Below are 110,167 nucleotides of genomic sequence, written 5' to 3' on the forward strand. Positions count from 1 at the left end.
TGCGGCTGCTGGCCGGAACGTCCAGCGCACTCGGCAGGGTCACGCAGGACAAGCAGGTCCGGCTGGTCCGTGGCGACCGTGAGGTCTTCGGGCTGCACGGCCGTTCGGCCGAGCAGCGCATCGCGCTGGACCTGCTGATGGACCCCGATGTCGGCATCGTGTCGCTGGGCGGCCGGGCCGGAACGGGCAAGTCCGCGCTGGCGCTGTGCGCCGGCCTCGAGTCGGTGATGGAACGCGGCCTGCACCGCAAGGTGGTCGTGTTCCGGCCGGTCTACGCGGTCGGCGGGCAGGAACTGGGCTACCTGCCCGGTTCCGAGAGCGAGAAGATGCAGCCGTGGGCACAGGCCGTCTTCGACACACTCGGCGCGCTGGTCAGCCAGCCGGTGATCGAAGAGGTGCTGGACCGCGGCATGCTCGAGGTCCTGCCGTTGACCCACATCCGTGGCCGTTCGCTGCACGACGCGTTCGTCATCGTCGACGAGGCGCAGTCGCTGGAGCGCAACGTGCTGCTGACCGTGCTGTCGCGGTTGGGCACCGGCTCACGTGTGGTGCTCACGCATGACGTCGCCCAGCGCGACAACTTGCGGGTCGGCAGGCACGACGGCGTGGCGGCAGTGATCGAGAAGCTCAAGGGCCACCCGCTGTTCGCGCACGTCACGCTGACGCGCTCGGAACGGTCCCCGATCGCGGCCCTGGTCACCGAGATGCTGGAGGACTACCCCGGCTAGTCGCTCACCTTTATCCGCCGAGCGGGCGCTCAGTCGAGCGCCCGCCTCATGAACCCTTTGATGCCGATCGCGCCGAACACGATTACTGAACCCGCCATCACCACCATGTTCAGCCAGAGTGGGATGTGCGGCACCTGCGGGACGAGTTCGGCGCGCATCGCCTCGCTGACGTACGTCAACGGGTTGAGCGCGCACAGCACCTGGAACCATTCGAGGTTCTCCAGGCCACGCCACGGGAACTGGGTTGAGCCGGTGAACATCAGTGGCACCAGGATGATCGCGAACATGATGTTGATCCGGTTCGGCGGGACCAGCGTGCCCAGCACCATCCCGATGGCGGAGCCGACGAGCGAGCCGAGCACGACCACCACGACCACCAGCGGCCACGAGGACGCAGGCCACGTCACATCGTCCAGGATCAGGAACCCGACCGGCGCCATCAGCAGCGCGGACAGCACGCCGCGGATCGCGCCGAAGATCATCTTCTCGATCGCGACGAGCGGAATCGGGATCGGCGCGAGCAGCCGGTCCTCGATCTCACGGGTCCACGCGAAGTCCATCACCAGCGGCATCGTCGTGCTCTGCAACGCACCGAAGAACCCGTTCAGCGCCACGACACCGGGCAGCAGGATCGCCGCGAAGCTGCCCTGCACGTAGCCAAGGTCGGCCAGCACCTTGCCGAAGATGAACAGGGTCAGGAACGGCTGGATGACGACCTGGGCGAGGAACGGGACGATCTCCCGCCAGGTCACGAAGATGTCCCGCCACAGCACCATGAAGAACGTCCGCGTGGCGACGCTGACACCGGCGCGTGGCATGTCCACGGCGGTCATCGAAGCTCCCTGCCGGTCAGGTGGATGAATACGTCTTCAAGGCTCGGTGTGCCGATCGACAGGTCGCTCACGTCGCAGCCCAGGTCACCGAGGGAGCGAAGCACCGCGGGCAGCACGACCGCAGGTTCGACTTCGGTGTAGAGCCGGAAATGGCCTGCGGTTTCGTCGGCCTGTGGTGGCATTCCTCCTGGCGGTGCGCCTGGAGGTGGGCCGCCCATCATCATTCCGGCGGGCGGCATGGCCGGTCCGCCGGACGCGATCTTCTCGACCCGTTGCACGCCAGGGATTTCCTCGAGCGCGGTGGTGACTTTGCCGGGATCGACGGAATCCAGCGAGACCGTGACACTCACTGTCGTGCTACCAGGCAGATTCCTGGTCAGGGCGGCGGGCGAGTCGAGGGCCAGCAGTTTGCCGTGGTCGATGATGCCCACGCGGTCGCAGAGTTTGGCGGCCTCGTCCATGTCGTGCGTGGTCAGCACGACCGTCACGCCCTCATCGTGCAGTTGCTTGACCCGGTCGTGGACGAACAACCGCGCCTGGGGATCCAAACCGGTCGACGGCTCGTCGAGGAACATCACCTTCGGCCGGTGCATCAACGCCCGCGCGATCATGATGCGCTGTGACTGCCCGCCGGAGATGATGTCGACCTTGTCGTTCGCCCGGTCGGCCAGTCCCATCCGCTCCAGCAACTCGTCGGCCCTGCGGTGGCGCTCCGCGCGTCCCATGCCGTGATAGGCCGCGTGGAACAACAGGTTCTGCCTGATGTTGAGCGAGCGGTCCAAGTTGTTCCGTTGCGGCACCACAGCCAGCAGTTGCCGTGCGGTCGCCGGGTCCTTGGTGACGTCGACGCCATGCACCCTGGCGTCACCCGCGGATTTGATCACGCGAGTGGTCAGGATGCCGACCGTGGTGGTCTTGCCCGCACCGTTCGGGCCGAGCAGGCCGAACACCTCACCCTGCTCGACTTCGAAGCTCAGCCCGGCAACCGCCGGTTTGGGGTTCTTCTTGTACTTCTTGATCAGGTCGACGACCTCGACTGCCCGCACGTGCTCAAACCTATTGTCGCGGTCAAATCGAATAGATCAGCTCTTTCCGGGCAACAGGGCGCGAACCGCGTCGATGGTGTCGGCATCGGCGGGGTCTTTGTCGGGGCGGTAACGCAGCACGCGCGCGAACCGCAACGCGACGCCGCCGGGATACCGCGGGCTCACCTGCGCACCGTCCAGTTCGATCTCCACGACGAACTCGGGGCGGACGTAGACGGCGAAGTCGTCCCGGTGGGACTCGATCGTCTGCAGTTCCTTGGTCTGCCAGGCGAGCAGTTCGTCGGTCATGCCCTTGAACGTCTTGCCGACCATGATCGGCGGGCCGCCGTCCGGATCGCGGGCGCCGAGGTGCAGATTGGACAAATACCCTGTTCTGCGGCCGTGGCCCCATTCCGCGGCGAGCACGACGAGATCGAGGGTGTGTTCGGGCTTGACCTTCTGCCAGGCTTTTCCGCGCCGCCCGGCCGCGTACACCGAATCCAGCGCCTTGACCATCACGCCTTCGTGCCCGGCCGCCAGCGAATCGGCCAGGATCTGCTCGGCGTTCTCGGTCCCGCCGGGAATCACGCGCTCGCCAACGGCTTCACGCAAGGCGTTGTTGCGTTCCCGCAACGGAACGTCGAGCAGGTCGACACCGTCCAGGTGCAGACAGTCGAAGAAATACGGGTGCAGCAACAGTTCCCGCTGGTTCGTCGCGCCGAACCGGCTCATGGTCTCCTGGAAGGACCTGGGTTTCCCGTCGTCCTGCAGTGCGAGCGTCTCGCCGTCGAGCACAACCGACTGACACAGCAGGCCTTTGACGAGCTCCACCAACTCGGGCACGCTCCCGGTGATCTCGCGCAGCGTCCTGGTGAAGATGTGCACATCGTCGCCGCTCTTGTGCACCTGGATCCGCGCACCGTCCATTTTGTACTCGACGACGACGTCGCCGAGCTCTTCGAGCGCGCTCTGCAGGCTCTCGGCCGGTGAGGCGAGCATCGGCCGCACCGGACGGCCGACTTCCAGTTTGAACTCGGTCAGCGCGGCCTCGCCGCCGGTCAACGCCGCCACGGCGGTGACCGTCAACCTGCCGGAGAGCATGAACGCACGCCGCACCGCCTCACCAGGCACGTCGGCGGCCGCCGCGATCGCGTCCAGCATCACGCCCTCAAGAGCACCCTGTCTGAGCTCGCCGGTCATCAGCCGCCGGAGGAACTCCTGCTCGCTTTCGGTAGCCGCACCGAACAGCTCGGTGAGCAGGTCGGCGCGTTTCTGCGTCGAGCCCTTGCCGGAGGTGTGCGAGAGCTCTTCGAGGATCTCGTCGGTGCGCTCCACGGTCAGCCCCGGTTCGGCGGACGGCGTGGCCTTGAGGTCGTAGAGCGTGCGCCAGCCCGCGCCGGTTCTGCCCTGCCTCGGCGCACCGGCGAGGAAGGCGACCGCGGGTTCGACCGCGCCAGGGCCTGCCTTGGCCAGCAGGCCGGCCAGCGCCTTGACCTTGGCCAGCCTGGACCTGGTCGCGGCGACCTCGGCGGAGGTGGTGACGACGTCGGCGAGCAACATAAGGACATCCTGCACCCGCGGACCGACAGTTTCCGGTTGTCGCCGACCGGCGACTCAAACTTTGGTCGGACACGGTGTGTACTTCAGGTGCATGGCCGGGGTGGGTGCGCCAAGGCATAGTGGCGGAGTGAGTCACGCGATATCCCACCGCCTGCAGTTGCGGATGCGCCCGCCCGCGCACCAAGTGCATCCGAAGGCCGTGCTGTGGTGGACCTTGCAGAGTGCTTTGTTCTGGGTGATTGTGCTTGCCGGTGGCGGGATCGCGCTGTACTTCACCGATGCTCCACTATGGATGATCATTGTGGAGGTGGCGGTCGCGGTCGTCGCCGTGGCCGAAACGGCCATCACGCCGCGGCTGCAGTACCGGGCGCACCGCTGGGAGGTCACTGACCAGGCGGTTTATGTCCAGTTCGGTGTGCTGGTGCGTGAGTGGCGGATCGCTCCGCTCTCCCGGGTGCAGACCGTCGACAGTGAGCGGGGCCCGCTGCAGCAGTACCTGAAGCTGGCCACGGTCACGGTGACCACGGCGTCGGCGTCGGGGCCGTTGAAGATCCGGGGGCTCGGGCAGGACGAGGCCGCTGAGCTCGTCGACCGGTTGACGGCCATCACCGAGGCCACTCCGGGGGATGCGACATGACCGACGTGACGTGGCAGCAGCTGGACAAGAAGACCATCTTCGTCGCGCCGCTGATGCCGCTGCTGTCCGTGATCGGTGTGGTCACGTTCATCGTGCTGGTCCGCGGCTGGGAGCGGGTCAGTTTCTGGGAGCCTGCGATCACAGGGGGTATCGCAGTAGCCCTGTTCGTGGCCAACGCGTGGCATTGGAAAACCACGCGCTATCGCATCACGGACACGCACGTCGAGCTGCACAGCGGCATGCTCGTGCGCAAGCACCGGTCGTTGGCGAAGGACCGTGTGCGTGCGGTGGACATGTCGGCCGATGTGTTCCACCGGATGTTCGGGCTCAGCGTGGTCACGATCGGCACGGGACGGCAGGTTGCCGAGTCCGATGACGAGCTGAAGCTTGAAGCAGTGTCCGCGGGGGAGGCCGAGAGGCTGCGGACACTGCTTCTGCACCGCGGTGAAGCGCCGGTCCAGATCGAGCGGCAGACCGGCACGCTGGCGAAGTTCAGTCCGCAGTGGATGCGGTACGCGCCGTTGACCTGGTTCGGGTTCGTCGCCGTCGCCGTGCTCATCGGCGGGTTGTTCCAGCTGGCCAGGACCGTGGATCTGGACCTGTGGAACTCCGGCCCGATCAAGGCTTTGGTCTCGTTCTACGAGAGCACGCCGTTGCTGCTCGCCATCCTGGCGACCGGCGCGGTCGTTCTCGTGCTGACCACAGTGCTTTCGGTCCTGCTGTACGCCGTCTTCTACTGGGGCTTCGAGATCACCCGGCAGAGCGGCGCGCTCAGAGTCCAGTATGGACTCATCAACCGGCGGTCGGTGTCCATTGAGGAGAAGCGGCTGCGGGGCGTTCAGGTGGATGAGCCGCTGTTGGTCCGGCTCACCGGCGGGGCAAGGGTCAAGGCCGTGGCGACCGGCTTGACCAAGAAGAAGGACGACAACGACAAGTGGGAGCTGGACGCCGACCTCCTGCTGCCGCAGGCGCCGAAGGAAGACGCGCGCAAGGTCGCGTCGGCGGTGCTCAACGCCAGCCCGCCGACGGACACAGTCCTCATCACGCACCCGGCCGCTGCCGCCCGGAGGATGATCCTCTGGCACGCGATCGGCGCCGCGGTTCCTGCGGTGGTGCTCGGCATACTGTCCACACTTGACCTCACGCCGTGGTGGATCGCGCAGCTTCTGCTGATCTTGATCCCGGTGGGTGCGCTGATCGGCTACGGCGAGTACCGCGGTCTTGGGCACGCCGTCGATGGGGATTTCCTTGTGGTGCGCTGGGGTGTCATGCCGCGCTCGACGGCCGCGTTGCAGCGGACCGGGGTGATCGGCTGGAACATCCGGCAGTCGATCTTCCAGCGCCGCGCGGGATTGATCAGCGTCACCGCGACGATCGCCGCAGGCAGCGGGTCGTACACGATCCGGTACGCCGATCAGTCCGACGGGCTGCACGCGGCCGAGCATGCCGTGCCCGAGTTACTCACACCGTTCCTGACCAGGGACTGATCGACTTTCTGGGTGCTTCTCGCGATTGGTTTGAACCAGGTTTGTTACCTGATCGTATCCAGGGGTGAGGCGCAGGGAGGACCAGAGGAGTGGTGAATGTCCCTGTTTGGAAGCAATGGCCGGCACCGTAAGCGCGCGACCATCGGATTGGCAGCGCTATTGGGTGCCGCGGGTATCGCGGGTGCTGTGTTCGCCTTCAGCGGCGGAAGCAGCGAGGCCGCAGAGTCCTGCCAGGGACTGGACACCGCGTTGCAGAACAACTTGAACTTCATAGCCGGCCAACAGGCCAATCCGGACGCCCAGTCCGAGGCGCGGATCGCCAACCGGCAGGCGGTCGTCGACCAGATCCAGCAGCGCAGGCAAGCCGCAGGCTGCACTGGAAGCGTTGTGGCGCAACCGGTCAACACCGGTGGATCGGGTGAATCGTGTGCCGGGCTGGACAAAGCCCTGCAGAACAACCTGAACTTCATCGCAGGCCAGCAGGCCAACCCGGACGCGCAGTCAGCCGCCAGGATCGCCAACCGCCAAGCGGTCGTTGACTTGATCCAGCAGCGTCGGCAGGCCGCGGGCTGCAACGCGAACGTCGAGGCGGGCGGCGGCGCGGCCGAAGAAGAACCTGCCAACAACGGCAACGGAAACGGCAACGCGGGCAACGGCAATGGCAATGCTGGCAACGGAAACGCGGACAACGGCAACGCTGGGAACGGTAACGCCGGAAACGGCAACGCTGGAAATGGCAACGCTGGAAATGGCAACGCGGGCAACGGCAACGCCGGTAACGGCAATGGTGGCGGTGGAGCCGGTGAGGTTGTCTGCCAGGGCTCGACGGTGACGCTTTCCGGTGAGGCTGGCGCGCCTGCCGCGTCCAGCAACGAGTTCCCGATCGGCACCCAGCTCAAGGTGACCAACCTGGACAACAACAAGTCCACCACGGTCGAGGTCACCTCGGTGTCCGGCAGCTGCGCCCTGTTGAACAACGCGGCTTTCGAGGAGGTTCGTGAGCCCGGCAAGTTCCTGATCCGCCGCGCCCGCATCGAGCGCGTCGGCTGAGAAAACCCTCCACAGGGGACCCCTCATGACCCTGCATCATGAGGGGTTCTCGGGGCGATCAAGTCCCGTCGAGTGGAGCGAAGCCATCCAGTGCTGCGAACTCTTGTACCGCGGCGCGGAGGCGATCCGGGGTGAGCGTTGCATAACCGACTACCAGACCGGGGAAGATGGGTTGTGTCGAGTAGTCGGCCAAGGCGGGAGCGTTCACCCCACGGGCGGCGAGCGCCTGCGACAGCAGGCGGTCGTCGATCCCGTCCGGCACCCTGATCACGAGGTGCAGTCCTGCCGCGATCCCAATTGGACGCCAGTCAGGCAGCTTGTGCGCCAACGCATCCAGCAACGCGTCGCGCCTGCGCCGGTACAGCGTCCGAGTTCTCCGCAGGTGCCGGTCGTAACCGCCGGACCGCAACATCACGGCGAAGGCCGCTTGTGGCAACGTCGCGGATCCCATGTCACTGACCCGTTTCCGGGCGATGATGTCGGCCCTCAACCGATCCGGGATCACCGACCAGCCCAGCCGCAGCGCTGGGGCCAAAACCTTGCTGACGCTGCCTTCGTAGACCACGCGTGACGGGTCGAGTGCTTGCATGGCACCGAGAGCGGGCCGGTCGTAGCGGTGTTCCGCGTCGTAGTCGTCCTCGATGATGTACCCGTCGACGTCACGCGCCCACGCGAGCAAAGCCCTGCGACGCTCGGGATGCAGCACCATGCCGAGCGGAAACTGGTGTGCCGCGGTGACCATGACCGCACGGCAGTCCGTCTTCGCCAGCTCCGAAACACTCAGGCCGTGCTCGTCAACCCGGGTGGGGACGGCCTCAAGCCCATGTGCGGCAACAAGTTCGCGTTCACCCGGGTGACACGGGTCCTCGACCGCGATCCGCCGGTGCCCGGTCAACCGGAGCTGCTCGCAGACCAGACGCAACCCATCCGCCGAGCCGTTGGTGATCACAATTTGCTCGGGCGTAGCCGAAACTGCCCGCACCCGGCCGAGGTAGCTCGCCAACTCGGCACGCAAAGGCGCGAAGCCGGCCGGATCGGGGTAGTCCAGGCCTTCATCGGGTAGCGCGGCCAACGCGGCACGGTTCGCGGCCAGCCATTCGGCACGCGGAAACGCCGACAGCGCAGGCACTCCGGTCCGCAGGTCCAGCCGCCAGGCCGGCGTTTTCTCCAGCTGTGTGCTGGGTTCGTCATGGCTGATCGTCGCGACGACTGTGCCCGAACCGTGCTTGGCCAGCAGATATCCCTCGGCGACGAGCTGGGTGTACGCGGCTGTGATCGTTCCGCGTGCGACCCCGAGCTGCCCGGCGAGGTCACGGCTGGACGGCAGGCGGGTGCCGGGCGACAGCCTGCCGTCGCGGATCGCCTCGCGCAGGGACGACTCGATCGCCCGGCCGCGTCTCGGTCCGTCCGGCAGCAGGAGCTCCCGCAAAGTGGTCCAGTTAGCGGCCATGGAAGTGGAGCTTAAGGCTAGACCACATCTACGGCAGGCTCGGCGCGTGACCAAGGCGATGATCGCGGCAGCGACGGCATGTGTGCTGGTAGGAGCGTCCGTGCCGATCACGGGCATGCTCGACGGCTATCCGATCCTGGCAGGCCAGGCGGTTCGCTACGGAATTGGCGCGATCGTGCTGCTGCTGTGGCTCAGGGGCCGGCTCGTGATGCCGTCGTGGCGCGACGTCCCCGGCCTGATCGGCATGGTCGGCGCCGGGATGATCGGGTTCAACGCCGCGATCCTGGTCGCTCAGCGGTACGCCACGGCGGGCTTTGTCGCCGCCGTTCTCGGTGCCAGTCCGCTTGTCCTTGCCGTTCTCGTGCCCGCTTTGGCCGGGAGATTGCCGAACCTACGCGTGTTGATCGGCGCGGTACTGGTCGTGATCGGCGTTGTCGTTCTGACCGGCGGCGGCTCGTGGCACGGCCCTGGCCTGGTTCTCGCATTGCTCGTGCTCGTCGGCGATGTCGCGTTCACGCTGGCAGGAGTGGGTGTCGTACGACGAATCGGCGCCGCCTCCGCATCCACGTGGGCCTGTATCGGCGCTGCCGTCGGCACATCGGTGATAACGACTTGGCAAACCGAGTGGGCGTTGCCAACGTGGCGGCAGGCTACAGCGTTGTTAGTGCTGGGAACTTTGGTGACAGCGGTTGCCTTCGTGTTCTGGTACACGGGCGTAGCAGTGCTCGGGGCTGATCGGGCGGGGGTCCTGATCGGGCTTATGCCGCTGTCCGGTCTGGGGGTCGCGGTGATCGTCGGCGCACAGGCGCTGACGATCACCGCGCTCAGCGGAGCCGTTGTGGTCGCGGCTGGATGTGCCGCCGGGCTCAGCGGAAGCCGTGGTAGATCGCGGACATATCCGACTTCTCGTGGCCACGATCCGCTGCCTGAGTCAGCACCGAGTGGATTGCCTTCATGACCGCCGAGTCGGTCCCGGCTTCCTGCATCGCCTCAGTGATCAACGCGGCGTCCTTGACCGCACCGTCGAGGCCGAAGGCGGGCGCGAAGTCCCCCTTCAGGATGGCCTTGCCCTTGAGCTGCGCGTACGCCGAGTCGGTCGCGCCACCCGCGATGCTGTCGAAGAACAGCGCGGGGTCGATGCCAAGGCCCTCGGCGAACGCGATCGCCTGGCCGGTTCCGGCGACCACCGACAGCACCCACGAGTTGAGCACCAGTTTGAGCTTGCTGGCGTCACCGGGTTTGTCCGACACCCACACAGTCCGCTGGCCGATCGCGTCGAAGATCGGCTGGACGCTGGACTTCAGCGCCGCCGGACCGGACGCGAGGACGAGCAGCTGGCCGTTCTCCGCGGGTTGTTTGGTCCCGAGCACAGGGGCGTCAACGAATCGGTCGGTCAGTTGGGCCAACCGAGCCGTTGCGTCGACGCCGACCGTGCCGGACTGGATCCACACCGCGTCCGGGCCGAGTCGGACATCCTTCATGACCGCATCGACTGCGTTCTCGTCGAACAGCATCGTGACGACAACATCCGCGCCGTCGATGGCTTCCGCGGCGGTGTCGGCGACCGTGGCGACGTCCGACAACGGCTCGGCCTTCTCACGTGAACGGTTCCACACGCGCAACGAAAGGCCTGCTTTGGCGATGTTCCGGGCCATTCCGGCACCCATGATGCCGGTGCCCAGCAGTGCGACAGTCGTCATTTCTTGCCTCCACGAGCCATCTTCAGCACGTCCAGGGCTTCGTCGAGCTGTTCGACGGTCAGCTTGCCGGACTCGACGTGCCCGCGTTCGATGACCACCTCACGGATCGTCTTGCGCTCCTTGAGCGACTGCTTGGCGATGGAAGCCGCTTCCTCGTAACCGATGTAACGGTTCAGCGGAGTCACAATGGACGGTGACGACTCGGCGTACTCGCGGGTCCGCTCAGTGTCCACTTCGGTCCCTTCGAGGACCTTGTCGGCCAGCAGCCGGGACACCGCGGCGATCAGCCTCGCCGACTCGAGCACGTTGCGGGCGATCACCGGCAGCATCACGTTCAGCTGGAAATTGCCCTGGCTGCCCGCGAACGCCACCGCCGCGTCGTTGCCGATCACCTGGGCCACCACCATCATCGTGGCCTCGGAGATCACCGGGTTGACCTTGCCGGGCATGATCGACGACCCCGGCTGCAGGTCCGGCAGGCGCAGTTCGGCCAGGCCGGTCCGCGGCCCGGAGCCGAGCCAGCGAAGATCGTTGGCGATCTTGAACAACGACACCGCGATCGTGCGCAACTGCCCGGAGGTCTCGACCACACTGTCCTGCGTCGCCTGGGCTTCGAAGTGATCACGAGCCTCGGTCAGCGGCAGACCCGTTGCCGCGGCCAGTTCTCCGGAGACCAGCGCCCCGAAGTTGTCGGGCGCGTTCAGGCCGCTGCCCACCGCGGTTCCGCCGATCGGCAGTTCGGCCAGCCGTGGCAGGGACGCCTGCAAGCGCTCGACGCCGTACCGGACCTGTGCCGCCCACGCGCCGGCTTCTTGGCCGAGCGTGATCGGCACGGCGTCCATCAGGTGCGTACGCCCGGACTTGACGACATCCGCCCAGTCTCTCGCCCGTTTCTCCAGCGTGCCCGCGAGATGCTCGAGTGCGGGGATGACGTCGGAGATGACCGCTTCGGTCGCCGCGATGTGGATCGTGGTCGGGAAGGTGTCGTTGGACGACTGCGACGCGTTGACGTGGTCGTTCGGGTGCACGTCCGAGCCGAGCGCGCGGGTGGCCAGGGTCGCGATGACCTCGTTGGCGTTCATGTTCGACGAGGTGCCCGAGCCGGTCTGGAACACGTCGATCGGGAAGTGGTCGTCGTGCTTGCCCTCCGCGACCTCCTCGGCTGCCGCGGCGATCGCGTCGGCCTTGGCCTCGTCCAGCACGCCAAGCTGTTTGTTGACCCGCGCGGCCGCGGCTTTCAGCAGGCCGAGCGCCCTGATCTGGGCCCGTTCGAGGCCACGGCCGGAGATGGGGAAGTTCTCGACGGCACGCTGCGTCTGCGCGCGCCACAGCGCGTCCGCTGGCACCCGGACCTCGCCCATGGTGTCGTGCTCGACGCGGTACTCACGTTCTGCCATACCGATGAGTCTTCACCCTCGCCCGGTGGTTGCGCTCGTCGTAGGCTCGTGATCGTTCCCACCACCACGGGGGTGTCTGTTGACAGACGTCGACTTGTTGATCGTCGGGGCCGGACCGACCGGCCTGTTCGCCGCCTATTACGCGGGATTCCGGGACTTGTCCACCGCTATCGTGGACTCGTTGCCCGAGCCGGGCGGTCAGGTGACCGCGATGTACCCGGAGAAACAGATTTTCGATGTGGCCGGGTTCCCGGCGGTGAAGGGCCGTGACCTCGTCGCCGCCCTTGTCGAGCAGGCAGGGCAGTGGAAGCCGACATACTTGTTGGGGCGTAAGGCAAGCACCCTCACGCCCTTGGACGGCGAAGGCTTCGAAGTCGGCCTCGGCGACGGCACGTCCGTGCGGGCAGGTGCCGTGTTGATCACCGCGGGCATGGGCGAGTTCACGCCGCGCCCGCTGCCCGCGGGCGACGGCTGGCTGGGCCGCGGCATGGTGCATTTCGTACCGGAGCTCGCGGTATACCGCGACAAACACGTGGTGGTGGTCGGCGGTGGGGACTCGGCGTTCGACTGGGCGCTGGCACTGCACCCGATCGCCGCGAGCGTGAAGCTGGTTCACCGCCGGGCGAAGTTCCGCGCGCATCCGCCGACCGTCCGCCAGGTCGAGGAACTCGGCGTACCGATCATCACAGATGCCGAGGTCACCGAACTGCGCGGCGAGCCATCGGTGCAAGAGGTGCAGATCAAGGTCAAAGGCCAGGACCCGACGATTCACCAGGCTGACGTAGTGGTCGCCGCGCTCGGCTTCGTCGCCGACCTCGGACCGATCGAGTCATGGGGCCTGAAGATCCGCAAGGGCGACCGCGCCATCGAGGTCGACAGCACCGGCAAGACCGCCATCGAACGGATCTACGCAGCTGGTGACATCGCCTACTACCCGGGCAAGGTCAAACTCATCGCCACCGGTTTCGGCGAGGCCGCGACGGCCGTGAACAACATCGCGGTGGCCCTGAACCCGGAGGCACACCTGTTCCCCGGCCACTCCAGCAACGAGGGCTAGGTACGCGCCTTCAGCCCGTTGACCACCGCGTGCGTGGCTTCGCCGAGCATTTCGACCTGTTCGCGGGTGAGGTGGTCGAAGAAGTGTCTGCGCACGGATTCGACGTGCCTGGGTGCGGCGGCTTCGATGGCCTTGCGGCCTGCCTTGGTGAGCACGATGGTCGCACCGCGGGCGTCGTCGACGCAGTCCTCGCGGGTGACGAGGCCGCGCTGCTGCATCCGGGTCACGTGGTGCGACAACCGGCTCTGGGACCAGAGCATGCGTTCGGCCAGTTTCTTCAACCGGTACCGGTGGTTCTTGGCCTCCGACAGCGTCGACAGGACGTCGTAGTCCGGCTCGGACAGCCCGCACTCCTGCGCCAAGTCGCGGTTCACCTGCGCGTTGAGCAGCAGGAACATCTGCCGGTAGCCGCGCCAGGCGCGGTCTTCGGTCTCGTCCAGCCAGCGCGGTTGCGTCATGCTGGACACTGTAGCGTTTGTTGACATGTCATGTAAGTTGCGAGTATGGATGACAAGCTCAGGGATTTGCTTGCCACAAGCACAAAAGGCGTGCTCGTGACGCTCAAGCGGGACGGCCGCCCGCAACTGTCGAACGTGAGCTACAAGTTCGCCGACGGCACCATCCGGATCTCGGTCACCGACGGCCGCGCCAAGACCAAGAACCTGTTGCGCGACCCGCGCGCGAGCTTCTACGTCACCAACGCGAGCTTCGGCCGGTACGTCGTCGCCGAAGGCATTGCGACGCTCTCGGACGTGGCGACTGAGCCGGGCGATGCCGCGACCGACGAACTCGTCGAGGTGTACCGGTCGATCGCGGGGGAGCACCCGGACTGGGACGAGTACCGCGCCGCGATGGTCGCCGACAAGCGGCGCGTCGTGCGCATCCCGGTCGACCGGATCTACGGCCTGGCGATGGACTAAGCCACCACTTGGACTCCCGCTTTCACCGGCAGCGCGTCGAAGAAGATCTTGGCGACCTCCGGCGACAGGTGCACACAGCCATGCGACGGCTCGGTCAGCGGTCCTTCGTGGAACGCGATCCCGCCGGGGGCGAAGAACACCGAATGCGGCATGGGCAGGCCGTAGATGCTGGACGTGTGCACCGCGTCCTTCCACGCCACCTTGAACGTGCCGACCGGGGTCTCGTGGCCCGGCTTGCCGTGGGTGATCGGCACGGGGCCGTACTCGACGGCGCCGTCCTTCAGCAGCCACGCCAAGTTCTGCGACAAGCTCACGCATGCCCGGACCGCAGCGGTGCAGGGCGGTGCCGGGACGACCACCGGTTGTGGCTCAGGTGTGGGCGAGCTGGTGGTGGTCGTCGTCGTTGTTGACGGCGGCGGAGGCGGTGCCTGTAACGCCCGTTCCCGCGGTGCACCGGAACATGCTGCGAGCAGCACGGCCGCTGCGGAAATGACCAGGGCCAAGCGCATGAAAACCTTCCCTTTCCTCGCGTGCAGCCTTACTCACGCGGGAAGGGGAAGGTTGGTTGCAAAGACTTCCTTAGCGGACAACCTCGACGACTTCACCGACCGACAGCGAGCTGAAGTACTTCTGCGACGCCGCCGGCGACAAGTGGATGCAGCCGTGTGACTTCTCTCGCAGGCTGCCCTGGTGGAATGCGATGCCACCGTTGAAGAACACCGAGTTCGGCATCGGCGCGCCATCGAAGATGCTGCTCTTGTGGTTCTTGTTCTTGAACGTCACCCGGAACGTGCCCGGAGGGGTCAGGTAACCCTTGCGGCCGTGGGTGATCGGCACCGGCCCGTAGACCACCTTGCCGTCCTCCATCAGCCAGGACTGGTTGGTGGACAGCTTGATGCACGCCTTCGCCGCCGTGCTGCACGGCGCTTCCTTCGAGGGCTCGGGCTTGGGCTTCGGCGTGGTCGTCTTGCTCGTCGGCGGCTTCGGCGTCGTCTTGGTGGACGACGACGGGCTTGAGGTCGATGTTGACGTCGGCGCCGGGCTGCTGGTCGTCGGCGGCGTGGCCGGGCTTTCGGTCGTGGTGGTGGCGGGCACGTTCTCCTGGCCCGCGGCCAGGCCGACCGGCTGCTCACTCGGTGACGAGCAGGCGCTGAGCACGGTCGCCGCGGCGACTGCCGCCCCCAGAATCAGCTTGCGTACCCGCATTGGTTTCTCCTCTGCCCGGTGATCCCTATGCCCTAGAGACGACTGGTGATACCCGCGGGTTGCGCCGAAAAGGTCTCAACCGGATCTCAGTGCTGTCAGGGTTCTGGGCAATCACACGGTTTGCTGGCTGATCCAGTCCACAAAGGCACCGGCATTGGTGTATATGGACGGTCCGGTGCCGCAAATCGAGCCGTCGTGGCCGGAACGGCTGGTCACCCCGACCACTCGCCAGCCGTCGGGGTCTTTCACCAACTGCGGGCCGCCGGAGTCGCCGAAACACGCGCCAGCGACCCCGCCCGGGCTTTCCGTGCACAGTTCCAGCACGCCGTCGATGTCAAGGCACTTGGCCGTTTCGATGAGCTTGGTGTCCAGCTGTTGCAGCTTGGCGGCCGGGCCGCATTCGCCAAGCCGTGGACAGGTCTGGCCCCAGCCGAGCAGTCTCGTCGCCGACCCGATCGACGCGCTGCGGATCGCTATCGGCGACGCCGCCGCGGGTTTCGCCAGCTTCAGCAGCGCGATGTCGTTGCCGGGTTTCGCTCCGTCGAACTCGGGGTGCACCACGATTTTCGTGATGGCCGCTTCCTCACCGCCGCGGCTGGGCTCGCTGCTGCCGATCCGGGCCTTGATGTCGCCGGGCGGGTTGTTCTGCACGCAATGGGCGGCGGTGAGAATCCACTCGGTTTGGATCAGCGACCCGCCGCAGAAATGCTCGCCACCGGTGTCCTGAATCGAAGCCATGAAAACGTATGGCTGATCGGCGTCCTGGCCGCCGACGATCGGTGCGATCAATGCTGACATTCCGAGGAGCAGAGCACGGAGCACGCCTCGAAACTACGCTTTTGGCTCCTGGGATGCGATCCGGCCGCCGAATGATTTATTCGGCGGCCGGATCGCGGTCAGTCATCGAAATTCACTGGATCGGGTAAGTGGCTACGGCAGAGGTGGGATAGTTTCCTCGTCGTCCTCCGACTTCAGGTCGAAGTCGACGGTCGAGTACTCGCGCAGCTTGGTCAGCCGGTGGAAGCCGTCGATCATCCGGACCGTGCCGGACTTCGAGCGCATCACGATGGACTGCGTGGTGCAGCCGCCGGACCGGTAGTGCACGCCGCGCAGCAGGTCGCCGTCGGTGATCCCGGTCGCGCAGAAGAAGACGTTGTCGCCGCTGACCAGGTCGTCCGTCGACAGCACGCGGTCAAGGTCGTGGCCGGCCGCGAGTGCCTTCTCCCGCTCGGCGTCGTCCCGTGGCCACAACCGCGCCTGAATCGCGCCGCCCATGCATTTCAGCGCCGACGCGGCGATGATTCCCTCCGGCGTGCCACCGATACCAAGCAGCATGTCCACACCGGTATTCGGGCGGGCCGCGGAAATCGCGCCCGCGACGTCACCGTCGGAGATGAAGTGGATTCGCGCGCCTGCCCTGCGCACCTCGGTGACGAGTTGCTCGTGCCGCTCACGGTCCAAAATGCACACTGTGACGTCGGAAACGTCGGTGTGCTTGGCTTTCGCGACCCTGCGGACGTTCTCGGCGACCGGTGCGGTCAGGTCGATCACGTCGGCTGCCTCCGGGCCGACGGCGATCTTCTCCATGTAGAACACCGCGGACGGGTCGAACATCGCACCGCGCTCGGCGACCGCGAGCACCGCGATGGCGTTCGGCATGCCTTTGGACATCAGGGTTGTGCCGTCGATCGGGTCGACGGCGACATCGCACGCGGGTCCGCTGCCGTCACCGACTTCCTCGCCGTTGTACAGCATGGGGGCTTCGTCCTTCTCGCCCTCGCCGATCACCACGACGCCGTTCATGGACACGGTGCCGATCAGCTTGCGCATGGCGTCGACCGCGGCACCGTCACCGCCGTTCTTGTCGCCGCGGCCCACCCACCGGCCCGCCGACATGGCTGCGGCCTCAGTGACCCTGACCAGTTCGAGTGCGAGGTTGCGGTCCGGCAATTCGCGCCTGCTGGCGGCATTGGCTTCGGTCATCTGTCCTCCTCGTGGCGATGGGATCGATCCTCGCAGATCGGGCAGGGCCCGCGGTAACGGCGCGTTACGCCAACTGCGACGATGGAGGTGTGGCGGCCCCATCCCGGTTCAAGACAAGCGCCCGCGACATGGTGTTGTCGCTGGCGGTACTGACGGCCATCATCGGCGTGATCGTGTGGCTGACGCAGGGATGTGAGTTCAGTCCCAGCGGCCCGACGGTAGACCCGAGCTCAGCGCCGACGGTCGATGCGCCGAGGGAATTGAGCGGCGCCGCCCGGCGGGTGGACTTTCCCGTCCGATCACCCGTGGTGCCCGCCGATTGGCGCGCCAACTCGTCGAACACGGTGCCTGTCGGCGAAGGCGCCCAGCGCACGACCGCGGTCCGAGTGGGCTGGATCACGCCCGCCGGCAAGTACCTCCGGCTGAGCCAGTCCAAGGCGCCGGTCGCGGATCTGGTCGTGATGGAGGCGGGCGGTGACGTGTCCGCGAGCAGTACCGGTTCAGTGGACGTTTCGGGCACCCAGTGGACCAAGTACCGCGGCAAAGGCGACGAACCGTCATGGGTGCTGTCGAAGGACGGCGTCCAACTGTTGATCACCGGCAGCGGGACCGAGGGCGAGTTCCGGGTGTTGGCGACCGCCGCCCAGGCAGCGACGCCGATCGCCCGCTCCTGAACACTCCTGAGCATCAGGAAACGGCTCGGGGCCCCGAGCCGTTTCCTGTGCGTGCTCGTCAGGCGTTGGCGATCAGGCCCTTGCTCAGCACGGTGGCGGCTGCCTCGGACAGGCCTTTCTCGGTCCGCAGGTGGTCGGCGACCCGGGCGATGGCCTCATCTCGTGGCACGTTGTCGATCTTGATGCTTTCGATCAGGTCGGCGAGTCTCGGCGCCCACACGCGGATCAGCTCGGCGATCGGCTTGAAGAACAGCTCGTTGAGCGGCTCACCCCACTCCGGGAAGCGACTGAGCGCCTCGCCGATGTATTCGATGATGGCCGAGGCGACCGGACCGCCGTAGCGCAGTGCGGCGACGGCGACCGGCTGCAGGATCTTGAAAGCCAGCTTGAAGGCCTCGATCCAGTCGATGTCCCCGATGTCCTCAATAGACATTTGGGACAGCGTGGCCTTGGCGTCGTTCAGCCGGGTGACGGTCGCCGTGTCACCGGCCGCGGCGGCCTGTGCGGTGAGCGCCTCGATCTGCTCCGTGGTGACGGCTTGCCGCAGCGTCACAAGCAGGTTCTCCTGCTGTGCGGTGATCGCGGCACTCGTCTTGGTGGCCTCGGTGGCGGCAAGCGCGGTGGGCGCGAAACCGGTGAGGAGAACGGCGGACGTCACCAAAGTGGCGACGGGCTTGAGAATTGAGCGTGGCGGCATTGTTTCCTCCTTGCAGGCGGGGAAAAACGTGGCCGAACGCTAAGGGCGTGCAGACGCCGCGGTCTGCGCGATGTGGCGTAACACTCAGTGGTCGTCTGATTTCAACGAGCTACGAAAAGGCTCTGGCCAGCGAGTTTCACGGATGTCCATGTGGACGCCATCTACTCGTTGCCTACTCGGGGGTAACCCTCGCGGGGTAGGCGCTCAGGACTTGTCTTCCTTGTCCGCTGCGGCCAGAGCGGCTTCGACACGTTCGCGGGCGCCCGCGAGGTGGCGGTCGCAGATCTTCGCCAACGCCTCGCCGCGCTCCCACAGCGCCAGCGAGTCCTCCAGTGACAGGCCGCCCGCTTCGAGTTTGGCCACGACGTCCGCGAGTTCGTCGCGTGCTTGTTCGTAGCCGAGTTGTTCGTCACTCACTTGATCATGCTCCCAACGCGGATCAGTGCGGTCGCGACGGCCTCGTCGTAACCGATGAAAGCCTCGGCGAACTCGGCGCCGTCGCGGTCGACGACGGCGTCCTCGATGCGTTCGCGGGCGCGGTTGATCCGGTTGCGTAGGCGGGAACCGTCGCCGTACCACCACGCTGAGCCCGCGTAGACGGCTGTGGCGTCGGCTAGTTGGCGCAGGCGTTGGGGCAGTACTCGGCGCCCCGGTCCGTCGCAGCCGCCGAGCAGGGCCGCCCAGCACTCGGCTGCGGCCGCGTCTGCTTCTTCGGCGCTGCGCCTGACCACTTCGGCTCCGGTGGACGCCGCCGCGTTCATTGTCGACGGGAGGAAGGCCGGTCTAGTCACCGGTTTGGTCATCACCGCTGCCTCCCCTCCCCGACTCGGCTGACTCCTGCTCTTCGGACACGGTCGCGTGCACGGCGCCGTCGCCCACCCTGACCCGCAACCGGGTGCCGGGTGACGCGTCGGTCACCGACCGTAGAACCCTGAGATTTTCATCCAGAGTGACGAATTGCACAACCGCGTATCCCCGGGCCAGAGTGGCGGCTGGGCCGAGGGTCGTCAAGCGGGCTTTGGTCCCGTCGATCGCGGCCTGTTCGGCCTTGACCAGCGAGATGATCTCTCTGCGGCCGCGCTGGCGCGCCGTTTCGACCTGTTCAGCGTGCCTTTCCAGCGGCTTGAGCGGGTCGGCGAGAACTGGCCTGCTGCGCAGTTGGTCGAGCAACCGCCGTTCACGATCCACCCAGCCGTGTAGTGCCCGGCGGGCACGGTCGCGCAACGTGCGGACGCGTTGGATCTCCTCCGCGACGTCCGGGACGACCCGTTTGCCCGCATCGGTTGGCGTGGAACACCGGAGATCCGCGACGTGATCGATCAGCGGGGTGTCCGGTTCGTGCCCGATCGCGCTGACGACCGGAGTGCGGCACGCGTAGACCGCGCGGCACAGCGTTTCGTCCGAGAACGGCAGCAAGTCCTCGACGCTGCCGCCGCCCCGGGCGATCACGATCACGTCGACGCGCTCGTCACGATCCAATATGGACAGTGCGTCGAGGATCTGCGGGACTGCGAGAGCTCCTTGCACAGCAACGTTTTCCACCCGGAAGTCCACTGCGGGCCAACGCGCTCTCGCGTTGACGAGGACATCGCGTTCAGCCGCCGACGCCCGGCCGGTGATCAGTCCGATCGTGCGCGGCAGGAACGGGAGCCTGCGTTTGCGCGAGCGCTCGAACAAGCCCTCCGCGGCGAGCAGCCGGCGCAATCGCTCGATCCGGGCGAGCAATTCGCCGATACCTACCGCCCGGATCTCGTCCGCGCGCAGGCTCAGCGTGCCGCGGTTCATGAAGAACGTCGGACGACCGTGCACGATCACCCGCGCGCCTTCGGTCAGCGGCGGCTGGAACTCACGCAGCAACTGGGTCGGGCACGTCACCGTCATCGACACGTCCGCGGCGGGATCGCGCAGTGTCAGGAACGCCGTCTGCGTGCCAGGCCGCAGCGACAGCTGGGTGACCTGACCCTCCACCCAGACCGCGCCGAGCCTGCTGATCCATTCGTTGATCTTGCGAGCGACCGTGCGGACCGGCCACGGCTGTTCCGCCGTTGTCTGTTCGGTCACTGCTGATCAGGTGGGGACGCGGCCGAAACGGACGCGATACGCCGGGTCAGCATGCCGATGAACGACGGCCGCGCGGCGTTTGTCTCTTCGTAGCGCAGTAATTCCTCGAGTTCTTCCTTGGAGAAGGTGCGTAGCCGCGCCCGCAGCTGGGGCAGCGACAGGTCGTCGTAGTTCGGCACACCCGCGGGCGGTGGGGTCTGGTCGACCTCCCGCTCGACCTCCTGCTCGGCCTCCGCGATCGCCGACTCCTCCATCTCCCAGGGGTCGGTCACCACGGTGCCGTTGGTCTCCGTGGTGTTGATATTCGGCTGGCTGACGTCGTAGGCATCGATGTCCTCGTCGAAGGTCGCCCACTCGGGCGTGTCCTCGACCGGGCGCAACGATGCCAGCACCTCGTCGCCCCTGATCGCCAGCGCGGTGATCTCCTGCTGCACTCGCATGGACAGCTGCATCGCTTGACTGGCAACGGTTACCGGCAGCCCGACGAGCTTCTCCGGCAGTTCACGCGCGCGCTCGATCGCGGTCGCGGCGAGACCGGCGGCGACCCGGAGCGGCAGCGGCAAAGGCGTCATGTGCATAGCCTGCCGCAGATCACCTGTTTCACCCAACTGGGACCCGGGTCACTCTTGGTGCCGCCGTACCCTGGGTGGCATGAGCGATACGACCAAACGGGTACTGCTGGCCAAGCCGCGCGGTTACTGCGCCGGCGTGGACCGGGCGGTGGTGACCGTGGAGAAGGCGCTCGAAACGTACGGACCGCCGGTCTACGTCCGCAAGGAGATCGTGCACAACAAGCACGTCGTGGAGACCTTGCGGGAGCGTGGCGCGATCTTCGTCGACCAGACCGACGAGGTGCCCGAAGGCGCCCTCGTGGTGTTCTCCGCGCACGGCGTGTCCCCGCAGGTACACAAGGAGGCCGCCGAGCGCAATCTGCGCACGATCGACGCGACCTGCCCGCTGGTGACCAAGGTGCACAACGAGGCGAAGCGGTTCGCCAGGGACGACTACGACATCCTGCTGATCGGCCACGAGGGCCACGAGGAGGTCGAAGGCACCGCCGGTGAGGCGCCTGACCACGTGCAGCTGGTGGACACCGCTGAGGACGCGGCCAAGGTGCAGGTGCGTGACCCGTCCAAGGTGATCTGGCTGTCGCAGACCACGCTCTCGGTGGACGAGACCATGGAGCGCGTCGACCAGTTGAAGGCGCGGTTCCCGATGCTGTCCGACCCGCCCAGCGACGACATTTGCTACGCCACGTCCAACCGGCAGTACGCGGTGAAGACGATGGCGCCGCAGTGCGAGCTGGTGATCGTGGTCGGTTCGGAGAACTCGTCCAACTCGAAGCGGCTGGTCGAGGTGGCGCTGCAGGCCGGAGCCAAAGCCTCGCACCTGGTCGACTTCGCCCACCAGATCGACGAGACGTGGCTGGAGGGCGTGTCGACGGTCGGCGTGACCTCGGGTGCGTCCGTGCCGGACAACCTGGTGATGGATGTGCTGGCGTTCCTTGCCGACCGGGGCTACCTGGACGTGGAGGAGGTCACCACGGCGAACGAGAAGATCGCGTTCTCGCTGCCGCGTGAGCTGCGCAAGGACCTCAAGACCGGCTGATTCGAGGCATACGAAAGGGCCACCCCGCAATCGTCGGGGTGGCCCTTTTCGCGTCAGTAGTCCTCGCGGGGACGACGCCGTTGCTGCGGCTGTGGGCCGCGGGGACGGCCGCCGCCCTGGTCGCGTGGACGCGGTGGATTGCGGCGCGGTGGGGCCTCGCCCCGATCGCGGCGGTCCTGATCGCGGGCAGGCCGGCGGGGTGGCGGGGCTTGTTCGCGCGGGCGGTCGCCCTTGGTGGTGGGGCGGGGGCGCTCACCTCGATCGTCCCGGTCCCTGTCGCGGGCCGGACGTCGGGCAGGCCGAGGCTCGTCGTCGATATCGCGGTCCCTGTCCTTGGGACGGCGCACCGGGCGCTCGTCCTCGTCCGCATCTAAGCTCCCCGCGCGCCCGTCAGGGTTGCGCTGTACGAACAGGCGGATGACGCCGAGCGCGATCGTCGCGACCGTGGCACCGGCCATCCATGGGAACGAGCTGGCCAGCGGCAGAGCGACCTCGAAGATCAGCTTGCGGCTGCCCGACTCGGACGCTCCTGAGGCTGCGGGCTCCCGCATGAACTGCACCGGGATGAACGTCGCGGCGAAGATCAGCGGCGGCTGCACCATCGGTCCGAACAGGTTGCGCCGCCGCACGCCCAACACCGCCAGCACACACCCGGCCAGGAACAGCGCGTGGTAGATGCCGAACCCGGTCAGTCGCTGGTCGTCGACGAGCCTGCTCTTGTCGATCACCGCACCCACGGCGGAGAGCAGCAGGGCGAGCAGGACGGCGCCCCACCAAGGCAGCCCACGACGGGTACCGAAGACGGGACGTTCGTCCCACGCGGCCTCGGCCGCATCCATGTCAAGATCGCTGTCGCGATCGCGCGTGGCGGTCACGCTTCCACACGGTAGACGCTCGCTGGTGAGGGCTGTCGTACCAGCCGTCAATAGCCGTCGGGTTTACCCCGTTCGGTGTGATTCCCGCCACTCTGTTTGATTCAGTTATGCCTGTTTTGGCCGTTGATCACCTCTTTGTCTCGTTCGGCCGGACCTGTGTGTCAACGCGTTGGGGAAGCAACCTGTGGACGGCCAATGGCCGCGATGCATGCGACCGCCGCCGCCCATCGGCCGCCGAACTCAGCGCTGGCGTGATGGCCCCGGCTCTGTGTCGGCACCGGCGGTGTGTTGGGCGCCCAGACCGTGCGGCACGCAGCCGTCGTGGGCGGTTAGCCTGCTCGGCTCGCGGCCGCTGGGTTGTCGGCGTTCGGATGATTGCCGTGGATCAGGCGGGCCAAGTACTGCCTTGCTGCCTCGGCAGCGACTCGTAGCAGGCCGTGGCCTGCTTGGGTCGGTGCCCAAATCAGTGCTGCGGCCGCAGCTGGCGGACCATCCAGACCGCGTGGCGCGCAGCCACCTGCCTCGGGCCTCCCGACCGCGGACGCGGCAGCCGAGTTGTCGGCGTTGGTGCCGCTCGTGGGCCCGGCGGTCCGCGTGCTGTCGATGCCTGCGCAGGGGACTGTTCGCGTGGCAGGCTTGCCAGCCCCTGGGCTGGCCGTGGCCCGCTGGGATGGGCGTTGTCGGGTGTTAGTCGACGGCTGGTTCTTCCTCTCGATCGGAAACACCGGTTGTGATCTCGTCTGCGCGGCGGACCGGTGCGATGGGGGTCGGGCTGGCTGAGGCGTCGGTGAGCGGGCTGACGGCCGCGCGGAAGCCCTCCAGCGCGTCGAGCTCGCGGCGGCGGGCGGAGAGAAACCGCTGCAGGTGGGTACTGGACAGGTTGACGGCGTCGATGGCTGCTCCGGCCATCCGGTGGGCGTTGGCGGCCGTCGCGCGGACGGCTTCGACGTCGGCGGCGAGGGCGCGCTCGGTGGCGGCGAACAGCGCGCCTGACGCGACGACGGCGAAGCCTGTTGGGCCGCATAGGAAAACTCGTCTGTCGAGTAGCCAGCGCAACAGGTTCGGATCGGTGTCCAGTGCGGCGACGACTGCCGCGTCCGACGGGACGAACATGACCGTGCCGTAGATCGCGTCGGCCCATCGTTGGTAGCCCTTGGCGGCCAGTTCGGTGGCGCGCGAGCGGATGTTGCGGACGTGCACCCGCAACGCGTCGAGTCGTTCCTCCGGGTCGGACGTCTCGACAGCTTCCGCCCAGATCGACATGGAAGCCTTGGCGTCAATGGGAACGCGTCTGCCGTCACCGACGAGCAGCACCATGTCCGGCCGGGACGAGCCGCCGCCTGCCAGGTCGGTCTGCAAGGTGAAGTGGATGCCCTCCCGTAACCCGAGCATCCTGGCCGTCTCGACGAGCACCTGCTCGCCGAGTTCGCCACGGCCGGAGATGGACGCGAACGCCACCTCGTAGCGCCGTAGCGCCGTGTGCTGCTCGTCGTAACGCGCGCGTTCGGCTGCGATCTGCTGCATCGCTGCCTCCGTGCGTCGCATTCCGTCGGTGTAGAGCTTCCAGAGCGCCAGCACCGCACCGAGGAGCAGCAGGGACAGAACAACCACTGCCCAAGCCACTGGAGATCCTTTCCGTGTGTTGGTCGCGCCATGATGCCGCAGGGGTACGACAGTTTTCGTCTTTGTTCTGTTCTAGCTGGGAGTTTCACTCTGTCGTGGTGACACGCCGGGGGTGGTGCCGGGGAATGTCGGGCTCGCCCCCTAACTTGGTCACATGAGGTTGCTGCACACGTCCGACTGGCACGTGGGGCGGACCTTCCACGGAGCGGATCTGCTGGCCGAACAGGAGTCAGTGCTCGGCGGTCTCGCCGACATCGTCGCCGATGAGCGCATTGACGTCGTGGTGGTCGCCGGCGACATATACGACCGCGCGGTCCCATCGGCCGAAGCGGTCGGCGTGTATGAACGCGTGCTGGTGCGGATCCGTGAAGCGGGCGCTCAGTTGGTCGTCACGCCCGGCAACCACGACTCGGCCCCAAGGCTCGGCGCGATCGGGAAATTCGCCGAGGCAGGCGGTCTGCACATGCGGACCAGGATCCAGGACATCGACCGGCCGGTGCTGCTGCGCGACGGTCACGGCGAAGTCGCGCTGTACGGAATTCCTTATCTGGAGCCGGAAGTCGCGAGGCATTCGCTGGGTATCAGCGAGCGTGGGCACACCGGCGTGCTGACCGAGGCGATGAACCGGGTCCGTGCGGATCTTGCGGCCAGGCAAGCGAGATCGGTGGTACTGGCGCACGCTTTCGTGACCGGTGGCGAGGCCTGTGACTCCGAGCGGCCGATCGCGGTCGGCGGTGTGGAGCAGGTGCCTGGGACGACCTTCGACGGCGTCGACTACGTCGCACTGGGGCATTTGCATGGGGCGCAAGAACTTGCCGATCACCTGAGGTACTCGGGCAGCCCGGTGGCGTACTCGTTCTCCGAGGCGCGTCAGCGCAAATCGGTGTGGCTGGTGGACATCGACAAGGGCGGCCTGGCCGGGGTCGAACGCCGGATGCTGCCGGTGCCGAGACCGTTGGCCAAGCTCGAAGGCCTCCTGTCCGACCTGCTCACCGACCCGGCGCACGACCAGTTCCGCGAGCACTACCTGTCGATCACGGTCACCGACCAGGTCAGGCCGGTGGACGCGTTGCGGCGCCTGCAAGATCGCTTTCCGTACGCGGTGCACATGGAGTGGCGGCCCGCGGGCGGCCGGAGCGGGGAAGCGTTGCGCTACAGCGAAGCGGTACGTGGCCGTGACGACCTGGAAGTGGCGTGCTGCTTCGTCGGGCACGCGCGCGGCGGTGAACCCACGGAGCGCGAGAGCGCCTGGCTGAGGGAAGCGCTGGAGACCGTCACCGCGGCGGAGAGCGAGAAAGAGCGATGAGGCTGCACAGCCTGGAGGTGACCGCCTTCGGCCCGTATCCGGGCACCGAGGTGGTCGACTTCGACTTGCTCGGTGCGGACGGATTGTTCCTCCTGCACGGTGAGACGGGTGCGGGCAAGACGACATTGCTCGACGCGATCGCGTTCGCGTTGTTCGGCAAGGTCCCCGGCGTCCGAAACGACGCGCGTCGGCTGCGTTGCGACTACGCGGACAACGACACGCTGACCGAGGTGAAGCTGGAGCTCACCGTGCAGGGCCACCGGCTTCGGCTGGTCCGCGGCCCGGAGTACGAGCGCCCGAAAAGGCGCGGCGAGGGAACCACGAAACAGCAGGCCAGGGCGTCGCTGACCTGGGTGAGCGATCCGCCGGGCGGCTACGACCGGGATGGCTTGATCCGGATCGACGAGGTCAGCCGGACGGTCGAGCGCTTGCTCGGAATGAGCGCGGAGCAGTTCTTCCAGGTCGTTTTGCTGCCGCAAGGCGAATTCGCGCGGTTCTTGCGCGCGGACACCCAGGAACGCGAACAGCTGCTGGAGAAATTGTTCAGCACCTACCGTTTCGCGGACGTCGAGAAATGGTTCAGGGACCGCAGGACGGAACGTGGCCGTGATCTCGAAGCGCGCCGGGCCGGTGCGATGCGTTTGGTCGCGCGGGTCGCCCAAGCGGCGGGCGAGGAACCGCCCGAGGACCATTCTGCCGACGGTGAATGGCTCGACTTGATGGTTTCCCGGCTCAGCGAAGCCGAGACCGAAGCGCGCGAAAAGGCCAGGCAGGCTGGTGTCGCGGCGGCCGCGGCCGAGCAGGAGATGACCAAGGCCCGTGAGCTGGCCGACCGGGTGCGCAGGTTGCGCAACGCCAGGGCCGAGTTGGCCGAATGCGAAAGAATGGCGCCACAGCAACAGGAATGGCTCGCCGAGCGCGCCAAGGCACGCCGAGCGGTTCCGGTCGTGGTCGCCAATCGTGGCGCCGCGCAATTGCAGGTCGAACTCGACCACGCGACCAAGGCCGAGGAAGAAGCGATTGTCGCGGCACGGAAAGCGGGCTTTCACCGAGTCGATGCCGACGAGTCCTTCCTGCGCGCGGAGTCCGCGCGGCTGACCGAGGAAGCGGGCGGCCTCGCGCAGCTGCTGGAGGACGCGAAGCAGCAGAAAAAGGCGAAGCTGCGGCTGACCAAACTGATCGACGCCGACTGGGCGGCGGAGGAGAAGGTCAACAACCTGGAAGCCGACCTGGTCGCGTTGCCGGAGAAACTCAAGGCGGCGTCCGACGAACTGCTGCTGGCCAGCGAAGCCGCAGCCCGGCTGGACGGCCTCCGCGCCCGGCAGGCCGAATTGACCGAGCGGCTCCGGTTGCGCGAGCGGCTCGGCGATGCCGAAGAGAAGGTCAAGAACGCGGAAGCCGTGCTGCGTAAGGCAATCGACGCACACCAGCAAGCGCGTGACCATTCGTTGACGATCCGGGCGCGACGTCTCGACGGCATGGCGGCTGAACTGGCGAGCCGGTTGGCTGCCGGAGACGCGTGCCCGGTCTGCGGCTCCACCGAACACCCAGCGCTTGCCCAGCTGATCCCGGGCGCAGTCAGCGAGGCCGAGGAAGCGGCGGCCGTCGCGGTCGAGCAGGACGCGCAGAACGAGCGTGGCGAGGCGGAACGCGCCCACCACGCGGCAGTCGCCGACTTGACTGCGTTGCAGGAACGACTCGCTTCGGGCGACGACCCGGCCGAACTGTCCGAAGTGGACAAATTGTTGGCTGAGACCGCGGCACTGGCGGCTCGCCGTGAGCCCCAGCGCGAGCTGGTCCGTGAGCTGGAGAAGCGGTCTGCGACGATCTCGGCCGAGCTGTCAGCGGCCAAGCAAGAGCTCGCGAGCGTGCGTACGGAACGGGAACAACTCGGCAAAACCGTGGAGATGCGGCAAAAGCGCCTCGATCCGGCCCGTGGCGAGTACTCCGACGTGCGGGTGCGCCGTGAGCACGTGCTGCTGTCGGCGGCGGCCGTGACCGAGTTGCTCCGGGCGCGCGGGCAGCGTGAACAGCTGTCGAAGCGGTTGACAGACCAGCAGACTGAGGTGCACGAAGCCGCGATCTCGGCCGGATTCGCCGAGGTCGCTGATGCACTGGCGGCCGCACGGGACGAGCTGCGCCTCGCCGACCTCGACCGGATGATCAGCGAGCTGGAAAACCGGGCCGCGGCGGCCAAAGCCGTGCTGGCCGAACCGGACCTGGCCGGTGTCGACCCCAAGGTCGAAGTCGACTTGGACAGCGCGGCAGCAACGTTGGCCAAGGCTCGCGAGGTCGCCGACGCCGATGTCGCCGTCTTGCGTGAGGCGGAGCGCCGATCGGCGGACGTGAAGGCCTTGGCAGCCCGGTTGCGCGCGGAATGGGCCGCTTTGTCGCCGGTGGAAGAGGAGTACGCCGAGCTCGCGGCTTTGACCGACGTGGTCAACGGGCGCGGGCAGAACTCGCGGCGGATGTCGTTGCGATCGTACGTGTTGGCTGCGCGGTTGGAGGAGGTCGCCGTCGCCGCGAGCGCCCGTTTGAGCCGGATGAGCCAGGGACGGTATTCGTTCGTGCATTCCGATGCGCGTGGTTCGCACGGCACGCGCGGTGGCCTCGGTTTGGACGTGCTGGACGACTATTCCGGCAAGATCAGGCCCGCGAAGACGTTGTCCGGCGGGGAGTCCTTCCTGGCCTCACTTGCTTTGGCTTTGGGGCTCGCGGATGTCGTTGCCGCGGAGACCGGCGGGGCGCTGCTCGACACGTTGTTCGTCGATGAGGGCTTCGGCACTTTGGACGCCGACACCCTCGACGAGGTCATGGACACTTTGGACGAATTGCGGGCCGGCGGCCGGGTGGTCGGGCTGGTGTCGCACGTCGAGGAGTTGCGGCAGCGGATCCCGGTGCGGCTGCGGGTTCGCAAGGCCCGCAGCGGATCCCGCCTCGAAGTCATCGCCTAGCGGGCATGCTGGTCAGCTTCCTGGCCGACGGATCCAGGCGGCATGGTCATGCGCCACCACAACGGCAATTCGGCAGGGGGAACCCCTGAATTCAACGTTACCGCACGGGTACGACAGTTTCGGTTCGCGCGGCGGAGCGCTCTGCGGCCGGGCAGCGTCCCCTGCAACAGCAATTCCCGAGGGGTCCCCCTGATTTCACGCTACCGCAAGGGTCTGACAGTTCTGGGTTTCCGCTGGTCAGGGCTTGGTGGTTTCGTGGTCCAGCAGCCAGCGCTTGGCTGGCAGGCCCCAGCGGAAGCCGCCGATCGTCCCATCCGTCCGCAGAACCCGGTGACACGGCACGAAAAGCGCGACCGGATTGCGTGCACAAGCGCTTGCTGCGGCCCGGACAGCCGAAGGCCGGCCAGCCAGCTCAGCGAACTGGGCATACGTCACGGGCTCCCCGGCAGGAACGGTCCGCAGCACCTTCCACGCGTGCTGGATGAACTCGCCAGAACGCTGGTTCACCGGCACGTCCTCGATCGCCCGCACGTCTCCCGCGTGGTACTTCAGCACAGCCTTGGTGACCAGGCCGAGGTCTGGTCGCGAGTGGACCTCGGAAGGCCGCAGTGACGGGTGGATCAGGCTGATCAGCGCGTTGACATCGGCTGTCCAGCCCGAGGCGATCACCTCGTCGTCTCGCACCACCGCGGTGAACGGGCCGATCGTTGTATCTACTGTGGAGTATGAAGTCATGATTCCCTCGAGTCTGCTCGCCACAAGTGCATGCCCGCGTACGACCGCCACGGCGCCCACGCCGCGGACCTCGTGGCGAGGTCGGCGATACCGAGTTTCAAGGCTCCCTTGCGCAAGGCGACGTCACCGGGGAGCAGGATGTCAGGGGAGCCAAGCACACGCATCTTCACGTATCCCGAAGTCCACGGGCCGATGCCGCTGAAACTCTCCAGTGCCGCCGTGAGCTCGTCCGGGTCCGCGCCGACGTGCACATCCAGGGAACCGGAGGCGATTGCGGAGCTGACGGCGATGATGGTCTCGATGCGTTTACGTGGACCGGTCAGCACTTCGGCGCCATGCTCGGCGATCACCTCAGGCGTGGGGAACAGCGTTGTCAAAGACCCATCGGGCACTTCGAGGCGTTCGCCCAATGCCGAGGCGAGACGGCTGAGCGCGGTACGGGCCGCTGCGACCGAGATCTGCTGGCCGATCAGGGCGCGGAGCACGATTTCCGGGCCGTCGACGCTGCCGGGAACGCGAATGCCCGGCGTTTTCAGCACAGACGGTTCCAGCGCGGGGTCTGTGGACAGCAGTTCGTCGATCGCGCACGGGTCGGCGTCCATGTCGAACAGCCGACGCAGTCGTGCCACCGCGCTGCCGAGATCTCGCATGTCCGACAAGCGAAGCGTGCAATCGATGTGGTCCGGGCTTGGATGCATCCGGGCCGTGCCGGTGCCGTGCGGCAAGCGGAGCGTTCGCGCGTAGGAGTTTTCGCTGGCGTCCTCGACTCCGTTGACAGCACGGGACTTCAGGAAGTCCAGAATGCCCGTGCCGTCGAATGGTTGACGGAATGCCAGGCGCAGATTGACCTTTCCCGCTGTCGACAGTGGACGGTGGCGTTTCGCGCCGACCCTCAACTGGGTCGGGGTCGCGGCGAACACGGCCCGGATCGTGTCGTTGAACTGGCGAATGCTCGCGAAGCCCGCAGCGAACGCCACGTCCGCGAACGACAGCGTCGTGGTTTCGATCAGCAGCCTCGCGGAGTGCGCACGATGTGCCCTGGCCAGTGCCAACGGGCTCGCGCCGAGTTCTGCGGTGAGCATCCGGGTGACGTGCCGCTCCGAGTAACCGAGCCGCGTGGCCAGGCCGGTCACGCCTTCGCGCTCCACGATGCCGTCCGAGATCAGCCGCATCGCCCGTCCGGCCAGGTCAGCCCGGAGGTTCCACTCCGGCGAGCCAGGCACCGCGTCCGGCAGGCAACGACGGCAAGCGCGGTAACCAGCCGCCTGCGCTGCTGCCGCGGTCGCGTAGAACTCGACGTTGCGGCGCTTCGGGGTGGTCGCCGGGCACGATGGCCGGCAGTAGATCCCGGTGGTGCGGACCGCCAGGATGAACTGGCCGTCGAACCGGGGATCCCGGGAGGCGACGGCGCGGTATCCGCGGTCCTCGTCAACGAACATGCATCGACCGTACGTCCACCGCGGGGACGGTACTAGCGGAAATCAGACATGGCCGTAGGAGGGGGCGAGTTGCTCGTAGCGCTCGTTCCAACGCGGTAGTTCTTCGCTACCGAGGTGCGCTTCGAGGCGGTCGAGGAACGCGTGCGTGCCGGGAATGAAGCCTTGTGCGTTGCGCATGGTCATGCCGCGGTGTGTGAAAGTCAGGATCGTCTCGTCGCCGTCCTGGACGAGTTCGTAGCGGACCACGCTGTCCTCGACGATGCCTTGGCGCCATTCGTGTTCAAGCACCCGCGGCGGATCCCACACGAGGATGCGGCCGGTCATTCGCTTCATCTCCGGCGGCGCGGGCGCGCCGGACGGCATCATCTCGATCGTTCCGTCCGAGATGGTGGTCTCACCGAACCACGCGGCGCGTTGCGAGGGGTCTGTGATCGCTGCCCAGACGGTCTCGATCGGATACGGCAGGCGCCGCACGAAGGTTATGACGGCGCGCTCGCCATCAGTGGTCAGGGTGCCGAGCGGTTCAGTTGTCATGTCTCCTCCTGATTGGCCAGGTGCTGATGCAATGCGTCGAGGTGATCGGCCCAGTAGCGCCGGTACCGGCTGACCCAGCGGTCGATCTCCACCAGGCCGTCGGCGCGCAACGCGTAGATGCGGCGCTGGGCGTCCGGGCGCACTTCGACCAAGCCGACCTCGCGGAGTATTCGCAGGTGCCGCGACACCGCGGGCTGGGTCAGGTGCGGCAGCGTGGCGACCAGTTCACCCGCTGATCGCTCACCGCTCGCCAGGAGGTCCAGCAATACCCGCCGGTTGGGTTCGGCAATCGCCTCGAACACGTCCACGCTGGGAACATAACAAGAAGCGTATATACAAACAAGCAGATATTCAGGGTCGTTAGACTGGTTCGTCGTGAGCCTCACCCTTGGGATCGTCGGCCTGCCGAACGTCGGCAAGTCCACCCTGTTCAACGCGCTGACCAACAACGATGTGCTGGCGGCCAACTACCCGTTCGCGACGATCGAGCCGAACGTCGGCGTCGTCCCGCTGCCCGACCCGCGGCTGGACAAGCTGGCGGAGATCTTCTCGTCCGAGCGGACCGTGCCCGCGACCGTGTCGTTCGTGGACATCGCGGGGATCGTCAAGGGCGCGTCGGAAGGCGCGGGGCTCGGCAACAAGTTCCTGGCCAACATCCGCGAGGCCAACGCGATCTGCCAGGTGATCCGCGTCTTCGACGACCCCGACGTGATCCACGTCGACGGCACGGTCGACCCGTCGAGCGACATCGAGACGATCAACACCGAGCTGATCCTCGCAGACCTGCAGACGCTCGAAAAAGCATTGCCCCGCCTGGAAAAGGAAGCGCGCACTCGCAAAGAAGCGCGGCCGGCCCTGGAAGCCGCGCAGAACGCGCAGGAAGTCCTCAACTCCGGCCGCACGCTGTTCTCTGCGAGCGTGGACGCAACGCTGCTGCGTGAGCTGAGCCTGTTGACGCTCAAGCCTTTCCTGTATGTCTTCAACGCTGACGAGACCGTGCTCACCGACCCTGCGCGGCGCGCGGAGCTCGAAAAGCTCGTCGCACCCGCGGACGCGGTCTTCCTGGACGCCAAGGTCGAGGCCGAACTGCTGGAGCTGGACGAGGAGTCCCGCCGCGAACTGCTCGAGTCCATCGGCCAGGAAGAGCCCGGCCTGTACTCGTTGGCACGCGCCGGTTTCCACACCCTCGGCCTGCAGACGTACCTGACCGCCGGGCCGAAGGAGGCCCGCGCCTGGACGATCCGGAAGGGCGACACCGCCCCGCAGGCCGCCGGCGTCATCCACTCCGACTTCGAACGCGGCTTCATCAAGGCCGAGATCGTCTCGTACGACGACCTCGTCGCCGCAGGCTCGATGGCCGCCGCGAAGTCCGCGGGCAAGGTCCGGATGGAAGGCAAGGACTACGTCATGGCCGATGGCGACGTCGTGGAGTTCCGCTTCAACGTCTGACTGTAACGATCCGTCGCAGGTTGTTACTTTCATTGGGCGCAGGTTGTGCTGCGTCCAATGAAACCTTCGCCGAATGCCATGAGCTGGGCGTCAAGGTCCGCGTAGAGGTTCTTGAGCGGTTCGGAAGCCTTTGCCAGGTACTCCGTGACGGTCGCCTGATCGGGGCACGTGTGGCAGGGCTGTCCGGCGGTGTTCTTGGTTGTCTCCTGGGCGATAGCGTGCCGCCGTCGCCCAGGAGGTTGCCATGCTCAACGCGTTGACTGCGGCCGTGCTCGCCTTGTCCGCGGTGGTCCCGCCGCCTTCGCCGGTGACGATCGAGGTGTTGAGTCTCAAGGGGGACGGGTGCGCGGCGGGGAGTGCCGCCGTCGCGATGTCCTTGGACAATCAGGCGTTCACGGTTACCTACAGCGATTTCATCGTTCAGGCGCACGGTTCCGACGTGCGTAGGACGTGTGAGATCAGTTTGCGGGTCAACCATCCGGATGACTACACCTATGGCATCGCGCAGACCGATTACCGGGGGTTCGCGCACATTGGTGCGGGTTCACGGGGAATCATGAAGGGGCATTACTTTTTCCCCGGTATGCCGACCCGGCACAGTTCGCACGCATACCCCGGGCCGTTGAGTGACAACTGGCAGGCCACCGATCAGCTACCTCCCGGGGATGTCCTGCATGGACCGTGCCGGCAGCGGAAACCGTTGACTGTCAACGCTGAGCTGCGGGTGGTGGGAAAGTCCGCGACGAGTTTCATGACCATGGACTCCACCGACAGCAGCGTTTCCTCGACGTTCCGGTTGTCCTGGCGCAAATGCTGAAGCAGGTCTACCGTCGTGTGCCTGACACCGGGAGGCGAAAGCGATGAGTGGCAGAGTTGTGCACTTCGAGATCCCGTTCGATGACGCGGATCGCGCGAAAGGCTTCTATCAGGAGGCTTTCGGCTGGGCCATCATGGGTTTGCCGGAATTGCAGTACAACATGGTCTCCTCCGGCCCGTCCGATCCGCAGACCGGGCCCACCGAGCCAGGGTTCATCAACGGTGGGATGTTCGAACGGGGCATCAACCCGGTGACGTCGCCGGTGCTCGTCGTCGACGTTCCGGATGTCGACGAGGCGCTGCAGAGGATCGAGAAGCTCGGTGGCCAGACCGTCACGCCCAAGGTCGCTGTCGGCGACATGGGGTACTCGGCGTACTTCAAGGACACTGAAGGCAACCTGCTGGGCCTTTGGCAGAGCGTGCAACAAGCATAGGTTTCGATCGTGCGGCCCGTGGCAACTCCTTAGGCAGGTCCCCATGGAGGTGTCATGATTATTCTCGGTGCGATCCTGCTGGTAATCGGCTTGTTAGCCGGTATCTCGATCCTGACGACGATCGGCGGGATCCTGCTGGTCATCGGCTTGATCCTCACGGTGCTCGGCGCCGTCGGCCGTCCGATCGGCCGCAAGACCTATTACTAGCCAAGCAAACCAGGGCCCTGCCGACGTGTCCGGCAGGGCCCCGGCCCCTGTCAGTGACGCAGCAGGTCGTATGCCGCTGCGCCGATCAGCTCGAGCGAAACCTGAAGGCGCTCAAGGCTGATGTTGTCCGCGATGGTGTCTTCAGGCGTGTGGTAAGTCGGCTCCAGCAAAGCCGGCCCGCCCTCGCCGCGCCAGCTGAAGTTGGCTGCCGGCACTCCTTTTTCGTGGAACGGCACGTGATCGCTGGAACCACGGGCAACCGGGCCCTTGGTCCGCGGCTCGTAGCCGAGGCGCTTCGCTGCAGCGGCAACGGCTTGCGTGGTCGCGTTGTTGGCGCCGTCGACCGACAGCAGCCAATAGATGTGCGCGGGGTCGTAAGCCGTGGCAACCATGTCGTTCTGGAACGTACCGGCGATCCGCTTGATGTCCGGTTCGGACAGTTGCGACACGTAGTGCCGCGAGCCGATCAGCCCGTACTCTTCCGATCCCCACAATGCGAAGCGAATCGCTTTGTTCGTCGGCAGATACCGCAATACTCGGGCGAGCTCGAGGCACAACACGGTGCCGCTGCCGTCGTCGTTGGCGCCCGGTGAACCTGGGACGCTGTCATAGTGCGCGGTCACCATGACGACTTTGTTGTCAGGGTTGTGGAATGTCGCCGGACGTTCGGCGATTACGTTGTACGAAGTCAGGTTCTTGTGCTGAACCGACGAGACCTTCACCGTGACGGTGCCTTTGGCAAGCCGCGCGCGTAACCGCTCGGCCTGAACCTGTGCGAGGCCAAGCACCGGGATCGTGACCGGTGTCGGCAAGGTCGGTGAGAACGCGGAGAGCCTGCGCAGCGGGTCCGCCCCGATCCGGCCGAGCAGCACGGCCGCCGCACCTCGTTGGGCGGCAGTCAAATACGCGTCGGCGACGTTCGTGACCGCCGCGATGAACACGATCTTTCCTGTCACGTCGGCCGGAATCGCCGACCCGTCACCGACATCGATCACGACGCCCTCACGCGTCGCGTCCTGCAGGCCCTGCGGGGAGGAACCGGTCTGCCATGTGTCCTTGCCGACACGGACCGAGCCGAGGAACTTGTCCGCGATCTTGAACGGCTGCAACGTGACCTGGTACCGCAGGTCCCGCAGCACCCGTGCGATGTAGTCCTTGGCGCGCAGTTCGCCTTCTGTCCCAGCGATACGGGGCCCGATCTTGTCGCTCAGCACACGGAGGTGCTCGAGTGCACGGCGCGCCCGGACGCGCGCGACCACGGGGTAGTCGCCAAAGTTCAATGACGGCGAGTGCTGGGCGCCGGTGCGCTGCCGCGTCGCCTGTGCGGCCGCGACCGGATTGAGTCCGATCGTCGCAGCCCCTGCCAGTGCCACCGCACCGGTGAACACACGACGTCTGCTCAGATCAGCCATGAAACATCCCTCGCTTCCGTGAATCCCCCGTTCCCGGTAGCTAAACGGCATGTTCAGGCCACGAACAACCTCCGATCGGCCCTTTTACCCGGGGCCGATCGGAGGTAGTGGCTACTCGATCAAGAGTTGCGGTGATCCGAGGTTTCGCCAGTCGCCGTGTTGTAGAACACGTAACCGTTCTGGAAGTCGCTGCGCAGACCGCCAGTGGTTTCGTACTGGTCGCTCGTCGGGTAGCCGAGGTACGACTGCTCCGCGCCCAGGTTGACCCAGTGCTGCTTGATCGGGCCGAGCACCGCGTGCGCGCCGGTCGCTTCGGACCAGTAGATCGACCCGTTGCCGAGCTCGAAGTTGTTGTAGCGCCCCACGTTGTCCGCAGTGGTCAACTCGTCGGTGACGGGGAAGCCCAGCGCGCCCATCTCGAAGCCGAGCTGGCCCCACTTGTCACGGATCGCACCGCCGATGATGGCCGCACCGGTCGCCGCGGACCAGTAGATCGACTTGGTGTTGTTGGCGAAGGTCGTGTAGCGGCCGTCCCTGCCGGTCTTGCTTTCCACGCGATACGGCGATCCCAGCGGGCCCGCCTCGCCGCCTGCTTCGGTCCACTTGTGCCAGATCGGGCCGCCACGCCAGAACCCGGTCCGGTTGCCGACCTTCTGCCGCAGCGTCGGCATCGCGTTGTACGCGACTGTGCCCGGGCAGTCGGTGTTGCCCACATCGCGGTGCGCGAAGATCGTCGGCAGCGTGACGGCTGTGCCCGCGGGATACTTGGACGTCCCGCCGCCTGCGGAGATCAATGTGGTCGAACCGTTGAAGAGCCGGTAGTTGCCCGCCAGCTTCCAGGCGACGACCGCCGCGACCGCGTTGAGCTGAGCGTCGCTCGGTGCGACGGTGGAGTAGGTGCCCATCATCGAGACGCCGAACGTGAACCGGTTGAACCCGCCCGCGTGCGCGCCGATGACCGGGTACTCCAGCCCGCCGATGCGGCCCTCGAAGACCTGGCCGTACTTGTCGACCAGGAAGTTGTAACCGATGTCGCACCAGTCGCGGTCGATCGCGTGGAACAGGTAGACGCCACGTGCGATCCGCGCGGAGTCACCCGGCGTGTAGTCGTTCGTGCCCGCGGTGTGGTGGATGGTCGCCGCTTTGATCGTGGTCGCGTACTCGACGCCGATGCCCTGGCGGGCAAAGCAGGCCTCGCGGACCGACTCGTCCGCGCCCCATCCCGCCCGGCTGATGACGACCGGTTCCCTGGTGTGGACCGGCATTTCGCGCCGCATACCGTCCTCAGGACCGGGGTCGACCAATGCGACGGACAACCCAGGCTGATCGGCGCCGCGCACCCTGAGCCCGGTCGAGTCGCCGACCCACAGCGGCTCAGTCTTGTTGTCGATCGCGTGGTCGGTCTCCAGTGGCTGCCACGGCCCCCATTCGCCGTCCGGGCGTTGCACCTGGATCTCGACGTTGTCCGGCAGGTCCTCCGTGCCGCGTAAGGCGACCATCGCGAACTGTCTGCCGGTGATCTGATCACCGTCCAACGACACGATCTGCAGGCCGGGATGGTCCTCCTCGGCTTGCGTGACCGTGGCGGGCAGCCCGGCAGCCAGGACGGCGGTCAGGGAGAGGACGACTAAGGAACGCACCGCGTACCCCCAGGAAGTGGTTGAAGATTCCCGGAGGCTATCGGCGGGTGCCGATGATCTGTTGCAGCTCGCGCTCGAGTCGTGACCGAATGCGCCCGGTCGGGCGATCGGCGATGGTCCGCAGCGGTCAGGCCTCGGCCGTGCCGGGGTGGACGGCGTCGATGACGGCGTCGATCTCGGTGGCCAGTGCGGTGTCCTTGGCGGTCAGACCGCCTGCCGAGTGGGTACTCAGCACGAATGTCAGCGTTCGCCAGCGGATGTCGATGTCGGGGTGGTGGTCGTCGTTCTCCGCGATCTCCGCTACCCGGTTCACCGCCTGGATCGCCTGCGGGAAGCTCGCGAGCTCGACACTCCGCACGATCGTCGACCCTTCCCGGCGCCACAACGGCAGGTGGTCCAGCGCCGAGGTCAGCTCTTCGTCAGTCAGCAGTTCGGCCATTGGTCCATCGTGCATCTATGCTCACGGTTCTGCCACGGGAGTCCGGTGCAACCGGGCTGAGAGGAGGGCGAACCAGCCCTCGACCGTATGAACCTGATCCGGGTCATGCCGGCGCAGGGACGGGAGGAACGCACAGTGCTTCGAACGGCAATTGCCCTGCTCGCGCTGGTCACGGCGGGGTGTTCGCTCGCCACCGAGCAGCAGCCGCAGCAAACCGGCCAACAGGGCCAACAGCCTGTCACCCTGGTCACGCACGATTCTTTCGCTGTCCGGAAAGAACTCCTCGACGAGTTCCAGAAGACCAGCGGGATCAAGGTCGAGGTACGTAAGTCCGGTGACGCGGGCGCGCTGACCAACCAGCTTGTGCTGACGAAGGCCAACCCGATTGGTGACATCGCTTACGGGGTTGACTCGACATTCGCGTCGCGGGCGCTCAACGAGAACGTGTTCCAGCCTTACGAGGCGCAGGGCGCGAACAAGCGCTATCAGCTCGACGCGACCAACCGGCTGACGGCGATCGATATCGGCGACGTGTGTGTCAATGTCCACACGAGTGGCCTCAAAGGTGTCGCCGAGCCCACGACGTTCGAGGACCTGGCTGACCCGAAGTACAAGGACATGCTCGTCGTCGAGAGTCCTGCGACGAGCTCGCCAGGGCTCGCGTTCCTGCTCGGCACCATCCTGCACTTCGGCGAGGACGGCTGGCAGGGGTACTGGACCAGGCTGAAGGCCAACGGCGTCAAGGTCGTCAGCGGCTGGGAAGAGGCCTACAACCAGGAGTTCTCCGGCACCGGCAAGGGCACGCGCCCGCTCGTGGTCTCCTACGCCTCCAGCCCGGCCGCGACGCCGGACACCAAGGCGCTCCTGGAGACCTGCTACCGCCAGGTCGAGTACGCGGGCGTGCTGCAGGGTGCCAAGAACCCCGAGGGTGCCAAGAAGGTCCTCGACTTCATGCTGTCCCAGCAGTTCCAGGCCGAGGTGCCGGACCAGATGTACGTCTACCCCGCGCGTGAGGGTGTCTCGTTGCCGGAGGCGTGGCAGAAGTCGGCACCGATGCCCACCGACGTCGAGGCGACGCTGCCCGCTCAGGACGTCGACCGCAACCGGGAGAACTGGGTCAACCAGTGGCGCTCGCTCGTCCAAGGCTAGGCGTCGTCCTGGTGGCCCTTGTGCCACTGGGATTTCTCACCTTGTTCTTCGCGTGGCCGGTGGTGGCGATCATCGGCCTTGGCGCGCGCGCCCAGATGCTCGTCACGCTCACCAGCCCCGACACCTGGCAGCTGGTCGCGTTCACGCTCGGGCAGGCCGCGGCGTCCACAGTGGTCGCCATCGCCGCCGGGATGCCGTTGGCGTTCCTGCTCGCTCGGTGCAAGCTGCCTGGCAAAGCCGCCATACAGGCGATCGTGCTCGTGCCGTTCGTACTTCCGACCGTCGTCGTGGGGCTGGCGTTCCGCAGTTTGATGCCGGACGGCGGCGTGTGGTCGATCATCCTGGCCAACGCGTTCTTCAACGTCGCCGTGGTGGCACGCACTGTCGGCGGGCTGTGGGCGAACACGGACCGGCGCGCCGAGGACGCGGCGCGGGCGCTGGGTGCCACCAAGATCAAGGCGTTCACGGCGGTTACGCTGCCCGCGCTCACCCCCGCCATCGGTTCTGCTGCTGCGGTCGTCTTCCTCTTCTGCAGCACCAGTTTCGGCGTTGTGCTGATCCTGGGTGGTGCCGAGTACCGGACTTTGGAAACCGAGATCTACCTGCGTACGGTCCAGCTGTTCGATCTGCCTGGCGCGGCCGCGCTCTCGATCCTCCAGCTCGCGGCCGTGGTCACGGCTCTCGTCATCGGTGCCGTGGCTCGGAAAAGGCGGCAGGCGGCGCTGAAACTGCGTGGACGTCAGGAGACCGCGCGCAGGCCGGTGGGCGGTGAGTGGATCGTCGTCGGGATCGCGTACGCCGTGATCGTGCTGCTGCTCACCCCGATCGTCAGCCTGATCAGTCAGTCCAGTGTGGAGGGTTTCGCAGCCCTGTCCGGCACCGGGCACGACAACAGCTTGGAAGTCACCGGTTTCCGGGCAGCGATCAACTCGTTGAGCACGGCCACGGACGCGACCCTGCTAGCGCTTGTTCTAGGCGTGCTGTCGTCGGTCGCGTTGACGCAGCTGGGCAAGACGGCCGAGCTCGTCGACGTCGCCATGATGCTGCCGCTCGGCGTGTCGGCGGTCACGGTCGGCTTCGGCTATCTGATCACGCTGGACGCTCTGCCCGGCGACCTGAGGACCTCGCCGCTCCTGGTCCCGTTGGCGCAGGCGATCGTGGTGACTCCGCTGATCATCCGGATCCTCCTGCCGGTCTTGAGATCCATCGACGACAGGCTCAGGCAGGCCGCGAGCACGCTGGGCGCCAGTCCAGTACGAGTGTGGCTTGAGGTGGATCTTCCGTTGGCCGGGCGGTCGTTGGTGACCGCGGCGGCCTTCGGCTACGTCGTCGCCCTTGGCGAGTTCGGTGCGACGAGCTTTCTGGCGAGACCGGACGCGCCCACTCTGCCGATCGCTATCGGCCGACTGATCTCGCGGCCTGGCGAGCTGAACAACCAGATGGCGTACGCCGCCTGCACCCTGCTGATGGTGGTCACGATCGCGGTCGCCGTCCTGATCGAACGTTTCCGGACCACGGTGGAGGAGTTCTGATGCGGATCCGGAGCCTTGCCATAAGGAACATGACGGTCCAATTCGGACAGCTGACCGCCGTTGACGACGTCGACCTGGACATCGGCAGCGGGGAAGTCGTGGCCCTCCTTGGCCCCTCCGGCTGCGGCAAGTCGACGTTGTTGCGGGCGGTCGCGGGCCTCGAACCGCAAGCCGAAGGCGCGATCCTGTGGGGCGACGAGGACCTGACCAAGATGCCGGTGCACAAGCGCGGTATCGGCCTGGTGTTCCAGGACGGCCAGCTCTTCCCGCACCGGGACGTCGCCGGGAACATCAAGTTCGGCCTGCGGATGCACAAGATCTCCGACCCGCGACGGGTCGACGAGCTGCTCGATCTTGTCGGTCTCACCGGCTACCAGAAACGACGGGTCACGCAGCTGTCCGGCGGCGAACAGCAACGCGTCGCACTTGCCCGGGCGCTTGCTCCAAGACCACGACTGCTGCTGCTCGACGAACCGCTGTCGGCGCTGGACCGAGCTCTCCGGGAACAACTCGCACTGGATCTGGCGAGGTTGCTCAGGAGAGCGGGAACGTCGGCGCTAGTGGTCACCCACGACCACGACGAAGCGTTCACGCTGGCCGACCGGGTCGCCTTGATGCGCAAAGGAAAGATCGTCCAGACGGGCACCGCGGAACAGGTCTGGCGGCACCCGGTCGACGAAGCCACCGCGATCTTCCTCGGCTGCGGCACGATCATGCGGGCGGACATCAGGAACGGCACGGCCAGGTTCGATCTCGGCGAGGTCCGCATCCCCTGGGCGCCCGACGGCCGTCACCAGATCGGCCTGCGCCCCAACGCACTCGTCGCCGACCCGAACGGACCGCTGCACGGCGAAGTGAGCGGGCGGGTGCACCGTCGCGACCACGTCCGGCTCCTGGTGAAGCTGGAACACCGCGAGGTGGACGCGGTCGCGGGCATCGCGGACGCCCCCGAACCCGGTCAGCCGGTCACGCTCAGGCTCGACCCGGACGGTCTAGCTGTCCTTGGTGACCATCCGGGCAAGGGCGAGTGAGTAGCCGATCACGATGTAGCAGACCGCCCGCAGCAAGCCGATCACCAGGTTGTCCGGCGGGATCGGGTCACGAAGGAAGTCCACGATGTAGTTCCAGCTGTCGGTGATCAGGAACGGGTCCATCCAGTTGAGCACCGGGATCTGGCTGAGCAGGCCGAACACGAACAGCCCGCCGATCACCGACGCCATCACCAGCAGCGGGTGCTCGGTCGTGGCGGACACCGCGAGCGCGATCGCGCCGATCGCCCACATCTGCACGATGACCCACCCGGTGGCGACCAGCACTCGCCAAAGTCCTTCTCCCACCGACAGTGTCGAGCCGGAGATGGACACGAGGTTGTCCGGCCCCGCGATGATCAAGCCCGTGATGAACGCGATCATCGCGGTCGTCAGTGCCGCGCCCGCGGACACGACCGCGACGCCGAAAGCCTTCACGGCCAACAACCGGACCCGGCTCACCGGCGCCAGCAACAAGCTGCGCAACGTGCCGTGCGAAGCCTCACCGGCGAGCGCGTCCGATGCCGTGATGGTCGTGCCCAGCGGCAGGAAGAACACCATGGTCGTGGACAACACGAGCACTGGCAGCATGAACGCGTTCCCGGCCACGGTCGCGACCATCGACTGGTCACGCGTCGCCTGGACCGGGTCGTCGATCACCTGCGTGCCGATCCCGAACACGATCGGGTACAAAGCCAGCAGCCCGAGCAGGATCAACGTCCTCGGCCGCCGGTAGATCCAGCGCAGTTCGGAGCGCAGCAACCGGAAGATGGGCGCCCTCACCGGCGCGAGCGTGGTCATGACGTCTCCGTGAGCTGCGCGAAGAGGTCTTCGAGGCCGGTGCGCTGCCGGTGCACCTCGTACACCGGGATGTCGGCACGCACCAACGTCGCCACCACCTCTGGAGCTGTGGTCGCGGTCAGGTCGACGAGCAGGCCGTCGGGCACTGCCCGAGCGGGAATCCTGTTGTCCCGCAACGCGTCAACAGCTGCCGTGATCTCCGGTGTGGACACCAGCAGTCCGGCGTTCGACGCCTCGAGCAGGTCCTTGAGCTCGCCCTGGGCGACCACGGTTCCCTGGTGCAGCACGGCAACGTGGGTGCACGTCGCCTCCACTTCGGACAGCAGGTGCGACGACACCAGCACGGTCGTCCCGGCCGCGTGCAGGTCCGCGATCACCGCACGGACCTCCCGGGTGCCTGCGGGGTCGAGGCCGTTCGTCGGTTCGTCCAGCACCACGAACCGCCGTGGCACGAGCAAGGCCGCAGCCAAACCCATGCGTTGCTTCATGCCGAGCGAGTAGCCGCGGTAGCGCCGGTTTGCCGCACTTGCCAGGCCGACGCGCTCCAGAGCCTCGTCGACCGCGCCCGCGATCGCCGACGACTTCAGCAGCGGCTCAGCCGCCGCGCAGCGCAGCAAGTTCTCCCGCCCGGAGAGGAACGGGTGGAAGCCCGGGCCCTCGACCAGGGCGCCGACCTGCGGCAACACTGCTTGGGCGGCCTCAGGCAAGCGGGCGCCGAACAGTTCGATCTCACCGGCGGTCGGCGTGGTCAGGCCGAGCATCATCCGGATGGTCGTGGTCTTGCCCGACCCGTTCGGACCGAGCATCCCCAGCACTGAACCCTCCGGGACGTCGAGGTCGACGTGGTCGACCGCGACCGTGCTGCGGTAGAGCTTGCGCAGGCCGCGTGTTCTTGCGGCCAACATGGGGGTGGGCACGGCCTCGGCCGTGCCCACCCCGGTTGTTTCAGCGAACGTCACTTAACCTGTCCGATGGCCTCGGTGAGCACCTGCTCCGGGACGGCGCCGACCGCCACCCGGCCGTCGGTGGTGACCAGGGCGGTCGCCACCTTGGTGCTGAAAACGTACCCGGTTCCGTACGGGCCCGAGACCTCCTTGGCGAAGGACTTCAGCATCGAGTTGACGTCCATGCCCTGGCCACGGCCGTTGCCCTTGGCCTGGCCGAGCATTGAGTTCAGGTCACCCGGCAGCTTGGCCACCGCGGTGGTGTCCCAGCCCTCGCCGACGAACTGCAGGTTCAGCCCGCTCAGGAAGTCCTCCATGCCCTTGCGCGCCTTGGCCGGGTCGGGCGGCACGTCGGAGTCCGTGCGCTCCTTGACCGTCGCGCCCGGCGGCGGGGTGAACTTGAACAGGTTCGCGTCCTGCGGCCCCACGGTCAGCTCGGTGAACTCGACCTTCAGCGCCGGGTCGGCCTGCCCGTTGGCCAGCACCTGCAGCCGCAGCGGCAGGCGGGTCTCCGAGTCGACCGCGACCCGGATCTCCCGCAGCAGCGTCCGCTCGGTCGGCTTGGGCGTGACGACCAGCTCGTACGCGGGGCGCGTGGCCACGCGTGCGGTGCCGTCCACCTTCACGTCGCTGTACTGGCGAACCAGGCCGAGCAGGTCCTTGCCGATGGTCGCCGGGTCCTTGCCCGCCAGCTTCTCGGGCGTGGCCTCCTGGCCGTGCGGGACCTTGGTGACCGTGTTCTCGGCCGAGTCCCAGATCCACGCCGTGCCGCCGTCCTCGACGAAGGTCTTCTCCGAGGTGCGGTCGGGCAGCGTGGCCCGGAACCGGTTCTGCCCGTCGGCCCAGACCGACGCGGAGCCGATGCCGTCGAGCAGCTTGATCGGCAGGCCGAGGTTCTCCTGCGCCGAGACCTTGCCGGCCAGTGCCGGGATCTTGGCGTTGGCCACCGACTCGACCAGCTGCTCGGCACTGATCTGCGGCAGCACCGGGGGCGGCTCGTCGGCGCCGGCTGGGAGGGCCAGTACACCGAGCCCGACCACGCCGGCGAGAACGCCCGCCCCCGCGACGGCCAATGCCGTCCTCTTGGTGTTCATCTTCCAACTCCCCGTTGTCGCGTCATGTGATGTTCCCGCAAGACAGAGACTGCCTGCCAGCACCTGAGATGAGGCTGAGACGCTGAGAGAAAGCTCAGAAATCCCGGCTGGAAAGCTGAGAGACAGGCATGCTGTGCGCGTGAGACCTCGGGTTCTGGTGGTTGACGACGAACCGGGCGTGCGCCGGGCGCTGCAGCGTGGCCTGACCGGCGAAGGCATGGACGTGGTGGTGGCCGCGGACGGCCCGAGCGCGCTGCAGATCGCGCGGACCGGGTCGTTCGACGCCATCCTGCTCGACATCATGCTGCCGGGTTTGTCCGGTTATCGCGTGCTGCAGGCGCTGCGAGCAGAGGGCGTCCGCACGCCCGTGCTGCTGGTCTCGGCCAAGGACGGTGAGATCGACCAGGCCGACGGGCTCGACCTCGGTGCCGACGGCTACCTGGTCAAACCGTTCTCGTTCGTGGTGCTGGTCGCGCAGGTACGGGCGTTGCTGAGACGAGGCGCGGTCGAGGGCTCCGGCCAACGGCTCCGGCTGGGGGAGCTCGTAGTGGACCGGGCCGCGCGGCAGGTCAGCATGTCCGGTGAGCCCGTGTCGCTCAGTCCACGGGAGTTCGCCGTGCTCGACGTACTGGCCAGCCGCGCGGGCTCAGTGGTCACGAAGGACGAGCTGCTCAAGGCCGTCTGGGGTGACGAGCAGGCGGCGACACGCAACGCCGTCGAGGTGTACGTCGGCTATCTGCGGCGCAAGCTCGACGCGGTCGGCGCCGGGTCCATCGTCCGTACGGTCCGTGGTCACGGTTATCTGGCGTCCACCGGCGAGATCGACGCAGTGATGGGTCCGTGAGCAAAGTCAAAGAGGCGTGGTTCCGCCGATCCGTACGGTTTCGCATCGCGACCATGGCCACCGCGGCGACGCTGATCATCCTGCTGGCGTTGGCGTGGTTCAGCGGTCGTGGCATCGGCGGGCTGCTGATCAACTCGGCGGACCGGGAGCTGCAGCCGATCCTCGACGCCGCGATCGCGGACGTCGCCGCGGGCCGGATACCGCATCCTGACACGCCGTACGTGCAGGTCAGGGTGCTCGACACGGCTGGAACGCCCAAGGACAACCTGCCGGATCCCGGCCTGAAGGAGTGGGCGCTGCGGGATTTGAAGGGCGCCGAGCCGGTCCTGCAGTACTCGGACGACCCGCCGACGCGATGGATCGGCACGGTCGTGACAGCGCCTGACGGCCAGCAAAGGCTGGTCGTCGCGGGCGCCGGACTCGCGGGTTACCAGCAGGCGCAACACGTTGGCCTGAACTGGCTGCTGCTCGCCGGTGTGCTCGGCGCCGCCGCGACCGGGATCGCCACGTGGTTCGCCGTGCGGTCCTCGCTGCGCCCGGTCGAACGCATGCGGGTCGCAGCATCCCGATTGCCTGCTGGCCAACGACTTCCGTTGCCCGACTCGCACGACGAGCTGCGGTCGTTGGCTGAAAGCATGAACTCCCTGTTGGATCGCCGGGACGAAGCCACCGAACGCTTGCGGCGCTTCACCGGCGACGCCGCACACGAGCTGCGGTCCCCGGTCGCGTCCATCCGGGTGCAGGCCGAGGTCGCCGTGGCGAACCCGGATCCCGTGCTGTCCCAGGAGGTTCTGGCGGACATCGTGCACGAGTCGGTCCGGCTGTCCACATTGGTGGACGGGTTGCTCACGCTCGCCCGGTCGGACGCGGGTGAGGTGCCTGCCGCGGAACCGGTCGATCTGGTCGCGGCGGCCGAGGCAGCGATTTCCCGCTGTACCACCGAAACACCACGGGTGACGCTGCAGGCGCCGACCGGATCGGCCTGGGTTCTGGCCGCACCGGCCGAAGTGGACCTCGTACTGGACAACTTGCTACGCAACGCGGTGCTGTACGCGCGTGCTCACGTGACCGTCGGGGTGTTGCCTGCGGGCGGGGCCATCCGGTTGGTCGTGGACGACGACGGCCCAGGCGTCGCCCCTGAGCATCGGGAAAAGGTGTTCGACCGGTTCTACCGGGTCCAGGACGACCGGGCGAGGCAGACCGGCGGATCCGGCCTGGGGCTCGCCCTGGTCGCCGAACTCGTCCGACGGCGCGGCGGGACCGTCCTGGTCACCGAGTCGCCCGACGGGGGCGCGCGGTTCCAGGTCCGCTGGAAGTCCCTCTAGGAGAGGAGTTTGACCGCTCCGGACGGGCACAACGTGGCCGCCTGGCGCACCACGGACTCCTCGTCCGCGCTCGGCTCCTCGTGCAGCACCATCACGATGCCGTCGTCGTCCTGGTCGAACACCTCGGGTGCGGTCAGCACACACATGCCCGCGCCGACGCACACATCCCGGTCACCTTCTACGTGCATATCCCACTCCTACCACTAGTCGCGCCTGGAGAACGCCCTTGTCAGCACAATGTCAGGAAACGCGGGCTACCACGTCACCGGCAGTGCGTTGACCCCTTGGATCGTCGTGGCCGGTCGCAGGTCCAGCTCGTCGACCGGTACGGCGAGGCGCAGCCCCGGGACCCGCTCGAACAACGTCGGAAGGGCCAGCCGCAGTTCCACTCTGGCCAGGTTCTGGCCGAGGCACTGGTGCACGCCGAAGCCGAAGGCGACGTGGTGGTTGGCCTGCCGGGCGACGTCGAACCGGTCCGGGTGCTCGAACGCGGCCGGGTCCCTGTTGACGATGCTGGCCGCGAACACGATGCCGTCACCCGCCTTGATGACCTCACCGGCGATCTCGATGTCCTCGACGGCCACCCTGAGCAATGCGGTCTCCACAATGGTCAGGTACCGCAGCAGTTCCTCCACCGCACCTGCCACCGTGCCCGCGTCGGACCGGAGCGCCGCGAGCTGGTCCGGGTGCTCGAGCAAGGTGATCACGCCGAGCGAGATCATCGACGACGTGGTCTCGTGGCCCGCGCCAAGCAGCAGCATCGACGTGACGACGAGGTCATCGAGGGACATCGCGCCGGTGCCGACCTGTTCTTCCTTCAGTCGCGCGATCAACCCCGGTGGCGGGTCCTGTGCCAGCGCGGACAAGTAGGCCAGCAGGGATCCGACGGCCTCGCCCGAGTCCTTCGGGTCTCTGGACTGCACGATGGTCCTGGTCTGCCGCTGGAAGAACTCGTGGTCCTCCCACGGCACCCCGAGCATCCGGCTGATCACCAGCGACGGGATCGGCAGCGAGTACGCGGTGACCAGGTCGGCGGGCGGGCCCGCGGCGAGCATCGCGTCGATCGTGGCGTGCACGATCTTCTCGATCTCCGGCTGGAGCTCCTTCAGCCGCCGGACGGTGAACTCCGAGATCAGCATGCGCCGGACCCGGTTGTGCTCGGGGTCGTCACGCACGATGAACGGCCGGTTCGGCGAGGTCTGCACGGCCGCGATGGCGGGCGGCATGATCATCGGGAAGCCCTTGTTGGTGCGGTCCGATGAGACTCGCGAGTCGGCCAGCAGCGCGCGTGCCTGCTCGTACCCCGAGATGACCCACGCTTCCTGGCCGTTGATGAGCTGTGTTCTGCGCAGCGGAGGGCCTTCGCGCAGCTCGTCATAGCCGGGTGCGGGGTGATACGGGCAGGTCCGTGCCTGTGGGTAAGTGATCATTTCTTCCCCCTGTGGCTTGTTACCACTACCATGGCAATAACTCTACGCGCGTTGAATTAATCGGCGCAACGCTTTTCGGTCGATGAATCTGCAGGTCATCGGCCATTTTGTGGTGCGTGTGACTATGCTTTGCGGCGTGCAGGTTGATCACCGGAAAGGACCACGCAGGCGCGGCGAGGCGCTCGAGGACGCGATCCTGCGAGCCGCTATCGAAGAGCTGGCCGAGGTCGGCTACACCGCGGTGAGCATGGAACGGATCGCCATCAGGGCACGAACCAGCAAAGCCGCGCTGTACCGGCGATGGTCCGGGCGGCCGGACCTGATCATCGACGCGTACTTCAAACTCGCCGCGTCCGATATCGACGTCCCGGACACCGGCAGCCTGCGCGCCGACGTGATCGCCTTGTTGCGGCGCACGGCGGATCGCGCCACGCCCGCGATGCTGCACCTCGTCTTCGGGGTGCTGGCCGACGCGGGCACGAACGAGGAACTGAAGACCAAGATCCGCGAGCGGCTGGCGTTGCTGAAACCCAAGCAGATGCACGGAATCCTGGAGCGGGCCGAGGCGCGCGGCGAGGCCCGTGGCGGGCTGCCGGAACGGCTGCGGACGCTGCCGTTGGACTTGATACGCAACGAGATCCTGCAGTACGCGGGCGGACCGAACGTGCCGGACGAGGTCATCGAGGAGATCGTCGACCAGGTCTTCCTGCCGTTGGTGCGCGCCTGATGCCCGCGCTGCGCACCACGGCCCTCATCGAAGCACCTGCCCGAACCGTTGCCGGAGCGTGGATCGAGCTCGTTTCCAAGCGTGCGCACCTGGTCTCGGTATCAGCGGGCAAGATCGCCGCTGTGCTGCCCGGCAGGACGTTCCGAGCCGCGCGGCTGACCGGGACGTGTGCCTCGACGGCAGCGGGGACCTTGCTGACGTGTGAGCTGTCCTGGTTGTCGCCCAACGCTTTCGTGGACGGGATCGCAGTACGCCGACCGGTGTTGTCGTTGCTCGGCTCGGTTGCGGAGGGCACTCGGGCGCGGGCCGTCGAACTGGCCGACGCGCCCGTGATCGTGGGCACCGCGATTGTCCGCGACGGCCGGATTTTGGCTCAGCAGCGGGCTTTCCCGGAAGAAGTCGCGGGAATGTGGGAGCTGCCGGGCGGTCGCGTCGAGCCGGGCGAGACCGATGAAGAGGCTGTTCGCCGGGAATGCCAGGAGGAACTCGGCATCGAGGTGTCACCCGGCGCCGCGATCGGGCCGGATGTCGTTCTGCCAGGCGGAAAACTGCTGCGGATCTACCAGGCGTCCACCGATTCGGATCCGGTGGCGGTTGAGCACGAGGCGGTGCGCTGGTTGAGCTGCGACGAACTGGACGACGTGGAGTGGCTGCCCGCGGATCGCATTCTGCTGCCGGTCTTCCGTGCCCTCGTGGACGGTTAGGCCCACGAGGGCACGTGATCTTCAACCGATCCCGGCAAGGCGGAGCACGGACGCCAGCCGATGCGCGCCGCGCTGGGCGGCCCGTTCGGCGCCGGTCGCCCGGATCCGATCGAGCCCGGCCGGATCCGCCAACAGGTCCTGGGTGCGTTTGCGGACGTCACGCAGTTCCTCGATGACCGCGTCGGCCACGGTCTCCTTCAGTACGCGATAGGAGCCGATGCCCTCGGCCGCCTTCTTCGGCGACTGCCCGGTGCACGCGCCCAGGATCTCCAGCAGGTTCGCCACGCCCGGCTGGTGCTCCGGCCGGTACTCGACCCGGTCGGCCGTGTCGGTCACCGCCCGCCGGAACTTGCGCCTGATCATGTCCGGCTCGTCCAGCACGAACACCACGCCGGCTTCGTCCCGTGTGGACTTGGCCATCTTGCGGTCCGGGCTGGCCAGGTCACGGATGCGCGCGCCCACTTTCGGCATCACCGCCTTCGGCACGACGAACGCCTCGCCATAGGTGGTGTTGAACCGCCGGGCGAGCGCCCGCGCCAGTTCGACGTGCTGCGCCTGGTCGTCGCCGACCGGGACCTCGTCCGCACCCGGCAACAGGATGTCCGAGGCCATCAGCACCGGATAGGTCAGCAGGCCAAGCCGTATCGTCTTGGCGCCGGTGGACTTCTCCTTGAACTGGGTCATCCGTGACACCTCGCCGAACGTGCACGTGCACTCCAAGACCCAGGTCAGCGTGGACAGCTGGGTGGCGATATCGGATTGCACGAACACGCTCCGCGGGTTGATGCCCGAGCCGATCAGCACGGCGAGCATCTCCTTGCTGAGCGCTCTGAGGCGCTGCGGGTTGTACGCCGTCGTCATCGCGTGCATGTCGCTGACGAAGTACAGGTCCTCGGCCGCGCCCTCACGGGCCCACCGCCGCAGCGCTCCCAGGTAGTTGCCCACGTGGACGCGCCCGGACGGGGTGATCCCGGACAGTCTGGTCATGGTGTGTCCTCCCTCTTGAACGGACTTGGGCCGCCGCCGGGAGACACAAAAAAGGCCGCCCGGTCGGGGCGGCCTGTGGCACTCAGCGCACAGCGAGTCGGCCGCCTGGGGCGGCCCACCACATCTGGGTGCTGCTGTGCATGGCCCGAGGGTAGCAGGGCCGCATAAAGAACGCGTATATGCGGCGCTGATTTGATTCCGATAGCGCTATGCCAGGCGTACCGTAAATCGCATGTACATCGTGATGCTGGCCTACAAAGCGCCAATAGAAGAGATCGACTATCTGCTGCCTGATCATATGGAATGGCTCAGCAGGCACTATGACGCCGGGCACTTTCTGTGCTCGGGCCGTCAGCCGAGCAAGACCGGCCGGGTGATCATCACCCGTCCGATGCCCCGAGCCAAGCTGGAAGCCTTGCTGGCCACGGATCCGCTCGAGATGGCGCGGATGGTCCGGCACGAGGTCGTCGAGTTCGAGGCGACCCGGACAGCCCCGGAGATGTCCAGGGTCAACGAGGCGCTGGCCAGCTAGCGAGAAATATGTCGGTACGAAAAGTTTCGGTATGCACCGAACTGCCCGGATCGACCGCCTGCCGGTCCGGGCCGACCTATCCGGAAATGGGCTTTTGAATAAACGTTTACTTTATCCTGGCATAATCGAGGTATGACCTGCCTTCTGGTGACGCCGTGGTGGCGTGACCGCCGTCCCAGCCAATTGGTCGCCGACGGTGATCTTGCGGTCACCCGAGTGGTGGACTGGGATCACCCGCGGGTCAACGCGTTGGTTTCCCGCGTCCCCGCCGGCAAGCCACTTGATCTTCTCCGTTCCGCGCACCAGCTGATCGCTTCCACCGTGCGTCCGGTGTATGCGTTGAACGACACCCAACCCGTTTCGCGCACGCTGCAACGTGGCCGTGGCTCATGCAGCCAACGCCTTGCCGTGCTTGAGGCCGTCGCGCGTGCCTACGGCATTCCGACGCGAGTGCGAGGTCTGGTTGTCGACGGTCGCTTCTGGTACCCGCGCTTCCGGCGCTTCCGCTACGCCGTGCCGTCCCAGGTTGTGCTGGCGTGGCCGGAGTTCTATGTAGACGAGACATGGCTTGGCGCTGCCGAACTGTTCGGCAGCTTGCCGTCACGAAGTGCGTGTGGCGCCTTCACCAATGCCGACGGAGAGACGCTCTTCGACGCGCTGTCGCGTACCGCGGTCGACTGGGACGGTGTGACGTGCACGGCATGCGACCTGTCGGCGACCGTGCTCACCGACCTCGGCAGGTACTCGTCACGAGATGAACTCTTCGCGAAACACGGGCAAACCCTGTGCACGCCGGTCAGGGTGCTGGCAGATCCGGTGCTGAGCAGGTGGGCGCCGGTCTAGGCGGCGATCTGCTTGGCTTTGCGCAACGCGAGAACCGGGCACTTGCCGCAGCGGTCCTTCGACTTGCAGCACTTCTTCTTGACCTTGCCCGCCTTCATGAGGTTGCGCACGGTTTCCGCGGGCGTCTTGCCCACGTATTTGGCCTTGATCTTCTTGCCCACGCACGCTCCAACCTTGACGGGTCGAAGTAAGGCTAGGGTAACCTTTCTTGATCGTCCTGTGCGGCTGGTCACACCTTTGGTCAGGGTAACCTTTCGGCTGGGCCTCGTCCGCATGGAAGCGTGAGGCCATCCCCATACTCGAGGTACAGGAGCTCTCGCGTGCCCGCATCGGCCACTGTCAGCAGGACCCGCACGGACCTGCGCAACGTCGCCATTGTGGCGCACGTCGACCACGGTAAGACCACTCTCGTCGACGCCATGCTGCGTCAATCCGGGGCGTTCGCGGCGCGGGCGGAGGTGGTTGACCGCGTGATGGACTCCGGCGAACTCGAGCGGGAGAAGGGCATCACGATCCTGGCCAAGAACACGGCCGTGCGCAGGCAGACCCCGGACGGCGTGGTGACCATCAACGTGGTCGACACCCCCGGGCACGCCGACTTCGGTGGCGAGGTGGAGCGCGGACTGTCCATGGTCGACGGCGTCCTGCTGCTCGTCGACGCCAGCGAAGGCCCGTTGCCGCAGACCCGTTTCGTGCTGCGCAAGGCGCTGGCCGCGGGCCTGCCCGTGGTGCTCGTGGTGAACAAGGTGGACCGCCCGGACGCCCGGATCGAGGAGGTCGTCAGCGAGAGCCACGACCTGCTGCTGGACCTGGCCGGTGACCTTGATCTGGAAGACCTCGACGCGGTGCTGGACCTGCCGGTGGTCTACGCCTCCGCACGCGCCGGTCGTGCCTCGCTGACCCAGCCCGCCGACGGCGGCCTGCCGGACAGCGAGAACCTCGACCCGCTGTTCGACGTGCTGCTGCAGCACATCCCGTCGCCCACCGGCGACCCTGAGGCCCCGCTGCAGGCGCTGGTGACCAACCTGGACGCCTCCAGCTTCCTCGGCCGGATCGCGCTGTGCCGGATTCACGCGGGCAAGCTGCGCAAGGGCCAGACCGTCGCATGGTGCCGCGCGGACGGAGCGGTCTCGAACGTCCGGATCGCCGAGCTGATGATCACCGAGGCGCTCGAGCGCGTGCCCGCTGAGGAGGCCTCGGCGGGTGACCTCGTGGCCATCTCCGGCATCCCGGACATCACCATCGGCGACACGCTCGCTGATGTGGACAACCCGGTGCCGCTGCCGCGGATCACCGTCGACGAGCCCGCCATCGCCATGACCATCGGTGTGAACACCTCGCCGCTGGCGGGTCGCAACGGCGGCACCAAGCTGACTGCCCGCGTGCTGAAGGCCCGGCTGGACGCCGAGCTCGTCGGCAACGTGAGCGTGAAGGTCCTGCCGACCGAGCGCCCGGACACCTGGGAGGTCCAGGGCCGTGGCGAACTCGCGCTGGCGATCCTGGTCGAGACGATGCGCCGGGAAGGCTTCGAGCTGACCGTCGGCAAGCCCCAGGTGGTCACCCGCACCATCGACGGCAAGCTGTGCGAGCCGTTCGAGCGCCTGACGATCGACGCGCCGGAGGAGCACCTCGGCTCGATCACGCAGCTGCTCGCGTCCCGCAAGGGAAAGATGGAGCACATGGGCGGCCACGGCACCGGCCGTATCCGGCTGGAGTACGTGGTCCCGGCCCGTGGCCTGATCGGCTTCCGCACGGAGTTCCTGACCGAGACGCGGGGAACTGGCATCGCCAACCACGTGTTCGAGGGCTACTTCCCGTGGGTGGGCGAACTGCGCACCCGCCACAGCGGTTCGTTGGTCGCCGACCGCACCGGCCCGATCACGGCGTACGCCATGATCCAGCTCGCCGACCGCGGCACGTTCTTCGTCGAGCCGGGCCAGGATGCCTACGAAGGCATGGTGGTGGGGGAGAACCCGCGCGCCGAGGACCTGGATGTCAACGTGGCACGGGAAAAGAAGCTGACCAACATGCGGTCGTCGACCGGTGACGAGCTCGAGCGCCTGGCTCGGCCGCGCAAGCTGGGCCTTGAGGAGGCGCTGGAGTTCTGCGCCAGTGACGAGTGCGTCGAGGTGGCCCCCAACGTCATCCGCGTGCGCAAGCTGATCCTCGACTCGACCCAGCGCGCCCGGGCTCGTTCCCGCGCCAAGACCCAGGGCTGACAAGAGTCACCAACGGGGGCCGTCACGAAAGTGGCGGCCCTCGTTGGCTTTCGCCATGTCCACACCAGATGCCGCGCCCGTAAATCAGCGCGTTCGGGTTATCCGCTCGCAATCAGGGGTTCTATCAGGGCTGATGTCGATCCCCTGTCGGTCATTCACACCAATTGGCCCACTGTGACCACCTGCACGTTTCGATTTCCTGGAAAACGGTCTATTCGGCGGACGCGATCCGGCCAGGGCTGGAAAACTCGGGTGCGTGGGTAGCGAGACAATGGCATCCTCTCAGCCAAGGGGGTGCCGAGCTGTGCGAATGGCAGTCGCAGTGGTCGCTGCGCTGATGCTTGCTGCCTGTTCTGTGACGCCACCGCCGCCGATCGTCGGCACAGTTCCGCCGGTACCTTCGGCTCCCGCGGCCAAACCGGGCGAGATCGTCGTCGGCGTCGACAGCATCGCCGGTGGTTACAACCCGCACGTCCTGGCTGACCAGTCCACAATCACCACCGCGCTGTCCACCATGCTCCTGCCGAGCGTGTTCCGGACCGCTCCGGATGGCAGTCCGCAGCTCGACCGCACGCTCATGGTCTCCGCGGATGTCACCAACACCGCGCCGTACACCGTCACCTACCGGCTGCGTGGTGACGCCGCGTGGTCAGATGGCGCGCCCATCGCCGCCGAGGACTTCCTGTACCTCCGCGAGCAGATGCGCGACGAGCCCGGTGGCGTCGACTCCGCGGGCTATCGCCAGATCACCGACATCAAGGCCGAGGAAAGCGGCAAGGTCGTCCAGGTCACCTTCGCCGCCTCCTACCCGGGCTGGCGGTCGCTTTTCTCCAGTCTTCTGCCCGCCCACCTGCTGAAAGACGCTCCCGGCGGCTGGGAGCAGGTGCTGGAGAGCTCGTTCCCGGCCACCGCGGGCCCGTTCTCGATCAAGCAGGTCGACGCGGCGCGTGGCGAGATCGTGCTGGAGCGCAACGAGCGCTACTGGGAGCAGCCCGCCGTCGCCGATCGGGTGATTCTGCGGCGGGCCGACCAGGCCGGGTTGACCGATGCCCTGCGAACCGGCCACGACCAGTTGGTCGTCGCGCGGACCGACGCGGGCGGCGTCGCGATGCTGCAGGCGCTGGGCGAGCGGGTCACCGTGAAATCCGCGCCGAGACCCACCGTCATCAGCCTTTTCCTCAAGCCGTCCGGGACCGACCTGGCCGACGAGCGAGTACGTACCGCGCTGGTCAACCTGCTGGACCGGGACGAGGTCATCAAGGTCGGCACCGGCGGCGGCCCGAGCCTGCGGGCCGACGCACTGGTCCTCGCGCCCTCACAGGCGGGATACGCCCCAACTGGCGCACCGCTGCATGATCAGGCCGCGGCGCAGTCCTTGCTCACCCAAGCCGGGTACTCGCTCACATCAGGCATCTGGACACGTGAAGGACGCCCTCTGGCGGTTACGCTGGGTGCGCCCGTCGACAAAGAGCCGTACCTGCTCGTCGCCAAGGAAGTCCAACGGCAGCTCGTCGCCGCCGGTGTCCAGGTCAAGCTCATCACCCCGGCCGCCGACCAGCTGATGCGGGTCAGCGGCACTGACGCGGGCCCCGACATCCTGATCGCGCCGCGTCCGGTCGGCGACAACCCGGCCGCTGTCATGGCGTCGGTCTACGGCTGCCCGACGAGCACGAACGACGCGAGCACGGTGCTGCCGGGCAATGTCATGGGCTTCTGCGACAGGAGCCTGCAACCCACGATCGACGCCGCATTGAACGCGTCGATGCCATTAACTGAAGCTATAGAGAAGGTCGAGCCGCGTCTATGGCGCCAAGCGGTCGCGGTCCCGCTGTTCCAATCGGCCGATTCAGTGGCCGCTCGCGCGGAATTGACAACCGGTGATCTGACCGCGCCGCTCAACGCGCCCTTCGCGTCCGCGGTCAGTTGGCAGCGCAAGCAAAACTAGCTCTCTGTGTCCGCTCGGATTCGAAATAGTACCGGCGGGTAACGGATGGGTTGCCGTGCGCTATCAACGTGTCACCCTTTGGTCACGATCAGACTCTGCCTGATGACCTGCGACCATTTGGGTTTCTAGCGTTCCACGGCAGTGCGCGGCTCACGGCAGTTGGGCGCGTCTTAGAGTCATGGGTGCTCTTCAAGCGACAGATCGGCTTGTAAGAGATGACCCTGTGCTAGGAGGGCACGTGTCAATGAGGAGATCAAAGGCAATCTCCGCGATCGCGCTGTTCGCGTCGGCGAGCTTGGTGCTCGGAGCCTGCAGCTCCGGGACGGACAGCTCCGGCGGCAGCGGGGCCAACCAGCAGGACGCGAAGCCGAGGGAGATCGGCGGCGAGGACAAGGTCTACAAGCGTCCCACGGTCCCCGACATGGGTGAGATCACCACGGTGACCGAGGAGAACGGCCACGACTACAACAACCTGCTCGGTGTCACCAACAGTGCCGCCAACCTGGTCGCGACCGTGGCTGTGCAGCCGTCGGTGTACATCGGTGTCGTCGAGGGCGGCCAGTTCGAGCAGCAGATCGACGGCGACCTGATGGAGTCCGTCAAGGTCACCTCGAAGGAACCGCAGACGATCGAGTACAAGTTCCAGAAGGCTGCCGTCTGGGAGGATGGCGCCCCGATCGGCTGCAAGGACATCTACCTGCAGTTCCTGGTCCGTGGCAAGGACACCGGCAAGAAGTTCGACTCGTCGACCGCCGGCTACGAGGACATCAAGGAAGTCAAGTGCTCCGATGACCTCAAGACCGCCACGGTCGTCTTCGAGAAGCCGTACGCCGACTACCGCGGCCTGTTCTCCTACACGGGCAACAACAGCATCCTGCCCGGCCACATCTGGGAGAAGAACGCCGGCATCCCGGACATCACCAAGCTCACCCGCACCAGCCCCGAGCTGACCACGGACAAGGCGATCAAGGCCTACACCGAGGCCTGGCTGGGCTTCAAGCCGGAGAACGCGATCTCCGGTGGCCCGTTCAAGATCCAGAGCGCGGACGGCCGCGACGAGCTCGTCCTGGTGCGCAACGAGAAGTACTGGGGCCCGAAGACCGGCCCGTCGAAGGTCACGGTCCGGACCAACACCAACTCCCAGTCCGCCTCGCAGCAGCTGCAGAACAAGGAAGTCCAGTCGATCGACACCCAGGCTGACGGCCCGACGGCCATCCAGCTCAAGTCGATCCCGACGGTCAAGCTGCTCGCCCAGGGTGGCCAGACCTACGAGCACATCGACCTGAACATGTCGCGGCCGTTGTTCAAGGACAACCCCGAGATCCGCAAGGCCATCGCGATGTGCATCGACCGCCAGGCGATCGTCGACAACCTGGTCAAGGACATCGACCCGAACGCCAAGCCGCTCGGCAACGTGCTCTTCATGCCGAACGAGGTCGGCTACGAGGACCACTACGCGGGCATCGGCAAGGACGACCCGAGCGACATCGCAGGCGCCAAGAAGCTGCTGGAGGACGCCGGCTGGAAGCTCGGTGCCGACGGCGTCTACACCAAGGGCGCGACCCGCGCCGAGTTCACCCTCGGCTACAAGACCCTGGACCGCAGGCACAAGACCTGGCAGCTGGTCAGCCAGAAGTGCAAGGAAGCCGGCATCCAGATCAACAGCGGCCAGAAGGACAAGTTCAACGACGACGACCTGACGGCCAGCGCGTTCGACGCGGCCCTGTTCGCCTGGGTCGGTGCCCTGAGCAAGTCCAGCTCCTCGGAGAACTACCTCTCCAAGGCCAACGGCGGCACCGCGAACTACAACCTGTACTCCAACCCGCAGGTCGACTCGCTGCTGCAGCAGGCCAACGGCAACCTCGACTTCGCTGCTCGCACGAAGCAGATCAACGAAGCCGACAAGCTGATGGCGGCTGACCTGCACACGATTCCGCTGTTCCAGCTGCCTGACATGGCCGCCACCGACGCCAGCATCGGTGTCTGTGACGCCAGCGGCAAGGCAGGCGACGTCACCTACCTGAACTTCCAGGGCGGGCAGACGTGGAACATGTGGGCCTGGTGCAAGCGGTAAGTCTTCGGCAAAGTTGCTGAACCGGGCGTAATGGGGGCCGGTGCCACGAGCACCGGCCCCCGCTCGCGTTCGTTCATGGCTACCCTGGCCACCGCTGGGAGCCAGGCCTAGGAGTAAACGAAGTGTTCCGTTACATCGTGCGGCGGATCCTGATCACGATTCCGCTGCTGATCGTCGGCTCGTTTCTGGTGTTCGCGCTCGTACAGGGGATGGGCGATCCGCTCGGCGAGTGGAAGCTGCAGCAGCCCCGTTCCCCCGAGGAGATCGCGGCCGCGTACGAGCGGGCGGGCTACAACGAGCCGTTCTTCGAACGGTATGTGACCTGGGTTGGCGGGTTCGTCCAGGGCGACTGGGGAACGACCATCATCCCAGGATCGGGCGTCAGGGACGTCCAAGAAGAGGTGATGCACGGGCTGTGGACGACCTTCCGGCTCGTGGTCGGAGCCGAGATCCTCGCCCTGCTGATCGGCATGGCGGTGGGGGTGATCGGTGCCGTCCGCCAGTACTCGATCTTCGACTACGCGGCGACGGGCGCGGCCTTCGCGCTGTTCTCGATGCCGGTGTTCTGCATCGGCCTGATGCTCAAGAGCGCCGCGATCCCGTTCAACGACTTCCTCGAGTCCATCGGCATGGACCGGTGGATCACCACCGCGGGACCGCCGCCCGGCGGGTTCTCCGGCAGCTTCGGCCATCAGATCACCCAGTACATCGGCACGTTCCTGTTGCCGACACTGGCTTTGCTGGCCATCCAGTTCGCGTTCTACAGCCGGTTCCAGCGAGCGTCCATGTTGGACATCCTCGGTCAGGACTACGTACGGACCGCGCAGGCGAAGGGCCTGTCCAGCGCCCGGGTGGTCTTCCGGCACGCGTTCCGCAACGGCCTGATCCCCGTCATCACCGTGTTCGCGGTCAACTTCGGCACCGTCATGGGTGGCGCGGTGATCACCGAGACGGTGTTCAACTGGTCCGGTATGGGCAAGCTGCTGATCCGGAGCATCTATGACAAAGAGCCGTACATGGTGCTCGGCGTCGTGATGGTGACCGCGGTCATCGTCGTCATCGCGAACCTGATCGCGGACATTCTGTACGCCCGCTTGGACCCGAGGATCCGACTTGCCTGACAACACCACCACCACGACAGCGGGCGTGTCGTCCGACGCTGCATCGGGCATCGACCTCGCCAAGCCGCGCAAGCAATGGCAAGTGGTCATGCGCCGGTTCTTCCGGCACCGGGCCGCGATCGTCGGCATGGTCGTCTTCGCATTGCTCGTCCTCTTCTCGGTTTTCGGCCCGATGCTGTGGAAGTACGACGCGTCGGACCTCAACCTCGGCCGCTACCAGGCGCCGAGTGTCGACCACCCCTTCGGCACCGGCCAGATCGGCGACGACGTGTTCGCCAAGGTGCTCAGCGGCACCGGCTTCTCCATGCAGATCGCGTTGGTCGCCGCACTGATCAACACGGCTGTGGGTGTCGTGCTCGGCGCGATCGCCGGGTACTACCGCGGCTGGGTGGACAGCGCGGTCTCCCGGCTGACCGACCTCGTGCTGGTCATCCCGACCTTCCTGATCGCCGCGGTGCTGTCGCGCAGTACGTTCTCCACCGCGGAGCTCTCCCAGGGCGGCGGATCCAGCAACTGGCTGCAGGTCGCGATCATCCTCGGCCTGACCAACTGGATGATCACCGCACGAACCGTGCGCGGCATGGTGCTCTCGTTGCGGGAGAAGGAGTTCGTCGAAGCCGCGCGTGCGCTCGGCGGCGGCCCCGGCCGGGTCATCTTCAGGCACATCCTGCCGAACACCATGGACGTCGTGATCGTCAACGCCACGATCGCCATGGCGCAGGCGGTTCTGCTCGAGTCGGCGTTGTCCTTCGTCGGCCTCGGCGTGAAGTACCCGGACACCTCACTGGGCTTGCTGATCAGTGAGAACCAGAACGAGTTGCTCGTGCATCCCTGGCTGTTCTACTTCCCGTTCATCTTCATCGTGCTGATCTCGTTGTCGGTGAACTTCGTCGGTGACGGCCTGCGTGACGCTTTCGATCCACGGCAGAAGAGGGTGCGGGCATGAGCGAGCTTGCGAGCGAATCATTCAACACAGTCCGCCGGTCATGCGACACGGGTGACCACAGCGGGGAGCGGGCATGACCGACTTTTCTGATTTCGGTGACACCGCGCTGAAAGGCGCTCGCCCGCGCGACGAGGTGTCCGACAAGCTGCTTGAAGTCACCGATCTCTCGGTCGACTTCAACACCGAGGACGGCGCCGTGCACGCGGTGCGCAACGTGTCGTTCTCGTTGGGGCAGCGGGAAGTTCTCGGCATCGTCGGTGAGTCCGGCTCCGGCAAGTCGGTGTCCTCCATGGCGATCATGGGCCTGCTGCCCAAGACCGCCACGGTGACCGGCTCCATCAAGTTCCAGGGTGAAGAGCTGGTCGGCCTGGAGTACAAGCAGATACGGCCCTATCGCGGCAACAAGATCGCGATGATCTTCCAGGACCCGATGACGTCGCTCAACCCGGTGTTCACCGTCGGGTACCAGCTGGCCGAGGCCTACCGGGCGCACCACGACGTGTCCAAGTCGGCCGCGTGGTCCAAGGCCGTGGAAACCCTTGCCCTGGTTGGCATTCCGCAGCCGGATCGGCGGGCCAAGCAGTACCCGCACGAGTTCTCCGGCGGTATGCGCCAGCGTGCGGTGATCGGCATGTCGATCATCAACGATCCCGAGCTGATCATCGCCGACGAGCCGACGACCGCGCTCGACGTGACCGTGCAGGCGCAGATCCTGGAGACGTTGCTGAGCATCCAGGACGAGACCAACGCCGCGATCATCATGATCACCCACGACCTCGGCGTCGTGGCAGGCATGGTCGACCGCGTGCAGGTGATGTACGGCGGCACGATCGTGGAGACCGGAGGCGTGCACGACGTCTTCGAGTCGCCGCGGATGCCGTACACCGTCGGCCTGCTGGGCTCCATCCCCAACCCGTCACTGCTGGGCAGGCGGCTCACCCCGATCAAGGGCGCGCCACCGTCGCTGATGAACCTGCCAAGCGGTTGCGTGTTCTCACCGCGGTGCCCGCTCGTCATCGACGAGTGCCACACGGGTGAGCCCGCGTTGGTACCGACCGGGCAGGCGAACCACAGCGCGCGCTGCATCCGGTGGGAACACCTCGCAGGCATCGAAGATCCGAGCAAGCTCTTCGCCACCGACGAGATCGGCGTGGTGGAGAACCCGGCCGCCCTCGTCGAGGAAGCGCCGGATCTGGTGCAGGTCGAGGATCTGGCCGTGGTGGAGAAGCGGCTCGATGAGCAGCGGGCGGAGGAGGAATCATCGTGACTGCGCAGATGCAGGAAGAGAAAGCAGACACCAAGACCGCGCCGATGCTCGAGGTCAAGGATCTGGTCAAGACGTTCCCGGTGCGTGGCGGCGGGATCATCCCGCGCACGATCGGGCACGTGCACGCCGTTTCCGGCGTGAGCTTCACGTTGTCGGCAGGGGAGACCCTCGGCCTGGTCGGCGAGTCCGGGTGCGGCAAGTCCACGACCGGCCGTGCCGTGCTGCAACTGCACAAGCCCACGTCGGGTTCGGTGAAGTTCGACGGCAAGGAGCTGACCAAGCTCGGGCAGCGCGAGATGCGGTCGGTCCGCAGGGACATGCAGATCGTGTTCCAGGACCCGTACGCGTCGCTGAACCCGCGCTGGCAGATCAACGACATCGTGTCGGAACCGTTCAACATCCACGGTTTCTCCGGGTCGGCCACCGAACGCCAGCACAAAGTGGACGAACTGCTCGAGCTCGTCGGCCTGAACCCGGAGCACCGCAACCGGTACGGCCACGAGTTCTCCGGCGGTCAGCGCCAACGCATCGGCATCGCCAGGGCACTGGCGTTGAACCCGCGGATGGTCGTACTGGACGAGCCGGTGTCCGCTTTGGACGTGTCGGTGCAGGCCGGTGTGGTGAACCTGCTTGAGGAACTGCAGGAGCGGTTCAACCTGGCGTACCTGTTCGTGGCACACGACTTGTCCGTGGTGCGGCACATCTCACACCGGGTGGCCGTGATGTACCTCGGCAAGATCGTGGAGATCGGACCGAGGGAGGACATCTACACGCGTCCGACCCACCCGTACACGCAGGCGTTGCTGTCCGCGGTGCCCGTGCCTGACCCGCGTCAGGAGCGGGAACGCCAGCGGATCGTGCTCACCGGTGACGTGCCGAGCCCGGTCGACCCGCCGTCGGGTTGCCGGTTCCGGACGCGGTGCTGGAAGGCACAGGACATCTGCGCAACCGAGGAACCACCGCTGGTCCAGCACGGGTCCGGTGGCCTCGCCTCGGCGTGCCACTTCGCTGAGGAACGCCAGGTGCTCTGACCTCAGGTCTGATTCCCTAGGCTTGAGGCGTGATGCTGACTGCTCCACCGAGGTTGCTGCTGGTGCACGCCCATCCGGACGACGAGAGTCTCTGGACGGGCGGCACCATCGCCAAGTACGCGGCCAACGGTGCCCATGTCACCCTGGTGACCTGCACGCTCGGCGAAGAGGGCGAGATCATCCCCGATGCTCTCGCCCTGCTCGCGGCGAACGAGTCCGACCAGCTCGGCGGCTACCGAAACGGTGAGCTGCGGGCGGCGTGCGCGGCGCTTGGCGTCGTCGACCACCGCTATCTCGGCGGGATCGGCCGGTGGCGGGACTCCGGAATGGTCGGTGTGCCGTCCAATCAGCATCCACGGGCCTTCATCAACGGTGACTTCACCGAACAGGCCGAGCAGCTGCTCGCGATCCTGCGTGAGGTCAAACCGGACGTTGTTGTCACATACGGACCGGACGGCGGCTACGGACATCCCGACCACATCCGGGCGCATGAGATCACGACTGTCGCGTGTGCACAGGCGGACGTGCGGCGCGTTTTCCACGTGGTGACGTCCAAGAAGGCCACCGACTCCGGGGTGGCGGAGCTGGCCAGGGTGGCCGATCTGCCGTACCGCATACCGGAACCCGGCGAGTTGCCCGTCACGCCGGACGACGAGATCACCACGGTGATCGAGATCGTGGACCACCTCGACATGAAACTGCGGGCGCTGCGGGCACACCAGACCCAGGTGACCGTCTGGCAGGACGATTCCGGCTCGTCGTGCTACGCGTTGTCCAACGACATCGCCCAGCCGATCGTCGGCCACGAGTACTACATCCTGGCCAGCGGGCGTCCGGACGACGCGGAAACCGACCTGTTCGGAGGCCTGTGATGGGTGTGCGGCACTGGGTGCGGCTGACCGGCCTGCTGCTGCTCAGCCTGGCGCTCACCCTGATCGAGCTGCTCTACCTGCCGCTGCGGTTCGACGGCGCGCTGCTGCCGATGGTCGGCGACAGTCTGCCGTTGCCGATCTCCGCTGTCGTCGCCGCGGTGACGTTGCCGTGGCTGATCAAACGTGCCCGCCGGATCTCGCTGCGGCTGCTCGTCGCCGGGTCGCCACTGTGGATCTGGCTGCTGGGCGTGCTGGTCGCGGCCTTCCCCGGACCGGGTGGTGACGTCGTGCTGATCGGCGACTGGCGGGCGTTGCTGCTGCTTGGCTGCGGTGCACTGGCCGGTTCGATCACGCTCGGCGGCATGCTCGGCCGCCCGGCTGGATCACGACCGGGTGCCGCAAGTGCGGAACGCTGACGTTGCGGCGTTCCCGCAAGGCTTTCGTATCGCCCGAAGTGTCCGCTGGCAAGGATTTCGGGAATGAGCGCGGAGGCGCAGGTACGGCGGCGCGCGATTCCACATTGGACATCCTGGGAACGCGGCAGGCTGCCGGCCGTCGCCATCCACCAACCGCAGTTGATCGACCGGAAGAGCGGATCTTGCGGTCGTGACGAACTGATCGCCTTGTTTCTGCAAGGCTAGGGGCATGCAGATCACCGTTCTCGGCAGCTGCGGGGCATGGCCGGAGCCTGGCCGCGCGTGTAGTGGGTTTCTGGTCGAGCACGACGGCTTTCGCCTGGTGCTGGACATGGGGTTCGGCGTGGCGTCAAGACTCTTCGAGATCTGCCCGGCCGAATCGGTGAACGCGGTGGTCGTGACGCATGAGCACCCGGATCACTGCGTGGACCTCAACGCGTTGCTGCGTGCCAGGTTCTACGGCGGCATGCCGAGGATTCCGTTGTACTGCACACCTGGCGTGGCGGGCAGGCTGAACGTGGTCGAGCCCAACCCGCCGCTGTCGGCGGCGTTCGACATATATGAACTGCCTGGTGGCTACTCGGTTGGTCCGTTCGACTTGACCGGAATGCTATTGCCCCATCACGTTCCGAATTCGGGTGTCCGACTGACCACGAAGGACAGTGTGCTCGCGTACACCGGCGACACCGGGCCGGATCCGGCGTTGGCCGTGCTCGCGAAGGACGCGGACCTGTTCATCGCCGAGGCGACGCTGATCGAGCCCCAACAAGGCACGCGGACCCTGCTGACCGCGCGTGAAGCGGGCCAGTGGGCGGCGAGGGCGAACGCGAAACGCCTGCTCTTGACCCATTTCTGGCCGGGAAGTGACCGGACCGCGGCGGTGTCGTCGGCCTACGCCGAATTTTCCGGCGATATCGCTGCGGCCGTCGAGGGGATGGCTCTACGCTGCTGAATCGTGGCGGAGCCGATCACTGATCAGCATGTGGCCGTGGTCCTGCGGGTGTTCGTGCGCAGATGCGAGCCGATGCTGACGCGGTTGCGGGACGACGGTGAACCGGTTGAGGTCGACGCCAGCGATCCGGATATCGACCGGTCCATCTTGGACAAAGTGAAAGCCGTCGTGGCCAGCATCAAAAGGCCGGGCATGAAGGGCTGGGGCCAGCTGCCGATCCAGGAGCGGGTGGACTGGTGGATCAGCCGGGTCGGCCGGTTCACGTCCCTGCTCGCGTCGGTCACCGGACTGGCGGGCGTGTGGGGTGACCGGCTGCCGTTGCAGGACATGCTCGGCTCAGCCAGCCAGGGATTGTTGTTGTGCGCCATCGCTTCCGAGCACGGCGTCGACGACATCGGCGTGCGGGTGCGGCTGCTTGCCTCGGTGCTGTTCGAGCGGGACATCGACCCGGTGACCGCGCGCGGCTCCGGTGACGCGGCGGCCGACGAGCAGATGGTCGCCGAACTCGCCCCGGAGGACGAACCGGCCGACGGACCCGTGAAAGGCAAGAAGTTCAGCGTCAAGGCCGGGTTCAAGTGGCTGTGGCGGCAAGCCCGGATCCTCTTCGCGATCACCGACGAGCTGGAGAAACGCCCGCAGGGCCGGATCTACCACAAGGCATTGGGCCTGCTGCCGGTCGTCGGCATGGCCGGTGACTACCTCGGCGAACGCTCAGCGTTGAAACGCGCGGCGAAGCGTGGCACCAAATGGCTCGCTCAGCAGGGGATCCAGTAGCGGTAGCGGTGGTGCTCGGTGCACCCGAGCATCTCGTACAGGCGGATCGCCGCGATGTTGTGTTCAGCAACCTGCAACGCCTGACGCGTCGCGCCCTTTGCCGCGGCCCACGCGTACAGCGTCCTCAGCAGCCCTGCCGCCAAGCGCTGGCGCCGGTGTGACGGCCGCACGGCCAAGCGTGCGACATGCAGGAGATCACCCACGACCGCGCCTCGCACGGCGGCGACGACCTGACCGTCACGTTCCAGGACGCCGTAGCCGACCCCGGAAGATGACGACAGAACGTGCCGTTGTGCGGCATTAGGCACGTTTGCGCCAGTCGTGAGTTCCCACCATCCGGGCGACGGTTCGTCGTCGATCCGAGCGCCGTCTTGGGGCCCAGGAGACAACGGGCCGGTCATCACGAGCGACTCGGCACCACCCGGATGGTCCAGGTTGACCACCCAACCGTGTTCGGCGATGGCGGCGTCGGCCTTCGAGCCGATCACCACGTGCGCGGTCGGCTGGATGCCGTGGCGCTCGGCGAACCCAGCTGCCCTGCGCAGTGCGACTCGGACGTCGACCCCGGGATCACCACAGGTCAGGGTGCTGTTCGCGCGTCCGGTGAACCCGCCGGCGGCACGCATCCGCCAGTCACCGAGCCGCTCTTCCACCAGGGCAGGCCAGGCCTGTGCGCATTCGTGCTCAAGGCGGGTCACGGCGTCCATGTAGCGATTCTCCAGCGATCAACCTGTGCAACTTGCTGAGATAAGCGTCACCCTGCGGCACCGGGTACTCGTGTGCAGCGTGGACGGGGGATACTGGCCTTGACGCGTACCTCCCGAACGCGCGTGTACAAGGTTTCTCAAAGGAGCAGAGCACCGTGACCTACGTCATCGCCGAGCCCTGCGTCGACTTGCTCGACAAGGCGTGCATCGAGGAGTGCCCGGTCGACTGTATTTACGAGGGCGACCGGATGCTCTACATCCACCCTGACGAGTGCGTCGACTGCGGTGCCTGCGAGCCGGTCTGCCCGGTGGAGGCCATCTACTACGAGGACGACGTCCCCGACCAGTGGAAGGACTACACCAAGGCCAACGTCGACTTCTTCGACGAGCTGGGGTCGCCGGGCGGGGCGTCCAAGGTGGGCAAGGTCTCGGCCGACCCGCAGTGGATCAAGGACCTGGCGCCGCGCGAGACCGAGCATTGACAGCGGGTCTGCCGGACTTTCCGTGGGACTCGCTCGCCGAGCCCGCGGCCATGGCGCGTGCGCACCCGGACGGGGTGGTCGATCTGTCGGTCGGCACCCCCGTCGACCCGGTGCCCGACAAGATCAGGGCAGCGCTCGCGTCAGTGTCGGACCGTGCCGGTTATCCCACCACACACGGCACGCCCGAACTGCGCCAAGCCACCGTCGAAGCCCTGAGCCGCCGGTTTGACATCGGCGGCATCTCGGCAACGGACGTACTGCCGACCATCGGCTCGAAGGAACTGGTCGCCTGGCTGCCGACGCTGCTGGGCGCCGGTGCCGGGTCGCTGGTCGTCATCCCGGAGCTGGCGTACCCGACGTACGAAGTCGGCGCCCTGATCGCCGGGGCAACGGTCGTGCGTTCCGACGGCCTGACCGCACTCGGCCCGCAGAACCCGGCGATCATCTGGATCAACTCACCGTCGAACCCCACCGGGCGCGTGCTGCCCGTCGCACACCTGCGCAAGGTCGTGACGTGGGCACGTGAACGCGGCGCGATCGTGGTGTCCGACGAGTGCTACATGTCGCTCGGCTGGGACGTCACGCCGGTGTCGGTGCTGCACCCGTCGGTGAACGAGGGCAGCCTGAGCGGCATCCTCGCGGTGCACTCGCTGTCGAAGTCCTCCAGCCTGGCCGGGTACCGCGCGGGCTTCGTCACCGGCGACGCGTCGCTGGTGGCTTCGTTGCTGGCGGTCCGCAAGCACGCCGGAATGATGGTGCCCAGGCCGGTGCAAGAAGCCATGACCGCGGCGCTCTCCGACGACTCGCACGTCGAGGCCCAGAAGGAGCGCTACCGGGCACGCCGCACGATCTTGCGTGACGCGCTGGAGTCGGCGGGCTTCACCGTCGACCACTCCGAGGCCGGGCTGTACTTGTGGGCCACTCGGGGTGAGGACGCGTGGAAGACCGTGTCGTGGCTGGCGGAACGCGGGATCTTGGTGGCTCCGGGGACTTTCTACGGGCCGACGGGTTCTCAGCATGTGCGCGTGGCTTTGACGGCGACCGATGAGCGAGTCGCCGCCGCAGCCGGGCGTCTCAAAGAAGCCTGAGTCGCGCTATTGCAGCCATGGGCCTGGTAGCGCCGCCGACTTCTCAGCGGGTCAGGCCGCTGACTTGTGGTTGAACTCCGGGGCGAGGGCGGCGACTGCGTCCCACTTGTCGCGCCACTGGGCGCGGTAGGCCAGGCGGCGGGCGTGCTCTCGTTCGACCAGGCGCCCGGCCACGAAGATGACTTCGGCGTCGTCGTGGCCTTCGAGTAGGCGGCGGATGGTTTCTTCGGCGACTGCGGCGTCCTGGTGTTCGCCAAGGACTTCCTGGAACGCTTTGGTCGCCTTGATCAGCTGTTTCACTGGTTCCTTGCCTGCCGCGCCGACCAGCTCGGCCGCGTAGCGCAAGCGTTTGCCCTTGATTCGTAGGGCGTGCAGCTGTCCGTCCGGGGGGTCTTCGCCGAGGGCCTCGACGGCTTTGAAGAGCTTTCGGTAGGGCTTGTAGATCACGCTGATCACGGCCGGTGTCTTGCCGTCGGCCACGGGCGGGCCTGCCGAGGTCGGCTTGGAGGCGGTCGCGGCGGCCAGTGATGTCAGCAGTTCGCCGTAGCGCTTGGTTCGCATCGCCGCGAGCATGCGGCGGCGCGCGGCGCGGCGTTCGTCCATCAGGCCGCTGAGCAGGCGTTCGACGGCGGCGCGTTCGTTGTCGTCGAAACCGGCGGCTTCGGTGCGCAGCCGGTCGAGTTGGACGTCCAGGTCACGGACCGGGCCGAGGGCGTTGCCGAGCCATTTGAGCTCGAGCTGGAGTGGGGACGCCGCGTCACCGAGTCCGGCGCCGTCGGCGTTGACCGCCGCACGCAGGCGCCGGATGGTGACGCGCATCTGGTGCAGGTCTTCCGGATCCACCCCGGACTTGGTGCCCGCCTCGTGCGCCAGCAGCGCGCGCAACTGGCTGTCCAGTCGCACGCGGACGTGCACGGCTGGCGGGTCCTTGCGGCGTGCGGCAGTGGGCTCGGCGGGCAGGCCAAGATCCGCGGGAGTAAGGGTCACGCCCTTGATTTTAGGTGAAATGCAGGTTAATCGTTGGCGTGCAAGGCGGCGTTCAGGGTGACTCCTGACCCGCTGCGCTCGACGACCTCGACCGTTCCGGTGCTGGAGTTGCGGCGGAACAGCAGGTTGCTGCCGCCTGACAAGTCGCGGGCCTTGACCAAACGGCCGTCCGGCAACGTGATCTTGGTGCCCGCGGTGACGTACAGGCCAGCCTCGACCACGCAGTCGTCGCCGAGCGAGATCCCGATGCCGGCGTTCGCGCCGAGCAGGCAGCGTTCGCCGATCGTGATGGTCTCCTTGCCGCCGCCGGACAGCGTGCCCATGATCGACGCGCCGCCGCCGACGTCGGAACCGTCACCGACGACAACGCCCTGGGAGATACGGCCCTCGATCATCGACGAGCCCAGCGTGCCCGCGTTGAAGTTGACGAAGCCTTCATGCATGACCGTCGTGCCGCTCGCCAGATGCGCACCCAACCGCACACGGTCCGCGTCGGCGATCCGCACGCCGCTGGGCACGACGTAGTCGACCATCCGCGGGAACTTGTCGATGCCGTGCACAGTCACGGCCCCACGCGCGCGCAACGCCAGCCGCGTCGCCGCGAAGTTCTCCACCGGGCACGGGCCGTGGTTGGTCCACACGACGTTGGCCAGCAGGCCGAAGATGCCGTCGAGGTTGAGGCTGTTCGGCGTGGCCATCCGCGAGGAGATCAGGTGCAGCCGCAGGTAGACGTCGTATGCGTCAGTGGGCGGCTCGGCGAGGGCACTGATTCCCGTCCGGACCGCGATGACCTCGACGCCACGGGCGTCGTCCGGGCCGAGCATCGCGGAGATCCCGTTGCCGAGCTCCTCGGCCGCATCCATTTCGGACAGGCGCTGCGTACCTGGCGCGGGCGCGTCCCCCAGCTTCGGCTTGGGGAACCAGCTGTCCAGCACGGTGCCATCAGTGGTGACTGTCGCAAGGCCGACGCCGTACGCGCCGCTCGACTCGGGGTTCGTGCTCACACGCAAAAGGTAACGAACGCGGGTTCAGGACTCTACGAACGGGTTGCGGATCGTGAGCGATCCGAAGGTCTGGCCATGCCGCAGCGGGTGATGGACTTTCCTGCGGATCAGCGTCTGCACGCGACGTCATCTGGTGGGCTCTGCGTGGACTACCGTGCCGGGGTGACCGTTGAACTGGACCTTGCTGCTGACCCGGTGGACCTGACCGCTGCTCTCGTGGACATCCCGAGCGTCTCGGAGAACGAGGCCCTACTGGCCGACGCGGTCGAGCGAGCCCTGCGAAAGCTCAGCCACCTTGAGGTCGCCAGGTCGGGCAACGCGGTGTTGGCACGCACGAACCTCGGCCGCGAGCGCAGAGTCGTGTTCGCGGGCCACATCGACACGGTCCCGATCAACGACAACCTGCCGTCCCGCCGGGAAGGCGACATCATGCACGGTTGCGGCACGGTCGACATGAAGGGCGGTGACGCGGTCATGCTGCACATCGCCGCGAACATCACCGACCCCAAGCACGATCTCACCTTCGTTTTCTACGACTGCGAGGAAATCGAGGCGGCCCGCAACGGCCTCGGCCGGATCGAGCGGGAGCTCAAGGACTGGCTGACGGGGGACGTCGCGATCGTCTGTGAGCCGTCGAACGGCACGATCGAGGCGGGTTGCCAGGGCACGATGCGGATCGAGATCCGCACAACAGGCAAGCGGGCGCACACCGCGCGGGCCTGGATGGGCGTCAACGCGATCCACGCGATCGGTGAGGCTCTGCGCAGGCTGGACGCCTACGAGCCGCGCATCGTGGACATCGACGGCTGCACGTACCGGGAAGGCCTGCAGGCCGTGAAGATCGACGGCGGCGTCGCGGGCAACGTCGTTCCCGACGAGGCCGTGCTCACGATCAACCACCGCTTCGCGCCCGACCGCAGCCCCGAAGCGGCCGAGAAGCACTTGCGTGAGGTCTTCGACGGCTACGACGTGAAAGTCGTGGACTCGGCGGCGGGCGCGCTGCCGGGGCTGCAGGCGCCCGCCGCCAAGGAACTGGTCGAAGCCGCCGGGGGCACGCCGGTGGCGAAACTGGGCTGGACGGACGTCGCCCGGTTCGCCGCGCTTGGCATGCCCGCGGTCAACTTCGGTCCCGGTGACCCGACTTTGGCGCACACCAAGGAAGAACACGTGCACGTTCAGCAGATCACCGACTGTGTGCGGGTGTTGACCCGCTGGCTCACACCGTGATCGTCCAGGTGTCCAAGGTGCCGGTGTCGGCGCGGTACCGGTCGGCCACGACCAGCGTCCATGTGCCCGAAGCGTTCTCGGAAGTCACTGGGACGTCATAGGTCTTGGTGCCGAACTGACCGCATCCGCCGCTACCGGCGGCCTTCACGTTGTACGACCGTCCACTTGGGCTGGTCAACGTGATCTGCAGGTCGTAGGCGCAGGTGTGGCTGATCGTCACCGACAGCTTCACCGGCGACGTGGCTGAGCCTGTGGCGGTGGACGTGACCGGGCTGCTGACCGTGGCCAGGTCGGCGATCGGGAAGTCCGTGCCGTTGGTGAAGATCCGTGTGCCGGTTGTGCCGACGGTCAACGTGAACTGCGTGGTGTGGTCGACGTCGGCGCCGTCACCAGTGACCGTCACCTGGTAGGTGCCAGCCGGAGTGCTCGCCGTGGTCGCGATGGTCAACGTCGAGGAGGCGCCGGACTGGACCGAAGCCGGGTTGAAGGTCGCGGTCGCACCGGCGGGCAGGCCACTCGCGGCGAAGGTGATGTTCTGCGCGTTGCCGCGGATTGTTTGCGTGCCAACGGTTGTGGTCGCGCTGCCGCCTGGCTGGACGGTGCCGGAGGCCGGGGTCAGCGAGATCGAGAAGTCGTTGCCGCCCTGCGGCGCACAGGTCGCCTCGCCGGTCTGCGCGGGCACGCTGATCGCGTTCCACGCGGCCTTGGTGGCGTTGTACTCGGTGCAGCTGCCCGGGAACAGGTTGACCGCGGCCTGCAAGGTGGCCTTACGAGCGGCGCCGTGGTTCCAGGTGGTGGTCTTCTGCAGCAGGCCGTTGTAGAAGATCTTGCCGGCCTTCTGGATGCCGATACCGGTCACCGTGCTGCCGTCGCAGGTCGGGCTGGCCGGCTTGCCGCCACCCGGGTTGCTGCCTTCGGACAGCAGGTAGAACCAGTGGTTCTGCGGGCCCGCGGCGGCGTGCACCGAACCAGGCAGCGAGGTCGACCAGCAGTTGGGGTGCCCGGAGATCTTGTTCGGCTGGTACATGTAGCGGATCGGGCCGCTGCCTGCGAGGTTGACCTCCTCGCCGACCTCGAAGTCGGCCGGGTCTTCGGCGTTGTTGGCGTAAGCCTCGGTCAGCGCGCCGAAGATGTCACCGGTCGACTCGTTCATGCCGCCCTTCTCCGTGCCACCGCCACCGGATCCACCGGGGGTGAACTGGAAGATGCCGTGGCCGAACTCGTGGCCGACCACGTCCATCGAGACGACCTGGCGCTGGCTGTCCTGGCTGCGGCCGTACTGGGTGTAGCTGCCGGTCCAGAACGCGTTCACCGCGGGAAGTCCGACGTACGCGGGGAATGTCTTGCCGTTGCCGTCAATACCGTTGCGGCCCAGCCAGTCGCGCAGCATGTCCCATTCCTTCTGCGCGCCGTACATGGCGTCAACACAGGCGGTCTCCATGTCGGTGCCGGAACCGTTGCCCCAGTTGTCATCCGGGCCGGTGAAGACGACCTTGTTGCTGTCCAGGCCGCATTCAAGGCCAGGACGGGTCGTGTCGCGCATGGCGAAGGTGCTGCCGGACTGCGAGGTGGTGATCTGGACGTCACCGACGTAGTGCGAGTCGCCGGTGCCGGCCTTGACGTCGTCGTAGCTCTCGATGACCGAGCCGTCGGTGGCATCGACGAACACGTGCATGTTGCTCGGAATGACGCCGTTGTTCCCGGAGACGACGACTTCGTAGGCAAGTTTGGGCGCCGCACCGGCCAGCACGATCAGCTTCGGCGCTTCGACGGACTTGACGGTCGAGACCTTGGTACGCGCGGTGTTCGCCGCCGTGGCTGCGTCGATCTTCGCGGTGGTGTCCACGGCCAGCGGCGTGGTCGTGGCTGCGGTCGTGTCACGGACACGGCCTTGGTCGTCGGTCACGACAACAGCGTCACCGCCGACGACCTTGAGGCCACGGTATGAGCGTTCGTAGGCGGAGTAGTAGATCCCCGCACCGCCGTGCGTCGTGCTGACGCGGGTGAACGCCTCGTCGGCACCCCTGGCGAGTTCGTCAAGCCCGAGGATGGCCGCTTGGTCGGCAGCGGTGGTTGCCCGGGCTAACGGGTCGGCGGCGACCTGTGGTGCGCTTGCCTGTGCCTGCGCGACTGGGATCGCCAAAGTCAGGGCGGCGATCGCCAGAATCCCTCGCGTTCGTCTCAAGACATGCTCCTTTTGGGCGCCTCGCAGCGCCCCTTAGCAGGGAGAGAAGCGGGGTTATGCGCATAACCGCATCGATGAGTAAACGGGGAGGTGAACACACGCTGCTACCGCCGTTCGTCGGTCAACGATCACCGTTTTTCAGGCGGTCACCGTGCCGAGCCGAATAAGTCACCAGCTGGGCGGGCGAGCACAACTAGACTTGAGCCGGTGACGATGAACGAGGATCGCCCCAGGGAGAAGCAACGGGGCCCGGTGACCTTGCGCCGTGAGCGCAGCGAGGAACCGACTACAACAGACCAGCGTTTGCTCGACTCGCGTGGCCCGTCGGCGTGGGTGCACACCGACCCGTGGCGCGTGATGCGGATCCAGGCCGAGTTCGTGGAAGGCTTCGGCGCGCTCGCCGAGGTGCCCCGTGCGGTGACCGTGTTCGGATCCGCCCGCACCGCGCGTGACCACCCCGAATACGAGCTGGGCCGGGAAATCGGCAAGGCGCTGGCGCAAGCGGGCTTCGCGGCCATCACCGGCGGCGGACCGGGCACGATGGAAGCAGTGAACCGGGGCGCGTCCGAAGGGGGCGGCCTGTCCATCGGGCTCGGCATCGAGCTGCCGTTCGAGCAGGGCCTGAACCCGTGGGTCGACCTCGGCGTGAACTTCCGGTACTTCTTCGTCCGCAAGACGATGTTCATCAAGTACGCGCAGGCGTTCATCTGCCTGCCTGGGGGCTTCGGCACGCTGGACGAGCTGTTCGAGGCGCTGACCCTGGTGCAGACCAAGAAGGTCACGAAGTTCCCGATCGTGCTGTTCGGCAGCGAGTACTGGGGTGGCCTGCACAGCTGGCTGCAGGACGTGGTGTTCAAGACGGGCAAGGTCGGTGAGAAGGACCTGGCGCTGATCCACGTGACCGACGACGTGGACGACGCGATCAGGGTGGTCGAGGAGGCGTACCGGGCCTGGGAAGAAGTCCACTAGTGCGGATCTGTGTGTTCTGCGGCTCGGCGACCGGCACGAGGCCGCTGTACGCCGCCGCCGCGGCGGACCTGGGAAAACTGCTCGCCACGCGAGGCATCACCCTGGTCTACGGCGGCGCCTCGGTCGGCACGATGGGCATCATCGCGGACGCGGCGCTCGAAGCGGGCGGCGAGGTCATCGGCGTGATCCCGACGAGCATGACCGACCGCGAGATCGCGCATCAGGGGCTGACCGAATTGCACGTCGTCGGCAGCATGCACGAACGCAAGGCCATGATGGCCGAGCTGGCCGACGGTTTCCTGGCGCTGCCTGGGGGCGCAGGAACACTGGACGAGCTTTTCGAGATCTGGACGTGGTTCCAGATCGGCGTGCACAGCAAGCCCATTGGCATCGCGAACATCGACGGGTTCTACGACCCGCTGATCCAGATGGTGGACCACATGGTCGCCGAAGGATTCATCCGGGCGGACTATCGCGACTTCATCACGGTCGACACGGACCTGGAAAAGCTCGTGAGTGGTTTCGCCGGTTAGTACCGGCAAAACCACTCACGAAGGGCTCGCCTGGTCACATGTCCCTATCGTCCTGCGAGGTCACGCAGGGTGCTGAGCGATGGCGCGAAAGCATAGACTGTCCCCTCCGTTCGCACGAACTGTGCGAAGTGCAGCTTTGTTCCTGCTGACTTCGTGTCCAATTTCAAGGTGACGTCCGTGTCTTTTCCGATGACCGGGTCGTTGCCCGCCCCGGTCTCGGCGAAGTCGGCGTCCGGGCCGTGACCCGCGCCCGCTGGCGGGTCGAAAGGCTGCCCGTACGGAATACCGCGACGGATGATTCGGCGGGTGTCGGCATTCTTGAAATCGCCGCCGAGGCCTGGTTTTCCGGATGTGGGCGAAATGCGAGGGCTATGGCCGTGCTCGTCGTCGGCGTAGCTGATCAGGTTGTTGACCGGCGCGCCCGGTTTGGTCGGTGGTTCGGTGTTCGGGGTTGTGCGCCGCCGGCGCACCCGAACGCCAACTGCCGACCACCCGGGCGGCCGGCCACTCTGTGCCGGTGCCGGGAGGCAGTTCGACCCCCTCCTTGTCGAGCTGCCTGCGCGCGGCACCGGCCTGCGCCCACCAAGGCCGGCACGTCTCGTGCCAGCCGTCGCACCACCTGGAACGAACCGTTGCGGGTCCATTCCGGCAGTGGGGGCGCGTCCCCGGTCAGCTTGGAGTGCCCGGCCACGAACTCGGCACGGGCGGCTGCGACGCGCAGTTCGGACGCGCTGTTGAACGCGGCGACCTGGCGGGTCGTCGAGATCTGCGGGATCAGCTGTCGCAGCCATTTCGGGATTGGCCCCGGATCGTCGGGGAAGCGCAGGAGCAGGACCGTTTGGCGGTCCTTGCGAAACCCGGCGAGAATGTCGCCCTGTATATCGTCGGAATGTCGGAGCGGCAGTGTGCGGGCAGCCGCGTCCGCATCTTCGTCACGCATGAATCCCCCTGGATTCCCCCTGGTCGCGGGGCCGGCCCCCAATCGCCGTCCCCTACATCCAGTGAGCCCGAGCCTAGCAGCACCTTCAAGGTGATTCACTCGATCAGTGGAATAATAGTCCAATTGGCCACGGGACTCGCTACGGACCGCAGTAAATCCGGTCGTCGATTCGTCCGATCTTGTGATGACATTCGGAAGGACGGTCCAGCAAGGTGTGGTATAAGCCCGTCAGGCGGCGTCGGGCAGTTTGTGGTATGCGTCCACGTATTCCTGTCCGGACAGTTCCATGATCGCGTACATGATCTCGTCGGTAACCGCGCGGCGAATGGCCGGTGACGCGTGCATGCGGTCATAACGAGAAAAGTTCAATGGCTTGCCAATTCGGATGGTGACCCGGCTCGGCCGGGGAAAACGCTGGCCAGGCGGCTGGATCTGCTCGGTCCCGATGACCGCCATCGGCACGACGACAGCGCCCGTGCTCAGTGCGAGCTGGCCGACGCCGGTGTGCCCGCGGTGCAGGCGCAGATCGCGCGACCGCGTGCCCTCCGGGTAGATCCCGAAGACATTCCCCTGCTCGAGCACCTTGCTCGCGACCTCGAGGGCGGCGACGCCCGCCCGCGCCTGCCCGCGCTGCACCGGAACCTGGCCGATGGCCCGCATGAACGCGGCCCGCATGCGCTTGTACGGCGAACGGCCGAGGAAGTACTCCTCCTTGGCCAGGAAGTTCACCTGCCTGGTGACCACCAGCGGGATCAGGATGCTGTCGAAGACGGACAGGTGGTTGCTTGCCAGGATCACCGCGCCCTTGGCCGGGATGTTCTCCAGGCCTTCGACCCGAGGACGGAACAGCGCCTTCGCGATGAGGACGCAGACGGCACGCAGTGCGCGGTAGAACAAGGGGAGCCTCCTGCGGTGGGGGATAGGTCCACTGTAAGAGACTGGTTGTTAAATCGGTCCTCGCGGTAAGTAACTTCACGACACCGCGTGGCAGGATCACCGGGTGCGACCCCTCAAGTTCGGTACCCGTGAGGTGGCCCAGAACCGTGCCCTGGTGATGGCGATCGTCAACCGCACCAGGGACTCCTTCTACGACCGTGGCGCCACGTTCGGTGACGAGGCGGCGATGACGGCGGTCGCCCGCGCGGTGGCCGAAGGCGCGGACATCGTGGACATCGGCGGCGTGCGGGCGGGATCACACGGCGAGATGGTGGACACCTCGGAGGAACTACGCCGGGTGATCCCCTTTGTGACAGCGGTCCGGGAAAAGTTCCCCGATGTGGTGATCAGCGTCGACACGTGGCGTCACGAAGTGGGCAGGGCGGCGTGCGAGGCGGGCGCGGATCTGCTGAACGACACCTGGGCGGGAGCCGACCCGAGGCTGGCGGAAGTCGCGGCCGAATTCGGCGTGGGCATCGTGTGTTCGCACACCGGGGGCGTCCAGCCTCGAACGGACCCGCACCGCGTGCACTACCGGGACGTGGTGGCCGAAGTGGCCGAAGAACTGGTGGCGCGCGCGAACCGGATGGTCGAACTGGGCGTGCCCGCCGAGGGGGTGTTGATCGACCCGACGCACGACTTCGGCAAGAACACCTGGCACGGCCTGGAGTTGCTGCGACGCCTCGACGAACTGGTGGCCACCGGCTGGCCGGTGCTGATGGCGTTGTCCAACAAGGACTTCGTCGGTGAGACGCTGGGCGTGGACCTGACCGACCGGGTGGACGGGACGTTGGCGGCGACATCGGTGGCTGCGTGGACGGGAGCGAGAGTGTTCCGGGCCCACCAGGTGCGGCAGACGAGGAAGGTGGTCGAGATGGTGGCCAGCATCGCGGGCACCCGTCCGCCCGCCCGAGTCCTGCGAGCCCTCGCGTGAACCCAGCGGCACGGGAATGGTTCTCCGCGAGAACCTGGCAAGAGCCACAGTGGACAGTAGCGGAACTGTGCGATGCCAAGGGCGATCGCACGGTCAGCGTGGTGCTGCCCGCGTTGGACGAAGAAGAGACCGTCGGCGAGGTCGTGCGTACAGTCCGGCCGTTGCTCGGGTCGCTTGTGGACGAGATCATCGTGATGGACTCGGGCTCGACCGACCGGACAGCGGAAGCCGCCTTGGCAGCGGGTGCTCGGGTGGTTCGTCGAGAGGACGTGGTGCCCGAGCTGGAACCCTTGCCGGGCAAGGGAGAAGTGCTGTGGCGATCGCTGGCGGCGACAACCGGGGACTTGATCGTCTTCCTGGACGCGGACCTGGTCGACCCGGACCCGGCGTTCGTGCCGGCGTTGCTGGGGCCCTTGCTGACCGAAGACGTTCATCTGGTCAAAGGGTTCTACCGGCGGCCGTTGCGACTGGAGACCGAAGACTATGGCACCGGCGGCGGGCGCGTGACAGAGTTGCTCGCTCGGCCGCTGCTGAACGCACTGCGGCCGGAGCTTTCCGGCCTCGTGCAACCGCTTGGCGGGGAGTACGCCGGAACCCGGGAGTTCTTGGAATCGGTGTCGTTCGCGGCGGGCTACGCGGTGGAGATCGGGCTGCTGCTTGACGCCCACTCCGAGTACGGGCTGAACGCGATCGCCCAGGTCAACCTGGGTGTACGCAAGCACCGGAACCGGAACTTGCTGCAGCTCGGCGTGATGGCGAGCCAGATCCTCGGTGCGGTGCTGCGCCGGTGCGACATCGACGGGTCGACCGAGCTGACGCAGTTCGTGCAAGTGGCGGGCGAGTGGCTGCCGGACACGAAGAGGATCGAGGTTGCGGACCGGCCACCGATGCGGTCTGTCCGCGCCTAGTCGTTTGGTTGGGCGTCAGGGCGCAGGATCATTTCGACTTCCATGATGGATTCGTCGCGGGGCAGCGAGCCACGCTTGCCTGTGCGTTCGAAGCCGAGTTTGGTGTAGAAGCGCTCCGCCGCCACGTTCTTCTCGCCGACCCACAGCGTCACGGTCTTCCCCTTGGCCCAGTTCAGTACCGCGCCCACTGTCTCCGCTGCCAGTCCGGTGCCTCGTGCGTCCGGGTGCGTCCAGACCCTGGTCAGTTCGACCTCATCGCCTTCCAGCGGGAACGCAGAGGCGATCGACTGCACCTTTCCGTTCCGGCTGCCTAGGAAGACCACCGATTTGGTCAGGCGTTGGCGCCAGTCGGTTTCCGTGTTCGTGATCTCGCCGCGCAGCGTCGATCCGAAGGCGTCCGGGGCGTCGGCCAGTGACTCGAGGCGGACGTCCATGAACGTCTCCCAGTCGTCAGGGCAGGCTTGCCAGACCGCGTTCATCCGGCCAGCTCCGCTGAATAGTCCACAAGGGACTCCCTGGCGACCAGCAGAGCGTTGTGCAGCTTCTCCACCATGGCCATATCGAAGCCGGAGTCGCGCCATTTGTCGAACGGAATACCGAAGCCGAGGCGTTCCCACAGTTCGGCGTTGCGTTTCTCGTGCGCACCGAACGGTTCGAGCAGCACAGCCGGGGTGGCTGACCACAGCGAGTCCAGCAGGGTGCCGCCGCCTGGCTTGCTGACCGTTGCCACGGCTGTTCGTGTCAGGTCGAACGAGCCGTGGTGGCCCTTGCCGCGCGTGAACCCGGAGTTGACCTCGCCGAAGGGTGGGTAGCCGTCGTCGTGCCACGGGTGCCACGCCGGGTCGATCATGAAATGCCGGATGCCCGGATCGGCCGAGACATCGCGCTCCTCATAAGCCACGACATCTAGCGAGAACCCGTGCGATCGCAGCTCGACGGCACGTTCGCGATACGTGCCCATGCCCCAACCACCGCCATGCACGAGCAACCGCCGAGCCCGTGATTCCCAAGGGATCGGTGGCGAATGAGTGACTGGGATGCTGTACGGCAAAGTCCCCTCATCCGCGTTGGCCAGCCAGATCGCCCGTGGGCTCAACGAAGTCTTGACCTTCTGGAACGAAGGCGACACCACGGAGTCAACGTGGCACACGTCAACTTCGGTGGCGCCGTACCGCTCCAGGATCGGCAGCCAGAATCCGGAGAACACCACAAACCGGCGAACGTCGCGGGACCGCCATGAATCCAGCATCGCTTCCTGGGCTTGGCGAGGGATCGCGACTTCTCGCGCGACCCGTTGCCCCACCAACGCGACTCGGAAGTCCCGGTGGAAGGCCCACTTCATCTTCGTTGTCGTCGCCAGCGTTTCCTCGGGCAGCATTCGTTCCAGCACCGACACGTGGACATCGGCCCCGCGTTCTCGCAGGCGATCGGCCAACAGCAGCCCCGGCACGTGCACGCCGAGTGCCACACCGGACGTCAGGATCTCGATCACAGCTGGGCCGCCGCTGCGAGGAGGTTCTTGGTGACCAGCTTGTGCATCGCCGCGTCGTAGCTGTTCCTCGGCACGATCTCGGTCAGCATGATCAGGTACAGGTACACCTTGTAGAACGCCAACCTGAACGACGCCGACTCGGTGAACCGCACTGGTCCGTACCCGGCCAGGAAAGCGTCATCCTTTCGAATGTCACCGAACAACGCGAGCGACACCATCTCGGCCAGCGGGTCGCCCCAGAACGCGCGCTCACCGTCGATCAGACCGGTGACCCGCGAGTCGTCGATCAGGATGTTGCCCGGCCACAAGTCGAAATGCACCAGGACCGGCGTCGCCACGTCGTCGAAAGCCGGTGAGTCCAGTGCCGCCGAGATCTTCGTAGCCGGGACGGGAAGGTCGACCGAATATCGCGCGGCATCGGCGAGCACCGATGTGACCATCGCGCGGAACGCCGAACGCCATGAGTCGTGCAGACCCATTTGCGGGTAACCGAATCCGGTCCCGCTGATCCTGTGCAGACCCGCCACGATCGTGCCGAGCTCACCGCGCAGCTTGGCAGTCAGGTCGTCGTCCAGCTTCTGCGGATACCACGGCTTACCCGGCAGCTCGGTCATCAGCAGGAAATCCGGCGCCGCGTGGACAACGGATGGGACGGGCAGGCCCGCAGCCTCCTGGTAGAACACCGCTTCGGTGGCCATCAGGCCGCGTTCGTACGTCAGCGAAGGCGATGCCGGATCCGGTGCGACCTTGAGGATGTAGCCCGCGTCCGCGGTCCGGATCCGATAGGCGGTGTTGTAAGTGCCTTCAGCCAGTTCTTCCCGCACCCGGACCTCAGCGGGATCGATGCCGCACGTCTTCAGCACGCTGTCCAGCTCATCGGATGACAGCACCCGCTTCGTCACGAAACCTCCGTACCAATAGGACTGCGCCACGGCAGCTCCTCGCACACCGCCAGAACCCGCTCCTTGGACCACCCGACCCCGTCGCCACTCAGGTGCACGAAGAGCTCGCCGTCGGATGTCCGGCGAGCCCGGATGCCCAACGCGCCCGCTTCGCCGATGTCACGAGGTCCGGCCGCGTCGACAACGGCACCGGTCGCTTCACCGAACGCCAATGCCTGCGGGCGTGCGTCCACCAGGTACTCGACGAACGGGCACGCTGCTGTGGTCGGCGGATCCATTACATGGTGCTGAGCACCAAGAACCACATCTCGGACAGCAGCCACATACTCGCCGCTCAGAGATGTGGGCGGGCGGGGGAACGGCATGTACGCAGGCACTGTGCAGGGTCCTGGCAACGCCCGCCACTCCCGGCGATTGCGGCGGCTGAGCAAAGTGTTGAACAGCATGTGATCGCCTGCACCGAGGAACGGTTCCATCGCGACCGCGAACCCAGCCAGCAACGAGACGAACATGCTGCTGCGGTGTCTGCGGGAGAACCGCTCCATCTCATGGACCTCGTCCGCGTCGAGAATTCGTTGTCGCAGTGCGAAGTTCTCCGCAGGAGTGTCGGCAGGCCCGGCGAACTCGCCGATGCCCGCGAACTTCTGCCACCACTCCTCGGCGGCCGCGCGCCCATCCGCAAGCAGGTGTTCCTGTTCCTCGGCGTACTGCCAGAACTGCGCCGGGGGAGCGGGCAAGGGGCCTCGGTACAAAGCGGCCAGCTCGTCGAGCAATACCCACAATGTCACCGGATCGGCCATCAGGTGATGCAGGTGCAGGCACAGCATGTGCTGTTCGGCTTCGATGCGCCTGAGCCGGATCCGGATCGGGGTCAGGCTCTGCGCGTCCACGGGGGCGTGCAGCAGTTCGTCGTCGTCGAAGAGTTCGAGCGTGACCGGGACGTTCGGCCGGATCACCTGCTTGCCGTCCTCCAGACGGGTGCGCAGCAGGTCGTTGCGCCCGACCAGGTCCTGGAAGGCCTGGTCAAGACGGCTGATGTCGAGCGGGCCGCGTACCTCGACGACGGCGTTCATGGTGAACCACGGCCCGGTCGAGTATCCAGGACGCGCGTCGTTGAAGCTGAGCGCGAATCGTTGCCACACCGCCAAAGGCTTGATCATCGTCGGACCAGAGCTCCCCGAGCGGCCGCGTAGATCCCAGCCATCAACGCGACTCGCTCTCCCGCGGAGTCTTCGGTCGTGAACAACCGGTCCAGCTGTGCGTCGTAGTAGCCGACCGGCGGGAAGGACCGGATCTCGGTCCGCTCGCCCTTGATCGACAGGTTCAACGGCAGTGGCACTGCCACCGGCCGGAGCAGGTTCCTGACCCGCACCGAGGCGGACTCGAAGAAGAACTCCACTTCGGCGACGTGTTTCTGACCGATCGAGCAATCCAAAGTGGCTTGTGTGCCGTCAGCCCACTTCAGCCGGGCTTCGAACGATGTGTCAGTCCCGTTCGGACCGTCGAACGCGGACTCGCCTTCGCCCGAAGCGCCGTCCAGGCCGACCGTGGACTGCACGGCCTGCAGCCAGTAGCTGGCGGTGTCGAAGAAGATCCCGCCACCAAGTTCGGGACGTGTGCGGTAGCTTCCGTCGGCCGGAGGGAGAAACTGGATCCTGGTGTGAATCCGTTGCAGAGAGCCGAATTCGCGAGTGTCGATGATCTCCCGGACGGCTACCTGCCAAGGATGCCCGGCCGTCGGGATCGCCTCGACGACTCGAACACCATTCGCGGTGGCCACACGATCGATTTCCGCGAACTCTTCGGCCGTCAGGCACAAGGGCTTCTCGATGACGACATGTTTACCTTGTGACGCGGCACGAACTGCCCACAAGTGATGTGCGGAGTTGTGCAGTGACACGTAAACCACGTTGATGTCCGGATCACGGACCAACGCGTCGTAGTCTTCATGGACGCGCTCGATACCGTTCTTGGCAGCGAATTCCCGGGCGCGGACGACATCGCTCGCCGCCACCGCGCGAACAGTCACGTTGTCCCGTTGACTCGCTGGCACGAGAATCGCACGCTCGGCGATCTGAGTTGCTCCGATCAGGCCGATGTCAAGCCGCATGGGCGACTCCTCTGATCGTCATGCCCGCTGCTGCGATGGCGTCAAGGACCCGTTGCCGCAGAGCGTCAGGGTGCTGAGACATCAAGGCGAAGTACACGCGACCACCCGGTGCCGCCAATGTACTGCCGTTGAGCACGAGAACGCCTTCACGTTCCCCGCCCGTGTACTGAATGTCAGCCAAGGCTTGGACGACTGACGAGATCCCGCTACCCGGCTGAACAGTCAGTTCCACTTGGGACAGATGAGCCGCGAGTCCGTGCGCGGTCACGCGCTCGTTCAACACCAGCGAAAGCAGACCCAACGACTGCCGGGCGTTGATCTCCAGTACCGGGACGAGCGTGCCGTCCCGCAGGAGCATCGAGTCGACACCGAACGGGCCGGAGTAACCCGCCTGGGCCAACGCCTTGGCGACCGAGTCGATGACCGGGAAATACCCTCTGTCCGCCAGGAACTCGGAGAACTCCGGTGTGGCAGGGGACGAACCCATGTGCCGCAACCCTCGATTGGTCATCACCTGAACACCGCGGTGCCGCCACGTGCCGTCCCGGGAGATCACGACGTGCGCGGAGAAGTCCCGTTCGACCGCGTACTTCTCCTGGACCAGCAGCTCGATCCGCTTGTCCTGCTTGGTCAGCGTCCGCTCGATCGCCCGCAGAACCCCAGGAGACTCCACGACCAGAGCGGCCCGGCCGGACACCCCGTACGGGTCCTTGACGATCGCCGAAGGTAACCGGGACACCGCAGTCGACAGCTCCGCCACCGACCGGACAACGGTCCCGGTTCCCGGCAACGCCAACTCCTGCGCCAGGGTGTTCGACCAGGTCTTGGAGTTCACTTCGGCGACGACATCGTTGTCAGGAAGCAGAGTCGTCAGCTCAGCCGTTTCCGCAAGCACGGCATAGGGTTCAACGGCAAAGTCGGCGACCAGGTCCCGGGACACGTTCCGTTCGAACGGCTCGTGTGGCCCGTCGACGGCGATGTGATCGAACGTGATGCCCGCGGCGGCAAGGCCGTCACGGACGCACGCCGTCATCGGATGCCGGGTGATCAGCCGGTCGCCCGCCGAGCAGAAGCCCGCGAGGAGTTCGTCCATCGCGGCGACCGCGTCATCCGACCCGGCACGGGATATCGCGGGCAGCGTGGCCAGATCGGTTGGGCGCCACCACTTCTCCGCGTCGAATGTGCCTAACCGGGCTGTCGTCATCCGGCCACCACGGTGGTTGACGAGATGAACTCGGCGAACTGGCGCACCGAACGCAGGTGGTCCAGTTCCAGCGTCTCGTAGTCCAGTTCGAGGTCGAAGGCGTCCTCGATGCCGAGCAGGAACGAGATCGTCTGCAGCGAGTCGAGCCCGTACTCCTCGACGAGGTCGGCGTCCGAGCCGATCTCGGCAGGGGTGATTCCCGTGCCCAGCACCCCGGCGAGCACGGTCTTGATGGCGAACTCGGTGTCGGCCATGGGTTTCACACTCCGTTCAGGTAGAGAAGGATGCACTTCGAGCAGACCGGCATCATGCCGTTGGCCGAGAGGATCTTGCGGATCTCCCGGAAGTCGTTGCTCTGCCACAGTTCCGCGACTGGGGTGTCATACAGGTTGCCCACCACGAATTCAGGGAAGAACTTGCACGAGCTCACGGCGCCGTCCGCGTGCACCTCCATCCGGTTGGACACCGCGAGGCACTTGTTGCGGTGCTGTGCCGGGCGGGATGTGCCCCGGATGAAGTCCTCGACCTCGTCGGCCTCCAGTTGCGGCTGGTAACGCACCCGCACCCGCCAGGTCCTGCTCGCCAGGCGGGCCATGGACTCCCGCAACACCGGGATCTGTTCTTCGGGCAGCTGGTAGGTGTACGAGTGCCAGGTCGGCTTCTTGGTCTTGGTGTCCGGGTTGAGCCACGCGAAGGACTCCTCGTACACCTTGTCCATCGCCTGCGCGACTTCTGGGCTGATGAACCACGGGAACTGGAAGTACACCGTGTTGACGCCGAGTTCCTCGGCCCACTCCATGAACTCGTACATCTTGTACACGGTCACGTGGGAGACCATGCAGGACAACGAGATCTCGCCGTCGAACTTGCCTTCGCGCTTGAGGTCCAGCATCAGCTGGATGTTCTCCATCGTGCGCTTGAACGTTCCCTTGCCACGCAGGGCCTCGTGGTCCTCACCGAGCCCGTCCAGGCTGATCAGCAGGTTCAGGTTCGCGCCGATCTTGAGCAGATCGTCGAGTTTCCGCTTGAACAGCAGGCCGTTGGTGCACATGTTGACCGTGCGCGGGTATTTCTCAAGCAGATCCGCGACCTCGTTGAACTTCGAGTGCATCAGCGGCTCGCCGCCCCACAGGAACGTCTTCGACCGCACCGGTGCCGTTGTCCGCAGGACCTGCTCCACGACGTCGATGTCCAGTTCGGTGCGTTGCCGCTCGATGCTGAAGTCGCGGAAGAAACCCTGCTCGTTCCACTGGTAGCAGTGCGTGCACCGCAGATTGCACTTGTACGTCAGCTGCATGCTGACTTCCTGGGGCAGCGGTGCCGCGTACCCCGGATCTGCCAGCAGGCTTTTGCGCGCCCGCGACCGGATCGCCACGGTGTGCTTGATGTCAGCGAACTCCTTGGCGTTCAACGTTCGTGTGGTGGACGGGTGCATTCGATCCTCCTCCTTGCGTTTTGGCCAGTTCAGGAAGCTCGCGAGTAACGCCACGCAGCAGCAGAACGCTTGCCGCGATGCAGGTACCGCCCACGGCCAGTACGACGACAAGGCCAGTCGCGGTGCCGAGCAATGATCCAAGTACGCCCGCCGCGAGGCCGGCGAGCATGGAGCCGAACGGAATCGTCGATGACGCCATGGTCCGTGCGGTCGCATGGACCGTCGATTGTTCGCCCGGTGGGGTCAAGGACTGCCGGATGCTGGTCGTCAGGACATTCCACACTGGCAGCCAGAACGCCGAGCAGACGCGGATGACCACCAGGAACACGACCGGCGCGACGAACAGCGTGACCGGCACCGCCAGCCACACGAGGCCTTCGAGGGCGCTGAGCAACAGAGCCGCCCGGACACCGATTCGCCGCGCGATCCGTTGCGTCATCAGCGCTCCCAGCAGGGCGCCGACCGCGCCCGCCGCGAGCAGGAAACCGCCGCCCAGACTGGACAGACCGAGTGCCCGATACGCGAACAACAGCAGAACCGCGTCCACCACACCGGTTCCGAACCCGCGCACGGCCGTCCCGCAGACCACTTGCCGCAGCAGCGGCTGACTCCAGACGTACGAGACCCCGATGCGGATCCGCGTGGCGATCGAAGGCGGCGAGGACAGCCGCGCTGGCAGTTCCTCGAGGACCTTGATCCGGCTGCGGCCGAATGCGGAAAGCAGGAAGGGCAACGCGTTCGCGCCGATCGCCGCGATCCCGCCGAGCAGGTTCATCACCGCGCCCGCGAGTGCTGGCCCGATCAGCTTGGACAGGCTGTCCGAGCCCTGCAGCCGCGAGTTGGCTGCGAAGAGCTGTCCTGGCGTGACCACAGTGGGCAAGTAGGACTGCCCTGCGATGTCGACGAAGACTGTCGCGATCCCAGCCAACGCGACAACGACGACCAGCTGGCTGACGCTCAGCCACCCCACCAGCGCCGCCACCGGAATGCTCGCGAACGCGGCGAACCGGACAAGTTCTCCCGCGATCATCACGTGCCGTCGCCTGCGCCCAGCCAGGAGCGCCCCCGCGATCATGCCGAACGCCGGATACGCCAGCCATCCGGCCGCCGAGATCAGTCCGACTTGGGCACTCGAGGCGTTCAGTACGAGGATCGCGGCGCTCGGCACGGCGAAGCCGGTCAGCCGGTCGCCGACGAAGCTCATCGTCTGGCTGCCCCAGAACCACTGGAACCCGACGGGCAGGACGGCGGCTGGTGGCGTCGGTCGCATCGTCCCCCTCGCGTTACGAGCCCATGGCAAAGCCACAGTTCGCTGAACTGTCGGTGATCCCCCAGATGCGTTGAGTTCTAGTTGCCACTCAACTGATACAGCTTCATTCAGGCAAGTAATTAAGTTGTAATGTGATCCAGGTCACTGTCGTTCTCGCAGGTCAGGGCGGTGGTGTGGCGCGAATTTGCCAGCGTGGAGATCATCTCTTCCGCTCGCGAGGAGTCCTGGTAGTAGCCCTCGCGTCCGACGAGGTCCTCGTGCGAGCCGCGTTGAACCACCCGTCCGTCTTCGAGGACGACCACATCCTGGAATCCGGCCAGGTGGCTGAGCCGGTGCGTCACCAGAACCACGGCGCGGTCCTTGGTCGCGGCGAGAACGTCGGCCAGGATCTCGTCACCTTGCGTCGTGTCGAGGCTTTCCACCGGTTCATCGAGCAGAACGATGGGAGCGTCGGCGAGTAGGGCGCGCGCGAGGAGCAGTCGTTGTCGTTGCCCGCCGGAGACTGTGTCCGCGTCGATCACCGTGTTCCAGCCCTGAGGCAGCGAAGCCAGCCAGGAGTCCAGTCGTGCCAGTCGAGCGACTCGGTCGAGGTCGTCCTGTGTGCAGTCCGGCCGGGCGAACGAGAGATTCTCTCGGATGGTTGTGGCGAAAATATGCCCATCTGCCATTGCGCCGCGCGCAATCGGCTCGTTGCGTGCGATCTCCGTCAGCAGCGTGCTCTTCCCGGCGCCGCTTGGACCGACGATGGCAATGTGTTTGCCTGGCCGTAAGTCCAGTACGACCTCGGGCGCCGGGCGAGGCGGCGTACCGGGTTCGGAGAACAGTGCGTGGACACGGGCGATAGCTGGCCGGACTTCGGTCCATCGTGCAGCGGCGGATGCCAGGGGCAGGAAGACCTCCATCGCGGTCAGCGTGCCGAGGGCGAGCGCGGCGGTGCCAGGTCCGGCCGGTAGCAACGTGATCAGCGCGAAGACGGCTCCGATTTGGACGGCCACACCGAGCGCCCCGATGAAGGCGCCAGGGCGGCGTTCGACAGCAGCGATGGATGCCGCTGTGGCTTCGGCTTGCGTGAGCTTGGCCGTGCGGGCGCCGTAGACCTCCAGTTCGGCCCAACCGTGGATCAGGTCGAGCATGTGATCAGCGAGCCTGGCGCGGTCCTGGACCGTCCGTCGCGCAGTTCGCGCCGCGAGCCGGGCGGCAACGAGTGGCAACAGAAGCCCGCTGATCGCGAGGGCGCACAACAACACAACCAGTGCCGTGAGCGACATGACGGCCGCGACTGTCAAGCCGATCGCGGCGACCATTGCGGCGACACAAGCTGGGACGACGCACCGGAGCAGTCCGTCCTGCAGAGCATCCACATCGGACACGACGCGGGTCAGCGCGTCACCTTCCCGGATGTCCTTGCGGCGCAGGAGCGCTGCATAGACCTGGCCACGCAGGTCAGCCATCGCGCGCAGGACGGCCGAATGACCGGCTAGACGTTCGGCGTACCGCAAACCGCCGCGTGCGATGGCCAACGTCCGGACGATCACGATTGCCACGGTCAGGGCGGCGAGTGGTGGTTGCGCGGCCGCGCTGACGATGAGCCACGCGGCGGTCGCGGTGAGCCCGACCGCGGCCAGTTCGGCGAGAACCGCGATCAACGCGGCGAAAGTCATTCGTGCGACAGGAAGTCTCATCCGACCCGCACCACCCGGTCGGTCTCGGGCAACAACGCCGGACGGTGCGCGACGACCAACGCGGTCCTGCCTGCCAACAGCTTCCGGCTCGCGGTCAACACCGCCTGCTCGGTCCGGGTGTCCAGCCGAGCAGTCGGTTCGTCCAAAAGCACCACTGGGGCCGACCGTCGAAGCAACGCGCGAGCCAAGGCGACTCGTTGCCGCTGACCGCTCGACAGTTCACGGCCCGGCCGGTCGACGCATACGTCGAGGGCCGCCGCTTGTGCGGCACGCTCGATGTCCACATCGGTCGCTTGTGGATCGGCCAACCGGATGTTCTCGGCCACGCTGGCAGCCATCAACCACGGCTGTTGTGGCACCCAGGTAAGGCATTCGTGCCAGCCGGTGACCTCTCGGAGGTCCGCACCGCCGATCAACACCCGGCCTTCGGTCGGCTTCGTCAAACCGAGCACGACCGACAGCAAGGTACTTTTCCCAGCGCCGCTGGGACCGATGAGCGCGACGCGTTCACCTGGCTCAACAGTCAGCCAGAAATTCCGCACAGCTGGTTCCGTGCGTCCTGGATAGCGCACGGTCACACCTTCCAGCGCGATCGTCGCGGTACGCAGGTCCGGCGGCCGCGTAAGGACAACCGCCTTGGGTGTCTTCTCCTTGAACGTCAAGACGTTCTTGAGCACAGCCACACCCTCGGCCGCCGCATGGAACTTCGCACCGGCCGCTCTCAACGGCAGATACGCCTCGGGTGCCAGCAGTAACACGAGCAGTGCGGTCTGCAGGTCCACGCTTCCGTTCAGCAGACGCAGTCCAACAGGGACGGCGACCAAGGCGATGGACAGCGTGGCAACGAGTTCCAGCACCAACGCCGACAGGAAAGCGATCCGCAACGTCCGCATGGTCGCGTCGGCGTGCTGAACGGCCATCTCCCGGACGATCCTGGCTTGCGCACCGGCCCGCTTGAACAGCATCAGCGTCTCCATGCCGCGCACGACATCCAGGAAGTGCCCGCCCAATCGGGACAGCAGATCCCACTGCAGTTCGGTCTGTCGCGTGGTGTGCTTGCCGACCAGCACGGCGAACACCGGGATCAACGGCAACGTGGCCGCGATGATCAACGCGGACGTCAGGTCCGCGATAAACAACCGGACTAGCACCGCCAGCGGAACGGTCGCGGAGATGACCATCTGTGGCAGATAGCCGGTCAAATACGGCCCGACCGCGTCAATTCCCCTTGTCACCAGCGTGGTCTGGGCACCAGGGGACTCCATCGCCGACCGCAGGACGCGCGTCCGCAGGTGCTGCTTCGCGGACGCGGCGAACCTGACGCTCATGCTTTCCTGGACCCACAACAACAAAGCGCGTGCGGCCAACGCCGCGATCGGCAGTGTGAGTGCGACACTTCCGGTCAGCAGCCCGGCCAGCAACTCGGCTTGGGCGAGGACGAGACATGCTGTGCACGCGGCCAGCGCGCACAGCATGTACAAGTAGCGCCGCGAACCTGGCAGATCGGGGGTCACCAGAACAGCCCTGTCCGCTCGTCGACCCGCTGGCGGAACATCCACCAGATGACCACCTGCAGGCCGATCACCGCGGGTACGACGGGCAAGGCGAGCCAGCCGACCTGCGCCAATGTGCTGGACGACGAAGCGATGGCGGAGAATGACAACCCGGCGCCGCCCTCCAACGAGGACACCAGGGCGTTCGGCAGGTGAGCCACGGCCACGGCGAACACCGGTAGAACACAAGCGATCCCGGTGCACACAACGGCAGCGATCGGCCGCTTGTCCAACAGCGAGCCAGCCGCGAAGACGGCAAGAATGGTCAGCCCCGCACCGGCCAACGTCAGCCAAGGGTTGGCGAGGTCCAAGGCGAACACCCCGTTCGCCACGACCGCCAGCACCGCCATGACACTCGGCGCGATCAGCAACCGGGCTATCCGCTTCCCACGTGCCGCTAGGCGGTCGGTCGACCGTGCCGCGACGAAAGCCGCGCCATGCAACGTGAACAGTGCGAACATCAGCGCGCCGAACAACACCGTGCCGGAGTCGACCAGGCCGCTGAAGTCGCCGGTCGGGTAACCGTCCGCGCCGAGCGGCAGCCCTTCGAGCATCGCACCGAGCAACACTCCCCACGCGATCGCGGTGACACCGGCGCCAACCGCGATCATCGAGTCCCAGAACGGTTTGCGTCCGATCCCGAGCCGTCCGCGCAGTTGTGCCGCGACCGTGAACACGATGACGCCGAGCACGATCGCCAGCACCACCGGATAAGCCCCGGAGAACAACCGTCCTTCGAACTGTGGGAAAACGCCGAGCAGAACTCCGGCCAGTGCCACCAGCCACACCTCGTTGCCGAGGAATAACGGCCCAAGCGTGCCGAGCACCTTTCTTCGCTCAGGCTCGTCCCGGCCGATCAACCGCAGCAGGATGCCGGTCCCGTAGTCGTAACCCGCCAGTGCGAAATAGCCCGCGGCCAGTACGGCCAGCGTGACAATCCAGAGGAAATCCATGCTGTGCTCCCGAAATCAGAGGGTGGCCATGACCGGCTCGGGTTTCACCACTTCGGCCAGGGGCGCCGGACCGCGTTTGGCGACCCGGGCGATCAACACCCAATTGGTGATCACCAGCCCGACGAGAACCGCGGTGAACGCGATGTAGGACGCGAGCATGCTGCCCGCGCTGACCGAGGAAACGCCGTCGGAGGTGAGCAGCAATCCGTTGATCAGGAACGGCTGCCTGCCCATCTCACGGAACAACCAGCCGAAGATCGCCGCGACGAACGGCAATGGAATCAGCGCCACCAGCAGATAAAGCGGGAGTCGCAGCCGGACGATCCAGTTGCGGAACGTCAGCAACCAAGCGATCCACGCGACCGTGGAGAGCAGGAAGCCGATATTGAGCATCGCTTCGAGAAACCCGGAGAGGTCCGGCGGGAGGTAGTCGCCCTGGCCGAATTTGGCCTCGCCCGCCGCCTGGACCAAGGCATCCTGTTCGGGCCCGCCGAGCTTGGCCGGTTGTACCTGCTGGAGCACGGGGAACTGCTGGAAGCCGAAGCCGATCACCATGGAGCTGGCGATCGCGGCGACCCCGAGGCCAAGACGCATCGACCGGCGGAAGAACTCGGCTTCGGCAGTGCGCCTGATGAAGTGGTACGCGCTGACGCCCGCCATGAAGATCCCTGCCGCCAGCAGACCGGCCGTGAGCACGTGCGCGAGCGCGCTCCACAGTGACGGGTTGCTCAGGAACGCCCCGAAGTCCGTCAGCCGCGCGACGTCTCCGTCCATCCGGTAACCGACGGGGTTCTGCAGGAAGGCGTTGGCGCCCATCACCCAGAACGCCGAGAGGTACGCGGTGAGCACGACCAGCCAGATCAGCGACAGGTGCACCCAGCGGTTGAGCTTGCCCCAGCCGAAGATCCACAGCCCGAGGAACGTGGACTCGAGGAAGAACGCGACGAGCGTCTCGATCGCGAGCGGCGCACCGAAGACGTCGCCCGCGAAGGCCGTCAGGCCGGTCCAGTTCAGTCCGAACTGGAACTCCATGACGATCCCGGTCGCGATCCCGACCACGTAGTTGATCACGTACAGGTGGCCCCAGAAGCGGGTCATCCGCTGGTGAACGGGCTTGCGGCTGAACGTGTACCGGGTCTGCGTGACCGCGACGAGCGGCGCCAGCCCGAGCGTCAGCAACACGAACAGGAAGTGCAGTGATGTCGTCGTGGCGAACTGCAGCCGCGCGATGGGAACCAGGTCCATGCGTCGCGACGCTATATGTCGGCTAGCTACGTATCAATCGGGGTTTTCCCTGAAACCGGGAGAAAACGCTGGGCGGTGTGACTTCCAACCCGTAGACTCGCTACGTATGAAGCCGGATGTGCTGCGAGGACACCTCGACGCGCTGTTGCTCGCCACTCTCGACGGCACGCGTCTGCACGGTTATGCCATCATCGAAGCACTTCAGCTGCGGAGTGGCGGTGCGCTGGACCTGCCGACCGGCACGGTCTACCCAGCGCTGCGACGCCTGGAAAGAGCCGGGTACGTCACCAGCGAGTGGAGCACTGTGTCCGGCCGTCAGCGCCGTACCTACCATCTGACGAAGGCCGGGCAACGCGCGCTCGTTCAGGAACGCAACGCATGGCGTGAGTTCACGGCTGCGATCGAGGGCGTACTCGGGGAGGGGCCATGGCCGGCTCAAGCGTGATCGACGACTATGTCGCTGATCTGGACACGCGGTTACGGGGCAACCGCAAAGTCAAGCTCGACCTGTTGACCGAAGCACGCGACAGCCTGGAAGACGCCGCCGACTGCTACCGGTCCGCCGGATTGCCGGACGAGGACGCGCAACGCAAAGCCGTCGCCGACTTCGGTCCGGTTGGCGCGATCGCCCGTGACTACCAAGGTGAGCTGGCTGTCGCGTACGGCACGCGCACACTGCGCTCGATCCTGTTCATCCTGCCCGCGTTGCACCTCGGCTGGGAGGGCAGCAGGCTGCTTTTCCTCGGATCGTGGGAAACCGTGCCCGGCGCCAGCAGCAGCGAGCTGCCCGCGTGGTACCTGCCGATCACGCAGATCAACGACAGCATCCCGTGGGCGGTCACCATCGCGACCGCGCTCGCATTGCTGTTCGGACGGCTGATGTCCCGCCGTGTCGCCGACAACCGGCTGATCGCGCGCTGCGCGGCGGGTGTCGCGCTCGTGACGGTGAGTGCCGCCCTCTTGTCGAACGTGTCGCTGGGGATCGCGTCGACAATCCTCAAGCCTGAGCTGATGTTCCACACGCCGCTGTTGCTGCTGGCCAGCGCGGCGGCGATGGCTGTGCTGGCCCAGCTGACCGTCATGGCGCGAAGGGCAGTCCGTTTCGCGGTCTAGTGGCAAGATTGCTCACGTGACCACCGCGTTGTTCTATCTCGTCGTCATGGTCTTCGTGGCGGCTGTGGTGTTCCTGCTGGCCTCGGTGCTGTTCGGCCGTGGCGAGGAGCTGCCGCCATTGCCGCCGGGCGCGTCCCCGACGCGGCTGCCGTCCGAGGGCATCACCTCGCAGGACGTGAGCAGAGTGAAGTTCCAGATGGTGTTGCGCGGTTACAAGATGTCCGAGGTGGACTGGGTGCTGCAGCGCCTCGGCACCGAGGTCGACGAGTTGCGCGCCAAGGTCGCCGAGCTCGAGCAGCAGCTCGAAGGCAAGGCGGCCGCCCAGTGACATCGACATCTGGGACATCGACACCAGGGACATCGACATCTGGGCGCAAGGAACTGGTGCGCTGCGCCTGGGGCGACTCGACGCCGGATTACGTGTCGTATCACGACGACGAGTGGGGCACCCCGCTGCGCGGCGGCAACGCGATGTACGAACGCTTGTGCCTGGAGTCGTTTCAGTCCGGGTTGTCCTGGATCACCATTCTGCGCAAAAGGGAGAACTTCCGCGCGGCGTTCGCGCGGTTCGACCCGAAGCTGGTCGCCGAATTCGACGGCTCGGACGTCGCACGGCTGATGGGGGACGCGGGGATCGTGCGCAACCGGGCCAAGATCGACGCCGCGATCCGCAACGCGGGCGCGGTGCTCGCGCTGGACGAGCCGTTGGACGAGTTGTTGTGGTCTTTCAAACCCGCCAAGCACAAGCGGCCGCGCACGATGAGCGACGTGCCCGCGGTGACCGACGAGTCGAAGGCGATGGCCAAGGAGCTCAAACGGCGCGGTTTCGTGTTCCTCGGTCCCACGACGTGTTACGCGCTGATGCAAGCCACCGGGATCGTCGACGACCATATCGCCACCTGCTGGCGGGCGAAGTGAAATGCCGCGGGAAATCGACCCTGTCCACAGTGTGCCGGTGCGTGACCATCTCGTTACCAAAAACGGGAAAAATAGCCCGGCGTGTCGCGTCTCGGCGTGTCGCGCGGGGAAGTCGTTGAAGTCGCATGTAGACCCGTTACCTCGAATCTGTCACACCAGGTCGGCGAGTGGTCACCAAACGACACGCAAAAGATCGGTTCGATTTCGTCGCGGTGAGCGGATAGGAGAGAATGGCGTTAGCCGAGGCTGGTGGACCCGGCCTGCGGTGGGCAGGCTATGACGGAGGGAGCACGCTATGGCGGCCATGAAGCCCCGGACCGGTGACGGTCCCCTCGAGGTGACTAAGGAGGGTCGGGGCATCGTGATGCGCGTCCCACTGGAGGGTGGTGGACGCCTGGTGGTGGAGATGTCACCGGACGAGGCCAGCGCCCTGGGGGACGCGTTGAAGGCCGCCGCGGGCTGACCACTCCTCTTCCGGCAGGCCCCGGTATCCGCTCTGAGTGGAGCCGGGGCCGCGTCACGTCTTGAAGCGAGCCGCAGGAGGTCTTGCGTTGCGCACGCCCGTGCCGTCGTTACCCAGTCCGATGCCCGAGATCGAGGTGGCGTCCGTACCTCGCCGTGGCATTCCCGTCGTCGTGCTCGCACACGGCGGCGACTCGCCGGTCTTGGGGCCGGGTGGCGCCGACCTGAGCGCCGACTGGGCGCAGATCGTCGGGCTGACCGGCAAAGCCGGTGAAGTGCACATCGCTGCCGGGCACGGTGCCGGTGTCCGCTGGGTCCTCGGTGTCGGTGACGGTGCGGCCCAGGAGTGGCGCAAAGCCGGGGCCGCGCTGGTGCGCGCGATCGAGGCCCGGGCCGACTCGGACTCCGACGCTGGCCGTCGTGTCACGAAGTCCGTGCAGCTCACGCTGCCGCCGGAGATCTCAGCGGAACAGATCTCGGCGTTCGTCCTTGGCGTGTCGCTGGGTGGCTACCGGTACAAGGTCTCCTCGACCCAGAAGCCACGGCTGAAGTCCCTGCGTCTGGTGACCGAGTCGGGCGCGGAGCTGAAGCCAGTGGTGGAACGCGCGGTGGCGGTCGCCCTGGGCACCACGGCGACGCGAGACATGGGTAACACGCCGTCCAACGTGAAAGACCCGGCTTGGCTGGCGTCGACCGCCGTCAAGCTGGCCGCGCAGCTGCCTGGGCTCACGGTGCGGGTGCGGGACGAGAAGTGGCTTGCCGCTGAGGGGTTCGGCGGGTTGCTGGCCGTCGGTGGCGGTTCGGTCAGTCCGCCCCGGTTCGTCGAACTGTCCTGGCGCCCCGCCAAGCCAGTTGGACCGCACATCGCCTACGTGGGCAAAGGCATCACGTTCGACACCGGCGGCATCTCGATCAAACCGGCGGACGGCATGCACCTGATGCGAACCGACATGTGCGGTGGCGCGTCGGTGATCGCGGCCCTGGTGACCATCGCCCGGCTCGGCCTGCCCGTCCGCGTGACGGGCCTGGTGCCGCTCGCGGAGAACCACGTCTCGGGTTCGTCCTACCGTCCCGGCGACATCGTCAAGCACTACGACGGCCAGACGACCGAGGTGAGCAACACCGACGCCGAAGGCCGGATGGTCCTCGCCGACGCCATCGGCTACGCGGTCCGTCGCGTGAAGCCGGACCTGATGGTCGACGTCGCGACCCTGACCGGCGCGATGAAAGTCACCCTCGGCGTCCGGACCGGCGGCCTGTTCGCGTCCGACGACGAACTGGCGAGAAGGATCATCGAGGCCGGTGCGCGCGGCGGTGAGGCCTGGTGGCGGATGCCGCTGCTGGCTGAGCTGGAAGACGAGGTCGTCAGCGACATCGCCGACTGGCGCCAGTGCCCACCCGGGCCCGGCGGCATCACGGCAGCGCTGTTCCTGCAGAAGTTCACCGCCGGAATCCCGTGGGCGCACATGGACATCGCAGGCCCGGCACGGGCCGAGAAGGTCTATGACGAGGTCGTTCCCGGCGCGACCGGCTTCTCGACGAGGACTTTGGTGGAGCTGGCGGAGTCCTACGCCTCCTGAGTCGAAGCGAAGTCCCGGAAGGCTCGCACCGCGGGCGTCAGCTGGTCGTGTGCGGGCCAGACCAGCGCGACCAACCTGCTTGCCTGCGGGCTCAACGAGATCTCGGCGAGCCCGGGCGACGGCACCTCGACCTCCGGCAGGATCGCCACGCCCAGCCCCGCGGCCACCAAGCCACGAACCGTGTCGGATTCCTGGCCCTCGAAGGCCATTCGCGGCGTGAACCCGGCTTCGGCGCACATGTCGTCGGTGATCTGCCGTAACCCGAACCCGTGCTCCAGCCCGACGAACTCCTCGTTCGCCAGCTCGGCGATCCGGACCTCCGCCCGGCCGGCGAGCCGGTGCGTGTCCGGTAGCACGACCCGCAGCTCCTGTCGTTGCACGGGTGTCCACGCCAGTTCGGGCTCGTCGGGCGGCGGGCCGAAGAACGCCAGATCCACTTCGCCTGACCGCAGCCGCGCGATGATGTCCGCGCGGGAAGCCTGAATCAGCCCGAACCGGACCCTCGGGTGGCGGAACCGGAACGCCCGCAGCAGCTCGGGGATCATCGACCGCCCGAGCATGTGCAGGAACCCGAGCACCACCCGGCCGCTGTCCGGATCGACCTCTTCGATCACTTGCCGCGTGCCTGCCTCGAAGGCGCCCATCGCGGAACTCGCCGCGTCGGCGAGCAACTGGCCTGCACGAGTCAGCCGTACGCCCCGACCGTCTTTGACCACGACCGGCGCACCGACTTCCGCGGACAGCGCGGCCAGCCAACGGCTCACGGTCGGCTGTGGCACGCCCAGAGCCGCAGCGACCCTGGTCACATTGCCTTCAAGAGCGAACAAGCGCAGCATCGCCAGCCGCGGCGCGATCGACGCGGCGAGTGATTCATGCGCTTGCGTATCGATAGGTCCATCATGCCGTATTGGACGTATTAGTTGTAGGTGCTTAACGTCAATCGGCGTGGACAGGTTGACCATCGGCATGGCCGCGGGTGGGCTCGCGAGTTTCGCCTTGCTCTACGCACCGCAGCCGGTGCTCCCGCAGCTCGCACATGAGTTCCAGATCACGCCTGGCCACGCGTCGCTTGCCATCGGTGTCGCCACCGGCGCACTGGCCGTCGCGGTCATCCCGTTGTCGCTGTTGTCCGAAGTCGTCGGCCGACGGCCGGTGATCCTGACATCCGTCGTCGTGGCGGCGCTGATTGGGCTTTCTCTTCCGCTTGTCCACGATTTTCGGCTTTTGATCGTTTTGCGTGCGCTGCAAGGTGTCGCGCTTGCCGGATTTCCCGCCGTTGCCATGACGTATCTGGCCGAGCACGGCAGGCCGAAAGCGATCGGAATGCTCGTCGCGGGCAATACATTCGGCGGAATGATCGGCCGGTTGCTCGCCGGTCTGTTCGGCACGTATCGCGGCGGCGTCGGGCTGGTCGCGATTTTCGCCACCCTCGCGACGGGCGTGCTCATCTGGTCGCTGCCCAAGCGAACCGAACCTGTCAAACGGACCGCACGCGGCCTCAGATCGGCGGTCACCCAACCACTCCTGTGGGCGCTGTACGCGGTCGCGTTCCTCGGCATGGGCTCCTTCGTCGCGATGTACAACGCGATCGGGTTCCGGCTCGCCGCGCCGCCGCTCGAACTCAGCCCGCAGATCGCCTCGCTCGTCTTCCTGGCCTACGCGATCGGCGGAGTGAACTCCGCGACCCTCGGCAGCCAGTCGAACCGGCGAAAAGTCCTCTTTGGAATGCTGGGCCTCACCGCGGCAGGCGTTCTGGTGACGATCCCGTCGCACGTCGTGCCGATCGCCATCGGGTTCGTGCTGCTCACGGCCGGATGGTTCGCGGCGCACGCCGCCGCGGGCGCGTGGGTGAACACCGCCTCGCCGAGCGCGGGTCCGGCGTCCGGCCTGTACAGCGGTGCGTACTACGCGGGGGCCTGTGTCGGCGGAACGATCGGGACCATGATCTACGCGGCGTGGGGCTGGAGCGTGCTGGTCGCCGCATCGGTGTCCTGGCTGTCGGTCGGCGCACTGGGCGTGTGGCTGGCCTTCCGGCGGAACACGCGGTCCAACGCGAAGAACTTGAGCAGGAACACCGGCGCGCCGCTGACCAGGTAGGTCAGGACCAGGCCGAACGACCGCCAACCGCGGTCGTCGATCAACGGTTCCAGCAGCCAGTCCATCACCGTCGTGATCCCGATGGACAGCGCGCCGCCCGCGGCGGTCACGACGATGTAGGCGATGATCTCGGCCCGCCTGCCCTCGTTGCCGACGTTGCCCCATGCCCACCGACGGATCAGCAGGAAGTGCGGCACGGACCCGACCAGGAACGCGATGGTGGTCGCTGTCATGGCGTCCATCTCCCACGCCCAGAACAGCACCAGCAGCGCCACTTGGCTCAACGCCGTCGCGAACAGCGACGCCATCGTGTACCGGGTGAAAATCCGCTTCACACTACGAGCATTACTCCTTCTCACTGAGATTGCCTTCAGGCAAGACCAACCTGTAGACATCGACAGTTTGCTGAGCGACCGTCGTCCAGGCGAACTCACGCTCGGCACGGGCCCGTCCGGCCTCGCCCATCGCGGTGGCCTTCGCCGGATCGCCGATCAGCTCGTTGACCTTGTCCGCCAGGCCAGAGCGGAATTCCTCGACGGCGTGCTCGTCGTAGTGGACCAGCAGACCGGTCTGGCCGTCGGCCACGACTTCGGGGATCCCGCCGACGTCCGAGGCGACGACAGCTGTGCCGCACGCCATAGCCTCCAGGTTCACGATCCCCAGCGGTTCGTACACCGAAGGGCACACGAACGTGGTCGCGTGGCTCAGGATCTGCCGTACCTCGGCGGGCTGCAGCATCTGCTGGATCCAGAACACGCCCGGCCGCTTCCGCGCCAGTTCGGACACCGCACGGGTGGTCTCCTCGGCGATCTCCGGCGTGTCGGGCGCACCCGCGCACAGCACGAGCTGAGCGTCCGGATCGATCTGGTGCCCGGCCGCGATCAGGTGCCCGACGCCCTTCTGCCGCGTGATCCGGCCGACGAACGCCACGATCGGCCGATCTGGGTCGATGCCGTAGTGCTCAAGTGCGTCTGTCTCGGTGACCGGGTGATAGGCGCTCGTGTCGATCCCATTGCGCACCACGTGCACCCGCGCTGGATCCAGTGCCGGATAGCAGTCGAGGACGTCCGTGCGCATGCCTTCGCTGACCGCGATGATCGCGTCGGCTGCTTCGTAGGCGGTCCGCTCGACCCAGGATGACAACCGGTACCCGCCCTTGAGCTGCTCAGCCTTCCACGGCCTGCGCGGTTCCAAGGAGTGGGCGGTGACGACATGCGGCACGCCGTGCAAGATCTTGCCAAGATGTCCGGCCATGTTGGCGTACCACGTGTGCGAGTGCAGCAGATCCACGCCTTCGGTCGCGGCCGTCATCGCCAGGTCGACCGACAACGTCTGCAGCGCCGCGTTGGCGTGCTCCAGGCCCGGCGCGGGCCCGTGTGAGTGCGCATCCGCCCGTGGCCCACCGAAAGCATGCACGTCCACCTCGATCAGTTCGCGCAGCCGGGGGACAAGGAAACCGACATGCACGCCTGCCCCGCCGTAGACCTCAGGCGGGTATTCGCGTGTCAGCAGACCGATTCGCACACTTGGTAACCGTAGTTGCCAATGGTTCGTTCCGGTGAACGTGACGCCAAACGTCGCGTTTCGATCTGGCCGTGATCGTGGTCAGGACACTAGGGTCCCAACCGTGACAGGCCAGCCGAAGGTGCTCGGGATCGTGCTGGCGGGCGGGGAGGGCAAACGCCTGTGGCCCCTGACCGCCGACCGGGCCAAGCCAGCCGTACCGTTCGCCGGCAACTACCGGTTAGTCGACTTCGTACTGTCCAACTTGGTCAATGCGGGCTACCACCGGTTGTGCGTACTGACCCAGTACAAGTCGCATTCGCTGGACCGGCACATCTCCACGACGTGGCGGTTGTCGAACATCCTCGGCCAGTACGTCACCCCGGTGCCCGCGCAGCAGCGCCTCGGTCCGCGGTGGTACACCGGTAGCGCGGACGCGATCTTCCAGTCGCTCAACCTGGTCTACGACGAACGCCCCGACCACATCGCGGTCTTCGGCGCCGACCACGTGTACCGGATGGATCCGTCCCAGATGGTCAGCCAGCACATCGACTCAGGGCTGGGCGTCACGGTCGCGGGCATCCGCGTACCGCGTGCGGAGGCGAGCGCCTTCGGCTGCATCGACTCGGACGAATCCGGCAAGATCACCCGGTTCTTGGAGAAACCCAAGGACCCGCCGCACGTGCCGGGCGACCCGGACGTCACGTTCGCCTCGATGGGCAACTACGTGTTCCGCACCGAGGTGCTCCTCGAAGCGCTCCGCGCGGACGCGGCGAACCCCGACTCCGACCACGACATGGGCGGCGACATCATCCCCATGCTCGTGGACGACAACAACGCGGCCGTCTACGACTTCGACGACAACGTCGTGCCCGGCGCGACCGAACGTGACCGCGGCTACTGGCGTGACGTGGGGACGCTCGACGCGTACTACGACGCGCACATGGACCTCGTGTCCGTGCACCCGGTGTTCAACCTCTACAACCAGGCATGGCCCATCCGTACGGCCACACCGCCGCTGCCACCCGCCAAGTTCGTCAACTCAGGTTCGGCCGTGGAGTCCATCGTCGGTCCAGGGACGATCGTGTCCGGCGCTTCGGTACGCGAGTCCGTCGTCAGCGCGGACGTGGTCGTGGACGACGGCGCGATTGTCGAGGGCAGCGTGTTGCTGCCGGGCGTACGCATCGGCAAGGGCGCGGTCGTACGACGGGCGATCCTGGACAAGAACGTGGTCGTGGCTGATGGCGCCCAGATCGGCGTGGACGTCGAGGCGGATCGGGAAAAGTACACCGTCAGCGCGGGCGGCGTGATCGTCCTGGGCAAGGGTGCCCAGGTCAGCTGAGCAGGGCCGTGAGCAGCTTGGTGAGCTGCTCCCGTTCTCGCTCTGACAGTGGCGCAAAGACCTCGTTCTGCACGTCCACGAGCACGGTGTCGAGCTTGATCAACTGCTTCTTGCCTCGCTCGGTCAGCGTGATCACGTTGCGCCTGCGGTCGGCGGGGTCAGCCGCGCGTTCCACCATGCCTCGCTCGGTCAGCTCGTTCAGGACCGCGACGAGATCGCTGCGGTAGATGCGCGTGCGATCGCTTAGTTCCGCCTGGCTGGCCGGGCCGAACTCGTCCAGCGTGGCGAGGACGGCGTAGTGCCATTTGCGTGCGTCCGCGGTGGCGAGCGCTTCGGTCACCCGTCGATCCGCGTGCATCGCGGCCATGGAAAGCAGCCGCGTCGGCTGGTTGCGCAAACGTGCTGCCTCGGTCACACCAGGATCCTAGCCCTTGTGTTAGTGGGACTAACGACCTAAATTTATTAGTGTCACTAACGTTAGTCGCACTAATGGAGGCGTCATGCCGACCGTGGAAGTCCTGGACTCGACCATGTACTACGAGGAAACCGGCACCGGCCTGCCGATGGTGTTCCTGCACGGAAATCCCAGCTCGTCGCACTTATGGCGGAACGTGCTGCCCGCGGTCGACCTGCCGTACCGGCTGCTGGCGCCCGACCTGATCGGCATGGGCCGCTCCGGCAAGCCCGATCTGGCGTACCGCTTCGACGACCACGCCCGCTACCTCGACGCCTGGTTCGAGCAGCTCGGACTGGACGACGTGGTGCTCGTCGGGCACGACTGGGGCGGCGCGCTCGCGTTCGACTGGGCGGCTCGTCACCCGGAGAAGGTCCGTGGCGTCGCGTTCTTCGAGACCATCATGCGGCCGCTGTCGTGGAGCGAACTGGGGGAGGCTCCCCGCGCCCGTGCCGAGCTGATGCGTGGACCGCAAGGGGAGGAGATGGCTCTCGGCACCAACTTCTTCGTGGAGACCGCGTTCACCAAAGGGGTGCTGAACCCGCTGAGTGAGGAGGAATTGCAGGCCTACCTGGCGCCGTTCCCGACCAGGGAAAGCCGCCGTCCCATCCTGACGTGGGCGCGCTCGTCGCCCCTCGACGGCGACCCTGCTGACGTCGTCGAGCGAGTGGAGGCTTACGGGAAGTGGCTGGCCGCCAGCGTCGACGTGCCCAAACTGCTGCTCACCTTCGAAGGCTCGCCCACCTTGCTGATCAAGCCGGAGATGGCCGAATGGTGCGCCGCGAACGTCGCTTCGCTGGAGACGGTCCACTGCGGCCCGGCCGGGCACCACGCACCCGAGGACCAGCCCGAGGCGATCGCCACGGCCATCGCCGGCTGGTGGCGCAGGCGGGAAAACGCCTAGGTTCCGGCGGCTGCGGTGAGCAACCGCCGCAACTCGGCCACTTCCGGCTCCACTTCGGCGGTCAGCTCCGCCAGCACGGCGTTTCCACCCGCGACACCTTTCATGCTGGTCGCGAGCTGATGGCGTTGGCCGACCTCGTTGAACCACCGGGCGAGCGTGAACGGCATCTCGATCATGGTGATCGTGCCCGGTTGGCTGGTGTGCGAGCCGCCACGTTCCTCGAAAAGGCCGCTGCCTTCCGTTCGGATCACGTCGATGAGCGTGCTGAGCGTCGACTGCAGGGCGCTCCAGCGAGTCGCCATGTCGGCTCCTGGCGCGGGCTCGGCGGGCAGCAACGGCACGATGCGCCGGGCGAGAGCGCGTTCCGCGTCGGTGACCGCCCAATCGCCTTCGAGTCCGAGCTCGGGCAAATCCACGTAGACCATGCTTTCACCCTAGGTGCGCCGTCAGGCCTTGGCGGCCACCAGCAGGCCGTCGCCGATCGGCAGCAACACGGGCACCAGGCGGTCGTCCTCCTTGACCAGGCGGGCGACCTCCCGCATCGCGTTCGTGTCCGGTTCACGGTCCTCAGGATCGGCCACGCGGCCCTTCCACAGCACGTTGTCGAACGCGAGCACCCCGCCCGGCCTGAGCAACCGGACACCCTGCTCGTAATAGCTGGGGTACTCGGTCTTGGCCGCGTCCACGAAGATCAGGTCGTAGCCCGAGTCGGTCAACCGGGGCAGCACGTCCAGCGCCCGGCCCATGATCAGCCTGGTCCGGCCGGGTGCGACGCCTTCGGCCGCGAACGCCTGCTTGGCAGCCGTCTGGTGTTCGGGTTCGACGTCGATCGACGTCAGCACGCCGTCCCCGGCCATCCCGCGCAGCAGGTAGAGGCCACTCACCCCGGCACCTGTGCCGACCTCGACCACGGCCTTGGCCCGCAGCGCGGTGGCAAGGAACTGCAGCGCGGCGCCGCCTGCCGCACCGATCGGCACACAGCCCAGCGCACGCCCGCGTGCACGGGCGGCGCTCAGCGTCTCGTCCTCGGCCAGGTAGTCCTCGACGTAGGCACGCAGCCCGGCCGGCCATTCGGGTGTCACGCCTGGCGAGATTAGCGCCGTCCGGGCCATTTCTGAGGGAACACTCAGCAAACGCGCCGATGGACGGATTCTCAGGTTCGTCTTAGCTCACTCTCACCCACCCCATAACGCCGTACACGAAGCTATCGACAACAAGGGGAGTCGCACAGCCGAAGTGGGGAACACCGTGAACGAGTCCGTCGTTGAGGAACGTAGTGGGCAGGTCAGTCCGCGGGAGGATACCCACCTGATGAGCGATTCCGACGTCGCGTTGGCGACGCCAGTCGAGCTGGACGACCAGCCGGCGTGGACACCCCCGACCTGGGACGAGGTCGTCAGGGAGCACGCTGACCGGGTCTACCGGCTCGCATACCGCCTCACCGGCAACTCGCACGACGCCGAGGACCTCACCCAGGAAACATTCATCCGGGTGTTCCGTTCGCTGGCTTCGTACAAGCCGGGGACCTTCGAGGGCTGGCTGCACCGGATCACCACGAACCTGTTCCTCGACATGGCACGCCGCCGCTCGCGGCTGCGCATGGAGGGACTGCCCGATGACACCGACCGGCTCGCCGGCGACGACCCGTCGCCTGAGCAGGTGTACTCGGAGACCCACCTCGACCCGGACCTGCAGGACGCGCTCGACGAGCTGCCGCCTGAGTTCCGTGCCGCCGTGGTCCTCTGCGACGTGGAAGGCCTGTCGTACGAGGAGATCGGCGCCACCCTCGGGGTCAAGCTGGGTACTGTTCGCAGCAGGATTCACCGTGGCCGTCAGGCCCTGCGCGCCTCGCTCGAGCGGCGCCGTGAGTTGACCCGGGAGGCTTCCGCATGACCGACCTGCGCGGGTGGAATCTGCCCGAGCAGCACCTGATGCCGGACGCAGTCGTGGCGTTCGTGGACGGCGAACTGCCTCCGGGCGCGCGTGATCGCGTGGCCGCGCACATGGTGAGCTGCTCATGCTGTGCCGCGGAGATCGCGGCTCAGCGGCAGGCGCGCGCAGCCGTCCGAGCTGCGGATGCCCCGTCGATGTCGGCCTCCTTGCTGGCCAACTTGCGGGCCATCCCACAGAACACCGACTTGCCCGGCATGCCCGACAACCTGGCGATGACCCAGGAAGGCCAGCTCGTGGCCATCCAACGGCCCGACCGCGTCGGAACAAGCAGACCGCTTGGCTCCAACGCGGCGTTAGGGTCCCAGCCTCGCCTTGGCGAGAGCCACAACGTCATCGGTCGCGGCCGCCGCACGGCTCAGGGCGCTGGCGTGGTCGTGTCCGGTCTCGTACTGGGCGCCCTCGCGCTCGTAGCTCCGTCCGGCGCGCCTGCGGCCAACGGTGACACGGCTCCGGCCGCACGGCCCAAGGCGCCTGTGCATGTCGCCCCGGTCCTCGTGGCACCCGGCGGCCCGATCATTCGCTGACTTTTCTCCTAGGACACGAAGCCCTCGTTATGACAACGGGGGCTTCGCGGCATTCCGGGTCCTTACTGGGCTTTCACCACCTGACAGGCAGGCTGAGCGCTGATGAGCCAGCACCCTGAGCAAAACCCGACGCCTGAGCCTGACCGGCTCGGCCCGCGCCCGCTGCGCAGGCCGTCGGTCGACCCCGCTCAGGCGGCCGTGTTCGGCAGGCCACCCGGCGTGGACAGCGCTTTCGCCAACCGGAACGGCAGCCACCCGGATCCGGCGCTGCGCGCGGCGCCGCCGCCCGCGGCCGCGCTGACCGAGGCGTTCAGCCGTCCGCCGGAGAACCCCGATGTGGTGCTGCAACGTCCGCCCGTCGACCAGAACGGCGACGCGCCGGTCGACGCGCCGCTGTGGTCGACGAAGGAAGCCGACCCGTGGCGTGACCCGGGTGCGGGCGCCATGATCGGCCCGCCCGCGCTCGACAAACCCGAGCCGGAGACGAAGGCCAAGGCCGCGAAGGACACCGGGCAGCTGCTCAGCGTGCCCGAGCTGTTGTTCGGGCGGCGCGTGAAGACCAGTGCGCTGATCATCCTCGCCGTGGTCGTGCTCGTGATCGGCGGCGCGGGTGGCGTGGTCGGCTGGGTCATCGCGCGCGCCGGTGACTCGTTGACCAGCGATGTGACTTTGGCCGAGGTCCAGCCAGGTGTGGAGCGCCCGCCCGGCTCGATCGCCGACATCGCCAAGCGCGTCGCTCCCGCGGTGGTGACCATCGAGGTCATCGGTGCCAACAGCGGTGAGACCGGGTCAGGTGCCGTGATCGACGGCCAGGGCTACATCGTCACGAACAACCACGTGATCCAGACCGCGGCCAGGGAAGCGTCGGCGAAGATGACGGCGGTGTTCCCCGACGGCAGCAGGGTCGACGCGAAACTGGTCGGCCGCGACCCGAAGACGGACCTCGCGGTGATCAAGGTGCAGGTCAACAACCCCACCGTGCTGCAGTTCGCCAACTCCGACGCGGTCGCGGTCGGCGACACAGTGATCGCCGTCGGCTCGCCGCTCGGCCTGTCCCACACGTTCACCGAAGGCATCGTCAGCGCGGTGCACCGCCCCCGCCTGCTGCCCGGCGACGGCGGCGACCCGCCCGTGGCCTACGACGCGATCCAGACCGACGCGTCCATCAACCCAGGCAACTCCGGCGGTCCGCTGGTCGACGCGACCGGTGCGGTGGTCGGTATCAACTCGTCGATCCTGGCGACGGAGGACAAAGGCTCGATCGGCCTTGGCTTCGCCATCCCGGCCAACGACGCGCGCAAGATCGTCCAAGCGCTGATCCGCGACGGCCAGGTCAAGCACGCGGAGATCGGCATCAACGCGGTGACCGACGTCAGCGCGGGCAGCTCACAGGGAGCACGCGCGGCGAACGTCGCGGAGAACAGCGCCGCGCAGAAGGCAGGCATCCGCGAGGGCGACATCATCACGAAGGTCGGCGACCGGATCGTCCGAAACTCGGCTGAGCTGACCGTGGCCGTACGAGCACATGAAATCGGGGCGAAGGTTCCGGTGGTGCTGGTGCGAGACGGCAGAGAGCTGACAATCGACGTCGTCCTGCAGTCCGACTGAGTCGGTAAGCTGAACCTGACTTGGTGGAGGTTGCGGCATGTTCGACAGCATCGGGTGGGCGGAGATCCTCGTCCTGTTGTTGGCTGGGCTGTTCATCCTCGGTCCGGAACGCCTGCCGTCGGCGGCGGCCTGGATCGGCAAGAGCATCCGCAAGGTTCGCGAGTTCGCCACAGGCGCCCGCGACCAGCTGCGCAACGAAATGGGCCCGGAGTTCGACGAACTGCGCAAGCCGCTGGAGAACCTGCGTGAGCTCCGCAGCTTCGACCCCAAGCGCATGGTCACCCAGCACCTGTTCAGCGACGAACCCGCCAACGGCACCAAGCCCAACGGCTACACACCGCCGCCACCGGCTTCCACACCACCGGCGAGCTCAACGCCCCCGCCGCTGAGCCCTGGCGAGAAGCCACCTTTCGACCCAGACGCGACCTGAGCGCGGGGCCCCGGGTTTGATCGAAGCGAAGGCACCATCGGCAAATCCGGTTGTCCACAACCGGCCAATAACCCTCTTGACCAGCCCATATCCTCGATAGACTGGCCAGGGGCCGTCCCCCGGGAGTGGCGGGGGATGTCCTTTTCTGGGGGGTGTCGTTGGACACGAAAAACCGCTGCAGCCGCAGGGCTACAGCGGTTCGTGGTGGGTTGTGCAGTCAGCGACCTGCTGGGGAGACCGACAGCATGCGGCCGGCCAGGCCGCGGGCTCGGACGGTCAGCCTCTTCGCGATGTCCTTCAGCACGATGGAGGCCGGGGCCTCCGGGTCCAGCTTGACCAGCGGTGTGCCCGCGTCTCCGCCTTCACGCAGCCGTGGGTCCAGTGGGACCTGGCCGAGCAGTGGCACCTCGGAGCCGACGGCCCGCGACAGCGAGTCGGACACCGTTTGCCCGCCGCCTTCGCCGAAGATGTCCATCCGGGAGCCGTCGGGCATCTGGAGCCAGGACATGTTCTCGATCACGCCCGCGATCCGCTGACGGGTCTGCAGTGCGATCGCGCCCGCGCGCTCGGCCACTTCCGCCGCTGCCTGCTGCGGGGTCGTCACCACCAGGATTTCCGCGTTCGGGATCAGCTGCGCCACCGAGATCGCGATGTCACCTGTGCCCGGCGGCAGGTCGAGCAGCAGGATGTCCAGGTCGCCCCAGAACACGTCGGCAAGGAACTGCTGCAGCGCCCGGTGCAGCATCGGACCACGCCACACCACCGGGGTGTTACCGGGGGTGAACATACCGATCGAGATCACCTTCACGCCGTTGGCCTGCGGCGGCATGATCATCTGCTCGACCTTGGTCGGCTTGCCGGTCGCACCCAGCATCCTGGGCACCGAGTGGCCGTAGATGTCGGCGTCGACCACGCCGACCGACAGGCCGCGTTCGGCCATCGCGACGGCCAGGTTCACCGTCACGCTCGACTTTCCTACGCCGCCCTTGCCCGATGCCACGCAGTACACGCGGGTCATGGAGCCTGGTTCGGCGAAGGGGATCTTCGGTTCGTCGCCGCGCAGCGACTTACGCATCGCGGTGCGCTGTTCGTCGTTCATGACGTCCAGCTCGACTCGCACGTCGCTCACGCCATCGAGCGCGGACACGGCGGCGGTCACGTCGCGGGTGATCTTGTCGCGCAGCGGGCAACCGGCCACGGTCAGGTACACGCCGACGTCGACAATGCCGTCCGGGTGCACCGTGACGTCCTTGACCATGCCGAGGTCCGTGATCGGGCGGTGGATCTCAGGGTCCTGCACGCCTGCGAGCGCCTTACGGACCGCTTCGACAGTGGGTATCACCTTTCTCATGCTACGGCGAGTAGAGCTAAAGCCCATGCTCGCCCTTATGAAGTAGGGCACTGCGCATCCACTTGCGCGCGTTCCGTAACATCAGGTTGTGCCGGAGTTAGGTGCAACCCGGTTGCCCACCCGAAGCGAAATGGACGCGTGGCGTTCATTTCTGCGCGCGCATGCCAAGGTCACTCGATGTCTTGAGGCCGAATTGCTCGCCGAGCAACGCCTTTCCCTCGGTGCCTACGACGTGCTTGCCGAACTGGCCGAGGCACCGGACCAGTGCCTGCGGATGGCGGAGCTGGCCGAGGCCGTTTTGCTGTCCCGCTCAGGTGTCACCCGTCTGGTGGACCGGTTGGAACGGGCCGGTCTTGTCGTGCGTGAACGCGTCGACGGTGATGGCCGTGGCGTGGTCGCGCGGTTGACGCCCGCGGGCGCGGCCAGGTTAGGGGTTGCGTCTCGGACGCATCTCGCAGGCATCTTGCGGCATTTCGTGGAGCTGCTCGACGAGCAAGAGCTGCACACCATAGGCGACTTGTCGCAGCGTGTCGCCGACGCTCAGCCCTGATCCCGCCAAGACGGGTTGTCCTTGATGCTGTCCGCGGACGCGCGGCGACGCGGTTTGGCGTTGAGGTCCTGGCGCAGACGGTCCAATTCGCTGCGTAGGTAGTCCCGTGTCGCGACTTCGCCGACGGCGATTCGCAACGCGGCGAGCTCGCGGGCCAGATATTCGGTGTCGGCCTTCGTTTGGGCCGCGCGTTTGCGGTCTTCCTCAAGTGAGATGCGGTCACGGTCGTCCTGGCGGTTCTGCGCGAGCAGGATCAACGGCGCCGCGTAAGCGGCCTGCGTGGAGAACGCCAGGTTGAGCAGGATGAACGGGTACGGGTCCCATTCCAGCGACGCGGCCGTCAGGTTCAGCGTGATCCAGATGATCACCACTAGGGTCTGCCAGAACAGGAACTTCCCGGTGCCGAGGAACCGGGCCAGCCGTTCGGAGAACCGGCCGAACGCCTCCGGGTCGATCTCGAACCGCAGCAGGCGCGGCCTGCCGGGCTGGTCGAGCCTGCGGCGGGGCAGCAGCTCAGGCATCGGTGGTGGCCTCCCACAACCCGTTCTCCCGCCAGCCTTCCGGCAGCAGGTGGTCAAGCACGTCATCGACGGTCACCGCGCCAAGCAGGTGCTCGGTCTCGTCCACCACGGGCGCGCAGACCAGGTTGTACGCGGCAAAATACCTGGTCACCTCGGCGAGCGACGCCGTCGGTGGCAGTTTGGCCAGCTCGGTGTCCAGCACGCCCGCGACCAGCTCCGACGGCGGTTCCCGCAGCAGGCGCTGCATGTGCACGCAGCCCAGGTACCGGCCGGTCGGTGTCGCGGATGGCGGCCGGGTCACGAACACCATGCTGGCCAAGGCCGGCGTCAGGTCGGGATTGCGCACCCGCGCGAGCGCTTCCGCGATGGTCGCGTCCGGGGCCAGCACGATCGGCTCCGGCGTCATCAGACCACCGGCGGTGTCCGAGGAGTACTCGAGCAACCGCTTGACCGACTCGGATTCCTCCGGCTCCATCAGCTCCAGCAGCCGGTTCTTGTCCAGTTCGGACAGCTCGGCCAGCAGGTCGGCGGCGTCGTCGGGGTCCATCGTCTCGAGGATGTCGGCGGCGCGTTCCTCGTCGAGGTGTGACAGCAGATCCTTCTGGTCGTCCTCGGGCA

117 protein-coding genes, 2 pseudogenes and 1 riboswitch (2 of these 120 only partly in view) are annotated in these 110,167 nt (G+C 66.6%); of the genes and pseudogenes, 58 read left to right on the forward strand and 61 right to left on the reverse strand.

What is annotated here, in order from left to right:
* Positions 1–728, forward strand: partial view of a PhoH family protein gene (locus B9C43_RS25895; protein ID WP_380144784.1) — the 3' portion only. 568 nt of this gene lie to the left of the window's left edge; the window shows 728 of its 1,296 coding nt (coding positions 569–1,296); its start codon lies off the left edge, out of view; the stop codon is at positions 726–728.
* A gap of 29 nt (positions 729–757) precedes the next feature.
* On the opposite strand, the gene B9C43_RS25900 is transcribed toward B9C43_RS25895, so the two are convergent.
* From B9C43_RS25900 to B9C43_RS25910, 3 genes are read right to left on the reverse strand one after another with little or no spacing between them, the layout of a single operon-like run.
* Entirely contained in the window at positions 758–1,561 is an 804-nt protein-coding gene (locus tag B9C43_RS25900; RefSeq protein WP_084429646.1) for an ABC transporter permease, read from the reverse strand.
* A complete protein-coding gene (locus tag B9C43_RS25905; RefSeq protein WP_084429647.1) occupies positions 1,558–2,607 on the reverse strand; it encodes an ABC transporter ATP-binding protein in 1,050 nt (349 codons plus the stop codon). Before B9C43_RS25905 ends, B9C43_RS25900 begins: the two co-directional genes overlap by 4 nt.
* Positions 2,608–2,643: 36 nt before the next feature.
* Complete coding sequence (locus B9C43_RS25910; RefSeq protein ID WP_084429648.1) at positions 2,644–4,146, reverse strand: ATP-dependent DNA ligase; 1,503 nt, start codon at positions 4,144–4,146, stop codon at positions 2,644–2,646.
* A 127-nt stretch (positions 4,147–4,273) separates the two neighbouring features.
* Here B9C43_RS25910 and B9C43_RS25915 point away from each other — a divergent pair, with 127 nt between their 5' ends.
* The 3 genes from B9C43_RS25915 (at position 4,274) to B9C43_RS25925 (ending at position 7,320) form a co-directional block, all read left to right on the forward strand.
* Positions 4,274–4,783, forward strand: a complete 510-nt coding sequence (locus B9C43_RS25915) for a PH domain-containing protein (RefSeq protein ID WP_235038830.1) — start codon at positions 4,274–4,276, stop codon at positions 4,781–4,783.
* Entirely contained in the window at positions 4,780–6,270 is a 1,491-nt protein-coding gene (locus tag B9C43_RS25920; RefSeq protein WP_084429650.1) for a PH domain-containing protein, read from the forward strand. The genes B9C43_RS25915 and B9C43_RS25920 overlap by 4 nt, the downstream gene beginning before the upstream one ends.
* A 387-nt stretch (positions 6,271–6,657) precedes the next feature.
* Positions 6,658–7,320 carry an RlpA-like double-psi beta-barrel domain-containing protein gene (locus B9C43_RS25925; protein ID WP_327223253.1) on the forward strand — a complete coding sequence of 221 codons (663 nt, stop codon included), beginning with the start codon at positions 6,658–6,660 and terminating at the stop codon, positions 7,318–7,320.
* Positions 7,321–7,378: 58 nt separating this feature from the next.
* Here the strand turns inward: B9C43_RS25925 and pdxR are convergent, their stop codons facing one another.
* On the reverse strand, positions 7,379–8,770 hold the full coding sequence (gene pdxR / locus B9C43_RS25930; RefSeq protein ID WP_033392526.1) for a MocR-like pyridoxine biosynthesis transcription factor PdxR: 1,392 nt from the start codon (positions 8,768–8,770) through the stop codon (positions 7,379–7,381).
* A gap of 46 nt (positions 8,771–8,816) precedes the next feature.
* Here pdxR and B9C43_RS25935 point away from each other — a divergent pair, with 46 nt between their 5' ends.
* Entirely contained in the window at positions 8,817–9,728 is a 912-nt protein-coding gene (locus B9C43_RS25935; protein WP_235038831.1) for a DMT family transporter, read from the forward strand.
* Here the strand turns inward: B9C43_RS25935 and B9C43_RS59945 are convergent.
* The 3 genes and pseudogenes from B9C43_RS59945 to B9C43_RS25945 all read right to left on the reverse strand — a co-directional run bounded on the left by B9C43_RS59945 (position 9,637) and on the right by B9C43_RS25945 (position 11,867).
* Positions 9,637–10,026, reverse strand: coding sequence for an NAD-binding protein (locus tag B9C43_RS59945; RefSeq protein WP_051897566.1), 390 nt, complete (start codon positions 10,024–10,026; stop codon positions 9,637–9,639). The genes B9C43_RS25935 and B9C43_RS59945 overlap by 92 nt on opposite strands.
* A 6-nt stretch (positions 10,027–10,032) precedes the next feature.
* Positions 10,033–10,491, reverse strand: a pseudogene (locus B9C43_RS59950) (NAD(P)-dependent oxidoreductase); the annotation flags it as partial.
* Positions 10,467–11,867 carry a class II fumarate hydratase gene (locus B9C43_RS25945; protein ID WP_033392534.1) on the reverse strand — a complete coding sequence of 467 codons (1,401 nt, stop codon included), beginning with the start codon at positions 11,865–11,867 and terminating at the stop codon, positions 10,467–10,469. The gene B9C43_RS25945 and the pseudogene B9C43_RS59950, both read right to left, overlap by 25 nt.
* Before the next feature lie 79 nt (positions 11,868–11,946).
* Between B9C43_RS25945 and B9C43_RS25950 the strand changes: the two genes are divergently transcribed.
* A complete protein-coding gene (locus B9C43_RS25950; protein WP_407657119.1) occupies positions 11,947–12,924 on the forward strand; it encodes an NAD(P)/FAD-dependent oxidoreductase in 978 nt (325 codons plus the stop codon).
* Here B9C43_RS25950 and B9C43_RS25955 read toward each other — a convergent pair.
* On the reverse strand, positions 12,921–13,382 hold the full coding sequence (locus B9C43_RS25955; protein WP_084429655.1) for a MarR family winged helix-turn-helix transcriptional regulator: 462 nt from the start codon (positions 13,380–13,382) through the stop codon (positions 12,921–12,923). The genes B9C43_RS25950 and B9C43_RS25955 overlap by 4 nt on opposite strands.
* 45 nt (positions 13,383–13,427) lie before the next feature.
* Between B9C43_RS25955 and B9C43_RS25960 the strand changes: the two genes are divergently transcribed.
* Complete coding sequence (locus B9C43_RS25960; RefSeq protein ID WP_033392537.1) at positions 13,428–13,844, forward strand: PPOX class F420-dependent oxidoreductase; 417 nt, start codon at positions 13,428–13,430, stop codon at positions 13,842–13,844.
* On the opposite strand, the gene B9C43_RS25965 is transcribed toward B9C43_RS25960, so the two are convergent.
* Both B9C43_RS25965 and B9C43_RS59955 read right to left on the reverse strand, forming a co-directional pair.
* The gene (locus B9C43_RS25965; protein ID WP_084429656.1) at positions 13,841–14,353 is read right to left on the reverse strand and encodes a L,D-transpeptidase; all 513 of its coding nucleotides are present in this window, start codon (positions 14,351–14,353) and stop codon (positions 13,841–13,843) included. The genes B9C43_RS25960 and B9C43_RS25965 overlap by 4 nt on opposite strands.
* Before the next feature lie 70 nt (positions 14,354–14,423).
* Positions 14,424–14,711 carry a L,D-transpeptidase gene (locus B9C43_RS59955; protein ID WP_327223138.1) on the reverse strand — a complete coding sequence of 96 codons (288 nt, stop codon included), beginning with the start codon at positions 14,709–14,711 and terminating at the stop codon, positions 14,424–14,426.
* Between the two features lie 16 nt (positions 14,712–14,727).
* Here B9C43_RS59955 and B9C43_RS59960 point away from each other — a divergent pair, with 16 nt between their 5' ends.
* Entirely contained in the window at positions 14,728–15,072 is a 345-nt protein-coding gene (locus B9C43_RS59960) for a hypothetical protein (RefSeq protein WP_327223140.1), read from the forward strand.
* 89 nt (positions 15,073–15,161) lie between these two features.
* Here B9C43_RS59960 and B9C43_RS25975 read toward each other — a convergent pair whose 3' ends face one another.
* Positions 15,162–15,848: a S1 family peptidase gene (locus B9C43_RS25975; protein ID WP_084429850.1), complete on the reverse strand. Its 687-nt coding sequence runs from the start codon at positions 15,846–15,848 to the stop codon at positions 15,162–15,164.
* A 132-nt stretch (positions 15,849–15,980) separates the two neighbouring features.
* The gene (glpX, locus tag B9C43_RS25980) at positions 15,981–17,033 is read right to left on the reverse strand and encodes a class II fructose-bisphosphatase (RefSeq protein WP_084429658.1); all 1,053 of its coding nucleotides are present in this window, start codon (positions 17,031–17,033) and stop codon (positions 15,981–15,983) included.
* A gap of 89 nt (positions 17,034–17,122) precedes the next feature.
* Here glpX and B9C43_RS25985 point away from each other — a divergent pair, with 89 nt between their 5' ends.
* Positions 17,123–17,707 carry a DUF4245 domain-containing protein gene (locus B9C43_RS25985; protein ID WP_160096695.1) on the forward strand — a complete coding sequence of 195 codons (585 nt, stop codon included), beginning with the start codon at positions 17,123–17,125 and terminating at the stop codon, positions 17,705–17,707.
* 58 nt (positions 17,708–17,765) lie between these two features.
* On the opposite strand, the gene B9C43_RS25990 is transcribed toward B9C43_RS25985, so the two are convergent.
* The 5 genes from B9C43_RS25990 to B9C43_RS26010 all read right to left on the reverse strand — a co-directional run bounded on the left by B9C43_RS25990 (position 17,766) and on the right by B9C43_RS26010 (position 21,037).
* Entirely contained in the window at positions 17,766–18,404 is a 639-nt protein-coding gene (locus B9C43_RS25990; RefSeq protein ID WP_084429660.1) for a hypothetical protein, read from the reverse strand.
* 204 nt (positions 18,405–18,608) lie between these two features.
* Positions 18,609–18,821: an exodeoxyribonuclease VII small subunit gene (locus B9C43_RS25995; RefSeq protein WP_033389459.1), complete on the reverse strand. Its 213-nt coding sequence runs from the start codon at positions 18,819–18,821 to the stop codon at positions 18,609–18,611.
* Positions 18,818–19,195 (reverse strand): sugar ABC transporter substrate-binding protein, encoded by a 378-nt coding sequence (locus B9C43_RS26000; protein WP_235038832.1) that lies wholly within the window; start codon positions 19,193–19,195, stop codon positions 18,818–18,820. The genes B9C43_RS25995 and B9C43_RS26000 overlap by 4 nt, the downstream gene beginning before the upstream one ends.
* Positions 19,188–20,465 carry an exodeoxyribonuclease VII large subunit gene (xseA, locus tag B9C43_RS26005; RefSeq protein WP_033389461.1) on the reverse strand — a complete coding sequence of 426 codons (1,278 nt, stop codon included), beginning with the start codon at positions 20,463–20,465 and terminating at the stop codon, positions 19,188–19,190. The genes B9C43_RS26000 and xseA overlap by 8 nt, the downstream gene beginning before the upstream one ends.
* On the reverse strand, positions 20,462–21,037 hold the full coding sequence (locus B9C43_RS26010; protein WP_084429851.1) for a lipid droplet-associated protein: 576 nt from the start codon (positions 21,035–21,037) through the stop codon (positions 20,462–20,464). The genes xseA and B9C43_RS26010 overlap by 4 nt, the downstream gene beginning before the upstream one ends.
* A 79-nt stretch (positions 21,038–21,116) precedes the next feature.
* Between B9C43_RS26010 and B9C43_RS26015 the strand changes: the two genes are divergently transcribed.
* Positions 21,117–22,073, forward strand: a complete 957-nt coding sequence (locus tag B9C43_RS26015) for a 4-hydroxy-3-methylbut-2-enyl diphosphate reductase (protein WP_033389462.1) — start codon at positions 21,117–21,119, stop codon at positions 22,071–22,073.
* 53 nt (positions 22,074–22,126) lie between these two features.
* On the opposite strand, the gene B9C43_RS26020 is transcribed toward B9C43_RS26015, so the two are convergent.
* Both B9C43_RS26020 and B9C43_RS26025 read right to left on the reverse strand, forming a co-directional pair.
* Entirely contained in the window at positions 22,127–22,948 is an 822-nt protein-coding gene (locus B9C43_RS26020) for a DUF6542 domain-containing protein (protein WP_084429661.1), read from the reverse strand.
* Positions 22,949–23,635: 687 nt separating this feature from the next.
* Complete coding sequence (locus B9C43_RS26025) at positions 23,636–24,571, reverse strand: DNA recombination protein RmuC (protein WP_235038833.1); 936 nt, start codon at positions 24,569–24,571, stop codon at positions 23,636–23,638.
* A gap of 154 nt (positions 24,572–24,725) precedes the next feature.
* On the opposite strand from B9C43_RS26025, the gene B9C43_RS26030 reads away from it, so the two are divergent.
* Both B9C43_RS26030 and B9C43_RS26035 read left to right on the forward strand, forming a co-directional pair.
* Positions 24,726–25,877, forward strand: a complete 1,152-nt coding sequence (locus B9C43_RS26030) for an exonuclease SbcCD subunit D (RefSeq protein WP_084429662.1) — start codon at positions 24,726–24,728, stop codon at positions 25,875–25,877.
* Complete coding sequence (locus B9C43_RS26035) at positions 25,874–28,831, forward strand: AAA family ATPase (protein WP_084429663.1); 2,958 nt, start codon at positions 25,874–25,876, stop codon at positions 28,829–28,831. Before B9C43_RS26030 ends, B9C43_RS26035 begins: the two co-directional genes overlap by 4 nt.
* A 237-nt stretch (positions 28,832–29,068) precedes the next feature.
* On the opposite strand, the gene B9C43_RS26040 is transcribed toward B9C43_RS26035, so the two are convergent.
* The 4 genes from B9C43_RS26040 to B9C43_RS26055 are packed head-to-tail and all read right to left on the reverse strand — an operon-like array spanning position 29,069 to position 31,847.
* Positions 29,069–29,566, reverse strand: coding sequence for a methylated-DNA--[protein]-cysteine S-methyltransferase (locus B9C43_RS26040; protein ID WP_084429664.1), 498 nt, complete (start codon positions 29,564–29,566; stop codon positions 29,069–29,071).
* The gene (locus B9C43_RS26045; protein ID WP_084429665.1) at positions 29,563–31,005 is read right to left on the reverse strand and encodes an AlkA N-terminal domain-containing protein; all 1,443 of its coding nucleotides are present in this window, start codon (positions 31,003–31,005) and stop codon (positions 29,563–29,565) included. Before B9C43_RS26045 ends, B9C43_RS26040 begins: the two co-directional genes overlap by 4 nt.
* Positions 31,006–31,047: 42 nt before the next feature.
* Positions 31,048–31,539 carry an SRPBCC family protein gene (locus B9C43_RS26050; RefSeq protein ID WP_084429666.1) on the reverse strand — a complete coding sequence of 164 codons (492 nt, stop codon included), beginning with the start codon at positions 31,537–31,539 and terminating at the stop codon, positions 31,048–31,050.
* Positions 31,536–31,847 carry an ArsR/SmtB family transcription factor gene (locus tag B9C43_RS26055; protein ID WP_084429667.1) on the reverse strand — a complete coding sequence of 104 codons (312 nt, stop codon included), beginning with the start codon at positions 31,845–31,847 and terminating at the stop codon, positions 31,536–31,538. Before B9C43_RS26055 ends, B9C43_RS26050 begins: the two co-directional genes overlap by 4 nt.
* A gap of 67 nt (positions 31,848–31,914) precedes the next feature.
* On the opposite strand from B9C43_RS26055, the gene ychF reads away from it, so the two are divergent.
* The 4 genes from ychF (at position 31,915) to B9C43_RS57630 (ending at position 34,445) form a co-directional block, all read left to right on the forward strand.
* Positions 31,915–32,988 (forward strand): redox-regulated ATPase YchF, encoded by a 1,074-nt coding sequence (gene ychF / locus B9C43_RS26060; RefSeq protein WP_084429668.1) that lies wholly within the window; start codon positions 31,915–31,917, stop codon positions 32,986–32,988.
* 244 nt (positions 32,989–33,232) lie between these two features.
* Positions 33,233–33,805 (forward strand): DUF4360 domain-containing protein, encoded by a 573-nt coding sequence (locus B9C43_RS26065; RefSeq protein ID WP_084429669.1) that lies wholly within the window; start codon positions 33,233–33,235, stop codon positions 33,803–33,805.
* Positions 33,806–33,848: 43 nt separating this feature from the next.
* On the forward strand, positions 33,849–34,238 hold the full coding sequence (locus tag B9C43_RS26070; protein ID WP_084429670.1) for a VOC family protein: 390 nt from the start codon (positions 33,849–33,851) through the stop codon (positions 34,236–34,238).
* 54 nt (positions 34,239–34,292) lie between these two features.
* A complete protein-coding gene (locus tag B9C43_RS57630) occupies positions 34,293–34,445 on the forward strand; it encodes a hypothetical protein (protein ID WP_185845564.1) in 153 nt (50 codons plus the stop codon).
* A 50-nt stretch (positions 34,446–34,495) separates the two neighbouring features.
* Here B9C43_RS57630 and B9C43_RS26075 read toward each other — a convergent pair whose 3' ends face one another.
* The 3 genes from B9C43_RS26075 to B9C43_RS26085 all read right to left on the reverse strand — a co-directional run bounded on the left by B9C43_RS26075 (position 34,496) and on the right by B9C43_RS26085 (position 37,936).
* Positions 34,496–35,857, reverse strand: coding sequence for a M20/M25/M40 family metallo-hydrolase (locus B9C43_RS26075; RefSeq protein ID WP_084429671.1), 1,362 nt, complete (start codon positions 35,855–35,857; stop codon positions 34,496–34,498).
* Positions 35,858–35,976: 119 nt separating this feature from the next.
* Positions 35,977–37,497, reverse strand: coding sequence for an N-acetylmuramoyl-L-alanine amidase (locus B9C43_RS26080; protein ID WP_084429672.1), 1,521 nt, complete (start codon positions 37,495–37,497; stop codon positions 35,977–35,979).
* A 127-nt stretch (positions 37,498–37,624) separates the two neighbouring features.
* The gene (locus tag B9C43_RS26085; protein ID WP_084429673.1) at positions 37,625–37,936 is read right to left on the reverse strand and encodes a 4a-hydroxytetrahydrobiopterin dehydratase; all 312 of its coding nucleotides are present in this window, start codon (positions 37,934–37,936) and stop codon (positions 37,625–37,627) included.
* A gap of 24 nt (positions 37,937–37,960) precedes the next feature.
* A riboswitch (TPP riboswitch) is annotated at positions 37,961–38,074 on the forward strand.
* Between B9C43_RS26085 and B9C43_RS26090 the strand changes: the two genes are divergently transcribed.
* The 3 genes from B9C43_RS26090 to B9C43_RS26100 all read left to right on the forward strand — a co-directional run bounded on the left by B9C43_RS26090 (position 38,042) and on the right by B9C43_RS26100 (position 41,648).
* On the forward strand, positions 38,042–39,085 hold the full coding sequence (locus tag B9C43_RS26090; protein ID WP_160096697.1) for a thiamine ABC transporter substrate-binding protein: 1,044 nt from the start codon (positions 38,042–38,044) through the stop codon (positions 39,083–39,085). It overlaps the preceding riboswitch by 33 nt.
* A 20-nt stretch (positions 39,086–39,105) precedes the next feature.
* Positions 39,106–40,617 (forward strand): ABC transporter permease, encoded by a 1,512-nt coding sequence (locus B9C43_RS26095; RefSeq protein WP_143446588.1) that lies wholly within the window; start codon positions 39,106–39,108, stop codon positions 40,615–40,617.
* Positions 40,618–40,646: 29 nt separating this feature from the next.
* Positions 40,647–41,648, forward strand: a complete 1,002-nt coding sequence (locus tag B9C43_RS26100) for an ABC transporter ATP-binding protein (RefSeq protein ID WP_235038834.1) — start codon at positions 40,647–40,649, stop codon at positions 41,646–41,648.
* Here the strand turns inward: B9C43_RS26100 and B9C43_RS26105 are convergent.
* The 3 genes from B9C43_RS26105 to B9C43_RS26115 are packed head-to-tail and all read right to left on the reverse strand — an operon-like array spanning position 41,610 to position 44,484.
* Positions 41,610–42,446, reverse strand: coding sequence for an ABC transporter permease (locus tag B9C43_RS26105; protein ID WP_033389478.1), 837 nt, complete (start codon positions 42,444–42,446; stop codon positions 41,610–41,612). The two genes, B9C43_RS26100 and B9C43_RS26105, sit on opposite strands and share 39 nt — an antisense overlap.
* Positions 42,443–43,351: an ABC transporter ATP-binding protein gene (locus B9C43_RS26110; protein ID WP_051896968.1), complete on the reverse strand. Its 909-nt coding sequence runs from the start codon at positions 43,349–43,351 to the stop codon at positions 42,443–42,445. Before B9C43_RS26110 ends, B9C43_RS26105 begins: the two co-directional genes overlap by 4 nt.
* Positions 43,352–43,401: 50 nt before the next feature.
* The gene (locus B9C43_RS26115) at positions 43,402–44,484 is read right to left on the reverse strand and encodes a LolA family protein (protein WP_084429676.1); all 1,083 of its coding nucleotides are present in this window, start codon (positions 44,482–44,484) and stop codon (positions 43,402–43,404) included.
* A 139-nt stretch (positions 44,485–44,623) separates the two neighbouring features.
* Between B9C43_RS26115 and B9C43_RS26120 the strand changes: the two genes are divergently transcribed.
* The gene (locus B9C43_RS26120) at positions 44,624–45,328 is read left to right on the forward strand and encodes a response regulator transcription factor (RefSeq protein WP_033389485.1); all 705 of its coding nucleotides are present in this window, start codon (positions 44,624–44,626) and stop codon (positions 45,326–45,328) included.
* Positions 45,325–46,653, forward strand: a complete 1,329-nt coding sequence (locus B9C43_RS26125) for a sensor histidine kinase (RefSeq protein WP_407657120.1) — start codon at positions 45,325–45,327, stop codon at positions 46,651–46,653. The genes B9C43_RS26120 and B9C43_RS26125 overlap by 4 nt, the downstream gene beginning before the upstream one ends.
* Here the strand turns inward: B9C43_RS26125 and B9C43_RS26130 are convergent.
* A complete protein-coding gene (locus tag B9C43_RS26130; protein WP_033389487.1) occupies positions 46,650–46,841 on the reverse strand; it encodes a ferredoxin in 192 nt (63 codons plus the stop codon). The two genes, B9C43_RS26125 and B9C43_RS26130, sit on opposite strands and share 4 nt — an antisense overlap.
* A gap of 66 nt (positions 46,842–46,907) precedes the next feature.
* On the reverse strand, positions 46,908–48,083 hold the full coding sequence (locus tag B9C43_RS26135) for a cytochrome P450 (protein WP_084429677.1): 1,176 nt from the start codon (positions 48,081–48,083) through the stop codon (positions 46,908–46,910).
* Positions 48,084–48,219: 136 nt separating this feature from the next.
* Here B9C43_RS26135 and B9C43_RS26140 point away from each other — a divergent pair, with 136 nt between their 5' ends.
* Positions 48,220–48,810, forward strand: coding sequence for a TetR/AcrR family transcriptional regulator (locus B9C43_RS26140; RefSeq protein ID WP_235038835.1), 591 nt, complete (start codon positions 48,220–48,222; stop codon positions 48,808–48,810).
* Positions 48,810–49,514 carry a (deoxy)nucleoside triphosphate pyrophosphohydrolase gene (locus B9C43_RS26145; RefSeq protein WP_084429678.1) on the forward strand — a complete coding sequence of 235 codons (705 nt, stop codon included), beginning with the start codon at positions 48,810–48,812 and terminating at the stop codon, positions 49,512–49,514. Before B9C43_RS26140 ends, B9C43_RS26145 begins: the two co-directional genes overlap by 1 nt.
* Positions 49,515–49,535: 21 nt before the next feature.
* Here the strand turns inward: B9C43_RS26145 and trpS are convergent, their stop codons facing one another.
* Positions 49,536–50,501, reverse strand: a complete 966-nt coding sequence (gene trpS / locus B9C43_RS26150; protein WP_084429679.1) for a tryptophan--tRNA ligase — start codon at positions 50,499–50,501, stop codon at positions 49,536–49,538.
* Positions 50,502–50,733: 232 nt separating this feature from the next.
* Between trpS and B9C43_RS26155 the strand changes: the two genes are divergently transcribed.
* Both B9C43_RS26155 and B9C43_RS26160 read left to right on the forward strand, forming a co-directional pair.
* Positions 50,734–51,033 (forward strand): YciI family protein, encoded by a 300-nt coding sequence (locus tag B9C43_RS26155; protein ID WP_033389493.1) that lies wholly within the window; start codon positions 50,734–50,736, stop codon positions 51,031–51,033.
* Between the two features lie 132 nt (positions 51,034–51,165).
* On the forward strand, positions 51,166–51,876 hold the full coding sequence (locus tag B9C43_RS26160) for a transglutaminase domain-containing protein (protein WP_084429680.1): 711 nt from the start codon (positions 51,166–51,168) through the stop codon (positions 51,874–51,876).
* Here the strand turns inward: B9C43_RS26160 and B9C43_RS56865 are convergent.
* Positions 51,873–52,037, reverse strand: coding sequence for a hypothetical protein (locus B9C43_RS56865; RefSeq protein WP_160096699.1), 165 nt, complete (start codon positions 52,035–52,037; stop codon positions 51,873–51,875). The genes B9C43_RS26160 and B9C43_RS56865 overlap by 4 nt on opposite strands.
* Before the next feature lie 159 nt (positions 52,038–52,196).
* Between B9C43_RS56865 and typA the strand changes: the two genes are divergently transcribed.
* The 12 genes from typA to B9C43_RS26215 all read left to right on the forward strand — a co-directional run bounded on the left by typA (position 52,197) and on the right by B9C43_RS26215 (position 65,493).
* Positions 52,197–54,095 (forward strand): translational GTPase TypA, encoded by a 1,899-nt coding sequence (typA, locus tag B9C43_RS26165; protein WP_084429681.1) that lies wholly within the window; start codon positions 52,197–52,199, stop codon positions 54,093–54,095.
* A 310-nt stretch (positions 54,096–54,405) separates the two neighbouring features.
* Positions 54,406–56,040 (forward strand): ABC transporter family substrate-binding protein, encoded by a 1,635-nt coding sequence (locus B9C43_RS26170; protein ID WP_033389496.1) that lies wholly within the window; start codon positions 54,406–54,408, stop codon positions 56,038–56,040.
* Positions 56,041–56,284: 244 nt separating this feature from the next.
* Complete coding sequence (locus tag B9C43_RS26175) at positions 56,285–58,114, forward strand: ABC transporter family substrate-binding protein (protein ID WP_084429683.1); 1,830 nt, start codon at positions 56,285–56,287, stop codon at positions 58,112–58,114.
* A 122-nt stretch (positions 58,115–58,236) separates the two neighbouring features.
* Positions 58,237–59,235: an ABC transporter permease gene (locus B9C43_RS26180; protein WP_033389498.1), complete on the forward strand. Its 999-nt coding sequence runs from the start codon at positions 58,237–58,239 to the stop codon at positions 59,233–59,235.
* A complete protein-coding gene (locus B9C43_RS26185; RefSeq protein WP_235038836.1) occupies positions 59,228–60,181 on the forward strand; it encodes an ABC transporter permease in 954 nt (317 codons plus the stop codon). The genes B9C43_RS26180 and B9C43_RS26185 overlap by 8 nt, the downstream gene beginning before the upstream one ends.
* A 73-nt stretch (positions 60,182–60,254) precedes the next feature.
* Positions 60,255–61,448 (forward strand): ABC transporter ATP-binding protein, encoded by a 1,194-nt coding sequence (locus tag B9C43_RS26190; protein WP_084429684.1) that lies wholly within the window; start codon positions 60,255–60,257, stop codon positions 61,446–61,448.
* An 8-nt stretch (positions 61,449–61,456) separates the two neighbouring features.
* Complete coding sequence (locus tag B9C43_RS26195; protein WP_143446625.1) at positions 61,457–62,479, forward strand: ABC transporter ATP-binding protein; 1,023 nt, start codon at positions 61,457–61,459, stop codon at positions 62,477–62,479.
* A 29-nt stretch (positions 62,480–62,508) separates the two neighbouring features.
* Positions 62,509–63,351 carry an N-acetyl-1-D-myo-inositol-2-amino-2-deoxy-alpha-D-glucopyranoside deacetylase gene (mshB, locus tag B9C43_RS26200; RefSeq protein WP_200825695.1) on the forward strand — a complete coding sequence of 281 codons (843 nt, stop codon included), beginning with the start codon at positions 62,509–62,511 and terminating at the stop codon, positions 63,349–63,351.
* Positions 63,351–63,767: a hypothetical protein gene (locus tag B9C43_RS26205; protein ID WP_084429686.1), complete on the forward strand. Its 417-nt coding sequence runs from the start codon at positions 63,351–63,353 to the stop codon at positions 63,765–63,767. Before mshB ends, B9C43_RS26205 begins: the two co-directional genes overlap by 1 nt.
* Before the next feature lie 63 nt (positions 63,768–63,830).
* Positions 63,831–63,992, forward strand: a complete 162-nt coding sequence (locus tag B9C43_RS56870; protein ID WP_160096701.1) for a hypothetical protein — start codon at positions 63,831–63,833, stop codon at positions 63,990–63,992.
* A 4-nt stretch (positions 63,993–63,996) separates the two neighbouring features.
* Entirely contained in the window at positions 63,997–64,719 is a 723-nt protein-coding gene (locus B9C43_RS26210) for an MBL fold metallo-hydrolase (RefSeq protein ID WP_084429687.1), read from the forward strand.
* Between the two features lie 3 nt (positions 64,720–64,722).
* Positions 64,723–65,493 carry a hypothetical protein gene (locus B9C43_RS26215; RefSeq protein ID WP_084429688.1) on the forward strand — a complete coding sequence of 257 codons (771 nt, stop codon included), beginning with the start codon at positions 64,723–64,725 and terminating at the stop codon, positions 65,491–65,493.
* On the opposite strand, the gene B9C43_RS26220 is transcribed toward B9C43_RS26215, so the two are convergent.
* Positions 65,475–66,200, reverse strand: coding sequence for a GNAT family N-acetyltransferase (locus B9C43_RS26220; protein ID WP_084429689.1), 726 nt, complete (start codon positions 66,198–66,200; stop codon positions 65,475–65,477). The two genes, B9C43_RS26215 and B9C43_RS26220, sit on opposite strands and share 19 nt — an antisense overlap.
* 155 nt (positions 66,201–66,355) lie before the next feature.
* On the opposite strand from B9C43_RS26220, the gene fdxA reads away from it, so the two are divergent.
* Together fdxA and dapC are read left to right on the forward strand one after the other, a co-directional pair.
* Entirely contained in the window at positions 66,356–66,682 is a 327-nt protein-coding gene (gene fdxA, locus B9C43_RS26225; protein WP_033389506.1) for a ferredoxin, read from the forward strand.
* Positions 66,679–67,770: a succinyldiaminopimelate transaminase gene (gene dapC, locus B9C43_RS26230; protein WP_033389508.1), complete on the forward strand. Its 1,092-nt coding sequence runs from the start codon at positions 66,679–66,681 to the stop codon at positions 67,768–67,770. The genes fdxA and dapC overlap by 4 nt, the downstream gene beginning before the upstream one ends.
* A gap of 51 nt (positions 67,771–67,821) precedes the next feature.
* Here dapC and B9C43_RS26235 read toward each other — a convergent pair whose 3' ends face one another.
* The gene (locus B9C43_RS26235) at positions 67,822–68,757 is read right to left on the reverse strand and encodes a CHAD domain-containing protein (RefSeq protein ID WP_235038837.1); all 936 of its coding nucleotides are present in this window, start codon (positions 68,755–68,757) and stop codon (positions 67,822–67,824) included.
* 26 nt (positions 68,758–68,783) lie between these two features.
* Entirely contained in the window at positions 68,784–69,761 is a 978-nt protein-coding gene (gene dapD, locus B9C43_RS26240; protein ID WP_084429692.1) for a 2,3,4,5-tetrahydropyridine-2,6-dicarboxylate N-succinyltransferase, read from the reverse strand.
* Between the two features lie 75 nt (positions 69,762–69,836).
* On the opposite strand from dapD, the gene dapE reads away from it, so the two are divergent.
* Positions 69,837–70,988 (forward strand): succinyl-diaminopimelate desuccinylase, encoded by a 1,152-nt coding sequence (gene dapE / locus B9C43_RS26245; protein WP_407657121.1) that lies wholly within the window; start codon positions 69,837–69,839, stop codon positions 70,986–70,988.
* Here the strand turns inward: dapE and B9C43_RS26250 are convergent.
* Positions 70,978–73,173: a M4 family metallopeptidase gene (locus tag B9C43_RS26250; RefSeq protein WP_084429693.1), complete on the reverse strand. Its 2,196-nt coding sequence runs from the start codon at positions 73,171–73,173 to the stop codon at positions 70,978–70,980. The genes dapE and B9C43_RS26250 overlap by 11 nt on opposite strands.
* Positions 73,174–73,386: 213 nt before the next feature.
* Here B9C43_RS26250 and B9C43_RS26255 point away from each other — a divergent pair, with 213 nt between their 5' ends.
* Complete coding sequence (locus tag B9C43_RS26255) at positions 73,387–74,142, forward strand: LOG family protein (RefSeq protein ID WP_033389521.1); 756 nt, start codon at positions 73,387–73,389, stop codon at positions 74,140–74,142.
* Positions 74,142–74,675 carry an LOG family protein gene (locus B9C43_RS26260; protein ID WP_143446589.1) on the forward strand — a complete coding sequence of 178 codons (534 nt, stop codon included), beginning with the start codon at positions 74,142–74,144 and terminating at the stop codon, positions 74,673–74,675. Before B9C43_RS26255 ends, B9C43_RS26260 begins: the two co-directional genes overlap by 1 nt.
* Positions 74,676–74,719: 44 nt before the next feature.
* On the opposite strand, the gene B9C43_RS26265 is transcribed toward B9C43_RS26260, so the two are convergent.
* Positions 74,720–75,145, reverse strand: a complete 426-nt coding sequence (locus B9C43_RS26265; RefSeq protein ID WP_084429695.1) for a hypothetical protein — start codon at positions 75,143–75,145, stop codon at positions 74,720–74,722.
* 698 nt (positions 75,146–75,843) lie between these two features.
* Entirely contained in the window at positions 75,844–76,512 is a 669-nt protein-coding gene (locus tag B9C43_RS26275) for a lysophospholipid acyltransferase family protein (RefSeq protein ID WP_051896976.1), read from the reverse strand.
* 157 nt (positions 76,513–76,669) lie between these two features.
* Here B9C43_RS26275 and folP point away from each other — a divergent pair, with 157 nt between their 5' ends.
* Together folP and B9C43_RS26285 are read left to right on the forward strand one after the other, a co-directional pair.
* Positions 76,670–77,485 carry a dihydropteroate synthase gene (folP, locus tag B9C43_RS26280; protein ID WP_200825705.1) on the forward strand — a complete coding sequence of 272 codons (816 nt, stop codon included), beginning with the start codon at positions 76,670–76,672 and terminating at the stop codon, positions 77,483–77,485.
* The gene (locus tag B9C43_RS26285) at positions 77,482–78,393 is read left to right on the forward strand and encodes a glucosyl-3-phosphoglycerate synthase (RefSeq protein ID WP_084429698.1); all 912 of its coding nucleotides are present in this window, start codon (positions 77,482–77,484) and stop codon (positions 78,391–78,393) included. The genes folP and B9C43_RS26285 overlap by 4 nt, the downstream gene beginning before the upstream one ends.
* Here the strand turns inward: B9C43_RS26285 and B9C43_RS26290 are convergent.
* The 13 genes from B9C43_RS26290 to B9C43_RS26350 form a co-directional block, all read right to left on the reverse strand.
* Positions 78,390–78,872: a GNAT family N-acetyltransferase gene (locus B9C43_RS26290; RefSeq protein ID WP_160096703.1), complete on the reverse strand. Its 483-nt coding sequence runs from the start codon at positions 78,870–78,872 to the stop codon at positions 78,390–78,392. The genes B9C43_RS26285 and B9C43_RS26290 overlap by 4 nt on opposite strands.
* The gene (locus tag B9C43_RS26295; RefSeq protein ID WP_084429700.1) at positions 78,869–79,885 is read right to left on the reverse strand and encodes a hypothetical protein; all 1,017 of its coding nucleotides are present in this window, start codon (positions 79,883–79,885) and stop codon (positions 78,869–78,871) included. Before B9C43_RS26295 ends, B9C43_RS26290 begins: the two co-directional genes overlap by 4 nt.
* Positions 79,882–80,787, reverse strand: coding sequence for a phosphotransferase family protein (locus B9C43_RS26300; protein WP_160096705.1), 906 nt, complete (start codon positions 80,785–80,787; stop codon positions 79,882–79,884). Before B9C43_RS26300 ends, B9C43_RS26295 begins: the two co-directional genes overlap by 4 nt.
* On the reverse strand, positions 80,784–81,947 hold the full coding sequence (locus B9C43_RS26305) for a condensation domain-containing protein (protein ID WP_084429701.1): 1,164 nt from the start codon (positions 81,945–81,947) through the stop codon (positions 80,784–80,786). The genes B9C43_RS26300 and B9C43_RS26305 overlap by 4 nt, the downstream gene beginning before the upstream one ends.
* Complete coding sequence (locus tag B9C43_RS26310; protein ID WP_033389530.1) at positions 81,944–82,897, reverse strand: Gfo/Idh/MocA family protein; 954 nt, start codon at positions 82,895–82,897, stop codon at positions 81,944–81,946. The genes B9C43_RS26305 and B9C43_RS26310 overlap by 4 nt, the downstream gene beginning before the upstream one ends.
* Positions 82,887–84,101 carry a hypothetical protein gene (locus B9C43_RS26315; protein WP_084429702.1) on the reverse strand — a complete coding sequence of 405 codons (1,215 nt, stop codon included), beginning with the start codon at positions 84,099–84,101 and terminating at the stop codon, positions 82,887–82,889. The genes B9C43_RS26310 and B9C43_RS26315 overlap by 11 nt, the downstream gene beginning before the upstream one ends.
* Positions 84,098–84,355, reverse strand: a complete 258-nt coding sequence (locus B9C43_RS26320) for an acyl carrier protein (RefSeq protein ID WP_084429703.1) — start codon at positions 84,353–84,355, stop codon at positions 84,098–84,100. The genes B9C43_RS26315 and B9C43_RS26320 overlap by 4 nt, the downstream gene beginning before the upstream one ends.
* 5 nt (positions 84,356–84,360) lie before the next feature.
* Positions 84,361–85,536: a radical SAM protein gene (locus B9C43_RS26325; protein ID WP_084429704.1), complete on the reverse strand. Its 1,176-nt coding sequence runs from the start codon at positions 85,534–85,536 to the stop codon at positions 84,361–84,363.
* The gene (locus B9C43_RS26330) at positions 85,490–86,806 is read right to left on the reverse strand and encodes an MFS transporter (protein WP_084429705.1); all 1,317 of its coding nucleotides are present in this window, start codon (positions 86,804–86,806) and stop codon (positions 85,490–85,492) included. The genes B9C43_RS26325 and B9C43_RS26330 overlap by 47 nt, the downstream gene beginning before the upstream one ends.
* Before the next feature lie 119 nt (positions 86,807–86,925).
* Positions 86,926–88,488 carry an amino acid ABC transporter ATP-binding/permease protein gene (locus B9C43_RS26335; protein ID WP_084429706.1) on the reverse strand — a complete coding sequence of 521 codons (1,563 nt, stop codon included), beginning with the start codon at positions 88,486–88,488 and terminating at the stop codon, positions 86,926–86,928.
* Positions 88,485–90,002 (reverse strand): thiol reductant ABC exporter subunit CydD, encoded by a 1,518-nt coding sequence (gene cydD, locus B9C43_RS26340; protein ID WP_235038838.1) that lies wholly within the window; start codon positions 90,000–90,002, stop codon positions 88,485–88,487. The genes B9C43_RS26335 and cydD overlap by 4 nt, the downstream gene beginning before the upstream one ends.
* Positions 89,999–90,994 carry a cytochrome d ubiquinol oxidase subunit II gene (locus B9C43_RS26345; RefSeq protein ID WP_084429707.1) on the reverse strand — a complete coding sequence of 332 codons (996 nt, stop codon included), beginning with the start codon at positions 90,992–90,994 and terminating at the stop codon, positions 89,999–90,001. Before B9C43_RS26345 ends, cydD begins: the two co-directional genes overlap by 4 nt.
* Positions 90,995–91,009: 15 nt before the next feature.
* Entirely contained in the window at positions 91,010–92,239 is a 1,230-nt protein-coding gene (locus tag B9C43_RS26350; protein ID WP_084429708.1) for a cytochrome ubiquinol oxidase subunit I, read from the reverse strand.
* A gap of 106 nt (positions 92,240–92,345) precedes the next feature.
* Here B9C43_RS26350 and B9C43_RS26355 point away from each other — a divergent pair, with 106 nt between their 5' ends.
* From B9C43_RS26355 to B9C43_RS26380, 6 genes are all read left to right on the forward strand, one after another.
* Complete coding sequence (locus B9C43_RS26355; RefSeq protein ID WP_033389537.1) at positions 92,346–92,684, forward strand: PadR family transcriptional regulator; 339 nt, start codon at positions 92,346–92,348, stop codon at positions 92,682–92,684.
* Positions 92,666–93,352 (forward strand): permease prefix domain 1-containing protein, encoded by a 687-nt coding sequence (locus B9C43_RS26360; protein WP_051896981.1) that lies wholly within the window; start codon positions 92,666–92,668, stop codon positions 93,350–93,352. The genes B9C43_RS26355 and B9C43_RS26360 overlap by 19 nt, the downstream gene beginning before the upstream one ends.
* Positions 93,353–93,368: 16 nt before the next feature.
* Entirely contained in the window at positions 93,369–93,680 is a 312-nt protein-coding gene (locus tag B9C43_RS26365; protein ID WP_033389538.1) for a DivIVA domain-containing protein, read from the forward strand.
* Between the two features lie 53 nt (positions 93,681–93,733).
* Positions 93,734–94,270 (forward strand): DNA-3-methyladenine glycosylase I, encoded by a 537-nt coding sequence (locus B9C43_RS26370; RefSeq protein ID WP_084429860.1) that lies wholly within the window; start codon positions 93,734–93,736, stop codon positions 94,268–94,270.
* 295 nt (positions 94,271–94,565) lie between these two features.
* Entirely contained in the window at positions 94,566–94,733 is a 168-nt protein-coding gene (locus B9C43_RS26375; protein ID WP_084429709.1) for a DUF3117 domain-containing protein, read from the forward strand.
* Between the two features lie 121 nt (positions 94,734–94,854).
* On the forward strand, positions 94,855–96,312 hold the full coding sequence (locus tag B9C43_RS26380; protein WP_235038839.1) for a leucyl aminopeptidase family protein: 1,458 nt from the start codon (positions 94,855–94,857) through the stop codon (positions 96,310–96,312).
* Here B9C43_RS26380 and B9C43_RS26385 read toward each other — a convergent pair.
* A complete protein-coding gene (locus tag B9C43_RS26385) occupies positions 96,300–97,118 on the reverse strand; it encodes a LysR family transcriptional regulator (RefSeq protein ID WP_407657122.1) in 819 nt (272 codons plus the stop codon). The genes B9C43_RS26380 and B9C43_RS26385 overlap by 13 nt on opposite strands.
* 139 nt (positions 97,119–97,257) lie before the next feature.
* Between B9C43_RS26385 and B9C43_RS26390 the strand changes: the two genes are divergently transcribed.
* On the forward strand, positions 97,258–98,409 hold the full coding sequence (locus tag B9C43_RS26390; protein WP_235038840.1) for an MFS transporter: 1,152 nt from the start codon (positions 97,258–97,260) through the stop codon (positions 98,407–98,409).
* 20 nt (positions 98,410–98,429) lie between these two features.
* Here B9C43_RS26390 and B9C43_RS58655 read toward each other — a convergent pair.
* Together B9C43_RS58655 and glgA are read right to left on the reverse strand one after the other, a co-directional pair.
* Positions 98,430–98,804: pseudogene (locus tag B9C43_RS58655) on the reverse strand (GtrA family protein); the annotation flags it as partial.
* Positions 98,755–99,933: a glycogen synthase gene (gene glgA / locus B9C43_RS26400; RefSeq protein ID WP_084429713.1), complete on the reverse strand. Its 1,179-nt coding sequence runs from the start codon at positions 99,931–99,933 to the stop codon at positions 98,755–98,757. The pseudogene B9C43_RS58655 and the gene glgA, both read right to left, overlap by 50 nt.
* Before the next feature lie 103 nt (positions 99,934–100,036).
* On the opposite strand from glgA, the gene glgC reads away from it, so the two are divergent.
* Positions 100,037–101,254 (forward strand): glucose-1-phosphate adenylyltransferase, encoded by a 1,218-nt coding sequence (gene glgC, locus B9C43_RS26405; protein ID WP_143446592.1) that lies wholly within the window; start codon positions 100,037–100,039, stop codon positions 101,252–101,254.
* Here the strand turns inward: glgC and B9C43_RS26410 are convergent.
* Positions 101,247–101,669 (reverse strand): MarR family winged helix-turn-helix transcriptional regulator, encoded by a 423-nt coding sequence (locus B9C43_RS26410; protein ID WP_235038841.1) that lies wholly within the window; start codon positions 101,667–101,669, stop codon positions 101,247–101,249. The genes glgC and B9C43_RS26410 overlap by 8 nt on opposite strands.
* Positions 101,670–101,754: 85 nt before the next feature.
* Here B9C43_RS26410 and B9C43_RS26415 point away from each other — a divergent pair, with 85 nt between their 5' ends.
* Positions 101,755–102,612: a haloalkane dehalogenase gene (locus tag B9C43_RS26415; RefSeq protein WP_084429714.1), complete on the forward strand. Its 858-nt coding sequence runs from the start codon at positions 101,755–101,757 to the stop codon at positions 102,610–102,612.
* Here the strand turns inward: B9C43_RS26415 and B9C43_RS26420 are convergent.
* Both B9C43_RS26420 and B9C43_RS26425 read right to left on the reverse strand, forming a co-directional pair.
* Complete coding sequence (locus tag B9C43_RS26420) at positions 102,609–103,037, reverse strand: hypothetical protein (RefSeq protein ID WP_084429715.1); 429 nt, start codon at positions 103,035–103,037, stop codon at positions 102,609–102,611. The two genes, B9C43_RS26415 and B9C43_RS26420, sit on opposite strands and share 4 nt — an antisense overlap.
* A 21-nt stretch (positions 103,038–103,058) precedes the next feature.
* Positions 103,059–103,694: an O-methyltransferase gene (locus tag B9C43_RS26425; RefSeq protein ID WP_235038842.1), complete on the reverse strand. Its 636-nt coding sequence runs from the start codon at positions 103,692–103,694 to the stop codon at positions 103,059–103,061.
* Positions 103,695–103,860: 166 nt separating this feature from the next.
* Between B9C43_RS26425 and sigE the strand changes: the two genes are divergently transcribed.
* From sigE to tatB, 4 genes are all read left to right on the forward strand, one after another.
* The gene (gene sigE / locus B9C43_RS26430; protein WP_084429863.1) at positions 103,861–104,505 is read left to right on the forward strand and encodes an RNA polymerase sigma factor SigE; all 645 of its coding nucleotides are present in this window, start codon (positions 103,861–103,863) and stop codon (positions 104,503–104,505) included.
* Positions 104,502–105,089 carry a zf-HC2 domain-containing protein gene (locus B9C43_RS26435; protein WP_033389565.1) on the forward strand — a complete coding sequence of 196 codons (588 nt, stop codon included), beginning with the start codon at positions 104,502–104,504 and terminating at the stop codon, positions 105,087–105,089. The genes sigE and B9C43_RS26435 overlap by 4 nt, the downstream gene beginning before the upstream one ends.
* A 102-nt stretch (positions 105,090–105,191) precedes the next feature.
* A complete protein-coding gene (locus tag B9C43_RS26440) occupies positions 105,192–106,697 on the forward strand; it encodes a S1C family serine protease (protein ID WP_084429717.1) in 1,506 nt (501 codons plus the stop codon).
* Between the two features lie 37 nt (positions 106,698–106,734).
* A complete protein-coding gene (tatB, locus tag B9C43_RS26445; protein ID WP_033389567.1) occupies positions 106,735–107,127 on the forward strand; it encodes a Sec-independent protein translocase protein TatB in 393 nt (130 codons plus the stop codon).
* 217 nt (positions 107,128–107,344) lie between these two features.
* Here tatB and B9C43_RS26450 read toward each other — a convergent pair whose 3' ends face one another.
* Positions 107,345–108,478, reverse strand: coding sequence for an Mrp/NBP35 family ATP-binding protein (locus B9C43_RS26450; protein ID WP_084429718.1), 1,134 nt, complete (start codon positions 108,476–108,478; stop codon positions 107,345–107,347).
* 130 nt (positions 108,479–108,608) lie between these two features.
* Between B9C43_RS26450 and B9C43_RS26455 the strand changes: the two genes are divergently transcribed.
* A complete protein-coding gene (locus B9C43_RS26455; protein WP_051896984.1) occupies positions 108,609–109,028 on the forward strand; it encodes a MarR family winged helix-turn-helix transcriptional regulator in 420 nt (139 codons plus the stop codon).
* Here the strand turns inward: B9C43_RS26455 and B9C43_RS26460 are convergent.
* Both B9C43_RS26460 and B9C43_RS26465 read right to left on the reverse strand, forming a co-directional pair.
* A complete protein-coding gene (locus B9C43_RS26460) occupies positions 109,019–109,549 on the reverse strand; it encodes a DUF1003 domain-containing protein (RefSeq protein WP_084429719.1) in 531 nt (176 codons plus the stop codon). The genes B9C43_RS26455 and B9C43_RS26460 overlap by 10 nt on opposite strands.
* Positions 109,542–110,167, reverse strand: partial view of a magnesium transporter MgtE N-terminal domain-containing protein gene (locus B9C43_RS26465; RefSeq protein WP_033389572.1) — the 3' end only. 643 nt of this gene lie beyond the right edge of the window; 626 of the gene's 1,269 nt are visible here — the last part of the coding sequence; its start codon lies beyond the right edge, outside the window; the stop codon is at positions 109,542–109,544. The genes B9C43_RS26460 and B9C43_RS26465 overlap by 8 nt, the downstream gene beginning before the upstream one ends.

The organism is Kibdelosporangium aridum (genome assembly GCF_900176515.1).
Taxonomy (GTDB): domain Bacteria; phylum Actinomycetota; class Actinomycetes; order Mycobacteriales; family Pseudonocardiaceae; genus Kibdelosporangium; species Kibdelosporangium aridum.

What these genes read in the sequence shown, in the direction of transcription:
- B9C43_RS25900 (WP_084429646.1), bottom strand. Translation starts at nt 1,561, where the DNA reads ATGACCGCCGTGGACATGCCACGCGCCGGTGTCAGCGTCGCCACGCGG.
- B9C43_RS25910 (WP_084429648.1), bottom strand. Translation starts at nt 4,146, where the DNA reads ATGTTGCTCGCCGACGTCGTCACCACCTCCGCCGAGGTCGCCGCGACC.
- B9C43_RS25920 (WP_084429650.1), top strand. Translation starts at nt 4,780, where the DNA reads ATGACCGACGTGACGTGGCAGCAGCTGGACAAGAAGACCATCTTCGTC.
- pdxR (WP_033392526.1), bottom strand. Translation starts at nt 8,770, where the DNA reads ATGGCCGCTAACTGGACCACTTTGCGGGAGCTCCTGCTGCCGGACGGA.
- B9C43_RS25945 (WP_033392534.1), bottom strand. Translation starts at nt 11,867, where the DNA reads ATGGCAGAACGTGAGTACCGCGTCGAGCACGACACCATGGGCGAGGTC.
- B9C43_RS25955 (WP_084429655.1), bottom strand. Translation starts at nt 13,382, where the DNA reads ATGACGCAACCGCGCTGGCTGGACGAGACCGAAGACCGCGCCTGGCGC.
- B9C43_RS25960 (WP_033392537.1), top strand. Translation starts at nt 13,428, where the DNA reads ATGGATGACAAGCTCAGGGATTTGCTTGCCACAAGCACAAAAGGCGTG.
- B9C43_RS25965 (WP_084429656.1), bottom strand. Translation starts at nt 14,353, where the DNA reads ATGCGCTTGGCCCTGGTCATTTCCGCAGCGGCCGTGCTGCTCGCAGCA.
- B9C43_RS59955 (WP_327223138.1), bottom strand. Translation starts at nt 14,711, where the DNA reads ATGGAGGACGGCAAGGTGGTCTACGGGCCGGTGCCGATCACCCACGGC.
- B9C43_RS25975 (WP_084429850.1), bottom strand. Translation starts at nt 15,848, where the DNA reads ATGTCAGCATTGATCGCACCGATCGTCGGCGGCCAGGACGCCGATCAG.
- glpX (WP_084429658.1), bottom strand. Translation starts at nt 17,033, where the DNA reads ATGACCGAAGCCAATGCCGCCAGCAGGCGCGAATTGCCGGACCGCAAC.
- B9C43_RS25990 (WP_084429660.1), bottom strand. Translation starts at nt 18,404, where the DNA reads ATGCCGCCACGCTCAATTCTCAAGCCCGTCGCCACTTTGGTGACGTCC.
- B9C43_RS26010 (WP_084429851.1), bottom strand. Translation starts at nt 21,037, where the DNA reads ATGACGCCTTTGCCGCTGCCGCTCCGGGTCGCCGCCGGTCTCGCCGCG.
- B9C43_RS26015 (WP_033389462.1), top strand. Translation starts at nt 21,117, where the DNA reads ATGAGCGATACGACCAAACGGGTACTGCTGGCCAAGCCGCGCGGTTAC.
- B9C43_RS26030 (WP_084429662.1), top strand. Translation starts at nt 24,726, where the DNA reads ATGAGGTTGCTGCACACGTCCGACTGGCACGTGGGGCGGACCTTCCAC.
- B9C43_RS26035 (WP_084429663.1), top strand. Translation starts at nt 25,874, where the DNA reads ATGAGGCTGCACAGCCTGGAGGTGACCGCCTTCGGCCCGTATCCGGGC.
- B9C43_RS26040 (WP_084429664.1), bottom strand. Translation starts at nt 29,566, where the DNA reads ATGACTTCATACTCCACAGTAGATACAACGATCGGCCCGTTCACCGCG.
- B9C43_RS26045 (WP_084429665.1), bottom strand. Translation starts at nt 31,005, where the DNA reads ATGTTCGTTGACGAGGACCGCGGATACCGCGCCGTCGCCTCCCGGGAT.
- B9C43_RS26050 (WP_084429666.1), bottom strand. Translation starts at nt 31,539, where the DNA reads ATGACAACTGAACCGCTCGGCACCCTGACCACTGATGGCGAGCGCGCC.
- B9C43_RS26065 (WP_084429669.1), top strand. Translation starts at nt 33,233, where the DNA reads ATGCTCAACGCGTTGACTGCGGCCGTGCTCGCCTTGTCCGCGGTGGTC.
- B9C43_RS26070 (WP_084429670.1), top strand. Translation starts at nt 33,849, where the DNA reads ATGAGTGGCAGAGTTGTGCACTTCGAGATCCCGTTCGATGACGCGGAT.
- B9C43_RS57630 (WP_185845564.1), top strand. Translation starts at nt 34,293, where the DNA reads ATGATTATTCTCGGTGCGATCCTGCTGGTAATCGGCTTGTTAGCCGGT.
- B9C43_RS26075 (WP_084429671.1), bottom strand. Translation starts at nt 35,857, where the DNA reads ATGGCTGATCTGAGCAGACGTCGTGTGTTCACCGGTGCGGTGGCACTG.
- B9C43_RS26085 (WP_084429673.1), bottom strand. Translation starts at nt 37,936, where the DNA reads ATGGCCGAACTGCTGACTGACGAAGAGCTGACCTCGGCGCTGGACCAC.
- B9C43_RS26090 (WP_160096697.1), top strand. Translation starts at nt 38,042, where the DNA reads ATGCCGGCGCAGGGACGGGAGGAACGCACAGTGCTTCGAACGGCAATT.
- B9C43_RS26100 (WP_235038834.1), top strand. Translation starts at nt 40,647, where the DNA reads ATGACGGTCCAATTCGGACAGCTGACCGCCGTTGACGACGTCGACCTG.
- B9C43_RS26105 (WP_033389478.1), bottom strand. Translation starts at nt 42,446, where the DNA reads ATGACCACGCTCGCGCCGGTGAGGGCGCCCATCTTCCGGTTGCTGCGC.
- B9C43_RS26110 (WP_051896968.1), bottom strand. Translation starts at nt 43,351, where the DNA reads ATGTTGGCCGCAAGAACACGCGGCCTGCGCAAGCTCTACCGCAGCACG.
- B9C43_RS26115 (WP_084429676.1), bottom strand. Translation starts at nt 44,484, where the DNA reads ATGAACACCAAGAGGACGGCATTGGCCGTCGCGGGGGCGGGCGTTCTC.
- B9C43_RS26130 (WP_033389487.1), bottom strand. Translation starts at nt 46,841, where the DNA reads ATGCACGTAGAAGGTGACCGGGATGTGTGCGTCGGCGCGGGCATGTGT.
- B9C43_RS26135 (WP_084429677.1), bottom strand. Translation starts at nt 48,083, where the DNA reads ATGATCACTTACCCACAGGCACGGACCTGCCCGTATCACCCCGCACCC.
- B9C43_RS26145 (WP_084429678.1), top strand. Translation starts at nt 48,810, where the DNA reads ATGCCCGCGCTGCGCACCACGGCCCTCATCGAAGCACCTGCCCGAACC.
- trpS (WP_084429679.1), bottom strand. Translation starts at nt 50,501, where the DNA reads ATGACCAGACTGTCCGGGATCACCCCGTCCGGGCGCGTCCACGTGGGC.
- B9C43_RS26155 (WP_033389493.1), top strand. Translation starts at nt 50,734, where the DNA reads ATGTACATCGTGATGCTGGCCTACAAAGCGCCAATAGAAGAGATCGAC.
- B9C43_RS26160 (WP_084429680.1), top strand. Translation starts at nt 51,166, where the DNA reads ATGACCTGCCTTCTGGTGACGCCGTGGTGGCGTGACCGCCGTCCCAGC.
- B9C43_RS26170 (WP_033389496.1), top strand. Translation starts at nt 54,406, where the DNA reads ATGGCAGTCGCAGTGGTCGCTGCGCTGATGCTTGCTGCCTGTTCTGTG.
- B9C43_RS26175 (WP_084429683.1), top strand. Translation starts at nt 56,285, where the DNA reads ATGAGGAGATCAAAGGCAATCTCCGCGATCGCGCTGTTCGCGTCGGCG.
- B9C43_RS26190 (WP_084429684.1), top strand. Translation starts at nt 60,255, where the DNA reads ATGACCGACTTTTCTGATTTCGGTGACACCGCGCTGAAAGGCGCTCGC.
- B9C43_RS26195 (WP_143446625.1), top strand. Translation starts at nt 61,457, where the DNA reads ATGCAGGAAGAGAAAGCAGACACCAAGACCGCGCCGATGCTCGAGGTC.
- B9C43_RS26205 (WP_084429686.1), top strand. Translation starts at nt 63,351, where the DNA reads ATGGGTGTGCGGCACTGGGTGCGGCTGACCGGCCTGCTGCTGCTCAGC.
- B9C43_RS56870 (WP_160096701.1), top strand. Translation starts at nt 63,831, where the DNA reads ATGAGCGCGGAGGCGCAGGTACGGCGGCGCGCGATTCCACATTGGACA.
- B9C43_RS26210 (WP_084429687.1), top strand. Translation starts at nt 63,997, where the DNA reads ATGCAGATCACCGTTCTCGGCAGCTGCGGGGCATGGCCGGAGCCTGGC.
- B9C43_RS26220 (WP_084429689.1), bottom strand. Translation starts at nt 66,200, where the DNA reads ATGGACGCCGTGACCCGCCTTGAGCACGAATGCGCACAGGCCTGGCCT.
- dapE (WP_407657121.1), top strand. Translation starts at nt 69,837, where the DNA reads ATGCCGCAGCGGGTGATGGACTTTCCTGCGGATCAGCGTCTGCACGCG.
- B9C43_RS26255 (WP_033389521.1), top strand. Translation starts at nt 73,387, where the DNA reads ATGAACGAGGATCGCCCCAGGGAGAAGCAACGGGGCCCGGTGACCTTG.
- folP (WP_200825705.1), top strand. Translation starts at nt 76,670, where the DNA reads ATGGCGATCGTCAACCGCACCAGGGACTCCTTCTACGACCGTGGCGCC.
- B9C43_RS26290 (WP_160096703.1), bottom strand. Translation starts at nt 78,872, where the DNA reads ATGAACGCGGTCTGGCAAGCCTGCCCTGACGACTGGGAGACGTTCATG.
- B9C43_RS26305 (WP_084429701.1), bottom strand. Translation starts at nt 81,947, where the DNA reads ATGATCAAGCCTTTGGCGGTGTGGCAACGATTCGCGCTCAGCTTCAAC.
- B9C43_RS26310 (WP_033389530.1), bottom strand. Translation starts at nt 82,897, where the DNA reads ATGCGGCTTGACATCGGCCTGATCGGAGCAACTCAGATCGCCGAGCGT.
- B9C43_RS26315 (WP_084429702.1), bottom strand. Translation starts at nt 84,101, where the DNA reads ATGACGACAGCCCGGTTAGGCACATTCGACGCGGAGAAGTGGTGGCGC.
- B9C43_RS26320 (WP_084429703.1), bottom strand. Translation starts at nt 84,355, where the DNA reads ATGGCCGACACCGAGTTCGCCATCAAGACCGTGCTCGCCGGGGTGCTG.
- B9C43_RS26325 (WP_084429704.1), bottom strand. Translation starts at nt 85,536, where the DNA reads ATGCACCCGTCCACCACACGAACGTTGAACGCCAAGGAGTTCGCTGAC.
- B9C43_RS26330 (WP_084429705.1), bottom strand. Translation starts at nt 86,806, where the DNA reads ATGCGACCGACGCCACCAGCCGCCGTCCTGCCCGTCGGGTTCCAGTGG.
- B9C43_RS26335 (WP_084429706.1), bottom strand. Translation starts at nt 88,488, where the DNA reads ATGAGACTTCCTGTCGCACGAATGACTTTCGCCGCGTTGATCGCGGTT.
- B9C43_RS26345 (WP_084429707.1), bottom strand. Translation starts at nt 90,994, where the DNA reads ATGGATTTCCTCTGGATTGTCACGCTGGCCGTACTGGCCGCGGGCTAT.
- B9C43_RS26350 (WP_084429708.1), bottom strand. Translation starts at nt 92,239, where the DNA reads ATGGACCTGGTTCCCATCGCGCGGCTGCAGTTCGCCACGACGACATCA.
- B9C43_RS26355 (WP_033389537.1), top strand. Translation starts at nt 92,346, where the DNA reads ATGAAGCCGGATGTGCTGCGAGGACACCTCGACGCGCTGTTGCTCGCC.
- B9C43_RS26360 (WP_051896981.1), top strand. Translation starts at nt 92,666, where the DNA reads ATGGCCGGCTCAAGCGTGATCGACGACTATGTCGCTGATCTGGACACG.
- B9C43_RS26375 (WP_084429709.1), top strand. Translation starts at nt 94,566, where the DNA reads ATGGCGGCCATGAAGCCCCGGACCGGTGACGGTCCCCTCGAGGTGACT.
- B9C43_RS26380 (WP_235038839.1), top strand. Translation starts at nt 94,855, where the DNA reads ATGCCCGAGATCGAGGTGGCGTCCGTACCTCGCCGTGGCATTCCCGTC.
- B9C43_RS26415 (WP_084429714.1), top strand. Translation starts at nt 101,755, where the DNA reads ATGCCGACCGTGGAAGTCCTGGACTCGACCATGTACTACGAGGAAACC.
- B9C43_RS26420 (WP_084429715.1), bottom strand. Translation starts at nt 103,037, where the DNA reads ATGGTCTACGTGGATTTGCCCGAGCTCGGACTCGAAGGCGATTGGGCG.
- B9C43_RS26435 (WP_033389565.1), top strand. Translation starts at nt 104,502, where the DNA reads ATGACCGACCTGCGCGGGTGGAATCTGCCCGAGCAGCACCTGATGCCG.
- B9C43_RS26440 (WP_084429717.1), top strand. Translation starts at nt 105,192, where the DNA reads ATGAGCCAGCACCCTGAGCAAAACCCGACGCCTGAGCCTGACCGGCTC.
- tatB (WP_033389567.1), top strand. Translation starts at nt 106,735, where the DNA reads ATGTTCGACAGCATCGGGTGGGCGGAGATCCTCGTCCTGTTGTTGGCT.
- B9C43_RS26450 (WP_084429718.1), bottom strand. Translation starts at nt 108,478, where the DNA reads ATGAGAAAGGTGATACCCACTGTCGAAGCGGTCCGTAAGGCGCTCGCA.
- B9C43_RS26455 (WP_051896984.1), top strand. Translation starts at nt 108,609, where the DNA reads ATGGACGCGTGGCGTTCATTTCTGCGCGCGCATGCCAAGGTCACTCGA.
- B9C43_RS26460 (WP_084429719.1), bottom strand. Translation starts at nt 109,549, where the DNA reads ATGCCTGAGCTGCTGCCCCGCCGCAGGCTCGACCAGCCCGGCAGGCCG.